108 protein-coding genes, 1 tRNA gene and 3 rRNA genes (2 of these 112 only partly in view) are annotated in these 114,637 nt (G+C 65.4%); 51 read left to right on the top strand and 61 right to left on the bottom strand.

Translation table 11 applies throughout. The features are described from left to right. The 4 genes in view from G6N27_RS03875 to G6N27_RS03860 are tightly spaced (at most 55 nt apart) and all read left to right on the top strand, a layout consistent with a single transcriptional unit that may run on beyond the window. A protein-coding gene (locus tag G6N27_RS03875; RefSeq protein WP_163775154.1) for an AMP-binding protein crosses the window boundary here: on the top strand, positions 1 to 723 show its end. It extends 822 nt beyond the left edge of the window; only the last 723 of its 1,545 coding nucleotides appear in the window; its start codon lies off the left edge, out of view; the stop codon is at positions 721 to 723. Between the two features lie 20 nt (positions 724 to 743). After that, a complete protein-coding gene (locus G6N27_RS03870; RefSeq protein ID WP_163775153.1) occupies positions 744 to 1,631 on the top strand; it encodes an SDR family oxidoreductase in 888 nt (295 codons plus the stop codon). Between the two features lie 15 nt (positions 1,632 to 1,646). Continuing rightward, positions 1,647 to 2,459: an enoyl-CoA hydratase/isomerase family protein gene (locus G6N27_RS03865; RefSeq protein WP_163775152.1), complete on the top strand. Its 813-nt coding sequence runs from the start codon at positions 1,647 to 1,649 to the stop codon at positions 2,457 to 2,459. 55 nt (positions 2,460 to 2,514) lie between these two features. After that, a complete protein-coding gene (locus G6N27_RS03860) occupies positions 2,515 to 3,315 on the top strand; it encodes an SDR family NAD(P)-dependent oxidoreductase (RefSeq protein WP_163775151.1) in 801 nt (266 codons plus the stop codon). Between the two features lie 31 nt (positions 3,316 to 3,346). Here the strand turns inward: G6N27_RS03860 and G6N27_RS03855 are convergent, their stop codons facing one another. Beyond that, on the bottom strand, positions 3,347 to 4,423 hold the full coding sequence (locus G6N27_RS03855) for a helix-turn-helix transcriptional regulator (RefSeq protein WP_163775150.1): 1,077 nt from the start codon (positions 4,421 to 4,423) through the stop codon (positions 3,347 to 3,349). Then, entirely contained in the window at positions 4,420 to 5,574 is a 1,155-nt protein-coding gene (locus G6N27_RS03850; RefSeq protein WP_163775149.1) for a LuxR C-terminal-related transcriptional regulator, read from the bottom strand. Before G6N27_RS03850 ends, G6N27_RS03855 begins: the two co-directional genes overlap by 4 nt. Positions 5,575 to 5,781: 207 nt before the next feature. Here G6N27_RS03850 and G6N27_RS03845 point away from each other — a divergent pair, with 207 nt between their 5' ends. The 6 genes from G6N27_RS03845 (at position 5,782) to G6N27_RS03820 (ending at position 12,045) form a co-directional block, all read left to right on the top strand. Next, on the top strand, positions 5,782 to 6,762 hold the full coding sequence (locus G6N27_RS03845; RefSeq protein WP_179963344.1) for a quinone oxidoreductase family protein: 981 nt from the start codon (positions 5,782 to 5,784) through the stop codon (positions 6,760 to 6,762). A gap of 10 nt (positions 6,763 to 6,772) precedes the next feature. After that, on the top strand, positions 6,773 to 7,591 hold the full coding sequence (locus G6N27_RS03840) for an enoyl-CoA hydratase/isomerase family protein (RefSeq protein ID WP_232064854.1): 819 nt from the start codon (positions 6,773 to 6,775) through the stop codon (positions 7,589 to 7,591). A 118-nt stretch (positions 7,592 to 7,709) separates the two neighbouring features. Then, positions 7,710 to 9,413: an AMP-binding protein gene (locus tag G6N27_RS03835; RefSeq protein ID WP_163775147.1), complete on the top strand. Its 1,704-nt coding sequence runs from the start codon at positions 7,710 to 7,712 to the stop codon at positions 9,411 to 9,413. Further along, positions 9,413 to 10,606 carry an acyl-CoA dehydrogenase family protein gene (locus G6N27_RS03830; RefSeq protein ID WP_163775146.1) on the top strand — a complete coding sequence of 398 codons (1,194 nt, stop codon included), beginning with the start codon at positions 9,413 to 9,415 and terminating at the stop codon, positions 10,604 to 10,606. Before G6N27_RS03835 ends, G6N27_RS03830 begins: the two co-directional genes overlap by 1 nt. 22 nt (positions 10,607 to 10,628) lie before the next feature. Next, positions 10,629 to 11,375, top strand: coding sequence for a CoA transferase subunit A (locus G6N27_RS03825; protein ID WP_163775145.1), 747 nt, complete (start codon positions 10,629 to 10,631; stop codon positions 11,373 to 11,375). A gap of 28 nt (positions 11,376 to 11,403) precedes the next feature. After that, positions 11,404 to 12,045 (top strand): CoA transferase subunit B, encoded by a 642-nt coding sequence (locus G6N27_RS03820; RefSeq protein WP_163775144.1) that lies wholly within the window; start codon positions 11,404 to 11,406, stop codon positions 12,043 to 12,045. Between the two features lie 10 nt (positions 12,046 to 12,055). Here G6N27_RS03820 and G6N27_RS03815 read toward each other — a convergent pair whose 3' ends face one another. The 7 genes from G6N27_RS03815 to G6N27_RS03785 form a co-directional block, all read right to left on the bottom strand. Next, positions 12,056 to 12,838 carry a FadR/GntR family transcriptional regulator gene (locus G6N27_RS03815; protein WP_163775143.1) on the bottom strand — a complete coding sequence of 261 codons (783 nt, stop codon included), beginning with the start codon at positions 12,836 to 12,838 and terminating at the stop codon, positions 12,056 to 12,058. A 95-nt stretch (positions 12,839 to 12,933) separates the two neighbouring features. Beyond that, a complete protein-coding gene (locus G6N27_RS03810; protein WP_163775142.1) occupies positions 12,934 to 13,395 on the bottom strand; it encodes a MaoC family dehydratase in 462 nt (153 codons plus the stop codon). 13 nt (positions 13,396 to 13,408) lie between these two features. Further along, a complete protein-coding gene (locus G6N27_RS03805) occupies positions 13,409 to 14,302 on the bottom strand; it encodes an SDR family oxidoreductase (RefSeq protein WP_163775141.1) in 894 nt (297 codons plus the stop codon). Beyond that, positions 14,299 to 15,426, bottom strand: coding sequence for an acyl-CoA dehydrogenase family protein (locus G6N27_RS03800; protein ID WP_163775140.1), 1,128 nt, complete (start codon positions 15,424 to 15,426; stop codon positions 14,299 to 14,301). Before G6N27_RS03800 ends, G6N27_RS03805 begins: the two co-directional genes overlap by 4 nt. 2 nt (positions 15,427 to 15,428) lie before the next feature. Then, entirely contained in the window at positions 15,429 to 16,223 is a 795-nt protein-coding gene (locus G6N27_RS03795) for an enoyl-CoA hydratase-related protein (protein ID WP_163775139.1), read from the bottom strand. A 115-nt stretch (positions 16,224 to 16,338) separates the two neighbouring features. Further along, positions 16,339 to 18,186: a 1-acyl-sn-glycerol-3-phosphate acyltransferase gene (locus tag G6N27_RS03790; protein ID WP_163775138.1), complete on the bottom strand. Its 1,848-nt coding sequence runs from the start codon at positions 18,184 to 18,186 to the stop codon at positions 16,339 to 16,341. Beyond that, positions 18,183 to 19,697, bottom strand: coding sequence for an HAD-IB family hydrolase (locus G6N27_RS03785; protein ID WP_163775137.1), 1,515 nt, complete (start codon positions 19,695 to 19,697; stop codon positions 18,183 to 18,185). The genes G6N27_RS03790 and G6N27_RS03785 overlap by 4 nt, the downstream gene beginning before the upstream one ends. 228 nt (positions 19,698 to 19,925) lie before the next feature. Here G6N27_RS03785 and G6N27_RS03780 point away from each other — a divergent pair, with 228 nt between their 5' ends. From G6N27_RS03780 to G6N27_RS25490, 5 genes are read left to right on the top strand one after another with little or no spacing between them, the layout of a single operon-like run. Beyond that, the gene (locus G6N27_RS03780; protein WP_163775136.1) at positions 19,926 to 21,026 is read left to right on the top strand and encodes an NAD(P)-dependent alcohol dehydrogenase; all 1,101 of its coding nucleotides are present in this window, start codon (positions 19,926 to 19,928) and stop codon (positions 21,024 to 21,026) included. A 19-nt stretch (positions 21,027 to 21,045) separates the two neighbouring features. Further along, positions 21,046 to 22,023 carry an alpha/beta fold hydrolase gene (locus G6N27_RS03775; protein ID WP_163775135.1) on the top strand — a complete coding sequence of 326 codons (978 nt, stop codon included), beginning with the start codon at positions 21,046 to 21,048 and terminating at the stop codon, positions 22,021 to 22,023. Further along, positions 22,004 to 23,419 carry a wax ester/triacylglycerol synthase domain-containing protein gene (locus G6N27_RS03770; protein ID WP_232064853.1) on the top strand — a complete coding sequence of 472 codons (1,416 nt, stop codon included), beginning with the start codon at positions 22,004 to 22,006 and terminating at the stop codon, positions 23,417 to 23,419. Before G6N27_RS03775 ends, G6N27_RS03770 begins: the two co-directional genes overlap by 20 nt. Position 23,420: 1 nt before the next feature. Then, a complete protein-coding gene (locus tag G6N27_RS03765; RefSeq protein WP_163775134.1) occupies positions 23,421 to 23,930 on the top strand; it encodes a hypothetical protein in 510 nt (169 codons plus the stop codon). A gap of 27 nt (positions 23,931 to 23,957) precedes the next feature. Next, complete coding sequence (locus G6N27_RS25490) at positions 23,958 to 24,527, top strand: helix-turn-helix transcriptional regulator (RefSeq protein ID WP_269474242.1); 570 nt, start codon at positions 23,958 to 23,960, stop codon at positions 24,525 to 24,527. 6 nt (positions 24,528 to 24,533) lie between these two features. Here G6N27_RS25490 and G6N27_RS03755 read toward each other — a convergent pair whose 3' ends face one another. Further along, positions 24,534 to 25,640, bottom strand: a complete 1,107-nt coding sequence (locus G6N27_RS03755; RefSeq protein WP_163775132.1) for an NDMA-dependent alcohol dehydrogenase — start codon at positions 25,638 to 25,640, stop codon at positions 24,534 to 24,536. 231 nt (positions 25,641 to 25,871) lie between these two features. Here G6N27_RS03755 and G6N27_RS03750 point away from each other — a divergent pair, with 231 nt between their 5' ends. The 7 genes from G6N27_RS03750 to G6N27_RS03720 all read left to right on the top strand — a co-directional run bounded on the left by G6N27_RS03750 (position 25,872) and on the right by G6N27_RS03720 (position 32,973). Next, positions 25,872 to 27,155: a cytochrome P450 gene (locus G6N27_RS03750; protein WP_197746523.1), complete on the top strand. Its 1,284-nt coding sequence runs from the start codon at positions 25,872 to 25,874 to the stop codon at positions 27,153 to 27,155. 109 nt (positions 27,156 to 27,264) lie between these two features. Then, positions 27,265 to 27,594 (top strand): hypothetical protein, encoded by a 330-nt coding sequence (locus tag G6N27_RS03745; RefSeq protein ID WP_163775131.1) that lies wholly within the window; start codon positions 27,265 to 27,267, stop codon positions 27,592 to 27,594. A gap of 169 nt (positions 27,595 to 27,763) precedes the next feature. Further along, complete coding sequence (locus G6N27_RS03740; protein ID WP_163775130.1) at positions 27,764 to 29,095, top strand: cytochrome P450; 1,332 nt, start codon at positions 27,764 to 27,766, stop codon at positions 29,093 to 29,095. 17 nt (positions 29,096 to 29,112) lie between these two features. Continuing rightward, positions 29,113 to 30,585, top strand: coding sequence for an aldehyde dehydrogenase (locus tag G6N27_RS03735; protein WP_163775129.1), 1,473 nt, complete (start codon positions 29,113 to 29,115; stop codon positions 30,583 to 30,585). A 48-nt stretch (positions 30,586 to 30,633) separates the two neighbouring features. Further along, complete coding sequence (locus tag G6N27_RS03730; RefSeq protein WP_163775128.1) at positions 30,634 to 31,629, top strand: PDR/VanB family oxidoreductase; 996 nt, start codon at positions 30,634 to 30,636, stop codon at positions 31,627 to 31,629. After that, positions 31,626 to 32,711 (top strand): Rieske 2Fe-2S domain-containing protein, encoded by a 1,086-nt coding sequence (locus G6N27_RS03725; protein WP_163775127.1) that lies wholly within the window; start codon positions 31,626 to 31,628, stop codon positions 32,709 to 32,711. Before G6N27_RS03730 ends, G6N27_RS03725 begins: the two co-directional genes overlap by 4 nt. A gap of 67 nt (positions 32,712 to 32,778) precedes the next feature. Continuing rightward, the gene (locus tag G6N27_RS03720) at positions 32,779 to 32,973 is read left to right on the top strand and encodes a hypothetical protein (protein WP_163775126.1); all 195 of its coding nucleotides are present in this window, start codon (positions 32,779 to 32,781) and stop codon (positions 32,971 to 32,973) included. An 11-nt stretch (positions 32,974 to 32,984) separates the two neighbouring features. Here the strand turns inward: G6N27_RS03720 and G6N27_RS03715 are convergent, their stop codons facing one another. Next, entirely contained in the window at positions 32,985 to 33,323 is a 339-nt protein-coding gene (locus tag G6N27_RS03715) for a hypothetical protein (protein WP_232064852.1), read from the bottom strand. Between the two features lie 112 nt (positions 33,324 to 33,435). On the opposite strand from G6N27_RS03715, the gene G6N27_RS03710 reads away from it, so the two are divergent. Beyond that, positions 33,436 to 33,789 (top strand): DUF732 domain-containing protein, encoded by a 354-nt coding sequence (locus G6N27_RS03710; protein WP_179963343.1) that lies wholly within the window; start codon positions 33,436 to 33,438, stop codon positions 33,787 to 33,789. 88 nt (positions 33,790 to 33,877) lie between these two features. Here G6N27_RS03710 and G6N27_RS03705 read toward each other — a convergent pair whose 3' ends face one another. Next, positions 33,878 to 34,216 carry a GlsB/YeaQ/YmgE family stress response membrane protein gene (locus tag G6N27_RS03705; RefSeq protein WP_232064850.1) on the bottom strand — a complete coding sequence of 113 codons (339 nt, stop codon included), beginning with the start codon at positions 34,214 to 34,216 and terminating at the stop codon, positions 33,878 to 33,880. A 185-nt stretch (positions 34,217 to 34,401) separates the two neighbouring features. On the opposite strand from G6N27_RS03705, the gene G6N27_RS03700 reads away from it, so the two are divergent. After that, entirely contained in the window at positions 34,402 to 34,638 is a 237-nt protein-coding gene (locus G6N27_RS03700) for a hypothetical protein (RefSeq protein ID WP_163775125.1), read from the top strand. A gap of 144 nt (positions 34,639 to 34,782) precedes the next feature. Next, a complete protein-coding gene (locus tag G6N27_RS03695) occupies positions 34,783 to 34,941 on the top strand; it encodes a hypothetical protein (protein WP_163775124.1) in 159 nt (52 codons plus the stop codon). 40 nt (positions 34,942 to 34,981) lie between these two features. On the opposite strand, the gene G6N27_RS03690 is transcribed toward G6N27_RS03695, so the two are convergent. Together G6N27_RS03690 and G6N27_RS03685 are read right to left on the bottom strand one after the other, a co-directional pair. Further along, positions 34,982 to 35,413 (bottom strand): DUF732 domain-containing protein, encoded by a 432-nt coding sequence (locus tag G6N27_RS03690; protein ID WP_163775123.1) that lies wholly within the window; start codon positions 35,411 to 35,413, stop codon positions 34,982 to 34,984. Between the two features lie 58 nt (positions 35,414 to 35,471). Next, positions 35,472 to 35,729, bottom strand: coding sequence for a hypothetical protein (locus tag G6N27_RS03685; protein ID WP_163775122.1), 258 nt, complete (start codon positions 35,727 to 35,729; stop codon positions 35,472 to 35,474). Positions 35,730 to 36,045: 316 nt separating this feature from the next. On the opposite strand from G6N27_RS03685, the gene G6N27_RS03680 reads away from it, so the two are divergent. Together G6N27_RS03680 and G6N27_RS03675 are read left to right on the top strand one after the other, a co-directional pair. Next, positions 36,046 to 36,663 carry a hypothetical protein gene (locus tag G6N27_RS03680; RefSeq protein WP_163775121.1) on the top strand — a complete coding sequence of 206 codons (618 nt, stop codon included), beginning with the start codon at positions 36,046 to 36,048 and terminating at the stop codon, positions 36,661 to 36,663. 373 nt (positions 36,664 to 37,036) lie between these two features. Beyond that, the gene (locus G6N27_RS03675) at positions 37,037 to 37,300 is read left to right on the top strand and encodes a hypothetical protein (protein ID WP_163775120.1); all 264 of its coding nucleotides are present in this window, start codon (positions 37,037 to 37,039) and stop codon (positions 37,298 to 37,300) included. Positions 37,301 to 37,517: 217 nt separating this feature from the next. Here the strand turns inward: G6N27_RS03675 and G6N27_RS03670 are convergent, their stop codons facing one another. Further along, positions 37,518 to 38,282 carry a hypothetical protein gene (locus tag G6N27_RS03670; protein WP_163775119.1) on the bottom strand — a complete coding sequence of 255 codons (765 nt, stop codon included), beginning with the start codon at positions 38,280 to 38,282 and terminating at the stop codon, positions 37,518 to 37,520. Positions 38,283 to 38,414: 132 nt separating this feature from the next. Between G6N27_RS03670 and G6N27_RS03665 the strand changes: the two genes are divergently transcribed. The 4 genes from G6N27_RS03665 to G6N27_RS03650 all read left to right on the top strand — a co-directional run bounded on the left by G6N27_RS03665 (position 38,415) and on the right by G6N27_RS03650 (position 40,265). After that, the gene (locus G6N27_RS03665; protein WP_163775118.1) at positions 38,415 to 38,933 is read left to right on the top strand and encodes a hypothetical protein; all 519 of its coding nucleotides are present in this window, start codon (positions 38,415 to 38,417) and stop codon (positions 38,931 to 38,933) included. A 105-nt stretch (positions 38,934 to 39,038) separates the two neighbouring features. Next, a complete protein-coding gene (locus G6N27_RS03660; RefSeq protein ID WP_163775117.1) occupies positions 39,039 to 39,323 on the top strand; it encodes a hypothetical protein in 285 nt (94 codons plus the stop codon). A gap of 251 nt (positions 39,324 to 39,574) precedes the next feature. Further along, positions 39,575 to 39,937, top strand: a complete 363-nt coding sequence (locus tag G6N27_RS03655; protein WP_163775116.1) for a hypothetical protein — start codon at positions 39,575 to 39,577, stop codon at positions 39,935 to 39,937. Between the two features lie 31 nt (positions 39,938 to 39,968). Continuing rightward, positions 39,969 to 40,265, top strand: coding sequence for a hypothetical protein (locus G6N27_RS03650; protein WP_163775115.1), 297 nt, complete (start codon positions 39,969 to 39,971; stop codon positions 40,263 to 40,265). On the opposite strand, the gene G6N27_RS03645 is transcribed toward G6N27_RS03650, so the two are convergent. Next, entirely contained in the window at positions 40,251 to 40,568 is a 318-nt protein-coding gene (locus tag G6N27_RS03645; RefSeq protein WP_163775114.1) for a GIY-YIG nuclease family protein, read from the bottom strand. The two genes, G6N27_RS03650 and G6N27_RS03645, sit on opposite strands and share 15 nt — an antisense overlap. Positions 40,569 to 40,728: 160 nt before the next feature. After that, positions 40,729 to 40,802: transfer RNA gene (locus G6N27_RS03640), tRNA-Pro, on the bottom strand. A gap of 84 nt (positions 40,803 to 40,886) precedes the next feature. Between G6N27_RS03640 and G6N27_RS03635 the strand changes: the two genes are divergently transcribed. After that, positions 40,887 to 41,336: a helix-turn-helix transcriptional regulator gene (locus tag G6N27_RS03635; RefSeq protein WP_163775113.1), complete on the top strand. Its 450-nt coding sequence runs from the start codon at positions 40,887 to 40,889 to the stop codon at positions 41,334 to 41,336. Between the two features lie 5 nt (positions 41,337 to 41,341). After that, positions 41,342 to 41,752 carry a VOC family protein gene (locus G6N27_RS03630; RefSeq protein ID WP_163775112.1) on the top strand — a complete coding sequence of 137 codons (411 nt, stop codon included), beginning with the start codon at positions 41,342 to 41,344 and terminating at the stop codon, positions 41,750 to 41,752. On the opposite strand, the gene G6N27_RS03625 is transcribed toward G6N27_RS03630, so the two are convergent. Continuing rightward, positions 41,749 to 42,768, bottom strand: a complete 1,020-nt coding sequence (locus tag G6N27_RS03625; RefSeq protein WP_163775111.1) for an NADP-dependent oxidoreductase — start codon at positions 42,766 to 42,768, stop codon at positions 41,749 to 41,751. The two genes, G6N27_RS03630 and G6N27_RS03625, sit on opposite strands and share 4 nt — an antisense overlap. A gap of 64 nt (positions 42,769 to 42,832) precedes the next feature. Here G6N27_RS03625 and G6N27_RS03620 point away from each other — a divergent pair, with 64 nt between their 5' ends. Further along, on the top strand, positions 42,833 to 43,546 hold the full coding sequence (locus G6N27_RS03620; RefSeq protein ID WP_163775110.1) for a DUF3060 domain-containing protein: 714 nt from the start codon (positions 42,833 to 42,835) through the stop codon (positions 43,544 to 43,546). A gap of 3 nt (positions 43,547 to 43,549) precedes the next feature. On the opposite strand, the gene G6N27_RS03615 is transcribed toward G6N27_RS03620, so the two are convergent. Genes G6N27_RS03615 through G6N27_RS03585 form a run of 7 tightly spaced genes read right to left on the bottom strand, consistent with a single transcriptional unit; the run spans position 43,550 to position 49,682 of the window. Further along, the gene (locus G6N27_RS03615; protein ID WP_163775109.1) at positions 43,550 to 44,332 is read right to left on the bottom strand and encodes a sulfite exporter TauE/SafE family protein; all 783 of its coding nucleotides are present in this window, start codon (positions 44,330 to 44,332) and stop codon (positions 43,550 to 43,552) included. A 42-nt stretch (positions 44,333 to 44,374) separates the two neighbouring features. Then, positions 44,375 to 45,784, bottom strand: coding sequence for a ribosome biogenesis GTPase Der (gene der, locus G6N27_RS03610; RefSeq protein WP_163775108.1), 1,410 nt, complete (start codon positions 45,782 to 45,784; stop codon positions 44,375 to 44,377). Continuing rightward, complete coding sequence (gene cmk, locus G6N27_RS03605; protein ID WP_163775107.1) at positions 45,781 to 46,464, bottom strand: (d)CMP kinase; 684 nt, start codon at positions 46,462 to 46,464, stop codon at positions 45,781 to 45,783. The genes der and cmk overlap by 4 nt, the downstream gene beginning before the upstream one ends. Then, on the bottom strand, positions 46,461 to 47,216 hold the full coding sequence (locus G6N27_RS03600; protein WP_163775106.1) for a pseudouridine synthase: 756 nt from the start codon (positions 47,214 to 47,216) through the stop codon (positions 46,461 to 46,463). The genes cmk and G6N27_RS03600 overlap by 4 nt, the downstream gene beginning before the upstream one ends. Next, the gene (scpB, locus tag G6N27_RS03595; RefSeq protein ID WP_163775105.1) at positions 47,213 to 47,983 is read right to left on the bottom strand and encodes an SMC-Scp complex subunit ScpB; all 771 of its coding nucleotides are present in this window, start codon (positions 47,981 to 47,983) and stop codon (positions 47,213 to 47,215) included. Before scpB ends, G6N27_RS03600 begins: the two co-directional genes overlap by 4 nt. 8 nt (positions 47,984 to 47,991) lie before the next feature. Next, entirely contained in the window at positions 47,992 to 48,822 is an 831-nt protein-coding gene (locus G6N27_RS03590) for a segregation/condensation protein A (RefSeq protein ID WP_163775104.1), read from the bottom strand. After that, entirely contained in the window at positions 48,819 to 49,682 is an 864-nt protein-coding gene (locus G6N27_RS03585; protein WP_163775103.1) for a ParA family protein, read from the bottom strand. Before G6N27_RS03585 ends, G6N27_RS03590 begins: the two co-directional genes overlap by 4 nt. A gap of 153 nt (positions 49,683 to 49,835) precedes the next feature. Here G6N27_RS03585 and G6N27_RS03580 point away from each other — a divergent pair, with 153 nt between their 5' ends. Beyond that, complete coding sequence (locus G6N27_RS03580) at positions 49,836 to 50,591, top strand: O-methyltransferase (RefSeq protein WP_163775102.1); 756 nt, start codon at positions 49,836 to 49,838, stop codon at positions 50,589 to 50,591. On the opposite strand, the gene xerD is transcribed toward G6N27_RS03580, so the two are convergent. The 16 genes from xerD to G6N27_RS03500 all read right to left on the bottom strand — a co-directional run bounded on the left by xerD (position 50,588) and on the right by G6N27_RS03500 (position 69,694). Next, positions 50,588 to 51,535 carry a site-specific tyrosine recombinase XerD gene (gene xerD, locus G6N27_RS03575; protein ID WP_232064977.1) on the bottom strand — a complete coding sequence of 316 codons (948 nt, stop codon included), beginning with the start codon at positions 51,533 to 51,535 and terminating at the stop codon, positions 50,588 to 50,590. The genes G6N27_RS03580 and xerD overlap by 4 nt on opposite strands. A gap of 110 nt (positions 51,536 to 51,645) precedes the next feature. Then, positions 51,646 to 52,269: an NUDIX domain-containing protein gene (locus G6N27_RS03570; RefSeq protein WP_163775101.1), complete on the bottom strand. Its 624-nt coding sequence runs from the start codon at positions 52,267 to 52,269 to the stop codon at positions 51,646 to 51,648. Further along, entirely contained in the window at positions 52,262 to 54,013 is a 1,752-nt protein-coding gene (locus tag G6N27_RS03565) for a CTP synthase (RefSeq protein WP_163775100.1), read from the bottom strand. The genes G6N27_RS03570 and G6N27_RS03565 overlap by 8 nt, the downstream gene beginning before the upstream one ends. Before the next feature lie 154 nt (positions 54,014 to 54,167). Then, on the bottom strand, positions 54,168 to 55,109 hold the full coding sequence (locus G6N27_RS03560) for a copper transporter (RefSeq protein WP_163775099.1): 942 nt from the start codon (positions 55,107 to 55,109) through the stop codon (positions 54,168 to 54,170). A gap of 12 nt (positions 55,110 to 55,121) precedes the next feature. Then, a complete protein-coding gene (gene steA, locus G6N27_RS03555) occupies positions 55,122 to 56,315 on the bottom strand; it encodes a putative cytokinetic ring protein SteA (RefSeq protein ID WP_163775098.1) in 1,194 nt (397 codons plus the stop codon). A gap of 102 nt (positions 56,316 to 56,417) precedes the next feature. Beyond that, positions 56,418 to 58,190 (bottom strand): DNA repair protein RecN, encoded by a 1,773-nt coding sequence (gene recN, locus G6N27_RS03550; protein ID WP_163775097.1) that lies wholly within the window; start codon positions 58,188 to 58,190, stop codon positions 56,418 to 56,420. Positions 58,191 to 58,192: 2 nt separating this feature from the next. Then, positions 58,193 to 59,116, bottom strand: coding sequence for an NAD kinase (locus G6N27_RS03545; RefSeq protein ID WP_163775096.1), 924 nt, complete (start codon positions 59,114 to 59,116; stop codon positions 58,193 to 58,195). Further along, a complete protein-coding gene (locus G6N27_RS03540; RefSeq protein WP_163775095.1) occupies positions 59,113 to 59,922 on the bottom strand; it encodes a TlyA family RNA methyltransferase in 810 nt (269 codons plus the stop codon). The genes G6N27_RS03545 and G6N27_RS03540 overlap by 4 nt, the downstream gene beginning before the upstream one ends. A gap of 7 nt (positions 59,923 to 59,929) precedes the next feature. Further along, positions 59,930 to 60,106 carry a hypothetical protein gene (locus G6N27_RS03535; protein WP_163781292.1) on the bottom strand — a complete coding sequence of 59 codons (177 nt, stop codon included), beginning with the start codon at positions 60,104 to 60,106 and terminating at the stop codon, positions 59,930 to 59,932. A 73-nt stretch (positions 60,107 to 60,179) separates the two neighbouring features. Beyond that, positions 60,180 to 61,184: an HAD-IIA family hydrolase gene (locus tag G6N27_RS03530; protein WP_163775094.1), complete on the bottom strand. Its 1,005-nt coding sequence runs from the start codon at positions 61,182 to 61,184 to the stop codon at positions 60,180 to 60,182. A 1-nt stretch (position 61,185) separates the two neighbouring features. Then, on the bottom strand, positions 61,186 to 61,974 hold the full coding sequence (locus G6N27_RS03525; RefSeq protein ID WP_163775093.1) for a tetratricopeptide repeat protein: 789 nt from the start codon (positions 61,972 to 61,974) through the stop codon (positions 61,186 to 61,188). 255 nt (positions 61,975 to 62,229) lie between these two features. After that, a 5S ribosomal RNA gene (rrf, locus tag G6N27_RS03520) occupies positions 62,230 to 62,342 on the bottom strand. A 77-nt stretch (positions 62,343 to 62,419) separates the two neighbouring features. Continuing rightward, positions 62,420 to 65,534: ribosomal RNA gene (locus G6N27_RS03515) — 23S ribosomal RNA — on the bottom strand. Between the two features lie 306 nt (positions 65,535 to 65,840). Next, positions 65,841 to 67,374, bottom strand: a 16S ribosomal RNA gene (locus G6N27_RS03510). The 16S, 23S and 5S rRNA genes sit together here, the layout of an rRNA operon. 380 nt (positions 67,375 to 67,754) lie before the next feature. Then, positions 67,755 to 69,029, bottom strand: coding sequence for a tyrosine--tRNA ligase (tyrS, locus tag G6N27_RS03505; protein ID WP_163775092.1), 1,275 nt, complete (start codon positions 69,027 to 69,029; stop codon positions 67,755 to 67,757). 53 nt (positions 69,030 to 69,082) lie between these two features. Continuing rightward, positions 69,083 to 69,694 (bottom strand): DNA-3-methyladenine glycosylase, encoded by a 612-nt coding sequence (locus G6N27_RS03500; RefSeq protein ID WP_163775091.1) that lies wholly within the window; start codon positions 69,692 to 69,694, stop codon positions 69,083 to 69,085. A gap of 82 nt (positions 69,695 to 69,776) precedes the next feature. Between G6N27_RS03500 and G6N27_RS03495 the strand changes: the two genes are divergently transcribed. The 5 genes from G6N27_RS03495 to G6N27_RS03475 are packed head-to-tail and all read left to right on the top strand — an operon-like array spanning position 69,777 to position 73,441. Beyond that, positions 69,777 to 70,169 carry a GntR family transcriptional regulator gene (locus tag G6N27_RS03495; RefSeq protein ID WP_163775090.1) on the top strand — a complete coding sequence of 131 codons (393 nt, stop codon included), beginning with the start codon at positions 69,777 to 69,779 and terminating at the stop codon, positions 70,167 to 70,169. Then, entirely contained in the window at positions 70,166 to 71,251 is a 1,086-nt protein-coding gene (locus G6N27_RS03490; protein ID WP_163775089.1) for a DUF1648 domain-containing protein, read from the top strand. The genes G6N27_RS03495 and G6N27_RS03490 overlap by 4 nt, the downstream gene beginning before the upstream one ends. A 48-nt stretch (positions 71,252 to 71,299) precedes the next feature. Continuing rightward, positions 71,300 to 72,064, top strand: a complete 765-nt coding sequence (locus G6N27_RS03485) for an ABC transporter ATP-binding protein (protein ID WP_163775088.1) — start codon at positions 71,300 to 71,302, stop codon at positions 72,062 to 72,064. A 2-nt stretch (positions 72,065 to 72,066) separates the two neighbouring features. Beyond that, complete coding sequence (locus tag G6N27_RS03480) at positions 72,067 to 72,816, top strand: ABC transporter permease (protein ID WP_232065222.1); 750 nt, start codon at positions 72,067 to 72,069, stop codon at positions 72,814 to 72,816. 1 nt (position 72,817) lies between these two features. Then, entirely contained in the window at positions 72,818 to 73,441 is a 624-nt protein-coding gene (locus G6N27_RS03475) for a TetR/AcrR family transcriptional regulator (protein WP_163775087.1), read from the top strand. On the opposite strand, the gene G6N27_RS03470 is transcribed toward G6N27_RS03475, so the two are convergent. Both G6N27_RS03470 and G6N27_RS03465 read right to left on the bottom strand, forming a co-directional pair. Next, positions 73,407 to 73,631, bottom strand: coding sequence for a Trm112 family protein (locus G6N27_RS03470; protein WP_163781287.1), 225 nt, complete (start codon positions 73,629 to 73,631; stop codon positions 73,407 to 73,409). The genes G6N27_RS03475 and G6N27_RS03470 overlap by 35 nt on opposite strands. 14 nt (positions 73,632 to 73,645) lie before the next feature. Continuing rightward, the gene (locus G6N27_RS03465; protein WP_163775086.1) at positions 73,646 to 76,615 is read right to left on the bottom strand and encodes an acyl-CoA synthetase; all 2,970 of its coding nucleotides are present in this window, start codon (positions 76,613 to 76,615) and stop codon (positions 73,646 to 73,648) included. A 169-nt stretch (positions 76,616 to 76,784) separates the two neighbouring features. On the opposite strand from G6N27_RS03465, the gene G6N27_RS03460 reads away from it, so the two are divergent. Then, positions 76,785 to 78,563 (top strand): ABC-F family ATP-binding cassette domain-containing protein, encoded by a 1,779-nt coding sequence (locus G6N27_RS03460; RefSeq protein WP_163775085.1) that lies wholly within the window; start codon positions 76,785 to 76,787, stop codon positions 78,561 to 78,563. A 139-nt stretch (positions 78,564 to 78,702) separates the two neighbouring features. After that, positions 78,703 to 80,985 (top strand): putative bifunctional diguanylate cyclase/phosphodiesterase, encoded by a 2,283-nt coding sequence (locus G6N27_RS03455; RefSeq protein WP_163775084.1) that lies wholly within the window; start codon positions 78,703 to 78,705, stop codon positions 80,983 to 80,985. 28 nt (positions 80,986 to 81,013) lie between these two features. Here the strand turns inward: G6N27_RS03455 and argH are convergent, their stop codons facing one another. Genes argH through pheS form a run of 10 tightly spaced genes read right to left on the bottom strand, consistent with a single transcriptional unit; the run spans position 81,014 to position 93,027 of the window. Then, positions 81,014 to 82,426, bottom strand: a complete 1,413-nt coding sequence (argH, locus tag G6N27_RS03450) for an argininosuccinate lyase (protein WP_163775083.1) — start codon at positions 82,424 to 82,426, stop codon at positions 81,014 to 81,016. Further along, positions 82,423 to 83,628, bottom strand: a complete 1,206-nt coding sequence (locus tag G6N27_RS03445) for an argininosuccinate synthase (RefSeq protein ID WP_163775082.1) — start codon at positions 83,626 to 83,628, stop codon at positions 82,423 to 82,425. The genes argH and G6N27_RS03445 overlap by 4 nt, the downstream gene beginning before the upstream one ends. Before the next feature lie 25 nt (positions 83,629 to 83,653). Beyond that, complete coding sequence (locus G6N27_RS03440) at positions 83,654 to 84,148, bottom strand: arginine repressor (protein WP_163775081.1); 495 nt, start codon at positions 84,146 to 84,148, stop codon at positions 83,654 to 83,656. Between the two features lie 46 nt (positions 84,149 to 84,194). Continuing rightward, positions 84,195 to 85,121 (bottom strand): ornithine carbamoyltransferase, encoded by a 927-nt coding sequence (argF, locus tag G6N27_RS03435; protein ID WP_163775080.1) that lies wholly within the window; start codon positions 85,119 to 85,121, stop codon positions 84,195 to 84,197. Beyond that, entirely contained in the window at positions 85,118 to 86,308 is a 1,191-nt protein-coding gene (locus G6N27_RS03430) for an acetylornithine transaminase (RefSeq protein ID WP_163775079.1), read from the bottom strand. The genes argF and G6N27_RS03430 overlap by 4 nt, the downstream gene beginning before the upstream one ends. Beyond that, a complete protein-coding gene (argB, locus tag G6N27_RS03425) occupies positions 86,305 to 87,189 on the bottom strand; it encodes an acetylglutamate kinase (protein ID WP_163775078.1) in 885 nt (294 codons plus the stop codon). The genes G6N27_RS03430 and argB overlap by 4 nt, the downstream gene beginning before the upstream one ends. Beyond that, complete coding sequence (gene argJ, locus G6N27_RS03420) at positions 87,186 to 88,397, bottom strand: bifunctional glutamate N-acetyltransferase/amino-acid acetyltransferase ArgJ (protein WP_179963342.1); 1,212 nt, start codon at positions 88,395 to 88,397, stop codon at positions 87,186 to 87,188. Before argJ ends, argB begins: the two co-directional genes overlap by 4 nt. Then, the gene (gene argC / locus G6N27_RS03415; protein WP_197746521.1) at positions 88,394 to 89,437 is read right to left on the bottom strand and encodes an N-acetyl-gamma-glutamyl-phosphate reductase; all 1,044 of its coding nucleotides are present in this window, start codon (positions 89,435 to 89,437) and stop codon (positions 88,394 to 88,396) included. The genes argJ and argC overlap by 4 nt, the downstream gene beginning before the upstream one ends. Positions 89,438 to 89,494: 57 nt before the next feature. Beyond that, complete coding sequence (pheT, locus tag G6N27_RS03410; protein ID WP_163775076.1) at positions 89,495 to 91,984, bottom strand: phenylalanine--tRNA ligase subunit beta; 2,490 nt, start codon at positions 91,982 to 91,984, stop codon at positions 89,495 to 89,497. Next, complete coding sequence (pheS, locus tag G6N27_RS03405) at positions 91,984 to 93,027, bottom strand: phenylalanine--tRNA ligase subunit alpha (protein WP_179963341.1); 1,044 nt, start codon at positions 93,025 to 93,027, stop codon at positions 91,984 to 91,986. Before pheS ends, pheT begins: the two co-directional genes overlap by 1 nt. 156 nt (positions 93,028 to 93,183) lie before the next feature. Between pheS and G6N27_RS03400 the strand changes: the two genes are divergently transcribed. Further along, entirely contained in the window at positions 93,184 to 97,125 is a 3,942-nt protein-coding gene (locus G6N27_RS03400) for a Pls/PosA family non-ribosomal peptide synthetase (RefSeq protein ID WP_372513032.1), read from the top strand. After that, on the top strand, positions 97,122 to 98,462 hold the full coding sequence (locus G6N27_RS03395) for a M1 family metallopeptidase (protein WP_163775074.1): 1,341 nt from the start codon (positions 97,122 to 97,124) through the stop codon (positions 98,460 to 98,462). The genes G6N27_RS03400 and G6N27_RS03395 overlap by 4 nt, the downstream gene beginning before the upstream one ends. An 8-nt stretch (positions 98,463 to 98,470) precedes the next feature. Here the strand turns inward: G6N27_RS03395 and G6N27_RS03390 are convergent, their stop codons facing one another. After that, complete coding sequence (locus G6N27_RS03390; protein ID WP_232065219.1) at positions 98,471 to 99,271, bottom strand: rhomboid-like protein; 801 nt, start codon at positions 99,269 to 99,271, stop codon at positions 98,471 to 98,473. A gap of 9 nt (positions 99,272 to 99,280) precedes the next feature. Continuing rightward, entirely contained in the window at positions 99,281 to 100,126 is an 846-nt protein-coding gene (locus tag G6N27_RS03385) for an adenylate/guanylate cyclase domain-containing protein (RefSeq protein ID WP_269474264.1), read from the bottom strand. Positions 100,127 to 100,431: 305 nt separating this feature from the next. Between G6N27_RS03385 and G6N27_RS03380 the strand changes: the two genes are divergently transcribed. Next, positions 100,432 to 101,505, top strand: coding sequence for an oxygenase MpaB family protein (locus G6N27_RS03380; protein WP_163775073.1), 1,074 nt, complete (start codon positions 100,432 to 100,434; stop codon positions 101,503 to 101,505). A 13-nt stretch (positions 101,506 to 101,518) separates the two neighbouring features. Here the strand turns inward: G6N27_RS03380 and G6N27_RS03375 are convergent, their stop codons facing one another. The 4 genes from G6N27_RS03375 to infC are packed head-to-tail and all read right to left on the bottom strand — an operon-like array spanning position 101,519 to position 103,554. Continuing rightward, the gene (locus G6N27_RS03375) at positions 101,519 to 102,283 is read right to left on the bottom strand and encodes a TrmH family RNA methyltransferase (protein ID WP_163775072.1); all 765 of its coding nucleotides are present in this window, start codon (positions 102,281 to 102,283) and stop codon (positions 101,519 to 101,521) included. Between the two features lie 7 nt (positions 102,284 to 102,290). Then, positions 102,291 to 102,680 (bottom strand): 50S ribosomal protein L20, encoded by a 390-nt coding sequence (gene rplT / locus G6N27_RS03370; RefSeq protein WP_163775071.1) that lies wholly within the window; start codon positions 102,678 to 102,680, stop codon positions 102,291 to 102,293. Positions 102,681 to 102,740: 60 nt separating this feature from the next. Then, a complete protein-coding gene (gene rpmI, locus G6N27_RS03365; RefSeq protein WP_163775070.1) occupies positions 102,741 to 102,935 on the bottom strand; it encodes a 50S ribosomal protein L35 in 195 nt (64 codons plus the stop codon). Between the two features lie 19 nt (positions 102,936 to 102,954). After that, on the bottom strand, positions 102,955 to 103,554 hold the full coding sequence (gene infC, locus G6N27_RS03360; RefSeq protein WP_163781278.1) for a translation initiation factor IF-3: 600 nt from the start codon (positions 103,552 to 103,554) through the stop codon (positions 102,955 to 102,957). Between the two features lie 425 nt (positions 103,555 to 103,979). Between infC and lysX the strand changes: the two genes are divergently transcribed. From lysX to G6N27_RS03335, 5 genes are read left to right on the top strand one after another with little or no spacing between them, the layout of a single operon-like run. Next, positions 103,980 to 107,294, top strand: a complete 3,315-nt coding sequence (gene lysX / locus G6N27_RS03355; protein WP_197746520.1) for a bifunctional lysylphosphatidylglycerol synthetase/lysine--tRNA ligase LysX — start codon at positions 103,980 to 103,982, stop codon at positions 107,292 to 107,294. Positions 107,295 to 107,338: 44 nt separating this feature from the next. Beyond that, positions 107,339 to 108,799, top strand: coding sequence for an alpha/beta hydrolase (locus G6N27_RS03350; RefSeq protein ID WP_372513033.1), 1,461 nt, complete (start codon positions 107,339 to 107,341; stop codon positions 108,797 to 108,799). 5 nt (positions 108,800 to 108,804) lie between these two features. Further along, positions 108,805 to 109,218 carry a DUF6653 family protein gene (locus G6N27_RS03345; RefSeq protein ID WP_332103088.1) on the top strand — a complete coding sequence of 138 codons (414 nt, stop codon included), beginning with the start codon at positions 108,805 to 108,807 and terminating at the stop codon, positions 109,216 to 109,218. 9 nt (positions 109,219 to 109,227) lie between these two features. Next, positions 109,228 to 109,455, top strand: coding sequence for a hypothetical protein (locus G6N27_RS03340; protein WP_163775069.1), 228 nt, complete (start codon positions 109,228 to 109,230; stop codon positions 109,453 to 109,455). Between the two features lie 56 nt (positions 109,456 to 109,511). After that, the gene (locus G6N27_RS03335; protein WP_232064849.1) at positions 109,512 to 110,627 is read left to right on the top strand and encodes a winged helix DNA-binding domain-containing protein; all 1,116 of its coding nucleotides are present in this window, start codon (positions 109,512 to 109,514) and stop codon (positions 110,625 to 110,627) included. On the opposite strand, the gene uvrA is transcribed toward G6N27_RS03335, so the two are convergent. Further along, positions 110,617 to 113,523 (bottom strand): excinuclease ABC subunit UvrA, encoded by a 2,907-nt coding sequence (uvrA, locus tag G6N27_RS03330; RefSeq protein ID WP_163775067.1) that lies wholly within the window; start codon positions 113,521 to 113,523, stop codon positions 110,617 to 110,619. The two genes, G6N27_RS03335 and uvrA, sit on opposite strands and share 11 nt — an antisense overlap. Positions 113,524 to 113,636: 113 nt before the next feature. On the opposite strand from uvrA, the gene G6N27_RS03325 reads away from it, so the two are divergent. Beyond that, on the top strand, positions 113,637 to 114,314 hold the full coding sequence (locus G6N27_RS03325; protein ID WP_163775066.1) for an MBL fold metallo-hydrolase: 678 nt from the start codon (positions 113,637 to 113,639) through the stop codon (positions 114,312 to 114,314). A 10-nt stretch (positions 114,315 to 114,324) separates the two neighbouring features. Here the strand turns inward: G6N27_RS03325 and G6N27_RS03320 are convergent, their stop codons facing one another. After that, positions 114,325 to 114,637, bottom strand: partial view of a lysophospholipid acyltransferase family protein gene (locus tag G6N27_RS03320; protein ID WP_163775065.1) — the 3' end only. 491 nt of this gene lie beyond the right edge of the window; only the last 313 of its 804 coding nucleotides appear in the window; its start codon lies off the right edge, out of view; it ends in the stop codon at positions 114,325 to 114,327.

The following is a 114,637-nucleotide window of genomic DNA, read 5'->3' as shown; positions in this document are numbered from 1 at the left end:
CTGCGCCGAATACTTTACGCCGGTTCGCCGATCGGGCAGCACACCTTGCGGCGGGCACTCGAGGTGTTCGGCTGCGATTTCGTGCAGTTCTATGGCACCACAGAGACATTCATCATCACGCTGCTGCGACCCGAGCAGCACCGCCCCGACAGTCCGGACCTGTTGCAATCCTGCGGGCAACCGATGCCCGGCGTCGAACTGCGAATCGTGGGCACCGATGGAAGCGAGCTGGCCGCGCAGGAAGCCGGCGAGGTGTTGGTGCGCTCACCGTGGATGCTCAACGCCTACTGGAACAAGCCCGAGGCGACCGCCGCCGCGATCGTCGACGGCTGGTACCACACGGGCGACGTCGGCATCCGCGACCAGAACGGCAACCTATATCTCGTTGATCGACTGAAGGACATGATTGTCAGTGGCGGCGAGAACATCTACTCAGCCGAGGTTGAACGCGCGCTGGCGACACATCCGTCGGTGCGGTCAGTCGCCGTTGTCGGTGCGCCCGACAGCAAGTGGGGTGAACGGGTAGTCGCCTTCGTTGATCTTCATCCTGCTGCGAATGTCGACGCCGCTGAACTCGAGGCACACTGCCGCGGTCTGATCGCCGGATACAAGGTGCCAAAAAATATTTACCTGACCGATGGGCTACCGCTGACCGCCAGCGGAAAGGTGCAGAAAGCGACTCTGCGCCAACAGCTTCAGAGTCATCCGCAGCAACGAGTATGACCAGCCAAAGGAGGCAATGCATGGGCTACAACTCGATATTCAAGAGCGATCTCTTTGCCGGTCAGACAGTTGTGATCACCGGCGGTGGTAGCGGGATCGGCAGATGCACCGCTCACGAACTCGCCGCGTTGGGTGCTGACGTCGCGATCGTCGGCCGCAACCCCGACAAGCTCGAGGCCGTGCGCGCCGAGATCCGCGCCGACGGCGGCCGCGTCTCCGTTCACACCGCCGACATCCGCGACGAGGCTGCCGTCAGCGATGTGGTCGACGCGGTCCTCGCCGAGCACGGACGCATCGACGGCTTGTTCAACAACGCCGGCGGACAGTACCGGGCGGCCCTGGAAACCATTACCACCAAGGGTTTCGAGGCGGTCGTGCGAAACAATCTGACCGGCGGCTTCATAGTCATGCGCGAGATCTACGTTAAATGGTTCAAGCAGCACGGCGGTGCCGTGGTCAACATGATCGCCGACATCTGGCACGGCTGGCCGCACTTCGCCCATTCGGCGGCTGCCCGCGGCGGAATGTTGACGCTGAGTGAATCGGCCGCCACCGAGTGGGCCGCCGCCGGTGTACGGGTCAACACCATCGCACCGGGCTCTATCGCATCGAGCGGACTCGACACCTACGACAGCAAAGACACCGACTTCATCCGCAACCAGGTTGCCCGCGAAATCCCGCTGCAGCGGTTCGGGACCGAGGCCGAAGTTGCCGCCGCGGTGGTGTTCTTGCTGTCACCTGCTGCCAGCTTCATCGCCGGAACCTGTGTGCGCGTCGACGGTGGAGCGCCCAACGCCAAACCGGGTTGGTGGGAGCTGCAACCCGTGCACCACAACACCCCCTTCGACGGATTCCACCGTGCCGCAAGCCCTGCCATCCTCGACGTCACCGCGTCGAACCAGCATTGAGCGAAAGGTTCTGCTATGTCAGCAAAAGTTCTCTACCAAAAACGCGATGCGGTCGCCTACATCACGCTTAATCGTCCAGAGGTCAAGAACGCGATCGACATCGAATGCCACGAGCTGCTGTGCGCTGCCTGGCGCGACTTCCGCGACGACCCAGCGCTGCGGGTCGCGGTCATCACCGGAACCGGCGACGCGTTCACCGCGGGCGCCGACTTGAAAACCCATGCGCCGGAATGGCAGACGGTCGGGCCGATGGTCGGCCGCGAGCGCCTCGAGGACGGTCTCTGCGGGATCACCCGGGGACCGTTGTCGCGCGTCAGCAAGCCGATCGTCGCCGCGATCAACGGCTGGTGCGTGGGGCACGGCGTCGAGCTGGCGATGGCCTGCGACATCCGCATCGCCTCTGAGCGTGCGCAGTTCGGCACCTTCGAGGTGCGCCGCGGCATGCACCCCGCAGACGGTGGAATTGTGCGTCTGGTCAACACATGTGGCGTCGGGGTCGCGCTGGAATTGCTGCTGACCGGTGAACCGATATCCGCTGAGCGGGCACTGACGGCCAACATGGTTGCCCGGGTGGTGCCACACGAAAAGCTGATGGCCGAAACCGACGCGGTGGTCCAACGAATCCTGCGGTGCGACCAAGCCGCCGTCGAATCGGCGAAGGAGACGGTGTTAGAGATCATCGGCCGTCCGCTGCACGACCAGCTGCGCGTCGAAGCGATGTGGGGCTATGCATTGTGCGGCGGCAACGCCACCGTGCAAGAGCGGTCGCAGAACTTCTTCGACAAGGTCGATCGCGGCCGGGTCGGTGCTACGTCGACTCCCCTGTGAGGCCGAGAATTGAAGCTCAACCGCCTGAAACCTCAACGACCGCAAGGACGAAACGATGACTGATGACCGCAAGACCGAGCTGCCTGCTCCCAAGGACCTCGACGCATCCACCGCGCTGATCGTCGGCGGAACCGCCGGCATCGGGTTGGCGTCAGCTCGGGCACTCGTCACCGCCGGCGTGCCGCGGATCGTCATCGTCGGCCGCAACGCCGAGCGGGGCGAACTCGCCGCGAAGTCGATCGCCGAACTCGGCGCCGACGCACATTTCGTCGCAGGTGACGCCACCGATCCCCATGCCGCGGCGCTCATTGCGGCACGGGCCGATGAGATCCTCTCGGGTATCGACATCCTGATGTGCAGCACCGCCGCGGACGTCCGGCCGGAGCTTTTCATCGACATCCCAACCCCCGATATCGCTCACATAGTTACGCAATTGGCGCTGCCGTCCATGCACATGGCCAGCGAGGTGCTGCGGGGCATGCGGCGTCGCCGAGGCGGCGTCATCGTGAACGTGGCCTCCGATGCGGCCAAAACCGCCACCCCGGGCGAGGCGCTGATCGGTGCGGCCAAGGCGGCGATCGTGATGTTCACCCGGACGATCGCCATCGAGGAGAAGCGCTTCGGTATCCGCGCCAACGCGATGACGCCTTCGCTGGTGCACGGCACCGCTTCGACCGAACGCATCACCGCTGATGGCTTCAGCGGCAAGCTCTTCGCCCGAGCAGCCCAGCAGGCTCAGCTCGGGGTGCCGACTGCCGAGGACATCGCGGCGCTGGCCGTGTTCTTGTGTGGCCCGGCGGCCGCCCGCCTGACAGGGCAGGCGATCAGCGTCAACGGCGGCATCTCCGCGGCATAGGCCGGGCGGGAAAGAGATTGTCGCCCAACGGCTATTGACCGCGTCGCCGTGACGTGGTCTTGGTGTCGTCCAGGTAGAGCGCTATCGCCTCCGACCGGTTGATGGCGCCGATCTTGCGCAGAATCCGCTTCACGTGTGTCTTGACCGTTTCAATGGTGATGACGAGGTCGTCGGCGATCTCGGCATTGGAAGCTCCGAGCACCAGTCTCTCGAAGACTTGGCGCTCCCGGTGCGAGAGGGTCGCCGCCAACGCCGAGTCCGCCGGAATGCTCGGTGGCTCAACGCGAGTGTCGTCTTCCACATCGAAGCTGATGGCCGCGGCGGCGATGCGGTCCGCCTGCTCCGTCAGCCGCGCTGCCGCGCGGGCAATCGAGGTCCGTTGTTGTTGTACGCGTTCGGTATTCAGCATCCGCTCATGAAGCAACGAATAGGCGGATGCGAACGCATCGAACACGTCGACGTCGACGCGCGAGACACCGTCGTCGCCGCGGCGCCCGACGTGAATGAGGGCAACCACTTGCGAATTCGTGATGACGGGAGCCACGAGATAGTCCGTCGTGCCGAGCAGCTCGCCATAACCGGGTGACACGAGCATGTCGGCGCCATTCGTCCCGGTGATCTCACGCAGGCGAATACATGCTTTTTCCACTGTGCAGTGACGACGCGGGATCACCGTGGGGCCACCAAGGCTGTGATCGGATTCCTCGACCACGAATCCGTCGTCCTCGACGAACGACATCAACGCGCTGTCGAAGCCGAGCATCTCGCACAGTTCGGTACACGCCTGATGTCCGAGGCCTTGCAGCGATCCGGCCTTCTTCATCCGACGGACGCCATCGGTCAACGACCGCACCACGTCGGCGCGGTCGCCGGCTTTCATCTGGCGCGCTTCCACCTGCGACTGCAGGAACGCGGCCAGGATAGTCGGCCCAATCGGCGATTCGTCGCGAAGGCCGCGTTCGTGGGCCATGAGCCGCTCGGTGGTCGCGGCCGACATCGTGATCGCCGCGTCGAGTGTCGTTGCGTCCTCTGCTCGCGGGATCCCGAACGCGGAGCACAACTGCTCGTCGAGCTCGTTCAGCCGGGCCACCATCGCGCGAGCGTTCATCGCGGCATTCCGGCGTCGGCCGTGGCGACACCGGCGTAGGTTGCCACCGCCGCCGCCCTGCTGGTGGTGTTTAGCTTCTTGGCGATGTGCTTCAGATGCGACTTCACCGTCCCTTCGGAGATCACAAGGCAGCGGGCGATCTGACCGTTGGTGGCCCCGGTCGCCACGTGCGACATGATCTCCCGCTCGCGTGAGGTCAGTTCGGGGGCGCCGGGCTGATCATGATGGCGGCCGGTGTCGTATCGCGGTCCGCGCGCCGCACCCTGCGATGACCACAGCACCGATCGTGGCGACCTACCGAGCAGCTCGTCGATGTTGCCGCTGAGACTGTCGATTTCCACGCGCTGTTGCGCGGCCTTTTCGTCGAGGGCCGCACTCTCGAAAGCCACCGAGAGACATTCGGCGAAAGCCTCCAGCTGCTCGAGATGCTCCATCGTCACCAGTCCGTGGGGTTCGGGACGGTCCGCGTGCAGGATTCCGACCGCCCTGCCCTGAACGGTGATGGGGGCGGCGATGTAGCCGAAGCTGTTACTGACTTTGACGATCTCCTTGAAGGTGCGCTTGTCGTCCATCGGTGACGGGGCGAAGGCGCCGCATCGCTTGCGGACGAGTTCTGTCTCCAGTGGAGCGTCGCCCAGCTGGATGTGGCGGCCCGCCACGTATTCGTGGAACTGCCGCGAATGTGGATCGGCCGCTTCGTCTTCGATGTGCATGTGCAGAGGGAGCCAGAGTGAACCCCGCACCGTGGAGATCATCGCCCGGGCGAAAGCCAGTTCCCTGCTGAGCACTTCCGGTGCGGCGAAGATCATTTTGCGCGGCGGCAGACCCCGTAGCTGCCCGAGCGCCTGACTGATTTCCGACATGCTTTTGAGCCGTCGGGCCAGATCGTGGTCGAGCAGTTCGCACTGCAACCGCAGAATCGAGATCAGGATTTCGGCCGTCGCCGCCGAGTCATCTCGCGGCTCAGCCGTCAACGCGATGCGTTGCTCGAGTCGTTGCCTCAGGTTGTCCAGCTGGTGCCCCAACGCAGTCGGCGTCAGATCGGGAGGCGCCACCTCGAGGTGGTCGGCGGCAGCCGCGACAACTGCCTCGGCACGCGCAATCACCAGCGGGTCTTCCGCGATCGACGCCGTCAGCATTTGTGAAACCATCGCTTCTCTTTCTCTGCTCGGGACCGCCCAAACTGTGTCCATTGGTCAGACCATTAGACCGAGCATAGATCAGGTGTCGCGCGTCACACAACGGATTCGGCAATTTGCTTGCGCCTCGACAGTCGGCGGCCAACCTCTGCGTCCGCCGGGTCGGCCTTGTCCGACGCAACCGACAATGGTCTAATGGTCAGGCCATAGGAGGTTGGCTTGCACGCTGTGATCATGAACGAGTTCGGCACCGCCGCGGTACTGCGGCCGGGCGAACATCCGGACCCGGCCACGCGCCCGGGCTGGACCACCGTCGCCCTGCGCGCAAGCGCACTGAACTGGCATGACGTCCTGGTGCGCCAGGGTCGCTACCGTTCACCACTGCCGCACATCATCGGCGCTGACGGTGCCGGCGTGCGTACCGACACCGGCGAGGAAGTGGTGATTCTGCCGTCGCTCGACTGGGGCGATCGCGAAGAGGCACCCGGCAGCGGCTGGCAGATTCTGGGCGATCACGTGCCGGGCACCTACGCGGAGCTGCTCAGCGTGCCGACCGGTTGTCTGGCCGCCAAACCCGCGGGACTGAGCTGGACCGAAGCCGCGGCCCTGCCGCTCGTCGGAGTCACCACCTACCGCGCGCTGTTTTCCCGCGGACGCTTGCGGGCGGGCGAGTCGATGCTGGTGATCGGCGCCGGCGGCGGGATCTCCACCATGGCGATCGCACTCGCGGTCGCTGCCGGCGCCAGCATCGCGGTGACCTCGTCATCGACTGGCACCGTCGAGCGTGCGGTGTCCGCCGGCGCATGCGGCGGCGTGCTGCACAGCGAACCCGAATGGCCCGAACACGCGCGAACCCTGTCACCCGGCGGTGCCGGATTCGATCTGATCCTCGACCCGGTCGGCCGCTGGAGCGAATCCGTGCAAGCGCTGCGGCCCGGCGGCCGGCTCGTGGTGCTGGGCGCGAACGCCGCCGACACCGCGCAGATGGATATCCGTCGCTTCTATTTCGGTCAATTCGATCTGCTCGGAACCACCATGGGCAGCAGCCGGGATTTCGCCGGATTGCTCGACATGATCGATCGCTGCTCGATGCGTCCGCCGGTCATCGATCGGGCGTTTCCGTTGGACCGCGCGGCCGAGGCGCACGACTACCTCGAACGCGGACGCACGTTCGGCAAATGTGTTCTGACAATCGACTAGGAGGCGCGCCGTGACCGAATCCCCCGAACTGGTCACCTACCGACTCGAACCGGCGCTCGCCGACCGCGACGACGGCACCGCCATGGTCGCCTATCTGACGCTCAACGATCCCGACCGGCGTAACGCGCTGTCCGACGCCCTGCTCGATCAGCTGAGCGGCCTGCTGCGGCGCGCTGGATCCGATTCGCAGGTCAGGGTGATCGTGCTGACGTCCTCGCACCCGCGGATCTTCTCGTCTGGGGGCAACCTTGACGCATTCGCCGACGACCGGCCGACGATCACCAAATACGAAGGCCTGAACCGCTTTCCCAACCTCTTCCGCACCCTCACCGAGATCGACAAGCCGATCGTCTGCGCCGCGAACGGCGACGTGCTGGCCGGTGCGCTGGGCATCGCGTTGGCCTGCGACCTGATCATCGCCAAGTCGTCAATTCGGTTGGGCTGCCCGGAAATCAATGTCGGCGCCTTCCCATTCATGATCTCGGCATTGATATTCCGCGCCACCGGCAGGTTGATCGCCAACGAGCTGATGATGACCGGTCGCCTGATCGACGCTTTCGAGGCGGCGGCGGCCGGGCTGGTCAACAAGGTGGTGGACGACGCCGAGTTCGACGACACCGTGCGCCAATGGGTTGCCGGCATCGCGGTCAAGTCGCCCCTGTTGCTCGGCATGGGCAAGCGGGCTTTGGCGGCGACCCGGGATCTCCCGATGGATTCGGCGCTGGACTACCTGCAGGCCCAGCTCGCTCTGGCATTCACCACCGAAGACCTCGCGGAGGGCGTGCGGGCCTTCAAAGAAAAGCGCGCACCACAGTGGCGCAATGCGTGAGCGCCCCGCTTCGATTCGTCGGGACCCTTGCCACTTTCGGTCTGACCATTCTACAATTCGGAGGATTACGCCTCCGTATACTACGGTCGGCGGATCCTGAGAACCGAGGAACAACGCGATGAAGCCGAGTCCCCACACCGCCCGGTACACAACTCAAGAAATCGAGCAGTACTACCGCGCGGGGTTGTGGAGCACCGATACGTTCCACGACCTCCTGCTGCGGCGCCTCGACGACAACCCTGACAAGGTGTTTGCGACCGACGGAACGCGATCGCTGACCTATCGAGAGCTTTTCGATGCCGGCCAACGGCTGGCCGTCGGTCTGCACCGCTATGGACTGCGAAGCGGTGACACCGTCGCCGTGCAGTTGCCCAACTGGGTGGAGTTCATTCAGGTGCTGACCGCAGTGTCGCGCCTGGGCGTCATCATGGTCCCGATCATGCCGATCTATCGACGCGAAGACGTCGGCTACGTGCTGTCCAACGCAGGGGTGCGGGCAGTCTTCGCTCCGGCCCGGTTCGCTGAATTCGATTATCTGAACATGTATCTCGGTCTGCGTGAAGACCATCCCGACCTGACGATCGTCGTGGCCCGCCCCGACGCGGCCGCTGACGATGTCATCGGTGCGCACAGCGATGTGTTCTCTCTGCAGAATCTGGAAGTCGATACCGACGACACCAGCGCCAGAGAGGAACTCGACGCCGCGGCGGGTCCGGATGACCCGTTTGTAATCGTCTACACCTCCGGGACCACATCGCGACCGAAGGGGTGTGTGCACACGTTCAACACCTACTGTTCGGGCTCACGTCAGCTGATCGGGCCGTTCGGATACTCCGAAACCGACGTTCAGTTCGGTCCCTCCCCCATCGCGCACACCACCGGGCTGGTCACCAGCGTCTTGCTGCCGATGCTGACCGGAGCGTCGACGCACATCATGGCCAGATGGGATCCAGCGCGCGGCATCGAGGAGATCCAGCGCTTCGGCTGCACCGCCGCGGTGACCGCACCGACGTTTCTGCACACCTTGCTATCCGCCTACGACGTTGAGCGCCACGACCTGTCGACGTTGCGGCTCTGGACATGTGCGGGTGCCCCGATCCCCGCGGCGGTCGTCGAGCGGGCCGGCGCAACGCTGCCGGGCATGAAGGTGCTCAGTCTCTACGGGCGCAGCGAAAACCTGGTCACCTCGACGTGTTCGGTCACGGATGACGTGTCGCGCGCATTGACGTCGGACGGCCGGGCGATGCCGGGCTCAGAGATCAAGATCGTCAACGCGGACGGCGCCGAGGTGCCTCGCGGCGCGGAAGGTGACATCGCTTACCGCGGACCGGCTCACATGATCGAATACCTCGCCAATCCCGTGGAAACCGCGGCACTGTTCACCGACGACGGCTTTTCCAAGTCGGGAGATCTCGGGACGATGACCCCGGATGGCTATGTGCGGGTGACCGGTCGAACGAAAGACATCGTCATCCGCGGTGGGATGAACATCAGCGTCCGCGAAATCGAGGAGCATCTGGCGAATCATCCCGCACTACAGGCCTTCTCAGTCGTCGGAATGCCCGACGAGCGCCTCGGCGAGCGGGTGTGCTGCTTCGTGGTCGCGGCGCTGGGCCATGAGGCGCCCACGGTCGACGACATCCGCGAATTTCTGCTCGAGCGCGGTATGCCGATCCAGAAGACACCCGAGCGCGTCGTCGTCATCGAGTCGCTACCGATGACGGCGACCGGCAAGGTCCTCAAACACGAACTGCGCAAAGACATCGAAAGGCGCCTCGACGAGGAAGCCGCGCGAGCCAAGGAAGTTGCGGGCGCCAGCTGATGGAATTGAAGGACAGTCCCGCCGAGGCGGAATTCCGTGCCCGCGTGCGGGTGTGGTTGCAGGACACGCTCCCGCGTCTCGGTGGCGCTGAACCGGCACGCCTTGAGGACAAACTCGACTACTGGCGCGCCTGGCAGCGGCTGCTCTACGACGCCGGGTATGCCGGGCTGTCATGGCCCAAGGAACACGGCGGCGGCGGCGCGGATGCCAAGCTGCGGGCGGTGTTCAACGAGGAGCTCGACAGAGCCGGCGCGCCGGAGCGGCTCAACATCATCGGCGAAGACTTCGCCGGACCTACGATCATCCAGTTCGGTACGCCGGCACAGCATCAGCGCTATCTGCGAGAAATACTCACCGGCAACGAAATCTGGTGCCAGTTGTTCTCCGAGCCGGAGGCCGGTTCGGACCTGGCCTCGTTGCGTACCTCTGCCACCAACGTCGACGGCGGTTGGCGAATTCAGGGGCAGAAGATATGGACCAGCCGTGCCCAACTGGCGTCCCAGGCGATCTTGCTGGCCCGCACCGGTGGCGGACCGCGGCACCGCGGGATCACGTACTTCCTGCTCGACATGACCAGCCCGGGCATCCAGGTGCGCCCGCTGGCGCACATGCTGGGCGAGTCGGAGTTCAACGAGGTGTTCCTCGACGACGTGTTCGTTCCCGATGACTGCGTTCTCGGCGAGGTAGACAGCGGCTGGCAGGTGGCGATGGGCACCCTGGCCTTCGAGCGGGTGGGTATCGCCACCGGGCGGGTGAACACCACCGGCGCGGTCAACGATCTGATTCGCGAGATTGCAGCTCGAAGCGCCGACGACGGCACCCCGCTGGGCGCCGATCCGCTGGTGCGCCAACGGATCGCCGACCTCTACGGGCGTGCCCTGATGCACTACCTGATCGGACAGCGGGTGATCACCGGGGCCGCCGAGGGCGAACCGCCGGGCCCGGTCACCTCCATCGGGAAGCTGTTCTTCTGTCCGCTGGTCGAAGACATCGCCGATTTCGGTCTGGAGCTCGACGAGATGGGCGGGCAGTTCGCCCTCGCCGAGAAAGGCATCGCGGACGCGTCGACGGCGTCTCAGCAGCGGTGGCTGCGGCTGGCGTATCAGGCGAGGGGAACCGCCATCGCCGGCGGGTCGACGTTCATCCAGCGCAACATCGTCGCCGAGCGCATTCTCGGCATGCCGAAGAGCTGACACACCGAGGAGGATCGTGACGATGGATAAAGTCGTGGCGACGACGGCAGAGGCAGTATCCGACGTGACAGACGGATCGTCGCTGGCTGTAGGGGGGTTCGGGCTGTGCGGCATTCCCCAGGCGTTGATCGCGGCGGTCCTCGACCTCGGGGTGAGCGACCTCGAGACGGTCTCGAACAACCTGGGCGTCGACGGGGTCGGCCTGGGAATACTCCTGGAACACAAGAGGATCCGGCGCACAGTCAACTCATATGTGGGAGAGAACAAGGAATTCGCCCGGCAGTACATGGCGGGTGAACTCGAGCTCGAACTGACCCCGCAGGGCACGCTGGCCGAGCGGCTGCGTGCCGGCGGGGCCGGGATCCCCGCCTTCTACACGCCTGCCGGAGTCGGGACTCAGGTGGCCGACGGCGGTCTGGCCTGGCGCTACCACCACGACGGTACGGTGGCCGTCGCCTCACCGCCGAAGGAGATCCGCGAATTCGACGGGCGTGCTTACGTTCTGGAGAGGGCCATCCGGACCGACTTCGCGCTGGTGCACGCCGTCAAAGGGGACCGGCATGGCAACCTGGTGTATCACGCGGCGGCCGCGAACTTCAATCCGGACTGTGCCGTGGCGGGCCGCATCACCATCGCGCAGGTGGAGCACCTGGTCGAACCGGGCGAGATCGAACCCGCCCACGTACATACGCCGGGGATCTACGTTCAGCGGGTGGTACACGTGGCCAACCCGGTGAAGCAGATCGAAAAGGAGACGATGCGGACATGAGTACAGCGATGAGGAGGAGTGGCGCCATATGACCTGGAGTCGAGACGAACTGGCGGCGCGGGTTGCCGCCGAGTTGCACGACGGGCAGTACGTCAACCTCGGCGTCGGGTTGCCCACCCTGATCCCCGGCCACATCCCTGCCGACATCACCGTCGTCTTGCATTCGGAAAACGGGATTCTCGGCGTCGGGCCGTACCCTCGGCGCAAGGACCTCGACGCCGACCTGATCAACGCTGGTAAGGAGACGGTCACCACCTTGCCGGGTGCGGCATTCTTCTGCTCGTCGTCCTCGTTCGGGATCATCCGCGGCGGCCACCTCGACATCGCGGTGCTGGGCGCCATGCAGGTCTCGGCCGCCGGGGACCTCGCCAACTGGACGATCCCCGGCAAGATGATCAAAGGCATGGGCGGGGCGATGGACCTGGTGCACGGCGTCGGACAGATCTTCGTGATGATGGAGCACACCGCGAAGGACGGCAGCGCCAAGATCGTCGAGCAATGCACGCTGCCCCTGACCGGCAAACGCTGCGTGCACCGTATCTTCACCGATCTCGCCGTGATCGATGTCGCCGACGACGGTCTGCACCTGATCGAGACGGCGCCCGGCGTCACTGTTGACGAGATTGTTTCGAAAACCGAAGCGCCGCTTGCGCTTCCAGCAGTGGCGTGATGCCCGCCGGTCAATCGTCGACGCTGATTGCCTGCCGGTCATCCATCGCGAGGGCGGCCTTGGCGTAACTGTGCACATGGCGGCGCATCCGCCGGGCCGCCGCCTCGGCGTCGCCGCTGCGGATCGCGTTGGTGATCGATTTATGCGCTCGCGCCGTGACCGTTCGCACGTTCTCATCGACGAAGGCCGCGTTCTCGGTGCCCGCATAAATCGCTTGCGACAACGCGGTCATGAATCCGATCAGTAACTCATTGTGGCTGGCCATCGCCACCCCGACATGCCAGTCGAGGTTGGCCTGCAGAAATGCCGACAGGTCGGAGTCGAGGTCGGCGATGTCGTTGTTCGCCCGGTCCAACACGGCCAGGTCCTCGTCGGTTCGTTTACGGGCGGCCAATTCGGCGCAGAACGGTTCCAGCGCCTCGCGCGTCTCCATCAGATCCGCCAGTTTGATCCGTTGCCCCCGGATCAGCATGCTCACCGAACTGGCCATCGACGTCGTGGTCGGACGTTGGACGAACGCACCACCGGCCCGGCCCGCTCTGACCCGCACCAGATTTTGAACCTCGAGGATTCGCAATGCTTCTCGCACCGTGGCCCGGCTCATCTGAGTTTGCTTGACCAATTCGCGCTCCGCCGGAAGCGCTGTTCCCTCGGGGAGTTCGCCGCTGAGGATCCGCTCGCGCAGCTCACGCGCCAACACGTCGGACGCTTTGGGAACGTCGACCGGTTTCAGCAGGAGCGTCGACCGTGTCGGCGCCGAGCTCGTCCCGCCGTTCGTTTCACCTTGTGCCATCGCTGTGGTCCCCCAGACTTCGGCTTAAAGGTAAGGCCTATCACTAAGGTTAGCCTATTTGCGGGTAAATCCGGTCGAACGTGGTCCGTAACAGCTCAGAACACCATTCTCGCGATCAGCTCGGCTACGGCCGCCGGCTTGTCGGAATTATCGAGTTCAACGGTGTGCCGGACGGTCAGATCGATCGTCGAGTCGCCGGCCTTGACGGCGTTGACGAGGTCAGATCGGACCCGGACGCGACTGCCCACCCGAACCGGCGCGAGAAAGCGCACCCTGTTGAGCCCGTAGTTGATGCCCATCTTCGCGTTCTCGACCCGGTAATTGGCCTTGCTCAAGCCCGGGATCAGCGACAGCGTCAAGAAGCCGTGGGCAATAGTCGTTTTGAACGGGCTATCGCTGCGGGCTCGCTCGACGTCGACATGGATCCATTGGTGGTCGCCGGTGGCATCAGCGAACGCGTCGATGCGATCCTGATCGACGGTCAACCAGTCGGAGACGCCCAATTCTTCGCCGACAGCGCCGACGGCATCGTCGATGGAGGAAATTATTCGGGTCATGTTCGTGACGGGCCTACACCGAGCGGGCGGACTTGGCCGACGCGGAGGCCGCTTTACTGTGCGCGCGGGCCTGCACCCAGTCGTCTTCGCTCATGACCGACAAGCCGGCGAAGGTGTTGGGGCCGGCGAGCCGCTGGCCTCCGTCCATCGCGATCGTCTCCCCGGTGAGATAGTCGCACGCATCCGAGAACGCGAAAATCGTCAGGTTCGCCAGTTCGCCGATGGTTCCCGACCGGCGCAGCGGAATCTGTTCGGGCTGAGTGGCCCCGGTCGAGCTCTTGTCGGTCGGATTGAGCATCTCCCAGGCGAACTCGGTCGGAATCGGCCCCGGCGCAAGGGCGTTGAGGCGAATTCCGTACGGACCCCACTCGACTGCCAGCGACATCGTCATCGCGTGCACGGCAGCTTTCGCCATGGCCGAAGGGACGACGAAGGCCGAACCGCTCCACACCCACGTCGTCAGATTCGACAGCACCGATCCGGGCAGCCCCGCAGCAATCCAGCGTCTGCCCACGGCCAGCGTCGTATTGAAGGAACCCGTCATGACCGTCGAGGTGATCGCGTCGAAAGCACGCGGGCTCAGACTGACCGTCGGCGCAATGAAATTCGCAGCCGCATTGTTCAACACTCCGGTCAACGGGCCGTGCCGGTCCCATATCTCGGCGACCGCGGCGTCGACCGCGTCGAATTCTCGAACGTTGACCGTCTGATAGTGAATCGCGCCGGGATATCCGGTCGCGATGTCGGCGGCCGCCTCGGCCAGCACAGATTCGCGCCGCCCCCACAAATGCACATGGGCACCGTGGGCGACCAACCGCTGGGCGACTCCGCGACCCAGCCCAGTACCGCCGCCGGTGATCAGAATGCGCTTGCCATCGAGCACCCTCGGATCGAAGATGCGCGTCATAGTCCCAAGCTCTTCCCGATGATCTCGCGCTGAATCTCGTTGGCGCCGCCGTAGATCGGTGGTGCCAATGCTTTCCGGACCTGCGCCTCCATGCCGAATTCGACGCTGTAGCCATTGCCGCCCATCAGTTGCACACCCTCGAGCGCGGCACGTTTGGCCACTTCGGTGCACTTGAGTTTCGCGATCGAACCTTCCCGGGCGAGTTGGTCTTCCAGTCCGGCGTCGATCTGAGCGGCCACCTGATACACATACGCGCGGCAGCAGTCGATCTCGGCGGCCAGATCGGCCAGCCGATGGCGGACGGCCTGGAACGTACCGATGGGCCTGCCGAACTGTTCGCGGGTGCGCACATAGCCGATGGTGTCTTGCAGAGATCGGCGTGCGGCGCCCTGCGACATCGCGGCGATGATGAGTCGCTCGACGTTGAGCCCGCGCATCAACCGATGCCAGGCGTCACCGATCCCGCCGACGACGTTGTCGACGGGTACGACGACGTCGGTGAAGAACACGTCGTTGACGGTGTGGCCGTCCATGGTCTGGATCGCCTTGATATCCAGTCCTGGCGTCGAGGTCGGCAGGTACAGCAGTGTCAGGCCGTGGTGTTTTGCGGCGTCGGGATCGGTGCGGGTGAGGACCAGCAGGTGATCGGCCAGATGTGCCGCGGTGATCCAGGTCTTCTGGCCGTTGACGATGAAGCGGTGATCGTCGCGGACCGCTCGGGTGCGGACCCCCGCGAGATCGGACCCCGCGCCGGGTTCGGACAACGCGATCGCTTCAAAGTGCCCGGCGCACAGGTTGCCGACGACCTCCTTCTTCTGCTGTTCGGTGCCGTGTCGCAAATAGGTCTGTGCCGCAGTCAATCCCGTGCCGTAGGCATGGATTGGCGCCTGGCCGCGCGCGGTCTCCTCCAAGAAGATGCACTCTTCGACCATCCCCGCTCCCCCGCCGCCGTATGCGACGGGAATCGACACACCGAGCCAGCCGAGTTCGGCAAACCGTCGCAGCAGTTCGGAGCTGTTGGACAGGCCGTTGGTCAACTGCGCGCGCTGTTCGAAGGTGGCGCAGTTGTCGGCACAGAATCGTTCGATCGCGGCCGCGAACTCCGACTGCTCGGCCGTGAACATGCTCAGTTGCCCCGGTAGGCAGCGAATTCGGGGCTGCGCTTCTCGTTGAAGGCGGTGATGCCTTCCTGCGCTTCGGGAGTGTCGCCGAACATCTTCAGCGTCGAGTACGCCATCTGACCCACCGACGCGAATTGTTCGGTGTCGGTGTTGAACGACTGCTTGAGAACCTTCAACGCGGTCGGGGAAAGCTGCAGGATTTCGTCGGCCCATGCGCGGACTTCGGACTTGAGCTGGTCGGGCGGTACGACCTTGTTGACCAGTCCCCAGTCGTAGGCCTGCTGAGCGGAATACCTGCGGCACAGGAACCAGATCTCGCGTGCGCGCTTCTCGCCGACCACACGCGCGAGGTAGCCGGTTCCGAAGCCCGCGTCGAACGAGCCGACTCGCGGACCGTTTTGACCGAACAGCGCGGTGTCGGCGGCGATCGTCAGGTCGCACAGCACGTGCAGAACATGACCGCCGCCGATCGCGAATCCGTTGACCGCCGCGATCACCGGCTTCGGCACGTCCCGGATGACCCGATGCAACGTATCCACCTCGAACAACCCGGTTTCGGACGGGCCGTAGTCACCGGTCTCGGCGCGCTGCTTCTGGTCGCCACCGGTGCAGAAGGCTTTCTCGCCCGCCCCCGTCAGGCAGATCACGCCGACTTCCGAACTGCCCCAAGCCAATTTGAAGGCCCGAATCAGCTCGTCGAGCGTGCGCGCCCGAAACGCGTTGTAGCGTTCGGGCCTGTTGATCGTGATCCAGGCCAGACCACGGTCGACCTCGTAGGAAATGTCGGTGAACTCGGTCATCGGTTGCCTCTCCTCATTGAAAGCCCGGCAAGTCAGAAGGTCCTGAAAGCCACTCGTTTATGGTCTTACCATATTACCAAAGCGACGCCAGCCGGCGCCAGACGCGGCGACGTGCTCATACCGTCACGAAGTCCCGACGCAGCTGGGCCAGTTCACCGATTGACCGCTGCAGGTCGTCGAGCTCGGCGACAAGGGCTTCCCGACCGACGGCAATATCGGACTCCGCGGCAGCGGGGTCGAGAAGCCCGCGGTGACGGGCCATCTTCAGGGCGGCGGTGAACATATCGGCCGACACCGACTCTTCGGTGATGCGGTGCTGCAGGGACCACTGACGAGCGAGCCGAAGACACCTCTCGAGCAGCGCGGGCTCGTCCACGTCGCGCACAGTGCCGCTGCTGAGCAACTCCTCAGCCATCACCCGGTACGCGTCGATGAAGGGCCTGAGCACGAGATGTGCTACAAGTAGCTCGCTTTCGGTCAAACTGCGCATCGCCTCATCGGGATCCAGCGGCGCCCCGGGGTCGTGGCCGCGGCCGGTCATGATCGCGAACTCATTCCACAATTCGTCGGCGAACTCGGCACGCCCGGCGAAGAAGAAGTCGAATTTGAGCAGTTCGCGGACCGCCGACGCCCTTTCCCATCCCGTGCGCTTGGTGGCCCCCGGCGTCCGGACGATGGCCAGCAAGGCAAGCTCGGCGATCGCCCTCATCACCAGGACATGGACCGCGCTGTTGCGGTAGACCGCCGCGATCAGATGCTGGTCGCCGCCGATCCCCCACACCGTGCTCGGCCCTTCGGAGTAGCACGACAACACCCCGGAGCCGACCAAGTCGCGCAGCGTCCGCGAGACCGTAGCGCGGTCGGTGAGGTCGGCCCTCCCGGCGACGGGCCAGCCGCGGGCGCGCAGGTACCGGGCCAGCGGCGCGACCGTGGCGCACACTTCGTCGAGTGTCAGGGCACGGTCTTCACCGAGCATCGCAACGCACACCGCGGCTGTCGCAGTCACCGGTGTGACCTGGTTGAGGCGGTGGCAGATGTCGAGCGCGATCCGCTCGACGATTTGCCGGTCGTTCAGCCCCTCGGCGCGCAACGCCACCATGCGCTCGTACAGCGGCACCGGCGCAGCGAAGTTGATGTAGATATGGCCCAGCCGATACCGAAGGCCGCGTGCGTAACTCAACAACCAGCGCGCGTTCTCGGGCTTCTTGGGAAGCCCACGCGATTCCTCTGTCATCAGTTTGACTTCGTGCAGCGGCAACTGGTCGAAGAGAATCGAGACGGGAACGGCGAGCGTCTGCTGTGAGCCCACGGATTCGACGGCATCGGTGACATACCGCAGCAATCCGTACCGCGGGGTCCGCAACTTGCCGGTGCGTGTGCGGCCCCCTTCGATCGACCACACCAGGTTGCGGCCACTGGCCACCATCTGGCCGACGAGCGCGCGCAGGGCCAACCGATACACCGGTACGTCGCCCGTCGAGCGCCGGACCGGGATGAATCCGTTGCGTCGGGCCATCGTGCCCAGCGGGAAAAAGTTGAGGTTGGCGCCGGCGAGCCCGAAGGTCGGCGAGATACCTTCCCGGGTGAGGCGCGGCGGAAACGAGAACTGATCCAGGTAAGACCGGTGCGAGATCAAGAAGATCAATGCGTGGTCGCGGTCGAGGGCCCGCAGTCGGGCCACCTCGTCGTCGTCGACGACGACCTGAAAGCCACGAACCATCCATGCGGACAATGCTTTCCAGGTGCGCACGACGGATGGGACATGAGTGGCCGCCATCTCGCGTACATAGCCGACCGCCTCGGCGTGCACGTCGGTCGCATCGCGGCCCAGTTGCGAAGCTAATTGCGTTGTGGCGCGATGAAAGTCGTCAGACCCGAGCAGTGCCTCGGCTTCGTCTGACGACCGGCCGGCGGACGCTTTCGCACCGAGCACCCTGGTGAACCGGTCGTGCAGCGACGTCATCGCTGCACCGCTCCGGATCCCTGCGCGATCGCATCCGACCACCTCTTTGCCGCGTCGATACCCGGCCAATCGTCCAATGTGTCGACATACAACTGGCGCGTCCGCGACACCCATTCGTTCAGGTCGTCCCGCGTCCAGTCGGTGGTCGGAACCGGTTCGTGGACAACGACTTCGATCGTGCCTTCCTGAACCACCTTGGCATTGCGCCACATGATCTCGCCTGCGTTGCGAATGACGATCGGAACGATCGGCACCCCGGCGTCGCGGGCCAGGTGAAAGCCGCCCTTTTTGAATGCGCCGACGCGCGGGCTCAGCGACCGAGTGCCTTCGGGCGCCAACACGATCGAGATCCCGGCGCGTAGCTTTTCCACCACGGGCTGCATTGCCGAGATGGCCTGAGACGTGTTTGCCCGGTCGACGAACGCGACATCGGCCAGCGTGAGCAACTGCCCGAGCACCGGGATCTGTTTCACTTCGGCTTTGGCCATGACGCTGAAGCCGCGCTGGACCACCCGCGAGGTGACCAGTGCGTCGATCAACGTGCTCTGATGGTTGATGAGAAACACCGCCGGCCGTCGCGTGCTGTGATGCTCGTCGAGGACCGTGACCCGGACGTTGCTCAATTGTCCACCGACACGGCCGAACAGCCGCGTGGCCGCGTCGACCCCGTGGCGGCGATCCACGGTCAACGCCCCGGCCAGCGCGCCCACGCCCACCGCCGCGGCGAAGCTCCCGAACAACGCCGACGTCCTGGCCAGCGCCACGGGATGCAGGCGGCTTCGCTTGCCGGAAAACCGCAGGAGTTGCCACCCGCGCTCTTCTGCTCGACGGGCCAGCAGCGGCTCCGGGTTGACCGGGTGGGGGAACCCGACACCTTCGAGCAGCGGGACGTCCTCGGCGCCGTTGGCGTAGGCATGGCTGTTTTTCAGCGGGATGCGTCGACGTCTGGCGAACTCCTTGACCGCGGCGAGTTTGCCCTCCCCCCACGGCGGACGTCCCACGACGCCACCGGTGAGCACGCCGTGCTCGGTCTGGAGCTCGGTGCACAAGACATGCTCGACACCCAATTCCCGGGCAATGGGCTGCGCCTGCATCCGCGTCGCCGAGGTCGCGATGACAACGGTGTGGCCGCGATTCTGGTGGGCGCGTACCAATCGCCACGCCCCGTGAAAGAGCGCGCCGGCGATCTGCTGAGCGAAGAGTTGCTCGCCCAATTCCATGAGGTCGTCGTCTTGGCGTCCGACCCAGCCCCGGATGCCCTGCGTGACAAGGTCTTTGAATGCCTCCTCGGTGAGGGGACCGCCGATCGCGGCGCGCAATGTCCGGATGAGCTCGTCGGGTCCGAGTTCGAGATTGCGGGCGCGGTGCGCGTAGAGCGCGCCGGCCGAGTACCCCTGGATCAACGTTCCGTCGAAGTCGAAGAACGCCGCCACGCTCCGACCGGCAGGTCCTGTCTTGATGCGCTCGATCAATTCGTCGACAGCGATCACCGGTGCTGGCGTGCCGGTCATCTCATTTCTCACTTCCGGCCGGTGGCTGCAAACAAGGTTGCGACCATCCCAATATGAGGACTTGCGCGGACCGCGCCAAGGGGTTGGAAAGGAAATACCCCCTCTGCGGGGTAGAGAACTGCCCGATGTGGTGACGCGGTGGCATCGGTCGGTCGGCCACACTCATCAGCACGCGCGTGGGTACTCGCACCGTGCCCGCGTGCCAGCGAACGGAAAAGAGGCAGCCGGATGCACATTTCAGCCGCAGTAGTGCAGGAGGTGGGAGCGCCGTTCAGCATGGCCGATGTCGAACTTCAAGAACCGGCATCCGACGAAGTGCTGGTACAGATCGCCGGAGTCGGCATCTGCCACACCGACATCGCGGTCAAGGAAGGCCATCTGCCGTTTCAACTGCCAGGCGTCCTGGGCCACGAAGGCAGCGGAACCGTGGTCTCGGTCGGTGGCGACGTCACGGCGGTTGCCGTCGGTGACCATGTCGCGATCAGCTTCAACAGCTGCGGTATGTGTCCTCGGTGCGCCATGGGCGAATCGGCGTACTGCCACAACTTCCTCGAATACAACTTCAGCGGAGTGCGCTCGGACGGAACCTCCGGACTGACTTCCGCCGGCACCAAATTGGGTGCAAATTTCTTCGGCCAGTCGTCGCTGGCCACCCATGCGCTCGCCCACGAACGCAACGTGGTCAAGTTGCCGTCGGACGTACCCGTCGAATTGGTCGGACCTCTTGGCTGCGGGATCCAGACCGGCGCCGGCGCAGTATTCAATTCGCTTGACGTGCAACCCGAGTCGGCGGTGGTGGTCGCCGGCGCGGGAGCGGTGGGCCTGTCGGCCGTGATGGCCGCGGTGGTCCGCGAGGCCAGCTCGATCATTGCTGTCGACCTCCACGAAAGCAGGCGGACGCTGGCCACCGAGCTCGGCGCCACCCACACCATCGATCCGCAAGCCGGTCCGCTGGCCGACCAGATCCGGGAGATCGTGCCGGCCGGAGTCGATTACGCCATCGACACCACCGCCGTGACCCCGGTCGTCGAACAGCTGCTGGCCTCCCTCGGGATGCGGGGAATGCTCGGGCTGATCGGTGTACCGGCCGATCCCGACGCGGTCTTCTCGGTCGGCCTGTTCCAGCCGCCGTTGCTCGGGCTCACCATTCGAGGCATCGTCGAGGGCGACTCCGATCCGCAGACCTTCATCCCCTACCTGCTGGATCTTCATCGTCAGGGCAAATTCCCGTTCGACAAGCTGATCACGACGATGCCGATGGCACAGATCAACGAGGCGGTCGCCGCCCAGCACCGCGGCGAAGTCCTCAAGGTCGTACTGACACCCTGATCGGAGCCGACTCACTTCCATGGCGAGCAACTCGCACCGACGGGCGACCATCCTGACCGCGGCCCTGCTCGGCGGAACCGCCGCGGCGGCGCGAGCCGCGCTCGTCCGGCGCCGCTCCGCCGAGCCCCGCGCAACAGTGTCCGTCCTGGATCTGACCCCGAACCACCGCGCCGGGACGGGCACGCCGCTGCTGTTGCTGCACGGGATCGGGGGCATTTGGCAAGCCTGGTCGCCGGTGCTGCCATACCTGGAACCGCACCACGATGTGATCGTGCCGACCCTTCACGGACACGCGGGCGGCCCGGCGCTGGACTCCGGCGTGGTGCCATCAGTCCAAGCGCTGGTGGACGGCATCGAGGCCGAGCTCGATCGGCTGGGCCTGCCGACCGTGCACATCGCCGGCAACTCACTCGGCGGGTGGATCGGCATCGAGCTTGCCCGCCGGGGACGCGCTCGGTCACTCGTTCTGCTCAGCCCGGCCGGGGCTTGGCGTTCGCCTCGCCGACTCCGGGCGACCGCGCACGGCATCAGGTTCTCGTTCGGCGCGCTCGCCCGCAATTCGTCGCGGGCAGAAGCGATCGCCGCACGGCGCGTGATGCGCTGGGCGATGTTGGCCGCCCAGGTGGCGCATCCGCATCGGGTGCCCCGCGAGACGTTGGTGACCTACATCCATGCCAGCGGTCAGTCCCCGGTCGTCGAGCCACTGTTGCGGGTGCTCCACCTCACCCCGGTAGACCCATTGCCCGCGGACCGGGACTACCCCGTGCGCCTGGTGTGGGCCGAACGCGATCGCATCCTGCCGTTCAAGCACTTCGGCTCGCCCATGCTCGAACGCCTGCCGGGAGCGGAGCTCATCCGCCTCAGCGGTGTCGGCCACGTGCCGATGTCCGACGACCCCGCCGGTGTCGCCGAGTTGATCCTCGAAGTGACCCGTGCCGTCGACGACGCGGCAGCCTCGACACCGGGAGGTGATGGTCTTGCCCGGCAAAGAAACTGACGACCTCGCCTCGTGGGGTGGCGGCCAAGACCTCAGCGCCTGGGAAGCGTTGATGTGGCGTACCGGCAACGACTACCGCACCCGCTCGACCGGCGTGGTCGTCGAAATGCTTGACACCGAGCCGGATTGGGATCGCCTGGTCGCCGCCCACGATCGCCTGACCCGGCTGGTACCGCGGCTGCGCGAACGCGTTGTCGAACCCGTGCTTCCCTTGGTGACGCCGGCCTGGTCGCCCGACCCCCGGTTCGACCTGAGCTACCACCTGCAACGAGTGCGGCTCCCGGGTGACGGGTCGATGGACGAACTACACGCGCTGGCGGCACAATTCGCCGCCCGTCCGCTCGACCCCGAACGTCCCCCGTGGGAGTCGCTGTTGGTGCTCGGCGTGGCTGGCGGCCAGGCCGCCTATCTCTTCAAGCCGCATCACAGCCTCAGTGACGGCATCGGCTTGCTGCAGCTGTTGGACCTCGCCCATGGGCACAGCCGGGAGCCCGGGCCCACCGACCTGCGGCCAGTACCCGAGCCGCGTCGGCAGGAGTCCCCCGAAGGGCTGCTGCTACACCGATTGGCCGACAAGGTCGTCGGCGCGCCCGGTGACGCTGTGCGCGAAGTCTTCCACGTCGCCAGTCGGCTGGCCACCGACCCGATCGGAACCGCAAGCGAAGCAGTCAAATTCGCCATGTCACTGCGACGAGTGCTCACTCCGCCCGACGCTCCGCATTCTCCCGCATTGACAGGCAGCGGATCCGGCTACCGGCTGGATACCTTCGACGTACCTTTCGACGGCCTGAAGGCTGCCGGCAAGGCGGCCGGCGGTTCGGTCAACGATGCGTTCCTGGCCGCTCTACTCGGTGGGCTTCGCCGTTATCACGAAAAGCTCTCGTTGACAGTCGATTACATACCGATGGCAGTTCCGGTCAGCCTGCGCACCGACGCCGACCCGATGGGCGCGAACAAGTTCGCCGGCGCGCGGTTCGTGGCGCCGGTCGGCGAACCGGATCCCGAGGCCCGCATCGCTGCCATCCACGAATTCATCGCCGACGCGCGGATGGAGCCCGCGCTGGGCTTCCTGGACCTTCTCGCGCCGGTCCTGAGCCGGCTGCCGGGATTTGTCCTCACCCGCATCGCCGGCGGGATGACCGGCCTATCCGATCTGCAGGCTTCCAACCTTGGGGCGGTCAGTCGCCCGCTGTATTTGGCCGGCGCACGGGTCACCCACATCTACCCGATGGGTCCTCGGCCAGGCATTCCCGCCATGGTCGCGATGGTGACTTACGACGGAACATGTTGTATCGCAGTCAACTTCGATCCCGATGCCGTCGTCGACGCCACGGCATTTGCGATATGCCTGCGCGAGGGCTTCGACGAAGTGCTCGCCCTGGCGAAAAGCGGCTGACATGGAGAGCGTCGAGCAGGCTCGCGAAGTCCTCAGCGCCGCCGAAGAAGTGGTCGGCAGCGGCACGATCAGTCCCGGATTCGGCGACGACGATCTCGACGCGGCGGCTGCCGCGTTGTCGGCGACTCGCCGCGCGCTTAGCGAGCGACTGACCGCTGGCGCCAGCGACACCGATCCCGCCCGGGCCGTGCAGATAGCGGCGCTGCTGGTGCGATCGGAACGTGCGCAGGCCGAAGTCCTCGATGCACTGCTTGACCGGCGGGCAGCCAAGGTCCTCATGGTCCGCGATGCGGTGGGGCGGCTCCGACAAGCGGGAAGCACGGCGGAGCTCATCGAGCGGGCGGCCGCGGAAGCCCAGTACATGGGGTTCGACCGAATCTTGTTCTCGCGCATCGATCATGGATTCTGGCTGGCGTCTTCGGCGTACGCCGGCACCGATGAGGGGTTTGCGCACACCTTGATCGAAGTGGGGCTGGCACATCCGCGCAAACTCAACGGCGCTCTCCTTTAGGCAGAGATGGTGCGCCGTGGCGCACCGATGGTGGTTCGTGATCCTCAGTCGAACCCACGGGTGTACACCGAATTGGTCGCCCTCACCGAAACGGAGGCCTATGTCGCGGCGCCGGTACTCGCTTGGGGCCAGCCCATCGGTCTACTGCACGCTGACCGGCAGGCGAAGTCGGCGCTGGTGGACGAGTCGGACCGCGACGTGCTGGCCGTGTTCGCCGAAGGGCTGGGTATCGCATTCGAGCGCAATCTGTTGCTGGACAGACTCAAGTCGGTGCAGCAGGCCTGTAACGACTACGCGCGCGACGTCAATGCGGTCGTCGACGACGTCACCGTTGCGGTGATGGAAAGCGCGGCCCTCGGTGAGCCCCTCGAACCTGCCCCTCCTCGCGAACGCGACGGCGGCGCTGCGGAGACGCTGACCCGCCGGGAATGGGACGTGTTGCACGGAATCGCTGCGGGAAAGACCAACGCGCAAATCGCGATCAGCCTGTTCGTTGCCGAGGGGACCGTCAAAACCCATGTCAAGCACGTACTGAGGAAGCTTGGAGCGGCAAATCGCACCGAAGCCGTTGCCAAGTATCACCACATCGTCAATTGACGTAGTTCAGAATCGGATCACGCCGCGTATGTTGCGGCCCTCCAGCATGTCCTCATACCCGGTGTTGATGTCGTCCAGCGAGTATTCGATGGTCACCAGTTCGTCGAGCTTCAGCTGACCGAGGTTGTACATCTCCAGGTAGCGCGGGATATCGTGGCGCGGGTTCGACGATCCGAACAGCGAACCGTGAATTGACTTCTCGTACAGCGTCAATTCGAACAGCGAGCCGCTGATCGACAAATCGGTCGGGTGACCGATAGCGGTGACGATCACCTTGCCGCGTTTGCCGACCAAGCTCAGCGCCTGGCCCACGTATGCACTCTCTGCCACGTCGGTGGTGATGATGCAGGCGTCCGCGAGCTGTCCACGGGTCAGATCGGCGATCAGGCCCTGCGCCTCTTCGACTGTCGCAGAGGTGTGGGTGGCGCCGAAATCAACGGCCCGGTCCCGCTTGTAGGCCACCGGGTCCACCGCGACAATGTGGCGCGCTCCTGCGGCTTTCGCGCCCTGAATGGCATTGCTGCCGATTCCTCCCACACCGAGCACGACGACGGTTTGGCCCGGCCTGACCTGAGCGGTGTTGACGACGCTGCCGAAACCCGTTGGCACACAGCATCCGATCAGCACCGCCCGATCCAGCCGACTACCGGCGTCGACTTTCACCACTGACGCGGTAGGCACCACCGTGTATTCAGAAAATGTTCCTAGTAGACACATTTGGCCCACGCCGGCGCCGCGGGCGTGAAAACGATATGTCCCGTCAAGCTGCGGACCCTGAATTATCGCGGCGCCGAGATCGCACAAATTCGTCATGCCGCGCGCGCAGTACGAGCATTTCCCACACGCGGGCAGAAAGCTCAGGACAACCGAGTCGCCCTCGCCGATGTCGCTGACGCCGGGTCCGACAGCGGCTACGACGCCGGCGCCCTCATGTCCGCCGACGACCGGAAACGGTATCGGTATATCGCCGGTGACCAGGTGGTAGTCGGAATGGCACAAGCCGGACGCCGTCATCTTGACCATGACCTCGTTGGGTCCGGGTGGGTCGAGAGTGACTTCTTCGACTTGCCACTTCTCACCCGGGCCCCACAACAGCGCGGCTTTGGTCTTCATGTCCACAACCCTCCATCACCCTCACGACCACGTCACCGAATTGTGGTCACGCCTCACCTTCGCACCGCATCTCTCCAACGGGGTGTTTTTGCTGCCATCAGGCGACAAATACCGATCTAGGGGTAGGAAAGTTAGCCCGGATGGGAGAGGTGCCGCAGATCACAGCGACCTACCGTCGGCTGTTAAGACGCCGATCGTTCGTATCGGCGATGAAGACGATGGGAACTGATCATGGCCGTAACGGATGAAGTCGTCAGAACCGACCTGAACACGATGTCGTTCTGGGCGCAGCCCCGCCCCGAACACCACCGGACGTTCAAGTGGCTTCGGGCCAACCAGCCGATCAGTTGGAACAATGCTCCCGAGGCACTGGATCCCAACCTCGACAACGCCAAAGGGTTCTGGTCAGTCGTCAAAAATCGCCACATACAAGAGGTTTCGCGGCACCCGGAGATCTTCAGCTCCGCCGAGGGCGTCTTCATCGACGACTTCCCTCAGTTGGAGACGATGCTGTCGTTCATCGTGACCGACCCACCGCGGCACACCGAGATGCGCAACATCGTCAACGTCGCGTTCGCCCCGCGCAACATCAATAAGATGGTCGATCAGATCAACGGGCTGGTGGAGAAGATCATCGACAAGGTTGCGCCGCTGGGCGAAGGGGACCTGTGTCAACTGATCACCAAGGAAGTGCCCGGCCGGGTCTTCGCCAACTTCATGGGCATCCACGACCCCGATCACATCGAGTACGTGATGGACGCCGCCGAACAGTTCGCCGGGTGGGCCGACCCTGAATGGGCGCACATCGGCTCACCGTTGATGGTGTTCGCCGACGCCTCGAACAAGCTTGCGACACTCGCCCTGGAACTTGCCGAGGAACGCAAGCGCAATCCCGGCGACGACCTGCTCACGTGGGTGGCCCAAGCGGAGTACGAGGGTCACAAACTGACCACCGGAGAAGTCGGGGTCTTCTTCGCGCTTCTTGCCGCCGGCGCCAACGACACCACCCGCCACGCGATGGCGCACGTCATCACGCTGTTCCAGCACAACCCCGACCAACTCGCTTATCTCATGGAGGATTTCGAAGGCCGGGCCGACGACGCGGTCAACGAGTCCTTGCGGATGGAACCGCCGCTGATGCACTTCCGCCGGACCGCTCTGCGCGACCACCAACTGGATGACGTCACCATCAAGAAGGGCGACAAGGTGGTGATGTGGTACATCTCCGGCAACCGGGACGAAGATGTCTTCGACCACCCCGACACGTTCGACATCAGCCGCACCCAAAAGCACAATCCTCACCAGGCGTTCGGCGGCGGCGGTCCGCACTACTGCATCGGCCATGCGCTGGGCAAGGCGGTATTTGAAGTCTCAGATGCGGCAGGTCTACACCCGGATGAAGAATCTTCAGTCGGCGGAACCAGAGCTGCTGCTGTCGAACTTCATGACCGGCGTCAAGCGGCTTCCGGCGACCTGGACGCCCGAATGACGCTGAAATGCCGGAGCGCCAACTGATTTGGCTTGCTCTTACCCCCATGGTGGCAGCGATGACCCCCCGTCATGGTGACGCGCGAAGAAGGCCGTCACGCTAAGACTTGAAGCCGGGAATGCGGGAAGGGGCATCGTGAACTTCAAGGACGTCGTTGCAATACTGGACAACTCGGTCGGCGGTGCCGACGCCGATGTGGTGTCGCACGGCCCCTTCTGGCGCGATGTCACGCGAGACCGATTCGTTGACATGAAGGTCGGCGGAAGAAAGCTCGTCGTCCTCGGCGACGGCGCCGGCTCAAACCTGGTGTTGTCGTTGAAAGGCGAAGCACCGTTTGGCTCCGACCTGGACGACCCGCCCGTCGGCGCAGTGATCCCTCGCATGCCGGCCTACCTCGATCCGGTCCCGGCGGAGGACATCGACCGCATCGAGCAGTGGATCGACGACGGCTGCCCGGCGGATTGACCAGCGCGAAATCCTGGTCTGAACAGCCATCGCGGACCCGATTACCCCCAACGTGGCAGTGATGACCCCCCGTCATGGTGACGCACAAAGAAGCCTCACGCGATGAGACTTGAAACAGCCGTAGGCAGCCACGTTGGTCACTCAAGGCAGTAGGAACAGGACACCCGAGATGACGATTACCGAACACACCGAGTCAGCCGTTCTTCCAGACGAGATCGCGCGACGCGTGGTGCTCCCCGAAGGCCACTCCGATCTCACCGCGCTGCACGAGGCCTACAAATGGCTGCGCCACAACATGCCGGTGGCCAAGGCAGTCGTCGATGGCTACGACCCGGTCTGGTTGATCAGCAAGCACGCCGACATCCAGGAAGTGGAAAGCCTCTCGGAGGTATTCGCCGCGGGCGGTGGCGCCGACAATCCCGGCTCGCACAACCCGATCCTGCAGAACCTCGCCGGTGACGGGTTCACCAAGCAACTCCTCGGTGGCAGCCTGCGCATCCTCGACGCACTCCCCTACATCGACCCACCCGAGCACACTCACGCCAAGAACATGGCGTTCAACTACTTCAAGCCCAATTCGGTCAAGAAGTTGGAGGACCAGATTCGCGAGCTCGCAAGGGAGTCGATCGAGCAACTCAAGCAGGTGTCGGCCCGCGGCGAGATCGATCTCGTCGACGACTGGGCGCTGGGCTACCCACTGCACGTGATGATGACGTTGGTGGGCGTGCCGCGCGAGGACGAGCCGCGGATGATGGCGCTTACCCAGGAGTTCTTCGGCGCGGCCGACCCGGAGCATCAGCGCGACGACGTCGAGGTGCTGTCCCCGGAGGCGATGGCCCAACAGTTCTCGGCCACCATCCAGGACTTCTTCGGCTACTTCGACGCTCTCGCCGAAGACCGCCGCGCCAACCCTCGCGACGACCTGGCCACGGTGGTCGCCTGCGCGAAGGGGGCGGACGGTGAGTACTGGCCCAAGTCCTTCGTCTACGGCTGGTACACGGCCATCTTCACCGCTGGGCACGACACCACATCGGCAACCCTGGCCGGCACGCTCCAGCAATTGGCTAAACACCCCGACATTCTGGCGCGCGTCAAAGCCGACCCGAGTCTGATCCCTGACCTGATCCAGGAGGGTCTGCGTTATGTGGCACCGGTCAAACACTTCATGCGCAAAGCGTTGACGGACTTCACGTTGCACGGTCAGACGATCAAAGCCGGTGATCGTTTGATGCCGTTGTTCCAGTCGGGCTGCCGCGACGAGGACGTCTTCGACCACCCCGACGAGTTCAACATCGACCGCAAGCCGAACAACCACCTCGCGTTCGGGTTCGGCGCGCACACCTGTGTCGGACAGCACCTGGGCAAGCAGGAATTGAAGGTGATGTTCGAGGAACTGCTCCCCCGACTGGACTCGATCGAGGTCCTAGGGCCCGGCAGCGTGACGCAGACGAACTTCGTCGGCGGTCTCAAGCACCTGCCCGCCAAAGTCAAGATCTCCTGAGCCGCCGGCACTTTCAGATGACAACCATCGACTATCCCCAGCTCTACATCGGCGGCACGTGGCGAGCTCCCGCCGGTCACGACAGCATCGGGGTCTATTCGCCTGCAACAGAAAATCGCATCGGTTCGGTACCCAGGGGCACCGAAGCCGATATCGACGCGGCTGTCTCGTCTGCCAGAACGGCGTTCGACGCCCCGGACGGTTGGGCGAACTGGGATCCCAAGGAGCGCGCCGACGTCCTCGAACGATTCGCGGTGGAGCTGGAAGCGCGCGGCGCTGAAACGGCCCGACGGGTGTCGATGCAGAACGGCATGCCGATCTGGCTCGCCCAGCAATTCGAGGCCGGCTTCCCGCCGTTGCTGTTGCGCTACTACAGCGACCTGATGACCAGTGCGCCGGTCGAGGAACCACGCGTCGGCATGCTCGGTGGCGCATCGCTGGTGTCCAAGCAGCCCGTCGGCGTGGTGGGCGCCATAGTGCCCTGGAATGTCCCGCAAGGGATTTCATTTCTGAAACTCGCACCCGCCCTGGCAGCCGGCTGCTCCGTGGTGCTCAAGCCAGCCGAGGAAACCGTGCTCGACGCATTCCTCATGGCTGAGGCCGCGGCCGCCGCGGGCGTGCCCGACGGTGTGCTCAACGTTGTCCCCGGCGGTCGTGAGGTAGGTGCCTACCTCGTCGAACATCCTGGCGTGGACAAGGTGTCGTTCACCGGCTCCACCGCTGCGGGTCGGTGGATCGCTGAAACCTGCGGACGACTGCTACGACCGGTCACTCTTGAACTGGGTGGCAAGTCGGCCGCCATCATCCTCGACGACACTGACCTCGCCGCCTCGCTCGAGTCCTTCTTCGGCTGCACTCTGCTGAACAACGGTCAGATATGTTGGCTGAACACCCGAGTCCTGGCTCCGCGCAGCAGGTACAACGAAATCGTCGACACAATAACAGATCTCGCGCGTTCACTGACGATCGGCGACCCGCTCGATCCGGAAACCAAGATTGGCCCGCTGGTGTCGCAGCGGCAGCGTGACCGCGTCGAAGGCTACATCGCCCAGGGCAAGAGCGAAGGCGCTCGGATGACCACCGGCGGCTCTCGGCCATTCGACCGGGGTTGGTTTCTGTCGCCGACCATCTTCGCCGACTTGGACAACAACGCGACGATCTCGAGGGAGGAGATCTTCGGTCCGGTACTCTCCCTCATCCCCTACTCCGACGAGCAGGAAGCGATCGCGATCGCCAACGACAGTGTCTACGGCCTTGGCGGCACGGTGTGGTCTTCGGATGCCGAACACGCCACCAGCGTTGCTCGCCGGGTTCGTTCCGGGACCGTAGGGATCAACCACTACGTCAACGATCCCGTTGCCCCGTTCGGCGGCATCAAGCAAAGCGGGATGGGTCGCGAACTCGGTCCGGAAGGTCTGCACGCGTTCCAGGTGTACAAGACCATCTACCTGCCACCGGTTCCCGACCAGCAACAGGCCACGCAGTTGTAGTTCGACTGGAGCTGAGCTGATTTCGTGTCACGATCGGAGCAAGGAGACATGTCTGCGCCCGCCGTCACCGCGCCCAGCGCCAACGTGCATGAGTTCACCACCGAGCTGACGGTGCGGCAGCGCAGCACGCCGGTAGAAGGCGTGGTGGTGCTTGACCTCGCGCATCCGGCAGACGAAGAGCTGCCGCGCTGGGGGCCGGGCGCTCACATCGACTTGATGCTCGACGACGGGGTGACGCGTCAGTACTCGCTGTGCGGTGATCCGCGCGACGCGGGCGTCTGGCGCATCGGGGTACTGCTCGAAACCCACAGTCGGGGCGGCTCGCAATACGTTCACGAAAAGCTTCACGAAGGAGCGACGGTCCGAGTTCGCGGCCCGCGCAACCATTTCCCGCTCGTCGACGCGTTGCACTACAAATTCGTCGCCGGTGGTATCGGCATCACGCCGATCTCCGCGATGATCGAGGCCGTGCAGCGCGCCGGCGGTGACTGGACGCTGCTCTACGGTGGCCGGACGCGGGCTTCGATGGCGTTCGCGGAAGATCTTGCCGAGCGCTATCCCTCGCGGGTTACGTTGTGGCCCCAGGATGAACGCGGTCTGCTCGACCTCAAATCGCTGCTCGAAAAGCCCCAGGACAATACGTTGGTGTACTGCTGCGGGCCTGAGCCCTTGCTCGCGGCGATGGAGCAGCAGTGCGCCCATTGGCCAAGCGGAGTGCTTCATATCGAACGGTTTGCGCCGCGGGCGCAGTCGGCGGAGGAAACCGCTGAGGCCCTCGACCACTTCGAGGTGGTGTGCCAGCGGTCCGGGGCCAGTTTCGAGATCGGGCCGGAGCAGTCGGTTCTGGAAGTCCTTGAGGAATCAGACATCCCGATCTTGGGCAGCTGTTATGAAGGCGTCTGCGGAACATGTGAGGCCAAGGTGCTGGAGGGCATCCCGGCTCACCGGGACTCCGTGCTGACCGATGCCGAGAGAGCAAGTTGCGAAGTGATGATGCCGTGCGTATCGCGCTCCCGCACCGAGAGGCTGGTGCTGGACCTGTGAGAAGCAACTATCCGTTGAAGTGCTGGTACGTGGCGGCGAACTGCGCCGAACTCGGCGAAGTGCCACTCGGGCGCCGGTTGCTCGGCCGCGACGTGGTGTTGTGGCGCGGCGCCAGCGGCAGCGTCAACGCATTCGAAAACCGTTGCGCGCATAGGTCGTTCCCGTTGTCGCACAGTCGAATCGACGGAGATCGGCTGGTCTGTGGTTATCACGGGTGCACCTACGACTCCGATGGCAACTGCGTGTATACGCCGAGCCAGCCGAAGGTGCCGACTGGGATGCGGGTGCCGGTGTTTCCGCTTCTTGAGGAGCCGCCGTTCGTCTGGATCTGGCTGGGGCCCCCGGGCGCTTCCGGTGGGAGCGAACCGCCGCGCAATCCGTGGACCAGCGATCCAGGGTGGTCGACGTTCGGCAGCGCCTGGCACGTCAACGCGAATTACATGATGGTCCACGAACACTACATGGACTTCAGCTACGCCCCCATCCTGCACAGGCGTGATGTGCCCGCCGAGATCGACAGCATGCCAGCGTTTAACGACATCGAGGTCACCGAGACGACCGTCTCCTACACCCGGCTGCTGCCCGATGCGCAACTCGTCGACTGGGAGGCCGACGCGACCGGACTGGATCGCGACGTGACCTACAAGCGCCGCGAGAGCGGAACCTTCGTCTCCCCCGCGATGCACCGTCAGTACTGGGAGCTCGCGACCGCGAATGGCGAGCGGTACACCACCACCCGAACCCACGGCATCACGCCCGAGACGGAAACGTCGACACACGTGTTCTTACAAGCGTCACGCAACTACGGACTCGACGACCATGCGGTGACAGACCGGCTCACGTCGTTCCTGGCCGGGGTTGCCGAGCGCGACACGTCGATCCTGGAGATGGCATCCGCGCACGTCGGATACGACGGCTGGCGGGGTGGCGTGGAATTTCAGGCTGACGCCGCCGCCTTGCGCGCGCGCCGGATTGTCGGGGTGATGCTGGCCAAGGAAGCGGGCCGGTCGGCGATCCGACCCGGCCTCGCGCCCACCAGCCGGCGGGACTCGCTCAGCCCGCGTCAACCCGTGAAGGGTTAGCCCGCTCGAATTGCCGCGCGTCGCCGCAACTGTGCCGATCGCGGTCATCAATGGCAGGCTCTCTGATATGGCATTCAAAGTGCGATTCACCGACAAGTTCAACGACTACGACACGGGCGACTCGTACAACTTCCTGGAGGGCGGCGTGCTGTCGATCGTGTACGCCGCCAACAAGGCAAAGTCGACCGAATACCACGCGCCCGGCCAGTGGATGCAGGTGATCGCCGAACCACCGCACGCGCCCGGCCAGAGCGGCTACTGAATCGGAGGCTGCTATTCGGCGTCGGTGACAACTTCGAGGCGCTGGTTCACCCGGGCCAGCGCCTCGTCGAAGATTTCCACCTTCTCGCCGCGCTTTTCGTTGGCCGGCTGGGCGGACCCTCGAGCACCCTCGGCCTCCACTCGCGCCGCACCCTGTCGCCGCAACAGGCTGAAGTTCTTCTCGCGCAACGTTCTGAGCCGGCTCTGGAGATCCTTCAGCTGCTTCACGTTCATGCGATCCAGAGCGTCGGGATGACTCTCGCCGATCAGCGAATTCTCCTGCTGGGTCAGGTTCACATGGTGGTTGTGCATCGTTGATTCATAACGTGCGCCGGTCACGCCGGTGGGCAATCACCGCACGGCACGCCGAACCGCCATCCCGTGGCTACTGCGAGTTCATCGGTAACGGTCATCGCCTGAGATCGGTCGAGACATCGACGCCACTCTGTACGAGGATGAAGCCATGCGATTTCTTGTGATGCTTGCGGGCTTCGCCGCCGCGCTCGGGGTGGCCACGCCGGCACACGCCGATCCGAGTAGCTCGGGTCCCGACGCCAGCTTCTTGGCGGCGCTCAACAAGGCCGGCATCACCTATCAGGACCCAAGTGTTGCCGTCGCGGCCGCCAAAAAGGCATGCGAGCTGATGGACCAGGGCAATCCGCAAGTCGGCGTGATCAATAGCGTGTCATCGAGTAATCCGGGCTTCAGCAGCGACGCCGCGGCCCAGTTCACCATGATCGCGGCCAGCGCTTACTGCCCACAACACATGGGGCAACAGATCACCCATGCCCCGCCAACTCCGCTCCCGACGCAGTAGCCGCTATTCAGCAAGGAAATGCCGCGACCCGGGTCGCGGCATTTCCAGCTTTTCGTCGCGCGGTGCAGGGTCCGCGGATTTCACCCGGCTAGCCGAAGAAGCGGGTACGCGTACGCCGACCCATCAGGCCAGTGCCGCCACGCCGGCCCAACAAACCGCCGCCGCCGCGCCGACCCGTCACGGATTCGTAGATCGCGATGAGAACGACGGCAGCCACGACTCCGACGAAGAACGGAATCCACGCGACTCCACCATTGGCATTGTGGTATCCGAATTGGCTAGCCACCGCAGAGCCGATCAAGCCACCCAGGGCGCCGATGAGAACTGTCGGGAGCATCCCGATGTCCTGCCTACCCGGCATGACGAGACGTGCCACCACACCGATGACCGCGCCCACGATGAGTGCAAGGATTATTGATCCGATCATTCCAACTCCTGTCGTAGCAGCGCCCCGAGCGGACACCAACGTGCAATACCGGTTACCCGAACCGCAGCGTCTATAACACACATGTTGAGCAAGCCTGGTGGTCCGCTAATCCACGTTCGAAGCGCCGTCCAATCGCGGGTTGGTCCATGCGGCGGTGGTCGCGGGCAGGTGGCACAATCCCCCGCATGGGGGATCGCGATGCACTCCAAGCTGAAGTGTTGATACGGGCTTTGTCCGATGTGCGAGATAAGTTGATCAGCCAGATGAGGCGGCTGGAAAAGCACGGTTCTCAGATGGACGCCTTGGCGCTACGCCGCGACGTCAACGAGGCTCAGTCCCACATCGACACGCTGCGGCAGCGCTATTTTGGCGTGGCGCCTGCATCTCAGCGGACCGTGTCAGGTCAGCTCGGCCGGATGTGACTCTCGCGCGCGAACTTGATCATTGCGAATTCGTGAGCATCACTAGGCCTGGCCGCCTCCCTGCCGGCGATGACCAACGGCACGCGTACACGAGGACTTTCGCCACGTTCGCCAGCAGAGGTTGGGGGCCTAACTTCGGTTGGTATGAAGCGAAACGTGTTGGCCGCGGGCCTCGCACTGTTGGCGCTCCTGGTGGCGCTGGTCGTGGGGTTACTGGCGGCGCCCCACGCACATACCGACGGCGACGATGACTTCTCTTCCGCCGCGACATCTTCCGTCATCACGGTCCACCAGTCTCAATGACTCGGTGTCAGTGAGACCCGCTGCCCCACAACAAACCCGGCTAAATCTGGTCAAATACCGCTGCCGCTGGATCGTGGATGGAGAAGCCGACATCGTCGCTTACATATGGATCGGTCAGGTGGCTTGGGCAGTAGACCTGCGCTGATACGGCGATGAATCTGATCGCGGTTCTATGAACCCGAGCGGTCTGTTGGCGCAGAGCCGGATCATCCTCGAACATGCCGTTCATCTCTTCGTCCACCACGGTGTAGACCGAAGTGCCGTGATTGAGTTCGTTACAGATTTGATGGGCTCGGGCGACCAGGGCAGGCAAGTTGTCCATGACCGGAACCTGATCTTGTTCGAGCAAGTCCACAAACTGATCCTGCTGGCTTGGGTCGGCGCTCGCCGCGCCCGCGCAAATCATTGCGGCGGTCAGCACCACCGCGGCGGTAATCAGAGCGTCTGCAATGCTGGTACTGCCAGTGCGCACGACAAGATTTTAATCCCGTCCACGCCATCTGCTCGGACCGAATTGGCGGCACGGAAACTCAGTCGTCGTCCCGAGGCTCGAGAATCATGGTGACGATCGCGTCGCGCGGGAACTCGACGGTGTACGGTCCTTCAGGAAAATCCGATGTCAGCCGGATCTTCGGCGGTTCTCCAGCACCCTGATCGTGGATTAGCTTGACCCCGTCGACGACGAAGTTCGCAGGCGGTACGCCGTCCATGCCAGACGGCATGAGCAACTCAAAACCGATCTCCACGTCCTCGACGCGGATTTCGGTGGTCGCGTAGTGCTTCGCCATTCGAAGCAACTTAGCGCCCGCACGTGGCCGAGCTACGACAAATCAGTTACCCGCGGATGACTGGCACAGACGAGCGGCAGTTCCATGCCGCCCACAGATACCTTCTGGCCCGCTGACTACGCCTGGGCTGCGAACTACAGCGGCAATGCCGTCTACAACACCGCCGCACAGTGGGTCGCCGCCGCTGACCGTATCCGCGGCAGTTGCCAATTCCATTTGCTTCGGTTTCACTTCGGTGCTCGAATGGGGGTCTGTGACGCGGTGGCGACGGACTTCGGAGAATGCGCAAGCTATCGACAGCCAGCCGAGCACTCACATGCTGCGGCGCCAGTGCTGGTTATTCGCGATCGGTTCGTCATTATTCGCGATCGGCACGGCTCCGGGATTCGCCATGGTGGGCGGTGCTGGCGCCACCAACCTACTGTGTTTCATCGGCTCTTGGTTTTTCACCAGCGCGGCACTGATCCAACTGCTGCTTAGCAGACCGTCGACGAGTCGATCGTGGGAAACGCCCTCAATACGAGCTGAATTCCTATCGGCGGCAACGCAGTTCGTCGGCACCCTGCGCTTCAATGTCAGCACCGGTGCAGCGTTGTGGGCGCATCGAATACTTGCGCGCCAGCACTTGGTGTGGTGGCCGGACGCGACGGGTTCGGTCGCATTCCTTATTAGCGGGGCACTTGGGGTCGTGGCAGTAACCCGCACGGTCGGGCTCGCTCAACTGAAATCACGCGAATGGTTGGCAGCGTGGACCAACATGATCGGCTCAATCGCCTTCGGCGCCTCGGCGGTCGGCGCCTTCATCACGAAGACAGGCGTCACCGACGACGCCCTGCTGGCCAACGCTGGTACCTTCGTCGGGGCGCTGTGCTTCCTGATTGCCGCCCTGCTCATGCTGCCCAGACGTTTCTCACCTCGAGCCGCCCGAGCATGAACTTCCACTTGACCCCCGGTCAGACATTGGACAATTTCGATTGTCTTGCAATGACTCCCGACATGCTCTGATCACAGGCCCAGCCGAAACGCAACTGAAAGCTGAATGCCGACCAACTCATGCGAGCGAGTCAACATAGGCGTACTCAGCAGGCCTCATCAAACACGTGCGCGCTTAATTGCGCACTTCCGCGTAGTCCAGTTCGAACGCCGACTCGGTGAGCCGACCGCTACAGCCTGCTCGACGACCGGCATCAGTGCGTTAATGGCACCGCCTTCCTCCACCGCTCTCCCCGCGCAGCGGCAGCCCGGATTGCGTACTGCGGCTCGGTTTCTCTGCGACTCTGGGACTTTCAGGCCTAAACTTCTTCTCCATGGCAGCCGAACCAGAGGCACTCCCCGACTTCTCGCCGTTCCACAGGATGAGAGAGATCGAGCTTGACCCTGAATCCGTCGTGGGCAAGGAGCTCCGCGACCGGTTCGCTGAGCTCGACCAGTCCTTTACCGGAAAGAACCCTCTCTGGGCCGCCGTCGTGAAACTCATCGGCCTAACTGCTATGTGCGCAAAGGGTGTCATCGACCTCGAAAAAGAGGTGATCAAGCTGAGGCGCGAAGTGAGATCCCGCCGCGACGCATGATCGGCGGATGGGCAACGACTAAAGGGCACCGTCGGTAACTGCTCGTGTTGGGTTCGGTTATCCGTGGCACAAGGCCATCGTGAAAGTTCAGGCCAGCGGTAGTTAAATCAAAAAGGCTCCCCCCGGTGTCCGTTGGTCCCATCAACGCTGTGAAAGGTGCCGCCAAGGCTGGCGATGGTTCCGGGTTCGCGGGCATCGGGGCCAAATACCGTTTTGATCAGCCGAACAAGTGCTGTTCTACATCGTCAAGCTTCAAGCTGAAATGCTGTCGGGCGAGGTCGAGATGCGCCTGCCGCCGCCGACCCGCGTCTTTCCATGTCGTCTCGATGGCGGTCACATCGGGACGACGACCTCTTGCGAAATCCGCGCTCAGTAGCGGCAAGCACTTCTCCGTGATCTCGCGGAGTTTGACGTTGAGGGACTTGACCGCCTCGTCGAGCGCTGAGCCGTTCAGTATTGCCAACGCAGAGAACAAGGGCGGTTCGATCGTCTGGAACCATTTGTCGGCGAATGTCTGATACACCCGACCAAATTGGTAACAGACCGGCTCTCCTGGTATGTCTCCCGGCTCCGGCGGTGCGATATCCGATCGGGGTCTGTTTGGGTCGAAGGTCGGAGGCAAGTTCTTCATGTAGGCCGTGAAACTCGCCAAGTCGATGCCCATTGAGACGATCGCAGCCCAAAGACCGCTCAAGCTACGGATATTTTCTCGGCGGCGTTGGAGTTCGTGGTCCACCAATCGGCTGCGTTCGGCGCGGGCCGATTCGCGTTGTGCGTATATCGCCGCACGGAGCGCGACGACCACAGCGGCGAACGTGAATCCACCGGCAAGCCATTCGGCTAGCGGTCCCCATTGCGGTGCACCCCACTCTTGTCCGTAGCCGACGCCCAAGAAGAAGATCAGCGCGAGAGCACCGACTGTGCCGAGCGCCGCCAGCCACCAGTTGGGCGAGTCTGTCCGGTTAGGTTCTTCCATACTCAAAAGTCAAGCAAAGGCTGAATTGCATGAGCTTGCAGACACGCCCGGGACTAGGCCGACTCCTTAAATTGAACCGACCGGGGCGCTAGTGTGTGGCTGCGTGATGAGGGAATGGATCGGGGGCCGCACCTCCAGATGAGCACCACACCGTTGTGGGTCCCGCTGGTCGTCGCACTGATCGGTGTCATTGGTACGGCTGGCGGCACCATCGGTGGAATGCTCATCCAGCAACGCGCTTCCCGTCAGCGAGAGCACGCACAGTGGTTGCGCGAGGATGAGGCGAGGACATTCGAGCACCGCCGCGAAGCCTACGTCGAGCTGTACCGGAGGCTACGCACGCTCTCGTCGCGCATACAAGAGTTAGACGAAAACCAGCCATTCCCTTTCGAAGATTGGCGCGACGAGATATTCGAACATTTTCCGGATATCGCGGTGTATGGAACAGACAAGATCGTGACCCTAGCCGATTTGGCCCTCGATCTCGTTCTGACTTGGGCACGGGCACAGAGCGAGGGTAAGCAAAGCGGGGAGCTGGAATGGCGTGCAAGGAAAGCGGTCCACGGTTTGCTAGAGGCAATTCGTGAAGAACTTGGAGTACCGAAGGGCGGGACGCTGGACCTTGACAACCTCCCAGGGCTAGGCGACTACGGCTAGATCGACGAACGGTAATCCTTTAGCGCGGTACCTTGATTTCCTGCGAAGCACAACCAAATACGGCTGTCCGAAGTCACTACGAAAAAGCGAACGGAGGCAAGGATCATGTACTGGTATTACAACACTTTCACCAAGCCCGACGACCCGCAAACATGCCTGGCGTATACCCAGAGTGCGTTCGCGAGCTTCAACTTGATCGTCCGCCTAACTGAGGGATATACGACGGTTGCCAGCGCGGCCGACAACTCCGTATTCGTGCAAGTCACTTGCGTTCCGCAAGCTCAAGACACTTGGGTAGTGGTCACTACATTCTCCGACGACAACAACGTCGCCGAGACAACACAAAACAATGTCCGAACAGACATCCAGACCACGGTGCGCATCGACTAGAGATGGGGGATTCTTAAAACCACCTCCTACAGCCCGAACAGCCGCCAGCGTTGCGCTCAGCCACAGCAATCGACACCCGAGACTCCAAAGCCAAGACGCCGCCGAGGCCCCAAACCGACCGGCGCACAGCCACACTGGCGACCGCCCCGCCGACCATCCCTCCCCCGATCACCCTCCCCGCCACGGCCCAATCCGAAGAAAGGGCTGGCTGGAATGCAAAACGCTTCCCCGCGCGTGAGAGACTGGCTGGTATGGCTGAATTGTCTTGTGGCGGGCTGCTTGTGGAGCGGGTCATCGCCGACATGGCCGCGCATCAATTGGAACCTGATCAGCGGGACCGGGAATTGTTTTCGGTGGTCGCGGATATCGCGGACGAGATCGAACGGCTGAAGTCTGTCGTCGAGGACGAGGGCCGGACGGTTGTGCTGAAGGATGGCCGGGTCGTTGTGCATGGCTGTGTGGTCGAACTCAGGTTGCAACGTGCGGCGCTGGCGAAATTAATTTCGTCGCTGAAGCTGGACGGCCCTGGCACCAAGGACCCGATCAAGCAAGCCGCCGCCCGGTCGCGGTGGGCGCAACACAACGCGGCCAAAGCCCGGATGGATGGTGCGTGATGGGTTCGCGTCCGCTGAACAATGTCCTCGGTTGCACGTGCCCGGTCTGTACGAAAAGATCCGCGCCAAGGAATTGAAGCTGGCATTCTCACCGGACCCGCGACTGTGGCTGGTCAAAGATGACCCGGTCGAATACGAGAGGGTAGCGGCGACCGCGCCGAAATACTCACCGACCGTGCTCTACCAAGTTGATGAACTGTTGGCATTCCAGCCGGTGCGGTTCCCGCGGTGGTGGCTTCCCGCCGAGGCGCACGGGTGGGCACCGTATGACAGCCGTGAACATGATTGGTTCATCCTGTCGGCGGACGACTGGTTAATGCCCGCTTAGCGGCCCCAACTCCGACCATCGCGGACTGAGGTTGTAGCCGATGGCCGGATTATTCGCGCCCGTCTCGCGGATGAGCTTGACCTCCATTGCGCGGGCCTCGGCGTCGGTCGCGGTCTCCGACTCCCAGAGGATTTGCTTTCGCACCGTCAGATCGAGTCGCTGGTCGATGTGGTCGGCGGCGATTTGTTCTTTGCCTCGGTTGCTCGGACTACCGAAGTAAGCCAAGGTGCCGGTGACGTCCAGACCGACGTAGATTTTCCCGTTCGGGTACGTGATCTTGTAGACCTGTTTGCGGCGCGGCATAGGGTCATATTGCCCGCCACTGTGGATACAGCCGCCGTGACCACCCAAAACGGCCAGCAAACACATTTTCGGGTGCCGGGAAAGCTGGTTTGGGTCAAACGTGTGGGTCAAACGTCGGAAAACGGACGTTCAGACGGTCAAAAACCGCCTCTGACCTGTGTCGGGCTGACAGGATTTGAACCTGCGACCACTTGACCCCCAGTCAAGTGCGCTACCAAACTGCGCCACAGCCCGGCGCCGCCGACCGCTGACGGCAGCAGGTGGAAAGCCTACAGCAGGCGGTAGCGCCCACCGGAACGACGTGGCACGATCGCGCAGGTGGCGATCCAACCAGCCGAATCGCAGCGGCTGCGGGAATTGACCCGGCTGCGTCGAGTGCGTGACCGGGTCGATCGGGACTACGCCCAGCCGTTGGACGTCGAAGCGCTGGCCCGCGACGCGCACATGTCGGCCGGGCACCTCAGCCGGCAATTCAAAGCCGCTTACGGCGAGTCGCCGTACTCCTACCTCATGACACGACGCATCGAGCGCGCGATGGCGTTGCTGCGGCGCGGCGATCTCAGCGTCACCGAAGTCTGTTTCGCCGTGGGCTGCTCGTCGCTGGGAACATTCAGCACTCGATTCAGCGAGCTGGTCGGCGTCTCGCCCAGTGTCTATCGGGACCAGACAGCAGGGGTGAGCGCCGGCCTGCCGTCGTGCATGGAGAAGCAAGTCACCCGACCGGTCAGGAATCGAGAAGCACCCGCGGTCGCCCTGCACCTACCGTGACATCCATGGACATCACCATTCACTCGAGCTTTGTGCCACACGACAATCCGGAAGAATCACTGGCCTTTTACCGCGACGTCCTCGGCTTCGAAGTCCGCCTTGACGTCGGCAAGGGCACGATGCGGTGGATCACTGTCGGGCCGCCGAATCAGCCCGACACGTCGATCGTCTTGAATCCGCCGAGCGCCAACCCGGGCCTCACCAATGACGAACGACGGACCATCGCCGAGATGATGGCCAAGGGCACCTACGCGACCATCGTCCTGGCCACCAAGGACCTCGATGCCACCTTCGAACGACTGCAATCGGGCAACGCCGACATCGTGCAGGAACCGACAGAGCAGCCGTACGGAATCCGCGACTGCGCCGTCCGCGACCCCGCAGGCACCATGATCCGCATTCAGGAGTTGGGCTAAACGGTCGTCGGCTCGCTGAGCTTGACCAGCATTTTGCCGATATTGGCGCCGGTGAACAGCCCGTTGAGGGCATCGACGCAGGATTCGATGCCCTCAAAGATGGTCTCGCGGTGCCTGATTCGGCCCTCATGCTCCCATTGCCGGAGCGCAGCCGAGGCCTCGTCGAAACGGCCCCACTGGTCGAGCGCATTGAATCCCTGCATCGTCGCGGTCTTGGCCAGAATGTTCACGTAGTTGGCCGGACCGGGATGATCGCCGCTGAGGTAGCTGGAGATCACGCCGCACAGCACCACCCGTGCGTTCATCGCCAACCGGCCCAGTACCGCGTCGAGGATGGGACCGCCGACGTTGTCGAAGTAGACATTCACCCGCTGCGGGCAGTGCTGTTTGAGCGCGGCCTGCAGATCGTCGTTCTTGTAGTCGATGCACGCGTCGAACCCGAAGTCCTCCACGACCGCCCGGCATTTCTCCGGCCCGCCGGCGATGCCCACCACCCGTGCCCCGGCGATCTTGGCGATCTGGCCGGCGATCGAGCCGGTGGCACCCGCCGCGGCCGACACGACCACGGTGTCGCCGGCTTGCGGCTTCCCGACGTCGGTCATCCCGATGTATGCCGTCGCGCCCGTCGGGCCATAGACCGACATGATGGCCAGCTGGTCGCTCTCCCCCGGGATCGGTGTGCTGAACACATCGTCGCGGATGATCACGTATTCCTGAAAACCGGTCAGCGTGGTGATCACGTCGCCGACCTTGTAGGCGTCGCACCGTGACGACACCACCTCGCCGATGCCCGCCGCGCGGATGACCTCACCGAGCTGCACCGGCGGAAGGTAGCCCTGCTGGTCGTTGAGCCAGGTCCGGACCGCGGCATCGAGGCCGACGTAGGTGGTGCGGACGAGCGCTTCACCCTCGGCCGGCTCGGGTGCCGGCGTGGTCACCAGCTCAGTGTCATCCGACTGAACAAGGCCGCTGGGGCGGCGACGCAGCAGGATCTGGCGGTTCGCAAAGTCGGGCACGATGCAGAAACTACCGAATGCGAATGGCCTATTCGGCCCGATCTTGGTATGGGAGCATCTGTGGATGACATCCGACGACGATCCCGAAGCCCGAATTCGGGAGCTGGAGCAACCGCTGGCGGACACGGCTCGCGCATCCGAAGCCGTCGGAAATCAGCCGCCCAGCAAGTGGGCTGCCCCGTCCGGTCCGGTGGCTCCGCCGCCACCGCCGCCCTACAGCGGTGGCGGTCCCGCGCTCGCACCGCCACCCCCGCCGCTGCCCTATACCGGCTCGATGTTCGGGCAAGCACCGCAGCCGTCGTCGAACAACCGGGTGTGGTGGATCGTGGCCGCTGTCTTCGTGATTGGCATGATCGCCTTGCCGGTCGCGATCTTGTTCTTCACCGCACACCAGGTCTCGCACAGCGGTCTGACCACACTCTTCCCGACCCCGAGCTTCGTCCCCGACCGCCCGAGTCCATCCATCGCCGTCACGCCCACCGCGCCTGCTGCCGCGCCGTCGGTGCCGCCGTCAGGCGAGACCCTCAGCATCTCCGGCATCAACGAGAACCGGACGATCGCCTGCAACCAGAACACCGTCAGCATCAGCGGGGTGGGCAACACGGTCGTGATCACGGGCCACTGCACCAGCCTGTCGGTGTCCGGCGTGCAGAACAAGATCACTGTCGAGGCGGTCGATAGCATCGAAGCCTCCGGCTTCAGCAACCAGATCACCTACCGCAAGGGCTCGCCGCACATCGAGCAATCCGGCGAAGGAAACGTCGTCCACCAGGGCTGATCTTTACACGGCGAGCAGCCGGTACACCCCGATCAGCCCGACGACAACGATCGTCGCGCGCAACGCATTCGGCGACAACCGACGACCGTAGCGTGCGCCCAACCACCCGCCGAGCAGCGACCCGACCGCGATGAGACCCGCGACCGGCCAACTTATCCGGTGGAAAGCCACGAATGTATAGGCCAGCGCTGCAACAAGATTCACGAGCAGAGTCAGCAGATTCTTCGCCGCGTTCATCCGCTGCATGGATTCGGGCAACAGTGCACCCATCACGCCGACGAGCAGAATGCCCTGCGCCGCAGTGAAATAGCCGCCGTAGATTCCGATCGCGAAGGTGCTCAACACCAATGCGGCCATCCTGCGCGGTGACACCTCGTCACCAGCACGACCTGCTTTCTGGGCCCGGTCTTGCGCCCACGCCTGAATCCGCGGGCCGACGACTACCAGGATCAGCGCCGCGATCAGCAGGACCGGCACGATCTCAGCGAATACTTTCTCCGGCAGATGCAGCAGCAGCCCGGCACCGATGATCGCGCCGATGATTGACGCCGGTATCTGCCAGCGCAGCCGGTCCCACTGACCACTTAACTCGCGGCGGTATGCCCACGTGCTCGAGACGTTGCCCGCGACCAGGCCCACCGCATTCGACATGGTCGAGGTCACCGGCGGATAGCCCATCGCCACCAGCGTCGGGAAGGTGATCAGCGTGCCGGAGCCGACAAGAGCGTTGATGGTGCCCGCGCCCACACCGGCAAGAACGATCAGGATCGCGTGTGACAGGGACACCGAATCGACCTTAGCTGGCTGGGTTTCGGCGTCACCGGGGTGTCAGCGGGACTTCGGCTTACGCTTCTCGCGCACGCGCACGTTGATGCGGATCGGGCTGCCCTCGAAACCGAACGTCTCGCGCAGTCGTCGCTCCAGGAACCGGCGGTAGCCGGCCTCCAAGAAGCCGGAGGTGAACAACACGAACGTGGGTGGGCGTGCGGTGGCCTGCGTGGCGAACAGGATGCGCGGCTGCTTGCCGCCACGAACCGGCGGAGGCGTCGCGGCCACGACCTCCTTGATCCAGGAGTTCAACCGGCCGGTGCTGATCCGGGTATCCCAGGACGCCAACGCGCCTTCCAACGCCGGCACCAACTTCTGCACCGCCCGACCGGTCTTCGCGGAGATGTTGACCCGCTGAGCCCAGCGCAGCTGCACCAGCTCGCGGTCGATTTCCTTCTCGATCTGGTAGCGCCGTTCTTCGTCGACGAGATCCCACTTGTTGAACGCCAGTACCAGCGCTCGCCCGGACTCGATGACCATCGACAGCACCCGTTGGTCCTGTTCGGTCAGCGGCACCGAGCCGTCGATCAGCACGATCACCACCTCGGCCGCGTCGATGGCTCCGTGGGTGCGCACCGAGGCGTAGAACTCGTGACCACTGGCCTGGCCGACCTTGCGGCGCAGTCCGGCCGTGTCGACGAATCTCCAGACCTTGCCGTCCATCTCGATGAGCGAGTCCACCGGGTCGACGGTGGTGCCCGCGACGTCGTGGACCACCGATCGCTCGTCGCCCGCCAACCGGTTCAGCAGCGAACTCTTGCCGACGTTGGGTTTACCGACCAAGGCCACCCGCCGCGGACCGCCTCGGGTCGAGGCCGACTCCGCGACCTCCGGCAACGCAGCGACGACCGCGTCGAGCAGATCGGCCACGCCGCGACCATGTATCGCGCTGACCGCGAACGGTTCGCCGATGCCCAACGACCACAGCGCCGCGGCGTCGGATTCGCCTTTGTCGCTGTCAACTTTGTTGGCGGCCAGAAACACCGGCTTGCCGGAGCGCCGCAGAATACGGGCAGCAGCCTCGTCGCCGGCGGTCGCGCCGACGACGGCATCCACGACCAGGATCACCGCATCGGCGGTACGCATGGCCACCGACGCCTGCTCGGCGACCAGCTGCTGCAGACCCTTCGCATCGGGCTCCCATCCCCCGGTGTCCTGCACGACGAACCGGTGACCGGTCCACAGTGCGTCATAGGACACCCGGTCACGCGTCACTCCGGGCACGTCCTGAACCACCGCCTCACGCCGGCCGAGGATCCGGTTGACCAACGTCGACTTGCCGACGTTCGGCCGGCCCACCACAGCCACCACCGGTGGCGGACCGGCGGTTTCGTCATCAGTTGGTTCAGTGAATTCGGTTGATTCCCAGTCGCTTTCGTCGACCCAGGTACCGTCGTCGGTGGGGCTCACCGGACCGCCTCGCTTCGCTGATGCACCAGATCGAGCAGGTGGGCGATCACTTCGGATTCGGTCATGTCACTGGTGTCGACGACCACTGCATCAGCAGCCGCCCGCAGCGGCGACACCGCTCGCGTCGAGTCGAGATGGTCGCGACGGCGCACGTCGGCCAGCACTCCGGCGTAGTCATCGGGCAGTCCGCCGGCGACGTTCTGATCGTTGCGGCGCCGCGCCCGCGTCTCGGCTGATGCGGTCAGGAAGATCTTGACGTCGGCATGGGGTAGCACCACGGTGCCGATATCGCGTCCTTCCACCACGACGCCGCCGGGGCCGTGTGCCATGGTGCGTTGCAGTTCGACCAGACGCGTGCGCACTGCCGGGACGGACGACACTGCCGACACTGCCGTGGTGACCTCGTCGCCGCGGATCTCCGCTGAAACATCTTCGCCGTCAAGGTAACTGCGATCCTCGTCGGGGTCATAGCCCACCGACAACCGGACGTCTGCAACGGCTGCGGCAACCTCGGCTTGGTCCGCCGGGTCGATTCCGGCGCGCAGCATCGCCAGTGTGACGATGCGATACATGGCACCGGTATCGAGGTAGCGGGCCTGCAGTGCGCGGGCCAAACCTCGTGATACCGAGGACTTTCCGGTGCCCGCGGGGCCGTCCACCGCGACGACGACAGAACTCACAAGCCGACCGCCTTGTAGAGGTCCCCGATCTCGTTGCGGCGCAACGCCCGAATGCTGCCCGGACGCTGCTCCCCAAGCGACAGTGTGCCGATGTCGGTGCGGACCAACTCCTGCACAGGGAATCCGACCTCCGCCAACATTCGCCGCACGATGCGTTTGCGCCCTTCGTGCAGCGTGACGCGAATCAGCGTTTTGCCGGGGATGGAGTCCACCACCGCGAAGTCGTCGACCGCGACCGGCCCGTCGTCGAGCTCGATTCCGACCCGCAATTTTTTGCCGAGCCCACGCGGCACCGACCCGTTGACAGTCGCCAGATACGTCTTGGGAATCTCGTACGACGGGTGCATCAGGCGGTGCGCGAGTTCGCCGTCGTTGGTCAGCAAGATCAATCCCTCGGTGTCCGCGTCGAGGCGACCAACGTGAAAGAGCTTCTTGTTGCCCCGGACTCGATGCTCGACCAAGTCGCCGATACACGGCCGCCCGTGGTCGTCGGACATCGTCGAGTGCATCCCCCGCGGCTTGTTCAGCGCCAGGTACACCAGCGAGTCGTCCAGCACCACCCGCGCACCGTCGACGCGGATCACCGACACGTTCGGGTCGACCCGGGTGCCCAGCTCGATCACCACCTGCCCGTCGACCTCGACGCGGCCGTCCCTGATCATCTTCTCCGCGTTGCGCCGGGAGGCAATTCCGGCCTGCGACAACACTTTCTGCAGGCGAATCCCACGGTCTTCGCCGGTGTCGACCATCATTCCTGGTCCACGTCGAACGACAACGGCTGATCGTTGGCAGCCGAGCCGCCGCCGAGTTTCACGAAACGTGGCTCGGCATCCAGTGATTCGCTGAGATCTTCGATCATGTCGACATCGGGAAGCAGCGGTGCGATATCGGGGAGGTCGTTCAGCGACGACAGCCCCAGCCGTTCCAGGAAGAGCTCAGTCGTCGCGAACGTCACCGCAGCGGTGTCGGGGTCGGCGCCGGCTTCGGTGATCAAGCCGCGCGCCAGCAGCGTGCGCATGACCGCGTCGACGTTGACGCCGCGCACCGCGCTGACCCGCGCCCGCGTCACGGGCTGGCGGTAGGCCACGACGGCCAGCGTCTCCAGCGCCGCCCGGGTCAGCTTCGATCGAGACCCGTCCAGCAGCAGCCGCTCCACATACGGCGCGAACCGCGACCGGGTGTACATCCGCCACCCCCCGCCGGCTTCCCGCAGGTCGATGCCGCTGTCGCGTTCGGTGAGCTCGTCGGCCATCAGGCGCAGCTTGGCCGCCACCCGGTATGCCGGTTGCTCGGTGGCCGCGGCCAGCGCATCGACCGTCACTGGGGTGTCGACGACCAACAGCAGCGCTTCGAGCACCGCGCCCAGTTCGGTGTCCTCGAGTTCCGGTGCGGTCGCGACGTCGATGCCGAGGTTGGCGTCCGCTGCGGAGTCGACGTCATCGTCGCCGGCGTGGTTATGGCGCCGCTCCTCCTCATCGCTGCGCTCTGCATCGTCGCCGGCGCGAATGGGCTCGGTCATTACAGGTCTCACACTTCTTGATCGGGGGGCGAATCCGCTTCCCGCAATTCTTCGTTGGTCGGCCGTTCTCCGGTCCACGAAACCTGGAGCACACCAAGCGGTTCTACTTGGTCGAATGCTACCGCCCGCGATCGATACAGTTCGAGCAGCGCCAGGAAGCGACCGACGATCTCGATCGGCTGACAGTCGGCGATCAGGTCGGAAAACGACGCCCACTGCCCTATCCCACGCTGCTCCAGGAACCACAGCAGTCGCCTGGCCTGTTCCGGCACCGACACGTGCATATCGTGGAGATGTTCGGTGGCCACCGTCGGCACCGGCCGCGGCTGGAACGCAGTCGCGGCGATCTGAGCGAACACCTCGGCGTCGACGCCCAACATCACCTCGGGCAGCAAGTCGGCGAACCGGTCCTCCAGCGACACCGCACGCGGGTAACTGCGCAGGGCGGCGGCTTCCAGCTCGCCGAACATCACCGCGACGTGCTTGAACGCCCGATACTGCAGCAGCCTGGCGAACAGCAGGTCGCGGACCTCCAGCAGCGCCAGGTCCTCCTCGTCGGTGACTTGGCCGGACGGCAGCAGCCGGGCTGCCTTCAAGTCCAGCAGCGTCGCGGCGACGACCAGGAATGCGGTGGTCTCCTCGAGTTCCAGCGCGCGACCGATCTCGCGGGTGTAGGCGATGAAGTCATCGGTGACCCGATGCAACGCCACTTCGGTGACATCCAGACGATGGGCGAAGATCAGCTGCAACAGCAGATCGAAGGGCCCCTCGAAATTGGTCAGCCTGACCTGGAAGCCGTTCTGGGGTGATGCCTCCTCGCAGCCGACTCCGCCGGTCACGCGCCGAACCGGTAAATCACCTCGCGGGCCAATGCGCGGTAGGCGGCGGCGCCGCCCGACTTCGGGGCCCAGGAGATGATCGGTTCGCCGGCGACGCTGGTCTCCGGGAATCGGACAGTGCGGCTGATCACGGTGTCGAACACCAAGTCGCCGAAGCGCTCCACCACCCTCGCCATGACCTCGCGGGAGTTCACCGTGCGCGGGTCGTAGCGAGTGATCAGGATGCCGCTGATGTCCAGCTTCGGGTTAAGCCGGTCGCGGACCTTCTCGACGGTGTCGGTCAGCAAGGCCAAGCCGCGCAGTGAGAAGAACTCGCATTCGGTCGGGATGATGACGCCGTCTGAGCAGGCCAGACCATTGACGGTCAGCAGACCCAGCGACGGCTGGCAGTCGATCAGAACATAGTCGTAGCGATCCAGCACCGGGTGCAGGGCGCGAGCCAGCGTCTGTTCGCGGCCCACCTCGTTGACCAGCTGGATCTCCGCGGCGGACAGATCGATGTTGCTGGGCACCAGGTCCAGGTTCTTGACGCGCGTGTGCATCAGCACGTTGTCGAGCGACACCCGGGGCTCGACCAGCAGGTTGTGGATGGTGTGTTCCAGCTCGTAGTGCGGCACACCGAGGCCCGCCGACAATGCTCCCTGCGGGTCGAGGTCGACAAGCAGGACTCGACGACCGCATTCGGCCAGCGCCGCACCCAGGTTGATCGTCGACGTGGTTTTTCCCACGCCGCCCTTCTGGTTGCACATCGCGATGACTTTGGCCGGCCCGTGTGACGTGCGCGGCTTGGGTTCGGGGATCGCCCGCGGTGGACGCCCGGTGAGGCCGACTTCGGTGCCGCTATCGGCGGGCTCAGTCATCAGCGGTCAGCCGCATCACTGGCGATAGGGAAACGGCGGGCATGGCACGAAAGTGTAACGGTTACGGACGCTCCTGCCGGGAGACCCGCAACAACGTCACCAGCGAATTTGGCGAGGCACCGCCACGCGTCGCGGCGAGCTAGGGTGACCACCATGAGTCTGAAGCAGCGCATTCCTCTGTTGCGGTGGTCAGTGTGGCGGATGGCTGTCGGCGCCCGGAGTTTCTTCACGACGGGACAGTTCGGCGACGGGCGCGAAGCCGCCGCGGTCGCCTACGTGCTGGAGCACGCCCGGCCGGGCGACATCGACGACGTGCTGGCCACCATTGACCGGTTCGCGTACGAGAAGTCGCTGCTGATCAACATCGGCGACGAGAAGGGTCCGCTGCTCGACGCCGCGGTCCGGCGGGCCGACCCGAAGCTGGCGTTGGAGCTGGGCACCTACTGCGGCTACAGCGCGCTGCGCATTGCCCGGTCCGCGCCGGGCGCCAAGGTGTATTCCGTCGAGCTGTCAGAAGCCAACGCCGCCAACGCCCGGCAGATCTGGGCGCACGCCGGCGTCGCCGACCAGATCACCTGCGTGGTGGGCACGATCGGCGACGGCGGCCACACCCTGGACGCATTGGCGTCTGAACACGGCTTCGCCCCTGGAGCACTCGACTTTCTGTTCCTCGATCACGAGAAGTCGGTTTATCTGACGGATCTGCTGAGCATCCTCGACCGTGGCTGGCTGCGCACCGGCGCGATTGTGGTGGCCGACAACGTCAAAGTCCCCGGTGCCCCGAAATATCGCGAATACATGCGTCGGCAGCAGGGCACGCTATGGCAGACCGTCGAGCACAAGGCGCATCTGGAATATCAGCGGATGCTGCCCGACCTGGTGCTCGAATCGGAGTACTTGGGCAGTTAATGCGCGCGGGGGTGGGCTTCGGCCCAGACCTCACGCAGCGCGTGAACCGTGACCATCGTGTAGATCTGCGTCGTGGTCACCGAGGCGTGCCCGAGTAACTCCTGCACCACCCGGACGTCGGCGCCGCCTTCCAACAGGTGGGTCGCGAACGAGTGCCGCAGCGTATGCGGTGACACACCCGACGTGATGCCGGCTCGCTCAGCGGAGTCCTGCAGCACCTGCCACGCGCTCTGCCGTGACAACCGGCCGCCTCGCGCATTGAGGAAGATGGCCGGGGTACCGCGGCCGCGGCGGGCCAACTCCGACCGTCCCCGCACCATGTAGGCGTCCAGCGCCTGCACCGCGGGGCGCCCGATCGGAACCAGCCGCTGCTTGCCGCCCTTCCCATGCAGCAGCACCGACCGCGCGTGGGTGTCGATGTCGTCGACGTCGAGGCCCACCGCCTCGGAAATCCTTGCGCCGGTTGAGTACAGCAGCTCGAGCAACGCGCGGTTGCGCAGCGTCAACGGGCCATCGGACGGGCTGTCGCCGCCGGCACCGGCCAGCAGTGCGAGCACCTGATCCACGCTGAGGCTCTTGGGCAGCCGCCGCCCCGGTGTGGGTGGCTTGACCGCCTGCGCGACGTCGAATTCGGCCAACCCTTCAGCGGCGGCGAAGCGGTGCAGCCCGCGCACCGCGATCAGGGTCCGCGCCGCCGACACCGCCGACAAGGGTGAGACGCCGGAGTCCGGGTCACCGCGCCGCAGCGCCATCAGGAATTCGCTGACGTCGTCCTCGCTGACCTTGGCCAAATCGTCGACGCCGCGCAACGTGAGGTGATCGGAGTAGCGGCGAAGGTCACGGCGATACGAGCTCAAGGTGTTGGCCGCCACCCCGCGTTCGATCGTCAGGTGGTCGAGGTATCCCTGCAACTGGCCTTCCAGGGGCGGCGCCAGCGTCGTCACCGGGCTCGGACTCAACTGCCCGCCTCCTCCTCGGGCCGTTCCGGCCCGCATCGTCACCGGGCTCGGACTCAACTGCCCGCCTCCTCCTCGGGCCGTTCCGGCCCGCATCGTCACCGGGCTACCTGCCGCGCGCTGAATGCCGTCGGCCTGTCGGCCCACGGCGAATCCACCGGCCGCGGTTCCGCGATCCCCTCGCAGACGGCATAGGCGGCTAAAATCCCGCCCACCGCAAGGGCATTGACGATCTCACCGCTGAACACCCGCTGCACGACCTCGGCGATCGGAAACCACCGCAGCGTCATGTCGGCTTCTTCGTCGTGCGCCTCGGGTCGTCCGACATCGGTCAGCCCGGTGGCCAGATAAACCCGCACCGATTCGTCGCTGAAACCAGGCGTGGAATCCAGGTCGCACAGCACCTGCCAGGTCGTGGCCTCCAGCCCGGCCTCCTCGCGCAGCTCCCTGGCCGCGGTCAGGTGCGGGGCCTCGCCGTGCATGTCGAGAAGTCCGGCGGGCAATTCCCATAGCCGCCGGCCGAGCGGGTGGCGGTACTGGTACACCAGCGGGATGCGTCCGTCGTCGTCTATCGAGACGACGGCCACCGCGCCGAAGTGTTCGACGACCTCCCGTGCGACGATCTTGCCGCCGGGCATCCGGACCTGGTCTCGGCGCAGCGCGAAAATCTTTCCGCTGAACAAGGTTTCGGACGAAGTCGTCTCGAAGTCGTGGTCAGCCACGGGCAGGCTCGGACAACGACGCCGCCGGGGCGACGTCGTGTTGGTCGCTGCCGTTCTCCCGTCGTTCCGGGATCTCCACCGGCAACCGCTCGGCTGCCTTGTAGTCGATGGCCGCGCCGATGAAGCCGACGAAAAGCGGGTGCGGCCGGGTCGGCCGGCTCTTCAACTCGGGGTGTGCCTGGGTGCCGACGACGAACGAATGCATCTGCGGCGGGTACTCGACGAATTCGACCAGATGACCATCGGGGGATGTCCCGGAGAACTTCAGGCCGCTCTCGGCGATGCGTTCCCGGTAGGCGTTGTTGACCTCGTAGCGATGCCGATGCCGCTCCGACACCTCGGTCGACTGATATGCCTGCGCGACAATAGAACCCGGCTCCAAGACTGCCGGATACGCCCCGAGCCGCATGGTGCCGCCGAGGTCGGCTTCGCCGGCGACGATCTCCTGCTGGTCGGCCATGGTGGAGATGACCGGATCGGGCGTGGACGGGTCGAATTCCGCGGAGTTGGCCTCCGTCAGGCCGACCGAGCGCGCGGCTTCGATCACGATGCACTGCAAGCCAAGACACAGACCCAAGACGGGCAGCCCTCGAGACCGCGCGTGCGAGATGGCGCCGATCTTGCCCTCGATTCCCCGGATGCCGAACCCGCCGGGGATCAGCACACCGTGGACGTCGTCGAGCACCGCCGCCGCGCCGCTCGGCGTTTCGCAGTCGTCGGAGCCGACCCAGCGGATCTCCACCTTCGCGCGGTGCTTGAACCCGGCAGCCCGCAGCGCCTCACTCACCGACAGGTATGCGTCGGACAGGTCAATGTACTTGCCTACCAGAGCAATTCGGACTGTTTCCTGGGGATCGTGCACCCGTCGCAGCAGGTCGTCCCACTCGGTCCAGTCGACGTCGCGGAACGGCAGGTTGAGCCGGCGCACCACGTAGGCGTCCAACTCCTCGCGGTGCAGCACCTTGGGAATGTCGTAGATCGACGGCGCATCAGGTGTGGAGATGACGCCGTCGATGTCGACGTCGCACATCAGCGCGATCTTGTTCTTCAGCGGCTCGGGAACGTCGCGATCGCAGCGCAGGATCAAGGCGTCGGCACTGATACCGATGCTGCGCAGCGCGGCGATCGAGTGCTGGGTGGGTTTGGTTTTCAATTCGCCCGACGGCGCCAGGTACGGGATGAGCGACACGTGCAGGAAGAAGACATTCTCTCGGCCGAGATCGTGACGCACCTGTCTGGCCGCCTCGAGAAACGGCTGCGACTCGATATCGCCTACGGTGCCGCCGATTTCGGTGATGACGACGTCGGGCCGGTTGCCCTCGGCGTCCGGCTCGGCCATCGCCAGGATGCGGCGCTTGATCTCGTCGGTGATGTGCGGGATCACCTGGACGGTGTCACCGAGGTATTCGCCGCGGCGCTCTTTGGCGATGACGGTCGAATACACCTGTCCGGTCGTGACATTCGCCGAGCCAGACAGATCGCGGTCTAGGAAGCGCTCGTAGTGCCCGACGTCGAGGTCGGTCTCGGCGCCGTCTTCGGTGACGAAAACCTCGCCATGCTGAAACGGGTTCATGGTGCCGGGGTCGACGTTGAGGTAGGGATCGAGCTTCTGCATCGTCACCTGCAGCCCGCGCGCGGTCAGCAGCTGTCCAAGGCTGCTCGCGGTCAGGCCCTTGCCGAGCGACGAGACGACGCCGCCGCTGACGAAGAGGTGCTTGGTGGCGGTCTGCGGATGCTTACGCAATGTGGCGACCTCCGTGAAGACGGCGCAGGGCTAGACCTCTGTTTGAGGGCTGATCTCCAGCTTTGGGCCTGCCGACCCACGGAAACCCACCCTAACAAACACTCCGCCGACTCGTCGCTAACACGCCCGTCAGAGCGCGCGCACCTTGCGGGGCCTATTGAGCGACGGTGAGGCCGGTGTTGCGTTGACCGGTGCCGTACTGGCTGGTGTGACCGCCGTTGATCAGGTCGGCAAGGCCCAGGATCGCGGTGATCCGACCGGACTCGACGTCGACATCGTCGACGGTGCTGATCGCCGGGGTCACCGTGGCGTCTCCGCGGGCCACCGCAACGGCCGCCGGTCCGCCGGACGAACCGTCCCGCCCGGCCAGCAGCACACCGGAGCCGTGTGGCGACAATGCAGCGGCAAACCGGGCCACGCTGACGCCCTGGTTGCCGGCGTCGTTACCGAGCGAGCCGCCGGTGACGATCGCCGCGGCGTTGGCCGCGCCGACGTGCTGATTCCCGTAGCCGATGAAACCGGTGTCACGCAATGACGCCAGTACGGTGTCGCGCTGCGCGTCGTCGACCGGCGGTACGGCGGGATCACGATTGATCAGCAGGGCGATGCCGAGCAGGTCGCCGGCCTGCGAGCCGCCGTCGACCAGCTTGGTGCTCAACTGTGCGCCGGCGGGCAGGACCGACGAGCTGACCACCGAATGCAGCTTCTCGGCGGAGTTGGCGTCGACGAACTCCTGGGTCAACGCCACCGTGCCGGTGACCGCGCCGCCGGCCTGGCCGATGAGCTTGGACACCGCATCGACGTCATCGTCCTTGGCGTCGGGGGCTCGGAAGATCACCACCGACTTGCCGTTGAGTGCGTCATGCACCATCCGGCCCGCCATCTGGGTGTCGAAAGTATTTGCAGCGCTGAGCTTTCCGGTCAGGATATTCTTCTCGTCGATCAGCGTGTTGATCTGGCCGTGCAGGTTTTTCGTTTCCTCACGCAACCCGGACAGCATCGTGTTGGAGAGTAGACCGGAGCCGAGGACCACCCCGACCGCCAGCGCCAAGAACACAGCGGCTAGCGAAATCGCATGCTGACGAAGGGATATCACGTTTGTGCCGCCTTAATGGATCCAGTGCTGCGCCCAGGCAAGGAAGTGGTTCCAGTACACGACGGCCCAGTGCAGCACCACGGTGTCGGTGCGCGACACCCACAGTGCGGCGATGACCGCGATCAGCATCGTCAAGATCAGCAACGCGATGGCGCCACCGGAGATGCGGTTGTGGTACAGCGTGGCAACCGCTTTGGCGTCGACGACTTTCTCACCCACGCGCAGCCGGGTGAGGAATGTCGACGGGTTGCTCTGCTGGCGGGTCCGGTCGAAGAACGTCTCGATGTTGGCCTTGTGGCCCGCGGTCACCAGCAGAGCGGCGCCATGGTGATCGGCCAACAGCAGCGCCAGGTCGGCAGGCGAACCAGCGGCGGGAAACGTCATCGCGCCGATACCGAGGTCCTGGATGCGTTCCAGGCCGGGGGCATGGCCGTCGGCGTCGGCCGGCAGCACCACCTGCGCTCCGCTTTTGAGCACCTCGGCGCTCAGCTCGCTGGGATCACCGACGATGAGTTGCGGGCGATATCCGACCTCGCGCAACACATCTGCGCCGGCACCCGCCCCGATGAGCACCGGCTGGTACTCCTTGATGAAGGGCTTGAGCCGTTTGAGGTCCTCGGCGGCGTCGTCGTCGTCGGCGACCACGACGACGTGCCGACGACGCAGTTCGACGTCGACGTCGGGGATCCCGATCCCGTCGATCAGCAGCGGGCTCTCGCTCCGGATGAATTCAATGGTGTTGCCCGCGAACGCCTCCAGGTGCGAGACCAATCCGGTCTTGGCTTCCTGCATCAGATCGGCGATCTCTTCGTCGGTGCGCTCGGTGCCGCGGATCAGCCGCCGGTCTCCGACGTACACGCCGCCATTGTGCAGCCGGATCTTCGAGCCGTCCTTGATCTTCTTGAAGACGTCGGGGCCCGCGTCGTCGATCAGGGTGACGCCGTTGTTCACCAAGACCTCGGGGCCCAGGTTGGGATAGCGACCGGACACTGACGTGGAAGCGTTGACCACCGCGGAGATCTGCGCATCGACCAGCGCGTCGGCCGTGATCCGGTCGAGGTCCAGCACATCGAGGACGGCGATGTCGCCGGGGCAGACCCGGCGCAGCAGTCGGTCGATGTCGCGGTCGACTCGGGCCGTGCCAACGAGACCCGGTCGGTCGGTGTTGCGAGACAGCAGACCTGACAGTGTGGTGGTGACGCTCATGGGGGCGATTCTGTCGGGCAACCCGAGATCGTGCGGGGAGGCGCGCCGTAACAACAGCCTCAGAAGTTATATCTTGTCACATCTGCAACAGCATCTATACGCTTACGAGGTCGCAATCCGGTCACAGTCGGCGGCCTCGAGAAGTTCACGGGCATGTGCGCGCGCGGTATCCGAATCACCCAGCCCGGCCAGCATTCTGGCCAGTTCGGCAACCCGGTCATCGCCGTCGAGACGCCGCACCCCGCTGGCGCCCTTGGGTCCGTTGCTGTCGACCATCAGGTGCACGTCGGCGTAGGCGGCGACCTGCGGCAGGTGCGTCACGACAATGACCTGACGATTGCGGGCCAGCCGCGCCAGCCGCCGGCCGATCTGTACTGCCGCGCGGCCGCCGACCCCCGCGTCGACTTCGTCGAACACCATCGTGGTGCCGGCCATCGACGCGGTGAGCACGACCTCGAGCGCGAGCATTACCCGCGACAGTTCACCGCCCGAGGCGCTCTTGGACAACGGCAGCACCGTCGTGCCCCGGTGCGCGGCGAAACCGAACTCGACCTGGTCGACGCCGTCACCGCCGGCGTGCGCCCGGGTACCCGAGGCGAGCGTCAGCGCCGCGGGATCGTCGGCGGCCGCCGGCATGGTCGACACGGTGATGGTGAACTCGGCGTCGGCCATCGCCAACCCGGACAACTCACCAGTGACGTCCTTGGCCAGTCGCTTGGCGGCCTGGCCGCGTGCCTTGCTGAGTTCGGTTGCCGCACTGGCTAATTGCATGGCGAGATCGTCGACCCGCTGCTGCAGACCGGCCAGCGCCTCCTCGGAAACATCCAAGTGCGCCAGCCGATCTCGCGCTTCGCCAGACCACTGCAGCACGCCGTCGATGTCTGCTGCGTACTTGCGGGTGAGCGTGCGCAGCTCGGCTTGGCGGGCGAGCTTGGCGTCCAATGTGCTGGCGTCAGCCGGCAGCTCGCCCAGATATCCGCCGAGCTCGCGCGCGACGTCGCCGACCACCGCCAACGCCTCACCGAGCTGACCGGCCAAGCCCCGCAGCGTGGCGTCATCCGTCGACTCCAGTGCGGATTTTGCTCGCGCGACACCGTCCGCCGCCGACGCGGCCAGGCCGGCCGGATCTGCGGTGTCCTCTGCCGCACCGGACAACGCAGCGCGCGCCCCGGACGCCGCCTCGCGCAGCGCGTCCAACTCCGAGAGCCGGCGAATGTCGGCAACCAGCGCATCGTCTTCGCCGGGCGCCGGATCGACGGCGTCGATCTCGTGCAGCGCGAACTTCAGCCGATCGGCCTCCTGCGCCAACTCGCGAGCCCGATCGCTTCGGTCGGCGAGGTCGCGTCGCGCCGACTGCCACGCGTCGCGCAGCTTGCGGTAGCGCTCCAGCTTGGCACCAACGGCCGCGAACCGGTCCAGGGCGCCGCGTTGCTCATCGGGGCGCATCAGCCGCAGCTGATCGTTCTGCCCGTGCAGAGTGAGTAGCTCGGTGGTGAACTCGCTGAGCGATTTGGCGGGCACGCTGCGTCCACCGAGGTAGGCCCGGGACGGACCGTCGCGGCTGACCGAGCGCAGCGCGATGATGCTGCCGTCCTCGTCGCGCTCGGCGCCGGAGGCATCCAGCATCTCGTCGATCTGCGTCGCCGCTTTATCGTCGAGATCACCAGTGCTGAAGCGACCTTCGACGATTGCCCGCTCAGCTCCCGAGCGAACCCGGTTGGCGTCGGCGCGGGCCCCGCCGAGCAGATGCAGCCCGGTCACCACCATGGTCTTGCCCGTTCCGGTCTCCCCCGTCAAAACCGTGAGACCGCTGCCGAATTCGGCCGTTGCGGCGCTGATGGCGCCCAACGACTCGATCCGAATCTCACTGAGCACCGTTACCGTCCGCGCCAACCGGTGACCGGCAGCCGGAATTTACGCACCAGGCGGTCGGTGAACGGCGCGCTGTCCAGCCGTGCCCATTTGACCGACACGTCGCAGCGGCGCACTTCCAGCCGTGCACCTGCCGGCACCAACATCTCCCGGCGGCCGTCGCAGAACACCAGGGCGTCGTGTCCGTCGGCCTCGATTTCGATCGCGATCCGCGCGTCGGGACTGGTGACCATCGGTCGGGCGAACAAAGCGTGAGCGTTGTTGGGTACCACCAACAACGCCTCGAGATCCGGCCACAGGATGGGCCCGCCCGCGGAGAACGCGTAGGCCGTGGAGCCGGTGGGCGTGGACACCAGCACGCCGTCACAGCCGAACGTCGACACCGGCCGGCCGTCGACCTCGAGGACCACCCCGAGCACCCCGAGCCGCGGACCCTTTTCCAAGCTGACTTCGTTCAGCGCCCAGCCGCGGGACAGCACCTCGCCCCTGAACCACACCGCGATGTCGAGGGTGAGTCGTTCTTCGATGTTGTAGGTGCGCGCGACCACATGGTCGAGCACGCTGTCGATCGCCTCCGTCTCGGCTTCGGCCAGGAAGCCGATCCGGCCGAGATTGATGCCCAGCACCGGGATCTCGGCGTTGCGGGCCAGTTCCGCGGCGCGCAGGAATGTGCCGTCGCCGCCGAGGCCGATGACCAGCTCGCAGCCCTGACCGGCGTCCGGGTCGGCGTCGACGACCTCGATGTCGACACCCAGCGCGCGCATATCGTCGGGGGCCAGATGCAGCGGACCGCGGTCCACCGCTTCGGCTGACAACACGCGAAGGCCAATACCGTTGTCGTGCAACACTTTTTCGACCCGTCGTGCGGTCTCGGTGGCTTCTTCTCGTCCGGTGTGCACGACGAGAAGGACGGTGCGCTCACGAGTCATTGCGGACCTTCCTCGACGGCTCGGTGTACAGCGCTGTGCAGGTCATCAGCCAACAGGCTCCGATCGGTTTCGGCACGCAGCCACAGGAAGTATTCAACGTTGCCCGACGGCCCCGGAAGCGGACTCGGGGTGACCCCGACGGTGTGCCAGCCAAGCTCGTCGGCGCGGCGTGCGACGGCGAGCACGGCACCCGCCCGCAATTCGGCACTGTGCACCACGCCGCCGGCTCCCACCTGCCCCTTACCCACCTCGAACTGCGGCTTCACCATGGGAACGATATCTGCGTCGGGCGACGCGCATCCAGTCAGCGCGGGCAATACCGTGGTCAGCGAGATGAACGACAGGTCAGCGACGACGAACTGGACCGGACCGCCGATCGCGTCTGGGGTGAGCTCGCGCGCATTGGTCCGCTCGACGACCACCACGCGGGGATCGGACCGCAATGACCAGGCCAGCTGGCCGTAGCCGACATCGACGGCGACCACCTCGCCGGCGCCGCGATCCAGCAAGACTTCGGTGAATCCACCCGTCGAGGCGCCCGCGTCCAGGCAGCGTCGCCCGTCGACGCTGATCACGAACGCGTCAAGAGCGCCGATGAGCTTGTGTGCGCCCCGCGACACCCAACTGCGCCCGATGTCGCCGGTGACGGTCAGTGCGGCGGATGCCGCGACGGCTGTGCTCGGCTTCACCGCCGGCATTCCGTCGATGCTGACCTTGCCGGCGCCGATCAACTCCGCGGCCTGCTGGCGAGAGCGAGCGAGGCCGCGCCGGACCAGTTCGGCGTCGACACGGCTGTGCCGCGGCACGAGGAATTCAGCCCTTCTCCGCTGACTCCAGCGCCTGCACCAGCATGTCGTGCGCCTCGGACAGCCGACGGGCGATCTCCTCGAGATCGGCTTCGGAGGGCATGTTTTCCGGGTTGGCAGGGTCGGGCAGCTCGGCGAGTACGGCGTCGATTTGTGCGCGAATCTGATCTGGGTCGTTGGTAATGGCGCCACTCCTCCTCATCGCATTGCTCTGCATCGTCGCCGACGCGATGCATCGCGTTCCAACGCTATCGGATTTACGTCAGGGACCACCGTTGCAGGGCGTCCCGGGCGGTGTCGTCGCCGGCCTCGACGGCGACGGAACGGCCGTTGAACTGTCCGGACCAGAGGGCGTCGGCCACGGCACGAACGATCGATAACCCGTCGCCGTTTCGGTGCTCGCCCTTGGCGGATACGGTCAGCGACCCGCCTGAGGCCTCGATGCGCCAGCCCGGCTGGGCGGCCACCGCCAGCGCATCGGCGTCCTCGTGCAGCGAGCGCAGATCGTGACCGATGTAAGTCGGGCGTTGTTCGGGCACGGCATAGACCGCGTCGCGCGCGGAATTCACGCCGGTCAGCACGAACAGGCTGGGCAGCTCGGCCGCATTGGCACCGGCGATATCGGTGTCCAGTCGATCGCCGACGACCAATGGTGTGCGAAAGTCGCCGCGGGCCAATGCATCTCGCATGAGCGTCGGGGCCGGCTTCCCCGCGACCCGAGGCTCGGCGTCCGTCGCTGCCCGAAGCGCGGCGACCATCGAGCCGTTGCCTGGTAGCAGCCCGCGTTCGGTGGGCAGGGTGCGGTCGACGTTGGCCGCCACCCACAGTGCGCCGGCCCGGATGGCCAGCGCCGCCTCGGCGAGATCGCTCCACCCGGTTTGCGGGGAGTGACCCTGGACTACCGCGTGCGGTTCGTCGTCGAACAGGCGGACGGGCCGTAGGCCGACGGCCTCGATCTCGGCGGCCAGCGAGTCGGTGCCGACGATCAGGACCCGCGATTCGGGCGGAAGTTGGTCGGCCAGAACGTGCGCGGCGCTCTGCGCACTGGTGACCACGTCGTCGGCGGTCGCGTCGAGCCCGATGTCGTTGAGGTGGCCGGCAACCTCGTCGGCACTGCGCGACGCGTTATTGGTGACGAACAGTTTTCGGCCGGATGCTTCTTCCAGCGCCGCTGCTGCCCCGTCGGTCAGCTCGTGACCTCGGAAGACCGTTCCGTCCAGATCGAGCAATAGGCAATCATGTTCCCGCGCAAGCGATCCCACGTCAGCCGAGCTCGCTCACTCGGTCTTCGGCATCGGTGACACCGTCGACGTCAGCCGCGGCGGCATGCAGGAACCATTGCAGTGCCTCGTCCCCGCGGTCGAGCGCCAGCAATGTCTCCGCGTACGCGTAGCACAACCGGGCGGCGATCACCCCGGTCCGCGTCGGGTCCAGCTGCGGGGTGGACAAGACGGTCAGGGCCTGTTCGAGTTGCCCGAGGTCGGTACGGGCCCCCGCGGTGACGATGCGCAACTCGTCGGCTTCATCGCCGGTGAGTTTGGCCGCTTCGGAACCGCGCGCCAACTCGAGTGCCCGCTCCGGCCGGCCGAGGCCGCGTTCGCAGTCGGCGATCAGCGGAAGCAGCGGCGACTTGCTGCCCATCCTGCGGGCCGCGCGGAGTTCTGCCAGGGCCTGCGCCCAGTCGCCGCACCGGTATGCCGCGATGCCGACAGCTTCGCGGACGGCGGCGATACGACCAGAGCGGGCCCGTGCGGCGCGTGCGTGCTCGAGTGCCGTCTCGGGGTCCTCGTCGATCAGTTCCCCGGCCGCGACCAGGTGGCGGGCCACGGCGTCGGCGGTGTGGCGATCCAGTGTGCTGAGCTCACGCCGAACATCGGGCGCCAGTTGCTTCGCCTCGATCTCAGGCGGTATCTGCGGCGAATTGCGGTCGTCGTTGGTGGATTCGTGCCTGGGCTGGGCCCTGCGAGCGCGTCCCGGACCTGAGGTGGGTGCTTGGGGACGCGGTGTTCGCTTTGGTCGTTGCGTTCCCTCGCTGTGCTTGTCGTGGACCACTCGTGCCCTTCACCTCGAATTGCGATTGGCGTCGTACCAAAGGATACGGTGGCCGCCTGCTGCAGCGCCCCGTCGGCCAAGATGCGCGAGCGCCGCGCCGGCATCGGCCGAATTCCAGGGCTGCGACGTTGAGCATTTAATCGCGCACGGCTGATTAATTCTTTTCTCGGTCTTCAAATATATTCAAAAGCAAGTTGAATTGTTTCACAAATGCCTCGGCCCCCCGATATGGGGGGCCGAGGGTTTTGTGGTTGTGTTCGGCGGTGTCCTACTTTTCCACCCGGGTGGGTAGTATCATCGGCGCTGGCAGGCTTAGCTTCCGGGTTCGGGATGGGTCCGGGCGTTTCCCTGTCGCTATGACCGCCGTAACTTTATATAAAATTGTGGGGTTGTTATTGGTGGTGGGGTGCGGCAGATTTGTGGTTATTTGGTGTAGTGGTTGCGTGTGTGTAAGTTTTCGGCCGGTTAGTGCCAGTTCCCTGCAACCATTGCTGGTCTTCTAGGTCTGGTCTATTGATCCCGTGGTCTGCGGGGGGCCTTATCCCACTTGAATGGGTGAGAAGCCTGGTCTTGGAGAAGGTTTCCCGCTTAGATGCTTTCAGCGGTTATCCTGTCCGAACGTGGCTATCCAGCGGTGCCCCTGGTGGGACAACTGGTGGACCAGAGGTTCGTCCGTCCCGGTCCTCTCGTACTAGGGACAGGTTTCCTCAAGCTTCTGACGCGCGCGGCGGATAGAGACCGAACTGTCTCACGACGTTCTAAACCCAGCTCGCGTGCCGCTTTAATGGGCGAACAGCCCAACCCTTGGGACCTGCTCCAGCCCCAGGATGCGACGAGCCGACATCGAGGTGCCAAACCATCCCGTCGATATGGACTCTTGGGGAAGATCAGCCTGTTATCCCCGGGGTACCTTTTATCCGTTGAGCGACACCCCTTCCACTCGGGGGTGCCGGATCACTAGTCCCGACTTTCGTCCCTGCTTGACGTGTCAGTCTTGCAGTCAAGCTCCCTTGTGCACTTGCACTCGCCACCTGATTGCCGTCCAGGTTGAGGGAACCTTTGGGCGCCTCCGTTACATTTTGGGAGGCAACCGCCCCAGTTAAACTACCCACCAGGCACTGTTCCTGAACCGGATAGACGGTTCGAGGTTAGAGGTCCAATACGATCAGAGTGGTATTTCAACAACGACTCCGCAATTACTGGCGTAATTGTTTCACAGTCTCCCACCTATCCTACACAAACCGTACCGAACATCAATACCAAGCTATAGTGAAGGTCCCGGGGTCTTTTCGTCCTGCCGCGCGTAACGAGCATCTTTACTCGTAGTGCAATTTCGCCGAGTCTATGGTTGAGACAGTTGAGAAGTCGTTACGCCATTCGTGCAGGTCGGAACTTACCCGACAAGGAATTTCGCTACCTTAGGATGGTTATAGTTACCACCGCCGTTTACTGGGGCTTAAATTCTCCGCTTCACCCCGAGGGGTTAACGGGTCCTCTTAACCTTCCAGCACCGGGCAGGCGTCAGTCCGTATACATCGTCTTGCGACTTCGCACGGACCTGTGTTTTTAGTAAACAGTCGCTTCTCACTGGTTTCTGCGACCCACTACCGCTGCCGGCCGCGAAGGCCATGACGGTGTGTGGGCCCCCCTTCTCCCGAAGTTACGGGGGTATTTTGCCGAGTTCCTTAACCATAGTTCTCTCGTACGCCTTGGTATTCTCTACCTGACCACCTGTGTTGGTTTGGGGTACGGGCCGTGTGTGTGCTCGCTAGAGGCTTTTCTTGGCAGCATAGGATCACCGAATTCACCTCATCCGGCTATGCATCACCTCTCGGACTGATATGACACCCGGATTTACCTAGATGTCGTCCTACCGGTTTGCCCCAGTGTTACCACTGACTGGTACGGCTACCTTCCTGCGTCACCCCATCGCTTGACTACTACCCATCCGGGTCCCGCGCAGCCGGTGAGTTCTCGCACCCCGAAGGGATTGATGAACCACCTTTTGGGCGGTTAGCAGAATGGATTCGTCACGGGCGCGCACACACGGGTACGGGAATATCAACCCGTTGTCCATCGACTACGCCTGTCGGCCTCGCCTTAGGTCCCGACTCACCCTGGGCGGACTGGCCTGGCCCAGGAACCCTTGGTCTTTCGGCGGGCAAGGTTCTCACTTGCCTTATCGCTACTCATGCCTGCATTCTCACTCCCACACCCTCCACCACACCATCACTAGGTGGCTTCGCTGGATGCAGGACGCTCCCCTACCCAACAACACAAGGTTGTTGCCGCGGCTTCGGCGGTGTGCTTGAGCCCCGCTACATTATCGGCGCACAATCACTTGACCAGTGAGCTATTACGCACTCTTTCAAGGGTGGCTGCTTCTAAGCCAACCTCCTGGTTGTCTATGCGACTGCACATCCTTTTCCACTTAGCACACGCTTAGGGGCCTTAGCCGGCGATCTGGGCTGTTTCCCTCTCGACGCACGGAGCTTATCCCCCGCCGTCTCACTGCCACACTTTCACTTACCGGCATTCGGAGTTTGGCTGACGTCAGTAACCTAGTAGGGCCCATCGGCCATCCAGTAGCTCTACCTCCGGCAAGAAACATGTAACGCTGCACCTAAATGCATTTCGGGGAGAACCAGCTATCACGGAGTTTGATTGGCCTTTCACCCCTACCCACAACTCATCCCCTCAGTCTTCAACCTAAGTGGGTTCGGGCCTCCACGCGGTCTTACCCGCGCTTCACCCTGGCCATGGGTAGATCACTCCGCTTCGGGTCCAGAACACACCACTACACCACCCAAAGGTGGATACGCCCTATTCAGACTCGCTTTCGCTGCGGCTACCCCTCCCGGGTTAACCTCGCGACATGTCCCTGACTCGCAGGCTCATTCTTCAAAAGGCACGCCATCACCCCACGACAAGTCGAAGGCTCTGACGGCTTGTAGGCACACGGTTTCAGGTACTCTTTCACTCCCCTCCCGGGGTACTTTTCACCATTCCCTCACGGTACTAATCCGCTATCGGTCATCAGGAAGTATTCAGGCTTACCGGGTGGTCCCGGCAGATTCACAGCAGATTCCACGGGCCCGCTGCTACTCGGGTAACGACACAAAACAGGTGCGCAGTTTTCACCTACCGGGCTCTCACCGTCTACGGCAGACCATCCCAGGCCACTTCGACTAACCACACACTGCTGCTCTCCGGTCGGATAGAACCAGACGCATCATCCCCACAACCCCGCACACACAACCCCTACCCGGTTACACATGCGCACGGTTTAGCCATCCTCCGCGTTCGCTCGCCACTACTAACGGAATCACACTTGTTTTCTTTTCCTACGGGTACTGAGATGTTTCACTTCCCCGCGTTCCCTCCCGCACCCTATGTATTCAGATACGGGTGACACGACATCACTCGTGCCGGGTTTCCCCATTCGGACATCCTCGGATCCACGCTCGGTTGACAGCTCCCCGAGGCATATCGCAGCCTCCCACGTCCTTCATCGGCTCCTGATGCCAAGGCATCCACCATGCGCCCTTTAACACTTACAAACACAAGAAAACAACTCAAACAAAAACGCTACAAATCAGCAATTTTGCTTAGATGCTCGCAACCACTATCCAATTACCAAACACCACACCCCACCACCAAGATGGAGCGACACCACCTGACCCCGAACCAATCCCTTGGCCCGGGACAACACCAGGTGTTGCCTCAGGACCCAATAGTGTGCCGGCGATTCTGCTGCCTCAACAAGACAATTGCTGTTGCGCACCAAGCCGACACCCACTACAGGCGACCGGCTCTCACGGCTCACATCCCCACCAATTGAGGATGTTTTTCGTGGTGCTCCTTAGAAAGGAGGTGATCCAGCCGCACCTTCCGGTACGGCTACCTTGTTACGACTTCGTCCCAATCGCCGATCCCACCTTCGACAGCTCCCCCCACAAGGGTTAGGCCACTGGCTTCGGGTGTTACCGACTTTCATGACGTGACGGGCGGTGTGTACAAGGCCCGGGAACGTATTCACCGCAGCGTTGCTGATCTGCGATTACTAGCGACTCCGACTTCACGGGGTCGAGTTGCAGACCCCGATCCGAACTGAGACCGGCTTTCAAGGATTCGCTAAGCCTCACGGCATCGCAGCCCTTTGTACCGGCCATTGTAGCATGTGTGAAGCCCTGGACATAAGGGGCATGATGACTTGACGTCATCCCCACCTTCCTCCGAGTTGACCCCGGCAGTCTCTCACGAGTCCCCGCCATAACGCGCTGGCAACATGAGACAAGGGTTGCGCTCGTTGCGGGACTTAACCCAACATCTCACGACACGAGCTGACGACAGCCATGCACCACCTGCACACAGGCCACAAGGGAACCGACATCTCTGCCGGCGTCCTGTGCATGTCAAACCCAGGTAAGGTTCTTCGCGTTGCATCGAATTAATCCACATGCTCCGCCGCTTGTGCGGGCCCCCGTCAATTCCTTTGAGTTTTAGCCTTGCGGCCGTACTCCCCAGGCGGGGTACTTAATGCGTTAGCTACGGCACGGATCCCAAGGAAGGAAACCCACACCTAGTACCCACCGTTTACGGCGTGGACTACCAGGGTATCTAATCCTGTTCGCTCCCCACGCTTTCGCTCCTCAGCGTCAGTTACTGCCCAGAGACCCGCCTTCGCCACCGGTGTTCCTCCTGATATCTGCGCATTCCACCGCTACACCAGGAATTCCAGTCTCCCCTGCAGTACTCCAGTCTGCCCGTATCGCCCGCACGCCCCCAGTTAAGCCAGGGAATTTCACGGACAACGCGACAAACCACCTACGAGCTCTTTACGCCCAGTAATTCCGGACAACGCTCGCACCCTACGTATTACCGCGGCTGCTGGCACGTAGTTGGCCGGTGCTTCTTCTCCACCTACCGTCACCAGAAACAAAAGCTCCCGGCTTCGCCGATGGTGAAAGAGGTTTACAACCCGAAGGCCGTCATCCCCCACGCGGCGTCGCTGCATCAGGCTTGCGCCCATTGTGCAATATTCCCCACTGCTGCCTCCCGTAGGAGTCTGGGCCGTATCTCAGTCCCAGTGTGGCCGGACACCCTCTCAGGCCGGCTACCCGTCGTCGCCTTGGTAGGCCATCACCCCACCAACAAGCTGATAGGCCGCGGGCCCATCCCACACCGCAACAAGCTTTCCACCACAGACCATGCAGTCCGTAGTCCTATCCGGTATTAGACCCAGTTTCCCAGGCTTATCCCAAAGTGCAGGGCAGATCACCCACGTGTTACTCACCCGTTCGCCACTCGAGTACCCCCGAAAGGGCCTTTCCGTTCGACTTGCATGTGTTAAGCACGCCGCCAGCGTTCGTCCTGAGCCAGGATCAAACTCTCCAAACAAAAACCCCCACACCACAACAGTGCAGGCAGAATTCAATCAGAACAATCTGACCTAACAAACGACACCAAAAACTGGCATCAAAAACACCACACCCCAACACGGGAAGTCAGAATGCGGCAAAAAAACAACAACAAAAACAAAACCACCAAACACACTATTGAGTTCTCAAACAACACCCACCGGCCGCGCAGCAAGACCCGCGGCTTTGGGCCGCTCACTCGTTCCACGGACGTCGAGAGATCCCACCGAAATGGGGTGTCCCTCTGGGATGCCGCCGCGCTCTCCGGACTGGCCGTGTCGCAGCGACTCGATTAAGTTACGCGACAGAAAACTGAGAGTCAAACACGCTGCTAGACGGTGTGTTTCGGCTGTCTCAAGATCAACCGAGACGCTCCACGCCGGCGACGTTGCGCTTGCCCCTGCGCAGCACAAGCCATCGCCCGTGCAGGAAGTCGGACGGCTGCGGCGCCCACTCCTCGTCCTCGATCTTGTGGTTGTTCACCGACACACCCCCCTCGGCGATCGTGCGTCGCGCGGCTCCCTTGCTCTGCGACAAGCCGGTGGCGACAAGCAGGTCGACGATCCCGTCGGGCGTTCCCGATTGCAGCTCGGCGATCGAGGTTTCCCGCAGCGCGGCTCGCAACGTCGGCTCGTCCAGCTGAGCGAGCTCGCCGCGCCCGAATAGTGCCTGGCTCGCGTGCTCGACCGCGTCCGTCGCGTGCTCGCCGTGTACGAGCGTCGTGAGTTCACGCGCCAACCGGCGCTGAGCCACCCGTTGCTGTGGCCGAGCGGTTGTGGCCTCCTCGAGTTCCGCCAGCTCGTCGGCCGACAGGAAAGTGAACCACCGCAGATACCGGACGACGTCCGCGTCGGCCGTATTGACGAAGTACTGATACCAGGCGTACGGCGTCGTCATATCCGGGTCGAGCCACACGTTGCCGCCCCCGGTGGACTTGCCGAACTTGGTCCCGTCGGCCGCCGTCACCAAGGGGACCGTCAAAGCGTGCACCGAGGCGGCCAGCTTCTGGCGCACCAACCTCACGCCGGCGATGATGTTGCCCCACTGGTCGGAGCCGCCGACCTGCAGCACGCAACGGTGGCGCTTGTGCAACTCGACGTAATCGTTGGCCTGCAAGAGCATGTAGCTGAACTCGGTGTAGGAGATCCCCTCACCGTCCAGCCGCCGCCGAATGGTGTCGCGGTCGAGCATGACGTTGACCGAGAAGTGCTTTCCGACGTCGCGCAGCAACTCGATCGCTGACATGGCACTGGTCCACTCGAGGTTGTTCTCCACGACGGCACCGGTCGGTGAGCTGTCGAAGTCGACGAAGCGCTCGAGCTGGCCACGGATCCGCCCGGTCCACTCCTGCACGATCTCGTCGGTGTTGAGCACGCGTTCGCCCGTGTCGCGCGGGTCGCCGATCAAACCGGTTGCGCCTCCGGCGAGAACGATGGGTCGGTGGCCGGCACGCTGAAAACGCCGCAGCGCCAACAGCGGCACCAGATGCCCGGCATGGAGGCTCGGCGCAGTGGGATCGAACCCGGCATAGAGCGTCATCGGGCCGCGTGTTGCCTCGTCGGCCAGCGCGTCGAGGTCGGTCGACTGCGCGATCAGCCCACGCCAGTTCAGCTCGTCGAGGATTTCAGCGCCCACAGTGATAGATCTTCTCGTACCGTCGCACGACAGCCGCGCCGGGCGCGTCCTACTCAGTCGCTGGAGCCGGGCGCCGGTGCGCGTGGACTGCGCCGGTACGCCGATACTTCGGGCCGTCCGGGCAACCACAACCGCCACGGGCGGTCGGCCGCCTGACTCACACCGACCCGGGGCCCGGCGATCCCCTGGGTTGAGCCGTTGAGCGTCAACGTGATCGGGCTGTCGGGATGGAACAGATCAATCCCGTTGTCGGCCATGCTGATTCCGGTGGCCGAGCACAGATTGCCCGGACCGCGGCCCAGCGCCATAGTGCGGACTGATGGGCCGCGTCGCGACTGGGCGACATCGAGGCCGGTCTCGATGGCTGCCGCTCGGAGCAGCACGGCGGCCGCGACGCCGTCGGTTCCGCAGACCACGTTGGCGCAGACGTGGATCCCGTGGCTGCGGTAGGCGTAGAGCCGACCGGGCGGGCCGAACATGATCGCGCTGCGTCCGGTCGGACCGCGGAAGGAATGCGCGGCGGCGTCAGGCCACGGACCTTCGGGCTCGCCGCCGTACGCCTCGACCTCGACGATCACGGCGGTCACGCCGCGACCGGTCAGGGTCGCACCGAGTAGTCGATGCGCCGCTTCGACCGGGTCGACCGCGAGTTGGTCAGCCACCACCAAACAGATTCTGCCCGCGGCCAGCCTTGTCGCAAAAGAAAGTTTGTTCTATAACTTGTATATCAAAGCAAAGGCGGAGTGCGTGATCCTCAATGTCGACCTGGCCAGCGAGGTGCCGATCTACCAGCAGCTTCGCGACCGGATCGTGGAGGCGATCGCCGACGGCGTGCTGACCGAGGGTAGTTCGTTGCCGGCCACCAGGACGCTGGCCGCGGACTTCGGGATCAACTTTCACACCGTGAACAAGGCCTACGACCTCCTGCGCCAGCAGGGCCTGATCCGGCTCAACCGCAAAACCGGTGCGGTGGTGACGCCGACGGTCGCCGATTCGCCGTACCTCGCGGAATGGACCGCGAGAGCGCGGACATTGCTGGCGGAAGCCGTCGCGAAAGGCATACCGACCGGCGACGTTCTCCGTGCCTGCCGGTCCACGCTCGATTCATTCGGCACTACGCAGCCAAAGGACCAGCCATGACCGTTGCGATCGCCGTGTGCTCCGGGTTGTCAGCACTGTTGCTCGTCATTGCCCTGATGCTGCCCTCGATCAACAGTCCGACGGTGCCGTTCGGAGTCCGGGTGCCGGCCCAGTATGCCGACGACCCGACGGTCGTCAGACAGACCCGCCTCTACCGATGGCGGGTGCTCATCGGTGCGATTGTCGCCGTTGTGGCCGGCGTCGTCTGCTACCGGGCGACCGGGGCCACGTTGCTGCTGCCGTTGTCGCTGCTAGTGGTCGTCAGCGTCTGGTACGGCTGCTTTTCCCTGGCCAACAACGAGATTCGGGCCGCGAAGTCAGCTGGGCACTGGTACGACAGTGTGCACCAAGGCATCGCGGTGGACACTGGCTTACGAACCGATCCCCCGCGTTTTCCGTGGCTGTGGCTGGCGCCGGCGCTCATCGTCATGGTCGTCACGGTGGCGGTCGGCGTCATCGGCTACCCGTCGATGCCCGAGGTCCTGGTGATGCATTACAGCGCGACGGGCACACCGAACCGCGTGGCCGCCAAATCGGTTGGCACCGCGTTCTCGCTGGTGTTCGTCCAGATCGCCGTCACAGCGCTACTTATCGGCATCGCGTTGACGATCTTTCGCAGAAGCCGGGCCGACATCGACCCGGCGCACCCAGTGGACTCCGCGCTGTGGCACCGCCATTACATGTCGGTGAGCGCCAAGGCGCTGCTCGGACTGGTCGCGATGATCGACGTCGGATTGCTGGGATCGTCCCTGCTGATGTGGACCGGGACAACCGCTCGATGGGCGCCGCTGGTGATCGTGCTGCCGATCCTGTCCGCCGTCGTGGTGGCCGTCGTGGTCCTGGCGAGGAACAACCGCGTGCGGTACGAGGACGGCGAGGCCACCGGACTGACCCATCGGGACGACGACAAGTACTGGCGGGGCGGCCTGTTCTACATCAACCACGAAGACGGCGCGCTGCTGGTTCCGCGCCGGTTTGGTCTGGGTTGGACGATCAACTTCGGCAATCCCAGGGCGGCAATGCTTCTCGCCGGCGTGATAGCGCTCGTCGGTCTGTTGATCACCATTCGGTTGGGTGCCTGATCGGCGAGAGCTCTTGACAGCCGTCGGGCAGGGGCGGATATTCATCCCATGATGACTTCATCGGGTGATGAATTACCGCCGCACCGCCACGAGGCGGCAGTCGACATCAGCCACCTGAAAGTGATTCGCGGCAAGCGGCCCGCCCTGCACGACTTCTCCGTCCGGATAGCTCGCGGCAGCGTCACCGGTCTCCTCGGGCCGTCGGGCTGTGGAAAGACCACCCTGATCCGGTGCATCGTCGGCACCCAGCTCGTCGCATCCGGAACCGTCCGGGTGCTCGGCCTTCCCGCGGGCTCCACGCCGCTGCGCCATCGGATCGGATACCTGCCGCAAGACCCGACGATCTACAACGACCTACGGATCGTCGACAACGTGCGGTACTTCGCGTCGCTCTACGGCTTCGACAGCGCCGCCGCGGACTCCGCGATCGACCGGGTGGGTTTAAGTGATCACCGCACCGCCTACTGCGGCAACCTTTCCGGCGGTCAGCGCACCCGGGTGTCACTGGCGTGCGCGTTGGTCTGCCGCCCCGAGTTGCTGGTACTCGACGAACCCACCGTGGGATTGGACCCGGTGCTGCGGGCAGACCTGTGGGAACAATTCCTCGATCTGGCCCGGGCCGGGACCACGCTGCTGGTTTCCAGCCACGTCATGGACGAGGCCGACCACTGCGGCGACTTGTTGTTGATGCGCGACGGCCGTCTCGTCGCGCACACCACCCCGACCCAACTACGAGAGGACACCGGATGTCCGTCACTGGAGGACGCGTTTCTGTCCATCATCACGCGCAACACCAGCCGCCAAGCCGGTTAGGGCTGGGGGGTTACACCGCGACCACGACGCGGATCCTGCGCCAGCTGATCGCCGATCATCGCAGTGTCGCAATGATTTTGGCGGTACCGGTACTGGTGATCTCGCTGATGTACTTCATGTTCCAGAACGTCCCGCACCGTCCGGGCACGCCGGCGCCGTTCAACAACGCGTGCCTGATCCTGCTGGGCCTGTTCCCGCTGTTCGTGATGTTCATCATCACGGCGATCACCATGCAGCGCGAGCGGGCCTCGGGGACGTTGGAGCGGATCCTGACCACACCGCTGCGGCGACTCGACCTGTTGATCGCGTACGGGACCGCATTCTCGATCGCCGCGGCGACGCAAGCCGTCGTGGCCTGTGCGGTGTCGTTCTGGTTGCTGGGATTCGACACCGCCGGCAGCCCCTTGTGGGTGTTCGTCATCGCGATCGTCAACGCAGTGCTCGGCGTCGGCCTCGGACTGTTGTGCAGCGCGTTCGCCCGGACCGAATTCCAAGCCGTCCAATTCATCCCGTTGGTGATGGTGCCGCAACTGCTGTTGGCGGGCATCATCGTCCCTCGCGCGCTGATGCCGTCCTGGCTGAACTGGATCAGCGACCTCCTGCCGGCCAGTTACGCACTGGAGGCGCTGCAACAAGTGGGAGCACACAGCGAGTTGACCGGCGTCGCGGTGCGCGACATCACGGTCGTCGTGGGCTTTGCGCTGGCAGCACTGTGCCTGGCCGCCGCGACCCTGAAACGCAAGACGCCCTGACGTGGCGACCACCGACGCGGGCCGGAGAAAACCCGGCCGCCCCGCAGGCAACTCAAATACGCGCGAGCGAATTCTCGACAGTGCCCGAGAACTGTTCGCCCGCAATGGGATCGGTAACACGTCGATTCGCTCGGTCGCCTCGGTTGCCGGCGTCGATTCGGCGTTGGTGCATCACTACTTCGGCACCAAAGAGAAACTCTTCGCCGCCGCCGTGCACATCCCGATCGACCCGATGGACGTGATCGGACCGTTGCGTGAGGTTCCGGTCGACGAGATCGGCCGCACGCTGCCGTCAATGTTGTTGGCGCTGTGGGACTCTGAGATGGGTGCCGGTTTCATCGCGGCGCTGCGGTCGATCCTGGCCGGTTCGGAGGTCAACCTGTTTCGCAGTTTCATCCAGGACGTGATCACGGTCGAGGTGGGCCCGCGCGTCGACAACCCGCCAGGAAGCGGCGTCGTCCGAATCCAGTTCGTCGCCTCACAACTGGTGGGAGTCGTGATGGCGCGCTACATCCTGGAGTTCGAGCCGTTCGCGTCGCTGCCCGCACAGCAGATCGTGGACACCATCGCCCCGACCCTGCAGCGCTACCTCACTGGGGAGTTGCCGGACCTGCCTGCGCCATGAGCCGTGCATGCTCGTCGTCGCCGACCTCGACGGCCTCGTCGACCAGCAGCACCGGGATGCTGTCCTCGATCCGGTAGGCGCGTCGCAGCCGCGGGTTGTACAACAGCGGTCCGTCTGGCCCGTCCAGCAGCAGCAACGGGCCCCGGTCAGCAGGGCAGACCAGTATACGCAGCAGCGTCTGGTCAATCATGTTCGTGCCCAACGTCATTGCGCACCAGACAGCTCCGCCCGAGCCAGCCCGGTCAACCGCCGGAACTGATTCGCCTCAGCGTCGAAGAACCAGGCGTGTCGTCCCGCCTTGGGAATCCCCGCAGCGCGCAACGCGCTGACCGTCGGACGGTAGGTCGCGCTGAGCTTCATCTCGGGCACCACGTGCACGATGTCGGGTCCCAGCCCGAACGGCATGGCGGCGACGGCTTCGCTGAGATCGGCGGCCGTGATCGTCGCGCCCGGCCGCGTCGTCACCGCAGTCACCGCGACCTGATGACCGTCCATCGACACCCCGTAGGTCACCGCGAGGTCGACCGCCGGGATCAACCCGAGCGCATCGGTGATCGGATCGCAGAACACCACGCCACGTTCGGTGTGCACCGTCGACCCGCGCCTGCCCACCAGCCAGAAGTCGCCGTCGTTGTCGCGGCGGAACAGGTACTCGGTGGAGATCCAGGTGTCGGCGGGGGCGAATACGCCACGTTTGACCGAGGCGGTCGGGTCGATCGGTCCGCGCGGCTCGGCGAGCAGCACCCCGACCTCCCCGGCTTCCGGAACGCGGACCAAGCCGGTGTCGTTCTCCAGAATCAGATCGTGCTCGGCGTCGTAGGCGCCCAATTCGACGCGCCCGGCACCGGGCAACGGACGGCCTTTGCTGCCGATCTTGGCGCCGGATACGTTGGCCAGCACCGCATGTCCGTCGGTGGTCGCGAAGAATTCGACGACATTCGCGGGCGCGAACACGTCGACGACCCGCTTCCACAGACCGGTCGGCATACCCGAGCCGATGAACAGCCGCACCGGGTGAGTGCCATGCAGCGCAAAAGCCGGGTCGTCGATGACATCGCGCAGCATGGCCCACGTGTAGGAGACGACAGTGACGCCGTACTGGTGCAACTCGGCGACAAAACGCTCGGGCTTCAGTCCGCGGGACAACGCAATTCGGGTGCCGCCGACCACCGCGCCGCCGAGGCTGACCAGCAGACCGGACTCGTGGTGCAGCGGTGTGAGGCAGTACACGGTGTCGGTGCGTCCGAGAGCAGCCGCCGACGCGGTTCCGAACGCCGACAACGCCCACCGGTAGTTGGTGATCTGCTTGGCGACGAGTTGCCCGCTGGCCGTGCTGAATCCGATGAATGCCAGATCGCGGGCATAGCCCGGGTTGGGGCGATACCAGGCGGGCAGGGCCACGACGTCGGGGTCGATCTGTTCCATGTCGGTGACGGCGGCGTCGGCGGCGAGGTGCAAATCGCGGGATTCACCGCCGCCCAAGACCAGGATCTGGCATGGCAATTGCCGCGCCGTCCCGAGATTGGTTGGGTCGGTGATGATTTCGCTCACTCCCCCAAGCCGCACCTGTCCGGTCAGATCGGCGTCCGGTTGCAGCAGGACCGCGACGGCACCCAGCCGAGACAGCGCGGCGATGGCGACCAGTGCACTGGGTCGGGTTTCCATCAGCACGCCGACATGCTCGCCTTGGCGCACCCCGACCGCGATCAGGCCGCGCACCACGTTGTCGATACGCCGGTTCACCGCCTCGTAGGTGTGCACGCGTCCGTCGAAGAGCAGGAATTCGCCGTTGGGGGCATCGTGCGCCTGCTCGCCGATGATCCGGCCGAGCGAGATTCGGGTGTGGTCGTTGATCTGACCCAACCGGGCCAGGCGAGGCAGTGTCCGCACGGTTTCGACGGCCAACGTTCGCATCGACCTGTTCGCGGCGAACACGGCGTCGGCGGCCCCGCGGGCCAGTGTCAGTGCCACCTCGGACGCCTCGCCGATGCCGTGCATCATCCGCGAACTGAGCGCGACACCGCGATCGTCGCCCTCGGTGGGTTGATCCGCCATCGGGAAAATATCGGTGGGCTTCTCCCCGTTGCCGGAAATCCACAGTGCCCAATCGGCGACCGTCGGCCAGGACTCCTGCGCTGCCCGGGACCCGACGACCAGGCCGAAATGACCTGTCCTGATGAGATATTCGTAGACGTCCGCGTTGGGTGCCGCGCGGCGGATACCCCGCACCGCGGCCGGCTGACCGATATCGTCGACCTCACCGACGAAAGCCAGTACGGGACAGGTGATGTCGGTCAGCGTCACCAGCTGACCGTTGATCGCGAAACCGCCGGTCATCATCCGGTTGTGCGCGATGAACTGCTTGAGCAGTTCGGAGATCGCCGGTCCCGACCAGGCGATCCAGCCTTCCGACTCCAGGAATCTGCGCTGCGCTTCCCGTGGCAGCAGTGCCTCGCGGTCGTGCAGTTGGCGCACGAAATCAACCCGTGCCTTGGCGGTCTTGAGTGGATCGAGCATCTGAAAGCCGGTGCGCGCCAGCCAACCTGGAATGTCTAGTCGGTTGAAGACGTGGTCGGCCATGAAGTTGGCGATGCCGGGGGCCAGGTTCGGCGGGAGTCCCATCGGAAGAGCGGCCAAGGTGTCGACCGGCGAGCCGAACGTCACGATGCTCGCGATGCCTTTCGAGCGGCGGTAGGCCGCCGCCTGATAGCAGAACATCCCGCCCTGGGAGTAGCCGGTGAGGTGCACGTCTTGACCGGTGATCTCGGTGACGGCGTCGAGCGCTTCGCTCAACGCAACGATGTGGTCGGCCAAAGTGCGGCGCATTCCGCCTTCGACCTCGTCCGGTGAGCCGAAGTCGATAACCCACGGGTCCAGCCCGGCGGAGTGCAAGATGCCCACCGCGCCTTCCTCCGGGGTGACGTCCCACATGCTCGCCGACATCATCATCGGGTGCACCAGCAGCACCGGCGGACCTGCCTGCGGATGCCCCGGGCGGCTGTCCGGCGGGAAATACCGCCGCAGCTTGTACATCGACACGCTTTCCACGACCTGTGACGGCGACGGAGAGTTACCCGTTTCCAGCCCGCCAAGTCGCAGCACTTCCAGCCCGTTCTGGGCGGTCGCGATCAGACGCTCAACCGGCCGGGTGACCGCTGAGAACTTCAGATCCATGCCGCCCCTCCTTCGAACAATGACCATCCGTGTGCTGCACGCGGGCACATCATGGCACATCACAGGGGGTGGGCCCGTTGCTTTGGTCACCGGTACCGATCCGTTGGACCAGCCTAGTCATCGCGGCCGCCAGGCCGCCGGTGCGTGGCAGCCGTCTAGGGTTTGCACAGTGGCACACCTGCTGGGGGCCGAGGCCGTTCACCTCGAATATCCGACTCAGGTTGTGTTCGAATCAGTGACCGTCGGACTCAGCGACGGCGACCGCATCGGCATCGTCGGCCGCAACGGTGACGGTAAATCCAGTTTGCTGGGACTACTCACAGGTCAGCTGCGTCCGGACTCCGGCCGGGTCACCCAACGCAGCGGGCTTCGGGTCGGGTCGGTGAGCCAGACCGACACCCTCGATTCGAACAGCACGGTCGGCTGGACGTTGGTCGGCGACCGGCCCGAACACGAATGGGCCGGCGATCCGCGCATCCGCGACGTGGTCGGCGGCCTGGTCGCCGACATCGCCTGGGACGCCGCCATCGGCACGCTCAGCGGTGGTCAGCGGCGGCGCATCCAGCTGGCCGCGCTGCTGATCGACGACTGTGATGTCATCGCGCTGGATGAGCCGACCAACCACCTCGACATCGAAGGCATCACCTGGCTGGCCAGCCATCTGAATCAGCGCTGGGCCCGTAACACCGGCGGGCTGCTGTTGGTGACCCACGACCGCTGGTTCCTCGACGAGGTGGCGACCACGACGTGGGAGGTGCACGACGGAATCGTCGAGCCCTTCGACGGCGGCTACGCCGCCTACGTCCTGCAGCGCGTCGAACGAGACCGGCAAGCCGCCGTCGCCGAGTCGAAGCGGCAGAACCTGATGCGCAAGGAGTTGGCCTGGCTGCGCCGCGGCCCGCCGGCCCGCACCTCGAAACCGAAGTTCCGCATCGATGCGGCCAACCAGTTGATCGCCGACGTGCCGCCGTTGCGCAATACCGTCGAGTTGGCCAAGCTCGCCACCGCGCGACTAGGCAAGGACGTCATCGACCTGCTCGACGTGTCGGTCTCATTCGACGGCCGGCCGGTGCTGCGCGATGTCGAATGGCGTATCGGGCCCGGCGAACGCAGCGGCATCGTCGGCGCCAACGGAGCGGGCAAGTCCACGTTGCTCGGACTCATCACCGGGGCGATTCAACCGGATAGCGGAAGAGTCAAGCGTGGCAAGACAGTTCGGGTCGGAATGCTGGATCAGCGGGGCGATGAGCTGGTACCGCTGGCGAGTGAGCGGGTCGCTGATGTCATCGGGCGACTGCGCGCCGGCTATCAGGTCGACGGTCGCGACGTCACACCCGCGCAGCTGCTGGAGCGGCTGGGGTTCGCAGGTGGTCAGTTGTCGGCGCGCGTCGATGAACTCTCGGGTGGGCAACGCCGGCGGTTGCACCTCATGCTGACGCTGCTGGCCGAACCCAACGTGCTGCTGCTCGACGAGCCGACCAACGACGTGGACACCGACATGCTCGCCGCCACCGAAGACCTGCTCGACTCCTGGCCGGGCACTTTGATCGTGGTGTCCCACGACCGCTATTTGCTGGAACGAGTGACCGACCAGCAGTACGCGATCCTCGACGGCCGGTTGCGACACCTCCCCGGCGGTGTGGACGAATACCTCCGACTGGCAGCCATGGCGACGGGAGAGCGTGCCGCACGACCCGCCGCCAGACCGTCCGCATCGCAGGAGATCTCCGGGGCTCAGCTACGCGCCGCCGAGAAGGAAATCGCGGCGATCGACCGTCGGCTGGCCCGACTGGCCGATCAGATCGCGGCAAAGCATTCCGAGCTCGCCGACTACGACCAATCCGACCACATCGGCGTCGCGCGTCTCACCGATCAATTGCGCGACCTCGAAGGCGATGTCGCCGAGCTGGAAAGCCGATGGCTGGAGATTTCCGATGTTCTCGAGTAGGGCAAACAAGTTGTTGCGGAAACAACTCAGAATTCGAACCGATCCACTACCGGCAAACGTGTCCTAAACTGCCCGGAAGCAAATGGACAGGCATGCTGGCTTGCCCCGGGGTTCGGGTCCCCATCTGACAGGTCGAGTGATGTTCACACTGACGACGCGGCGTTGGGCGCTGGTCGCGTTGGCGACCGCGGGCTTGCTCTTCCTTGCGGCGATGTTGTTCGGCGGCGCACACGATTCGGTGGTCGGGCCAGCAGGCATTGTGACCATGGGGGTCTTTGCGACTGCTTGCGCAGTCAACGCCACTTGGACTGCCCGTGGCCGCCAGCGGTCTGCCTGGATTGCCCTGGCTACCGGGGTGGGCGGCTGGGCAGCCGGGAGTGCCGTTTGGTGCTACGTCGCGCTGGGAGGAACGGCCCCGATTTCGATTACCACCGTGGGCGAACTGGGCTACGTCGTGCTGCCGCTATGTGCCTTGGGCGCAGCGGTTCTGGTGCCTAACCGTAATGACGACCTATTCGGCATCGGCCTGCTGCTTGACGGGGTTCTCGTTGCCGCGGCGTTGTTCTTGGCGATAGGCAGTCTGGTGGTGGACGCGGCGCCTGGGGCGAGCATCACGCGCATCCTGTTGGCTGTCATCACGGCGATCTATCTCGGGCTCGCTGTCATTGGATTGGTTGTTATGCGGGCAACCGAGCCCCGCCGCAGGCTCTCTACGTCGCTACTGACCACGGGGTTCGCGGCCATTGGTGTCGCCGGCGGTTTGCACCTGTACGGGAACGGGGCCGACCACATTCCCGGCGACGTCGTGACTTTCGGGTGGATCAGCGGCACCTATTTTCTCGCGTTGTCGGCAATCGTGTTCCGGATGGGACCGGACCTGGACGCCGGACGAACCCCCGGCCTCTCGCGGCAGGCTATGTGGCTGCCGTACCTGCCGGTGTCGGTCGCGCTCGCGATATTCGCCGTGCGTTTCTGGCCCCGAGACCGCGGCAATGCGTTCGTATTCGCGGCCGGTATGTTTCTCTCCGTCGTCGTGCTGCTGCGGCAACTACTGGTTCTCGACCGGCGGCGTCGCCTGCTCGAGGCACTGGCCGATGCCGCTTTGCGGGATCCGACGACCGGCTTGGCGAATCGGCGATTGCTCGATGAACGGCTGGAACATGCTGTGCAGCTGCATCTGCGCCTTGCCGTCCCGATCAGCCTGTTGCGGGCCAGAGTCGACGACTTCAAATTGGTCGATGACTCGCTGGGCTATGCAGCCGGCGACGAGTTGCTGCGCAGCGTTGGCGCGCGAATCCAATCCGGTGTGCGCACCGACGACACCGTTGCGCGGATGGGCGGGGACGAATTCGCCATCCTGCTCGAAGACCCGCCCGACATCGCTGTACAGGTCGCCGAACGGCTCGCCCGATCGTTCGACAGCCCCCTGCAGGTCGGGGATCGCGAAGTGTATGTGCACCTGAGCGTTGGCGTGGCGTCCACCGGGTCGGACTACGGTCCCGTGCTGACCGCAGAGAATCTTCTCAGCCGGGCCGAAGCCGCCCGGTTGCGCGCCGAACCGACCACCGCTAGCGCCGTGCAAACCTTTTCACCCGAGATGGATGCCGATCTCTCGGGTCGGCAGGCATCCCGTGACGGTGCGGCGCGACTGCAGCTGTTGTGGGATCTCCGGCGCGCCATCGATGACCGGCTGCTGAATTTGGTCTACCAACCGCAATTCGAGATGCGCAGTGGCGCGATCTGCGGAGCCGAGGCGTTACTCCGGTGGAAGCACCCGACTTTGGGCATCTTGGAGCCCCAGGAGTTCTTGCCGCTGGTCCGCGAACACGGGTTGATGGATGCCGTGACCGACATGGTCCTGTGGCGGGCGGTTGCGGATGCCTCGGAGTGGCACGCGCAAGGCACCGATATTCCGGTCGCAATCAACTTGTGGGCGCGGTCGCTCGACGAAGACACCCTGCCCGACCGCATCATGTCGGTGCTCGACGCCCACGGCATGTCGGCCCGCCTGCTCACCGTTGAGATCACCGAGGAGCTGGTGGTGGCAGACTTCGTCAAAGTCCGTGCCGTGCTCAATCGCCTCCGCAGCGCCGGCATCCGGGTCTCGATCGATGACTTCGGCAGCGGCTATTCCACGCTGACTTACTTACGTGAGCTGCCGATCGATGAAGTCAAACTGGACCGCCAGCTCATCGCACCGATCCTCTACGACCGTCGCGCGGCGACCATTGCCCGTTCGGTTATCGAGCTGGCCGAAGAATTCGGTATCGCCAGCGTCGCCGAGGGTGTGGAAAACGAGGAAACGGTCCGGTGGCTCAAGAGATTCGGCTGCGACGTCATTCAGGGTAATTACTTTTGCGGACCGCTACCGGCCCGCGAGATCCCGCTCATTCAATCGAAGCGGGTGCCCGAAACACGCTGACCCAATCCATGTTCGGATGTTGCCGGTATCAGCGACTCAACTGTGCTCGAAGCCGTTCTGCGTTAGCACGCACCGATTCGACCTGGCGGGCGACTCGCGCCGGCGCGGTGCCGCCCCGGGCGTCGCGCGACGACACCGAGCCCTCGACGGTCAGCACTTCTCGAACCGCCGGAGTCAGCGCGTCGCTGACCGCAGCGAGCTGATCGTCGGTCAAGTCTTCGAGCCCTACGCCGAGCTTCTCGGCGATCTGCACCGCCGCCCCAGCGGCCTCGTGGGCGTCGCGGAACGCAACACCCTGGCGCACAAGCCATTCGGCGATGTCCGTGGCCAAGGTATAGCCAGCCGTTGCCAGTGCCGCCATCCGTTCCACGTCGAACGTCAAGGTGCTCACCAGGCCTGCCATCGCCGGCAGCAGCAGCTCCAGCTGCGCCACCGAGTCGAAGACCGGCTCCTTGTCCTCCTGCAGGTCGCGGTTATAGGCGAGCGGCTGAGCCTTCAGCGTCGCCAGCAGGCCGGCCAGGTTTCCGATCAGCCGGCCGGACTTGCCACGTGCCAGCTCGGCGATGTCGGGATTCTTCTTCTGCGGCATGATCGAACTGCCCGTCGACCAGGAGTCGTGCAGGGTGACGTAGCCGAATTCGGTTGAACTCCATAGGATAATGTCTTCGGCGAGGCGCGACAGATCGACGCCGATCATCGCGAACACGAAAGCCGCCTCGGCCGCGAAGTCCCGGGACGCGGTGGCGTCGATGGAGTTGTCGGCCGCCGCGGTGAAGCCGAGCTGCGCGGCGATCGCGTCGGGGTCCAGGCCCAGCGACGAGCCGGCCAGTGCCCCAGAGCCGTACGGGGATATCGCGGTGCGCGCATCGAGATCGACGATACGGTCGACGTCGCGCAGCAGCGGATGGGCGTGCGCCAGCAAGTGATGGGCCAGCAGGATCGGTTGCGCGGACTGCAAATGTGTCTTGCCCGGCATCACCGCCTTCGGGTGTGCGGCGGCCTGGTCGACGAGCGCACTGACCAGGTCCAACGCACCGTCGGCGACTCGTCGGATCGCGTCGCGCAGCCACATCCGGAACAGCGTGGCCACCTGGTCATTGCGCGACCGGCCCGCCCGCAGCCGACCCCCCAGATCGGACCCCACCCGATCGATCAGACCCCGCTCGAGTGCGGCGTGCACGTCCTCGTCGGTCACCAGCGGGATGAAGCTCCCGTCGGCGACGTCGTCGCCGAGACTGTCCAGTCCGGCGAGCAGGCCGTCGCGCTGATCCTCGGTGAGCAAACCGGCATTGAACAGCACCACGGCGTGCGCCTTGGACGCGGTGACGTCGTAAGGCGCCAGCACCCAGTCGAAGTGGGTGGAGCGACTCAGCGCGACCAGCGCGTCGGACGGCCCGTCGGCGAACCGGCCGCCCCACAGCGATCCTTCGTTGGTGCTCACTTTTCGGCGGTCAGATCCCGGCGGGCGGCAAGCTTCGACGACAACCCGTGCACGTAGACGAACCCCTTGGCCTTGGACTGGTCGAAGGTGTCACCCTCGTCGTAGGTGGCCAGATTGAAGTCGTACAGCGATTCGGCACTGCGCCGGCCGTTGACCGCAATGTGCCCGCCGTGCAACACCATTCGAATTTCACCGGTGACATGTTCCTGGGTCTTGGCGACGAAGGTCTCCAACGCCGTCTTCAGCGGCGAGTACCACAGGCCGTCGTACACCAGCTCTGCCCAGCGCTGATCGGTTTGCCGCTTGAAACGGCCCAACTCCCGCTCGAGGGTGACGTGCTCGAGTTCGGTGTGCGCGGTGATGAGCACCATCGCTCCGGGCGCCTCGTAGATTTCGCGACTCTTGATGCCGACCAGTCGGTCCTCGACCACGTCGAGGCGCCCGACGCCCTGCGCGCCGCCCCGACGGTTGAGTTCTTCGATGGCCTGCAGCACCGACACCGGCTTGCCGTCGATCGAGACCGGAACACCTTGTTCGAAGCCGACGATCACCTCGTCTGGGGTGTTCCAGTTGACTGTCGGGTCTTCGGTGTAGTCGTAGACATCTTTGGTGGGTGCGTTCCAGAGGTGTTCCAGGAAGCCGGTTTCCACCGCGCGGCCCCAGACGTTCTGGTCGATCGAGAACGGTGAGCGCTTGGTGACGTTGATCGGGATCGCGTTCTCCTCGGCAAAGGCTATGGCCTTCTCCCGCGTCCACGCGTAGTCGCGGACCGGGGCCAGCACCTCCAAATCGGGTGCCAGCGAGGCGAATCCGACCTCGAAGCGGACCTGGTCGTTGCCTTTGCCGGTGCACCCGTGCGCGACGATCCCGCCGCCGTGCTCGCGGGCGGCCTCGACCAGATGCTTGACGATCAACGGGCGGCTGATCGCCGACACCAGCGGGTAGCGATCCATGTACAAGGCGTTGGACAAGATGGTCGGCAGACAGTACTGCTCGGCGAATTCGTCACGGGCGTCGACGACGACCGCTTCGACCGCGCCACAGTCCAGTGCACGCTGACGGATGAGCTCCATGTCCTCACCGCCCTGACCGAGGTCGATCGCGACGGCGACCACCTCGCGGCCGGTCTCCTTGCCGATCCAGCTGATCGCCACCGAGGTGTCCAGACCGCCGGAATACGCCAAGATGACGCGCTCGGACATGAATTGATCTCCTTTGGTAGTGCGGTTACGTGAGGTCTTGAATCGTGGCCGCGAGTTCTGCGCCGGTCATCGGTTCGCGGGCCGCCACGAAGATGGTGTCATCCCCGGCGATGGTCCCGACGACGTACGGCAGCGCTGCCCGGTCGATCGCGCTCGCCAAGTAGTCCGCCGCGCCCGGCGGGGTGCGCAGCACGGCGAGGTTTCCGGTGGCGTCGGTGGACACCAGGACCTCGCTCAACAGCCTCGACAGGCGCGCGGTGCCGCCGGACACCCCGCGCAGCGGGCTGCCATCCTCAGGCACCACGTAGACGCCGACACCGCCGTCGGCGCCGCGCAGCTTCACCGCGCCGAGCTCCTCCAGGTCGCGGGACAGCGTGGCCTGGGTGACCTCGACGCCGTCGGCAGCGAGCAGCGCGGCCAGCTCACCTTGGCTGCGAACCTCGGACGACGACAGGATCGCCACGATGCGCGCCTGTCGCCCCACCCGGGTGATCTCCGGGGACGTCTTCGACTGGGGCATTGCGCTGCTCCTCCTCATCGCTGCGCTCTGCATCGTCGCCAGCGCGTCACGTCGACCGCTCCAGCAGCCACACCAGCAGCGCTTTCTGCGCGTGCAGCCGGTTCTCGGCCTCGTCCCACACCGCGCTGTGCGGGCCGTCGAGCACCTCATCGGTGATCTCGTGACCGCGGTGGGCCGGAAGGCAGTGCAGCACAACAACGTCCGAGTCTGCCTTAGCCAACAGCTCCGCGTTGAGTTGGAACGGGCGGAACGGTCGCACTCGATCCAGCCCGTCGTCCTCCTGCCCCATCGAGGTCCAGGTGTCGGTCACCAGCACGTCGGCGCCGGACGCCGCGGCGACCGCATCCGACGTGATCGTCACCGAGGCGCCGGTGGACTCGGCCCGGCGCTGCGCGTCAGCGAGCACCGCCGGGTGCGGCGCGAAACCCTCCGGCGCGGCAACCGTGACATGGATGCCGGCGGTGACACCGCCCAACATCAGCGAGTGCGCCATGTTGTTGGCGCCGTCACCGAAGTACGCCATCCGCAAACCGGGCAGCGAGCCTTTGCGTTCAACGAGCGTCTGCAGATCGGCCAGCACCTGACAGGGGTGGAACTGATCGGACAGCGCGTTGACGATCGGTACCGTCGCGGTCGACGCCATCGCGGTGAGTCGCACCTGCCCGAAGGTCCGCCACACGATGGCATCCACGTAGCGGGACAACACTCTTGCGGTGTCCTGCAGCGTCTCCTCGCGGCCGAGCTGGGTGCTGCGGCCGTCGACGACGACGGCGTGCCCGCCGAGCTGAGCGATGCCGACTTCGAAGGAGAACCGGGTACGGGTGGAGTTCTTGTCGAAGATGACGGCGACGCCGCGGGGCCCTTCCAGCGGTCGCCGGCTGAACGGGTCTTTCTTCAATTCGGCCGCCAGCTGGAGGATCTCGGCCTGTTCGTCGGGTGTCACGTCGTCGTCGCGCAGGAAGTGCCGGGTCATTGCGCCCCCTGTGCGGTGTCGAGGATTGCCGGCAGCGCGGTCACGAAGGAGTCGATCTGACGCTCGGTGATGATCAACGGCGGCGCCAGGCGGATCACATCGGGTGCTGGGGTGTTGACCAGGAACCCGGCGGCGCGGGCTGCCGCCTCGACGTCCGTGGCTACGGGCGCGGTGAGCACCACGCCCAACAGCAGGCCCCGGCCGCGGACATGGTCGACCAACGGGTGGTGCAGCGCTTTGATGCTCTGGCTCAACGTCTTTCCCAGCACCCCGGCGCGGCGCACCAGGTCGTCGGCGGCGATCACCCGCAGCACGGCCAGCGCTGCCGCCGCGCAGATGGGGTTACCGCCGAACGTGCTGCCATGCAGTCCGGGGGTGAGCAACTCAGCGGCCGGGCCGACCGCCAGGCACGCCCCGATCGGCAGTCCGCCGCCGAGCCCTTTGGCCATCGTCACCACGTCAGGGGTGATGCCGTCGTGTTGATGGGCGAAAAACGTTCCGGTGCGGCCCATTCCGGTCTGCACCTCGTCAAGGACAAGCAGCGCGCCATGCGCGGCGGTGATCTCGTGAGCGGCGGCCAGGTAACCGTCGGGGGGGACGACGACGCCGCTCTCCCCCATGATCGGCTCGAGGAACACCGCGGCGGTGTCGTCACCGACCGCACCGGCCAGTGCGTCGACATCGCCGTAGGGCACGTGTGTGACGTCACCCGGCAGCGGCGCGAACGGCGCCTGCTTGGACGGCTGACCGGTCAGCGCCAGCGATCCCATCGTCCGGCCGTGGAAACCTCCTTGGGCCGCAACCAGTTTCGTCCGGCCGGTGAGGCGTGAGATTTTGAAGGCCACCTCGTTGGCCTCGGTCCCGGAGTTGCAGAAAAACACCCGGGCCTCGGCGTCGGTGCCGAGCAGACCGACGAGTGCTTCGGCCAGCGCTATACCGGGTTCGGCGGCGTAGAGGTTGGAGGTGTGACCCAGCGTCGACATCTGTGTGGTGACGGCGTCGATGATGGCGGGGTGCGCGTGGCCGAGCACGTTGACCGCGATGCCGCCGAGCAGGTCGAGGTACGACTTGCCGTCTACGTCGGTCACGACGGCGCCGTTGCCGCTGGCCAATGCCAGCGGCGGGAGGCCGTAGTTGTTCATCATCACCGCGGACCACCGGTCCTGCAGTTCTGTCGTATGGGTCATTTGGCGCTCACCACTTTCGTGCCGGACCCGTGGTCGGTGAAAAGTTCGACCAGTACACAATGTTCGACGCGGCCGTCGATCACGTGGGCGCTCGGGACACCGGCGTTGACTGCGTGCAGGCAGGCTTCGACTTTCGGGATCATGCCGCTCTCGAGTGTCGGCAGCAATTGTGTCAGTGTGGCGCTGTCGATCTTGGTGGCCAGCGAATCCCGGTCCGGCCAGCGGGTGTAGAGGCCCTCGACATCGGTGAGCATCAGCAGCTTCTCAGCACCCAGCGCCTCGGCCAACGCGCCCGCGGCGGTGTCGGCGTTGATGTTGTACACGACACCGTCGATGTCGGGGGCCAGCGTAGAGACCACCGGAATCCGGTTGGCGGCAATCAAGTCCAGCACGACCGCAGGGTTCACCGTGGCGATGTTGCCGACCAGGCCAATGTCGGTGTCGACACCATCGACGCTAACGCTGCGCCGCACCGCGGTGAACAGATTCGCGTCCTCACCGGTAACGCCCACCGCGTACGGGCCGTGTGTGTTGATCATGTTGACCAGTTCGCGGCCGACCTGACCGAACAGCACCATCCGTGCCACGTCGAGGACTTCAGGTGTGGTGACCCGGAATCCGCCCTTGAAGTCGCCGGCGATGCCCAGTCGTTTGAGCATGGCGCTGATCTGCGGGCCGCCGCCGTGCACGACCACGGGGTGAATGCCGCAGTTGCGCAGAAAGGCCATGTCCGCGGCGAATTCGCGTCGCAGCGTGTCGTTGGTCATCGCGTTGCCGCCGTATTTGACGACGACGATCTTGCCGTGCAGCTGGGTGAGCCACGGCAAGGCTTCGGCCAAGACCTGCGCTTTGACTTGGGTGGAGAGTGTCTCGGTGCTCATGACGAATAGGCCGAGTTCTCTTCGACGTACGCGTGGGACAAGTCGGTGGTCTGGATGGCGGCCTGCGAGTCGCCGACGCCCAGGTCGACGAGTACCTCGATGTCGGTGGCCGACAGGTCGACGTCGCGGGCACCCGGGGCGCCGACACCGTTGACGCAGACCGCTGAACCGTTGAACGACACCGTGATCCGGTCGGGGTCGAGGTGTACCGGAGCCATCCCGACGGCGGCGAGCACCCGACCCCAGTTCGGGTCGGAACCGAACAGCGCGGTCTTCACCAGGCTGTCCCGTGCGATGACCCGGGCCGCCACGACGGCGTCATCTTCGCTCGCCGCACCGGTCACGCTCACGGTGATCCGCTTGGTCACGCCTTCGGCGTCGGCTTGCAGTTGCGCGCACAGGTCGGCACACACCCGTAGCACGGCGTCGTCGAGATCGTCTTGGCTCGGCTCGACCTCGCTTGCGCCCGAGGCCAACAGCAGCACGGTGTCGTTGGTCGAGCAGCTGCCGTCGATGTCGAGCCGGTCGAACGTCCGCGCGGTGGCCCGTCGTAGCGCTTGGTCCAGGCCGGCGGGCTCAGCGACCGCATCGGTGGTGAGCACGCACAGCATGGTGGCCAGCGAAGGCGCCAGCATCCCGGCGCCCTTGGCCATTCCGCCGACGGTCCAGTTGGCAGGGTGGTGCAGCGCAACCTGTTTGGGCACGGTGTCGGTGGTCATGATCGCGCGGGCGGCCTCGTCGCCGCCGGTGATGCCGCCGGCCATGTCCTGCACCACCGCCACCACGCCGGCGAGGACTTTGTCCATCGGCAGCCGGTCGCCGATCAAGCCGGTGGAGCACACCGCGACGTCGATGGCCCCGGTCTCGGTACCCCACTCCGACAATGCCGCGGCCACCTTTTCGGCGGTGGCATGGGTGTCCTGGAAGCCACCCGGACCGGTACAGGCATTGGCCCCACCGGAATTCAGGATCACCGCGCGCAGCCGGCCGTCGGCGAGTACCTGGCAGGTCCACAACACCGGCGCGGCCTTGACCTGGTTGCGGGTGAACACTCCGGCGGCCGCATGATCGGGACCCTCGTTGAACACCAGGGCGAGGTCGAGCTTGCCCGACGCCTTGATCCCGGCCGCGATGCCGGCAGCGCGAAAGCCGGCCGGAGCCGTCACACCCTGCGCACGAACCAACGGCGACACGTCGGCGCGGGTCACGGCGCCACCCCGACCACCGACAGGCCTTCGGTCTCAGGCCAACCCAGCGCCAGGTTCATCGACTGCACGGCCGCGCCACCGGTGCCCTTGACCAAGTTGTCGATCGCCGCGATGGCCACGAACGTCGACGCGTCCTCGTCCACCGCGACCGCGATCTGCGCGGCGTTGCTGCCGATCACCGAACCGGTGCGAGGTAGCTGTCCCTCGGGCAGCAGATGCACGAAAGGCTCAGCATCGTAAGCCTTTTCGTACGCGGCCCGCAGCTGTGACAGCGGCGCGTGGGTGCGCGCGGTGCAGGTCGCCAAGATGCCCCGCGAGGTCGGGATGAGCACCGGCGTGAACGACACGGTGACGTCCCGGTCGGTGACCAGGCTGAGTCCCTGCACAATTTCCGGAGTGTGCCGGTGCGCCCCGCCGATGTTGTACGCCCGTGCCGATCCGATGACCTCCGAACCGAGCAGGTCGGTTTTCGCGGTGCGGCCCGCACCCGACGTTCCGCTGACCGCGACGACGGTGACGGCCGGTTCGATCAGATCGTCGGCCATGGCGGGAAACAGCGCCAGCAGCGCGGCAGTCGGATAGCAACCGGGGACGGCGATGCGCCGAGTGTCGCGCAGCGCCTCGCGTCCGCCGGGCAGTTCGGGCAGCCCGTAGGGCCAGTGACCCGGGTGTGCGGAGCCGTAGAACCGCTCCCAGGCACCCGGATCGGTGAGGCGAAAATCAGCACCGCAATCGACGATCAACGTCTCCGGGCCGAGTTGTTCGGCCAACTCCGCCGAATGCCCGTGCGGCAGGGCGAGGAAGACGACGTCGTGGTCGCCCAAGATCTCGAGCTCGGTCGGCTCGAGCACCCGCTGCGCCAGCGGCAGTAGATGCGGATGGTGCTCGGCGAGCGCGGTGCCGGCGCTGGTGGAGGCCGTCAACGCCCCGATCGTCAGCCGACCGTCGTGGTAGGCGGGGTGCCCGAGGAGCAGCCGGAGGATCTCACCGCCGGCGTAGCCGCTGGCGCCGGCCACCGCCACCCGTATCGCCTGCGTCATGACGTCCATGCTTGCATGACTATGCATGCCGATGCAAACTCATTCCAAGCAGCGGGTTCAGGCGCGCAGCACCGCGCCGACCCGCTCGGCGGCACAGCGCACCGCGGCGTCCCGGGCGGCACTGGCCTCGTCTTCGGTCAGGGTGCGGTCCGGCGCGCGGAATCGCAGCGCAAACGTGAGCGATTTCCGGTCAGCGCCGATCTGCGGCCCGGTGAACACGTCGAACAGCCGGACCTCTTCCAGCAACTCCCCCGCGCCGGCGCGGACGGCATCCAGCACCGCCTGCGCCGCGACATCGGCATCCACCACGAGGCTGACGTCCTGGAACACCGCCGGAAACGGCGATACCCGCGGCGCGGGCAGCGCATCGCCGATCGGGATGGCGTCGAGGTCCAGTTCGGCCGCGCAGGTCCCCTTCGGCAGTCCGGACCGTTCGATCACCGCGGGGTGCAGCTGCCCGGCGTGCCCGACGACCGTCTCACCGACACGGATCTCGGCGCAGCGGCCCGGATGCCACGGCAGGTACTGGGCGGCCCGCAGCGTCACCTCGACCCCGCTGGCGGCGGCGATGATTCGTACCGCGTCGAACGCGTCGGCGGCATCCACCGGCCGGCCGTCGCCCCACGGGCCGCGCGGCTCCCGCAGCCCGGTCAGCACCACCGCGACATGTTCGGGCTGGTGCGGCAGCGATGCGTCGAGCACGGCGATCTCGTCGTCGGTCGGACGGCGGTGCACCGGGATCAGCCCGACGCCCCTGGTTTGCTCGGTCGGCTTGACCACCTGCGCGACGGCGAACAGTGCGACGTCCACGATGCCGCGAGAGGTGTTGCGCACCAACGCCTCGAGCAGGCCCGGCAGCAAAGTGGTAGCCAAATGCTGCCGATCGGCCTCCAACGGGTTGAGCACCTGCGTGGTGTAGCGCCGCGGATCGTCGGCGGCCAGACCCCAGGCGTCGAACACCCCGGTCGGCAGGAACGGGGTGGTGAGGATCTCGACATAACCCGACAGCGCCAGCGACTTGCCGATCGCCCGGCGGCGGCGCTGCGAGGCGGACAGGCCCCGGCCGGCCGGGGCCGACGGCAGCACCGACGGGATGACTTCGAGGCCCTCCAGCCGCAGCACCTCCTCGACCAGGTCGGCCGGTTGCAGCAGATCGGGCCGCCAACTCGGCGGTGTCACCGTCAGGCTGTCACCGGCTTCGGTGACCGTCGCGCCGATCTGGGTCAGCCGCCGGACCGTGGTGCCGTCCGGATAGCGGACCCCGGCGGTGCGGTCGGGCAGGTCGGCTGCCAACCGGATCGGCGGAAGCGACCAGTCGTCACGCGGCGGGTCGCCGCGCCAGTCGGTCAGGTTCGGCGACACCTCGCCGCCGGCGATGTCGGCCAGCAGTATGGCGCAGCGGTCCAGCGCCGCCACCGAGATGGCCGGGTCGATGTCCCGCTCGTAGCGGCGCGCGGCCTCGCTGGGCAGGCGCAGCCGACGCGCGGTCCGCGACACGGCGGCCGGGTCCCACACCGCGGCTTCCAGCAGCACATCGGTTGAGTCGTTGCGCATTTCGGTGCTGCCCGAACCCATCACGCCGCCGATAGCCGCGGTCGCCACGTCGTCGACGATCAGCACGTCGGCCGGGTTGAGCTGCCGGGTGATGTCGTCGAGCGTCACGACCGTCTCGCCGGGCCGGGCGAACCGCACGGCGAAGGCGCCGGTGATCCGGTTGAGGTCGTGGGCGTGCATCGGATGACCCAGTTCCAGCATCACGTAGTTGGTCACGTCGACGGCCGGCGAGATCGCCCGGATACCGCTGAGCAACAGCCGTCGCTGTAACCACCACGGCGACACCGCCGCCGGGTCGATTCCGGTGACCGGGCGCAACGCGAAGCGGCGTACACCGGTCTCGGGTTGCACCGTCAACGGCCAGGCCTCCGCCTTGCGCGGCAGCTCGGCGACGACGGCGGCCGGGTCGACGAAGTCGAGGTCGTAGGCGCAGGCGACCTCACGGGCCAGCCCGCGTACCGACATGCAGTAGCCGCGGTCCGGGGTGACGGCCAGGTCGAAGACCACGTCGTCGAGTCCGAGCACCTCGATGCCGCTCGCGCCGGGCTCGGCGGTTCCCGGCGGCAGCACCAGGATGCCGGAATGATCTGCGCCCAAACCGAGTTCGGCGGCCGAGCAGATCATTCCGTCGGAGGTGTGGCCGTAGGTTTGGCGCGTGGCGATGTGAAATCCGCCAGGCAGTGTGGTGCCGGGCAGGGCCACCACGACCAGATCGCCAACCACAAAGTTCGTTGCGCCGCAGACGATCTCGCGCGGCTTCTCTTCACCGACGTCGACACGGCACGCGCGGATCGGCTTCTTGAACTCGGTGAGCTCGTCGATCTCGGCGACGCGGGCCACCGTCAGCGGACCCTCGACCGGGCCGAGCGTGATGACGTCTTCGACTTCGTGGCCGATGCGCACCAGCGCTAGCTCGAGGTCGGCGGGCGTCACGTCCCAGCCGGGAGCGCCGGCGCTGACGACGTCGCGCAGCCAGCTGTAGGGGACGCGCATCAGGCACCCACCCCGAACGGCAGCGAGAACCGGACGTCGCCCTCGACCATGTCGCGCATATCCGGGATCCCGTTGCGGAACTGCAGGGTGCGTTCCAGTCCCATGCCGAACGCGAACCCCGAATACTCGTCCGGGTCAATCCCCGCGGCGCGCAACACATTCGGGTTGACCATCCCGCAGCCGCCCCACTCGACCCAGCCGGCGCCACCCTTCTTGTTCTCGAACCACACGTCGACTTCGGCCGACGGCTCGGTGAACGGGAAGAAGTGCGGCCGGATCCTGGTCCGCGAATGCGGTCCGAACTCGGCACGCGCGAACGCGTCGAGAGTGCCGCGCAGGTGGGCCATCGACAAGCCGCGGTCCACCGCCAGCCCCTCGACCTGGTGGAAGACCGGTGTGTGGGTGGCGTCGAGTTCGTCGGTCCGGAAGGTGCGGCCGATCGAGATGACATAGACCGGCAGCTCGCGGGCAAGCAGGGTCCGCACCTGCACCGGCGACGTATGGGTGCGCAACAACTGACGGGAACCGTCCGGGGCGATGTAGAAGGTGTCCTGCTCGCTGCGCGCCGGGTGGTCGGCGGGAAAGTTCAGCGCGTCGAAATTGAACTGCTCGGTTTCGACTTCAGGGCCCTCAGCGAGCTCCCATCCCATCGCGATGAACGTGTCCGCGATGTGCTCACCGAGAATCGTGATCGGATGACGCGCACCGATCGGCCGGCGGGTGGACGGCAACGTCACGTCGATGCGCTCGGCGATCAGCACCGCCGCGTCGCGCTCGGCGCGCAATACCGCCAGCCTGTCGTCGTAGCTCTTCTGCACCTCACCGCGGGCACTGTTGACCCGCTTGCCGGCGTCGGCGCGTTCGTCTTTGGGCACCGAACCCAGCGCCTGACGCGCCACCGCCACCGGCGAGCGATCGCCGAGATGCTCAGTCTTGGCACCAGCCAGCGCATCCAGATCGGTCGCAGCCGCGAAGGCGTCCCGGGCTGCGTCGACCGCGGCGGTCAACGAATCCTGCGACAGATCGAGGGGCTGGTCACCCACGCGACGACTCTCCTTATCGGGGTGAGGGTATGTGGCGAACGCGGCACAGCGTGCCACGCAAGAGCCGATCATATGTGGTCACATTGGAGACGATCCGAAGCCGTCAGCCTGTTTTCGTGCCCGCCGTCCGCGCGCCCGCCGTCACAACGGCCCGGCATGAGTATTTTCGTACAGGTGGCGATGCCTCAGGCTCCCGATCGCGTGCCGGCGCAGTACCTGTTGTCGCCGCGCGCACCGAGCCCGCGCACGCTGATCGACATCCTGAACGAGACCGCTGCGCGCTATCCGGAGGCCGCGGCGATCGACGACGGAACCGTGCAGCTCACCTACAGCGAGCTCATCACTGACATCGAAGCCAGCGTCGCGTGGCTGGCCGCGCGCGGCATCGGCCGCGGCGACCGGATCGGCATCCGCATGCCGTCGGGCAGCTTCGCCCTGTACGAGGCGATCCTGGCGACACTGGCCGCGGGCGCGGCCTATGTCCCGGTCGACGCGGACGACCCCGACGAACGTGCCGATTTGGTCTTTGGTGAGGCCAATGTGGTGGCAGTCCTCGGCGAAACCGGCATGACGCGAGGCCCGGGTTCGTCGCGCGGCTGGCGAGCGGGCGCACCGTTGACCAGAGACGACGCCTGGATCATCTTCACCTCGGGATCGACCGGGACGCCCAAAGGTGTCGCCGTCACGCACCGCAACGCGGCCGCATTCGTCGACGCCGAAGCGCAGATGTTTTTGCAGGACAACCCAATTGGGCCGGGTGATCGGGTACTGGCCGGATTGTCGGTGGCGTTCGACGCGTCCTGCGAAGAGATGTGGCTGGCCTGGCGGCACGGCGCCTGCCTGGTCCCGGCACCGCGATCGCTGGTACGCAGCGGCATGGATCTGGGTCCGTGGTTGGTCACCCGGGACGTCACGGTGGTGTCGACGGTGCCGACCCTGGCCGCGCTGTGGCCGGCCGAGGCGCTCGAAGCGGTGCGGCTGTTGATCTTCGGCGGTGAGGCCTGTCCCCCGGAGCTGGCCGCGCGGCTGGCCGTCGAGGGTCGGGAGGTGTGGAACACCTACGGGCCCACCGAGGCAACCGTGGTGGCCTGCGCGGCCCGGCTCGACGGCGACGGCCCGGTGCGCATCGGACTTCCGCTGCCCGGCTGGGATCTGGCAGTCGTCGACGCCGACGGCCGGCCGGTGAGCCACGGGTCGATGGGTGAGCTGGTGATCGGCGGCGTCGGGCTGGCCCGCTACCTCGACAAGGACAAGGACGACGAGAAGTACGCCCCGATGGAGACGCTGGGCTGGCGACGGGCCTACCGCAGCGGCGACCTGGTGAGGCTGGACCACGAAGGCCTGATCTTCTGCGGGCGCGCCGACGATCAGGTCAAGGTCGGGGGCCGTCGCATCGAGCTGGGCGAAGTGGACTCGGCGTTGGTGCACCTGGCGGGGGTCAGCGGCGGCGCGGCGGCGGTCCGCCAGACCGCGGCGGGCACACCGGTGCTGGTGGGCTACGTCGTCAGCGCCGACCCGCAGTTCGACATGGCCGCCGCGCGAGCACAGCTCGCCGAGCGTCTGCCCGCCGCATTGGTGCCGAGGCTTGTTCAGGTCGACGAGCTGCCCACCCGCACGTCGGGCAAGGTCGACCGCGCGGCGCTGCCCTGGCCGCCGCCGGGCGGCTCGGACACCGAGCAGGCGCCCAGCCTCAGCGGCACGACGGGTTGGCTGGCCGGATTGTGGCGCGACCTGCTTGCCGCTGATGTGACGGGCCCGGAAGCCGACTTCTTCGCCCTCGGTGGCGGCTCGCTGACGGCGGCGCAGCTGGTCGCCGCGCTGCGGGGACGGTATCCGCAGGTCACCGTCGCCGATCTGTACGACCATCCGCGCTTGGGCTCGCTCGCCGGCTTCCTCGACGAGCTCGAGACCCCGCCGGAGGTCACCGAGCGGGTCGTCCAGCCGACCCCGCGGCTGGCGCAGCTCACGCAGACCGCGCTGGCGTTGCCGTTGGCCACGCTGACCGCGCTGCAGTGGGTGACGTGGCTGGCGATCGGGAACAACGTCGCCCGCCGGCTGCATCTGGTGCCGTGGACCGTCGCGGTGAACTGGTGGCTGGTCGCGGCGGCGTTCGTCGTGTTCGTCACGCCGCTGGGCCGGATGGGCATCGCGGTGCTGGCCGCGCGACTGTTGCTGCCGAACGTGCAGCCCGGTACCTATCGCCGCGGCGGGTCGGTGCACCTGCGGGTGTGGTTGGCCGAGCGACTCGCCGAGGCCAGCGGCGCCGAGAACCTGGCCGGGGCGCCGTGGCTGGTGTACTACGCGCGGGCGCTGGGTGCCGATGTCGGCAAGGGCGTCGATCTGCACTCGATGCCGCCGGTCACCGGGCTGTTGACGCTCGGGCACCGTAGCGCCGTCGAACCCGAGGTGGATTTGTCCGGACACTGGATCGACGGCGACGCGTTCCACGTCGGGGCGATCTCGATCGGCAACGACGCGACGATCGGCGCGCGAACCACGCTGTTGCCCGGCGCGACCGTCGGCAAGAACGCCGACGTCGCTCCCGGCTCGGGGGTCGTCGGGAAGGTCAAGAGCCGCCAGTACTGGAAGGGTTCGCCCGCGGTGAAGTCCGGTCGCGTGAATCACCCGTGGCCCGACGAACGCCCGGCGCGCCGGTCGCACTGGGTCGCGGCGTACGCCCTGACGTCGGTGCTGTTGGCCGGACTGCCGCTGATCGGACTGGCGACCTGCCTCGGGGTGATCGGGGTGGCCGTCCGTCACACCCGCCGGCTGTCCGAGGCGGTGGTGCCCGCGCTGCTGTGGACGCCGGTCGCGACGGTCGCCGCCCTGGCGGTGTACGCGTTGCTGACCGTCGTCGCGGTCCGACTGCTGTCGATCGGGCTGCGCGACGGCTACCACCCGGTGCGCAGCCGCGGCGGATGGCAGTTGTGGTCGACCGAGCGGCTGATGGACGGCGCACGCAACTACCTGTTCCCGCTGTACGCCAGCCTGCTGACACCGGCCTGGCTGCGGCTGCTGGGCGCCAAGGTCGGGCGCGGCACCGAGATCTCGACGGTGCTGCTCACCCCCAAGTTCACCGTGATCGAGGACGGCGCGTTTCTGGCCGACGACACCATGGTCGCGTCGTACGAACTGGGCGGTGGCTGGATCTACGCGGCCACCACGACGGTCGGCAGACGCGCGTTCCTGGGCAACTCCGGCATCACCCAGCCCGGCCGCCGTGTGCCCGACGACGGGCTGGTCGCGGTGCTGTCGGCGGCACCCGCCAAAGCCAAACGCGGTTCGTCGTGGCTGGGCAGCCCACCGATGCGACTGCGCAGGCGGCCCGCCGAGGCCGACGCCGCCCGCACCTACGAGCCGTCGTTCCGGTTGAAGGCCATGCGAGCGACGGTGGAGTCGGGGCGGCTGGTGCCGATGATGGTGACGGTCGCGATCGGCTTGGCGGTGCTGGGTGTATTACAAGCGCTGACAAGGATTTTCGGTATCTGGTGCGCAGCGCTGTGCGGTGGGCTGGTGCTGCTGGCCGCGAGCGGGATCGCGGCTGTCGTGACGGTCGCCGCGAAATGGCTTCTGGTCGGCCGGATCCGGGCGGGCGAATTCCCGTTGTGGTCGCCGTTCGTGTGGCGCAACGAGCTCGCGGACACTTTCGTGGAGACGGTTGCGGCCCCGTGGTTCGCCCGAGCGGCCAGTGGGACACCGGCGCTGAACGTGTGGCTGCGCGCGCTGGGCGCCAAGGTCGGCCGCGGCGCGTGGTGTGAAAGTTATTGGCTGCCCGAGGCTGATCTGGTCACGCTGGGCCGCGGCAGCACCGTCAACCGTGGCTGCGTCGTGCAGACACACCTGTTCCACGACAGAATCATGCGGATGGATGCCGTCGTGCTGGAATCCGGGTCGACCCTCGGCCCGCACGGCGTCGCGCTGCCGTCGGCCCGCCTCGGCGCAGGCGTGACGGTCGGCCCAGCGTCACTGGTGGTACGCGGCGACGAGGTCCCGCAATCGACGCGCTGGCAGGGCAACCCGATCAGGCCGTGGAAGGACATCGCCAAGGAGAAGGCCGGCAAGAAGTCCGGGCGTGGCGCCGAGGACACCGCGGCGTGAAATCAACTGCCAAAAAGGCAGCGCCCCGCAAAGTTTCAGCCAGCGCGCCGGTCATCGACCCCTACCTGCCGAAGAACGGCAACTTCGGCTACCGGGTGTCGCACTACGACCTGGACCTGGAATACAAGGTTGCTATCAACCGGCTGTCGGGATCGGTGACGATCACCGCGTCGACAGTGACCGAGTTGACGAACTTTTCCCTCGACCTGTCCGACGCGATGACGGTGTCGAAGGTGCTGGTGAACGGTAAGCGTGCGGCCCACTTCGACGGTCGGATGAGCAAATTGCGCGTCCGGTTGGCGTCGAAGCTGGCGGCCGGGGCGACGATGTCGATCGTCGTGCACTACCGCGGCGCACCGCGGCCCATCCGATCGCTGTGGGGCGACGTCGGTTTCGAGGAACTGACCAACGGCGCACTCGTCGCCGGGCAACCCAACGGCGCGGCGTCGTGGTTTCCCTGCGACGACCATCCCAGCGCCAAGGCGTCCTATCGCATCCGGATCGCTGCCGACAGCCCCTACCGGGTGGTCGCCAACGGCAAGCTGGTGTCGCGGCGGCGGCGCGCCGCGCAAACCGTGTGGACCTACGAACAACCCGAACCGACGTCGACCTATCTGGTCACCCTGCAGATCGGGATGTACGAGGCGGTGCAGCTGGCGACCGCACCGGTGCCGATGCACGCCGCGCTGCCGGAGCGGCTGCGACGCAACTTCGACCATGACTTCGCTCGTCAGCCGGAGATGATGACGCTGTTCGTCGACCTGTTCGGCCCGTATCCGCTCGCGAACGGTTACGCCGTCGTCGTCACCGACGACGCGCTGGACATTCCTCTTGAAGCGCAAGGGGTTTCGATCTTCGGGGCCAACCATTGCAACGGCTCGCGGACCAGTGAACGCCTCGTCGCCCATGAGCTCGCCCACCAGTGGTTCGGCAACTCGGTGACGGCACGGCAGTGGCGAGACATCTGGCTGCACGAGGGATTCGCCTGCTATGCAGAGTGGTTGTGGTCGGAGCACAGCGGCGGGCCCGACGCCGACCACTGGGCTCAGCACTACCACGAGAAGCTGCGCAAAGCGCCACAGAATCTGGTGCTGACCGATCCCGGGCCGCGCAACATGTTCGACGACCGCGTCTACAAACGCGGCGCACTGACCCTGCACGCGCTGCGGCAGAAACTGGGCGACGACAAATTTTTTACGCTGCTCAAGGAGTGGACGACGCGCTACAGCCACGACAGCGTTGTCACCGACGATTTCACCGCGCTTGCCGCGGGGTATTGCGACGAGTCGCTGGCACCGCTGTGGGACGCCTGGCTGTACTCGCGCGCCGTGCCTTAACGAACGCCTCAGCCGTTGAGTGCGGGCTCCGGCACCAGCGTGGTCGGTGCCGGCTGTCGACGTGTCTCGCGCGAGCGAGCGACCAGCTCAGCCATCAGCGCGCCCACGGCGCCGGCAGCAGCGGCGCCCGCCATGGACCAGGTGCCGTGCGCCAGCATCAGGAATCCGAACATCGAGGAGACCGCGAGCAGCGCGTAGCGCACCCGCGTCCAGTGGGCCGGGCCGGTCAACTGGGTAGAGACCAGCAAGCCGAGTATCAGCGCGACGGTGTGACCGACGTCGGTGAAATCTTCGCCGAGTGCGGCGGCCGCCAGGCCGACCGGCACCCACCAGCCGATCCACGCCGGCCGCCAGCGGGACGGAATCGCGGCCGTCAGCGCACCCAGCACCGCCACGGCGCCGTAGCTCACCCCGACGTCGCTGGCCCGAGAGATCGACAGCGGCAGCCAGTGCAGCTTGATCGCCGCGGTCAGGCCGCACGCCACCAACAGCGTCGCGCCGATATGGCCGGTGACGAACACGACCGCCAGCCGACCGCTACGCCAGATCAGCTCGGCCAGGGCGAGCAGGCACACCAGGCACGGCAGCCAGAAGTACATCGGACCGGCGTCGGTGATGAACGCGCTGCCGAGCAGGGTGCCCAGGTGGCCGTGCGCGAGGTTGTGCAAGTTGGTGCTCGACTGCGCGATGACCCGGGCGCGGACCCGCGGGCCGAGCTCGACGAGGGCCACGCTGACGGCCACCAACAGGGCCGCATAGCCCAGGGTGATCCGTACGCGCGACAGCCGCGACAAGGTCCGCATTATCATTGCCATCTACTATGCCTGCGGGTCGTCGTCTTCCGAACTGTCCAGACCTGAGACATCCCTGACAGTTTCGCGGGCCGGCTTGAGCCGATAAATGGTCAAATCGGCCGGCAGACCTGCGGGTTTAGCTGCGAAAACCGGGCGGTGCACCCGCTTGGCGGCCACTCCCAGTGTGTCCAAATCCTCCTGTTTGAGGCAGTCCAGTGTGACGCCGGACACCATCACTCCGCCGCGGGTGGCCCGCTCCATCACCCGCGCGGCGATGTTGACGTCCACGCCGAGCCAGTCGGCGGCCAACCGCTGCGGCCGCCCGGTGTGGATCCCCACCCGCATTCGCGGCTTGTAGCCGTCGACCTCCACGGATTTCAGCGCCCGCTTGGCCTCCAGAACCGCGCGTACCGCGACCAGCGGGTCGGAGAACACCGCCATGGTGCCGTCGCCCATCCGCTTGACGATGTGGCCGCCGGCGTCCAGCAGCGGCGGCTCGATGGCGCGTGCCACCTGACGCAAGAGCTTGAGTGTGGCCTCGTCACCGGCGTGCAATGACCAGGTCGAAAAGTTCACCAGGTCGGTGAACACGAGCGTGACTTCCGGGTTCGCCGGGCGACGGGAGACCACTTCGGTCAACGCCTGCCACATTTGCAGCGCGCCGAGTCCGACCTCGCGGGACGCTCCGCCCCGTTCGCCCAGCAGGCGACCGGCCGCACGGGCGGCGGCACGCGGACCGCCCTCACCGGCCATCGACAGCGGGTCGCCGAAGTCGGGATCGCCGGGCAGGGCACGGCGGGCTTTGCGTACCAGCCCGATCAGCCCGGGGCTCTGGTTGGTGGTGCGCAACCAGTCCGCCACGCTGCGCAATGACGCCGGCGAATGCTGTCGCGAACCAGGCGGATCCGGGGTGGCCACCGTTTGTTCGGGCTCACCGGACGCCGGGTGGTGCCCGAGTTCCACATCGCCCAGATTAGGTGGTGTTCGGAGAGACCGGCAACGACCGCGGTCGTGGTGTCCGACACGCTGGTCAACGAACGGCCTGATCACGGCGTTACGACGCTGGTGTCGACACTCGGTAACAGCATGCCGCGGCACGCCCGGAAATCATAGACAACATGTGTTGTCAACATTATCGTGGTGTCATCTTCGCCCATCGTGACCAGGAGGTTGTGATGACAGTGACGACGGTGCCAGCGCAGTCGCCGCACACTTCGCCTTCGGGTGACCGGGTCGAGCACGCCCACGCCGAGCCGCACCCGCTGGGCCCGGATTCACTGACGTGGAAGTATTTCGGCGACCTGCGCACCGGGATGATGGGCATCTGGATCGGCGCGATCCAGAACATGTATCCGGAGTTGGGGGCCGGGGTCGAGCAACATTCGATCCTGTTGCGTGAACCGCTGCAGCGGGTGGCGCGCTCGGTGTATCCGATCATGGGCGTCGTCTACGACGGCAGCAGAGCCGCTGAGACCGGCGCGCAGATCAAGCAGTACCACCACACCATCAAGGGTGTCGACAGCACCGGCCGCCGCTACCACGCGCTGAACCCCGAGACGTTCTACTGGGCGCACGCGACGTTCTTCATGCTGGTGATCAAGGTGGCCGAATATTTCTGCGGCGGCCTGACCGAAGCCGAAAAGCGGCAACTGTTTGACGAACACGTGCAGTGGTACCGGATGTACGGGATGAGCATGCGGCCGGTTCCCGCGTCGTGGGAGGACTTCCAGGAGTACTGGGAACGGGTCTGCCGCGACGAGCTGGAAATCAATCAGGCCACCCTGGACATCTTCCAAATACGGATCCCCAAGCCGAAATTCGTGCTGATGCCCACCCCGGTGTGGGACCAGCTGTTCAAACCGCTTGTGGCCGGCCAGCGTTGGCTGGCCGCCGGACTGTTCGAACCTTCGGTGCGCGAAAAGGCCGGTATGCGTTGGACTCCGGGCGACGAAGTGGTCTTGCGGTTGTTCGGCAAGATGGTGGAGTTGGCGTTCTTGGCGGTGCCTGACGAGATCCGCTTGCACCCGCGTGCACTGGCCGCGTATCGCCGCGCCGAAGGGCGGGACGCCAGGGACGCTCCGCTGATCGAGGCGCCGAGGTTCACCGCGCCGCCATCGGATCGCCGCGGCCTGCCGATGCATTACTTCCCGCCACGCAAGTCCATCATCGAGCGCGCCGGCTCGCTGGTGCACACCACGTTCTCGCTGGCCGGGCTGCGATCCGCCTGGGGCCCCAAAAAAGCCGCGTAAGGCCGCCTAGCGATCAGGCCTGAGCACGCGAGCTCTGGTAGAGGCAAATCGCGGCTGCCGCAGCAACATTCAGGCTCTGCGCGTCGCCTGCCATCGGAATGCTCACCCGGGTGTCGGCCTGTTGCGCGAGCTCGGCTGACAGACCGTGCGCCTCGGCGCCGAACAGCCATGCCGTCGGCGCGGCAAGCTGGGCGTCGTCGAGCGACACGTCGCCGTCGACAGTGGTGGCCAGAATCTGCAATCCGGCGGCTTTCAGCGCGGTGACGGCCGCATCTGCATCCGGCTCGACGACGACCGGCACGGAAAAGATGCTGCCCGCCGAAGCGCGCAAGCACTTGGCGTTGTACGGGTCGACGCTGTGTCCGGCGAAAACCACGGCGGCAGCGCCCATCGCGTCGGCGATGCGGATCAGGGTGCCCGCATTGCCCGGTTCGCCGATCTCCACGCCGACCGCGACCAGTCGGGGCACGCCGGCCAGCACGTCCGCCAAGCCAGTCGAGGGCAGCTCGCACACCGCGACCAAGCCCGCCGGAGTCACGGTGTCCGACAGAGCTTTTGCAGCCCGATCGGTAATCGGGTGGGCGGTGTGACCCGCCAGCAGGCCGGCGTACCGCTGCTGGGCCGCGTCGGTAGCGAAGATCTCGCGGACCAGCCCGCGCCGCGAGGCGGCCTCGACCAGGTTGGCGCCTTCCACCAGAAACCGCTGCGAACGGCGCCGGGCGATCTGCCGATGCAGTTTGACCGCCGCGACCACCCGGGCCGATCGTTCGGTGAGCACCGGGGAGTTAGGCGGCCTCTCCGGACGGCGCGTTCACGTCGTCGGGCAATGCGGCGCGGGCAACCTCGACCAGCGAGGTGAACGCCGCGGGGTCGCTGATCGCGATTTCGGCGAGGTTCTTGCGGTCGACCTCGACGCCGGCCGCCTTGAGGCCCTGGATCAGCCGGTTGTAGGTGATGTCGTTGGCGCGGGCCGCCGCGTTGATCCGCGAGATCCACAACTTGCGGAACTCACCCTTGCGCGCGCGACGGTCGCGGTAGGCGTAGGTCAGTGAATGCAGTTGCTGCTCTTTGGCTTTGCGGTAGAGCCGGGACCGCTGGCCGCGATAGCCCTTGGAAGCCTTCAGGATGGTGCGGCGCTTCTTTTGGGCGTTGACTGCCCGCTTTACGCGTGCCATGGGGTGTTCCTATTCGTTCGTATGGAGGTAGTGGGTGTTCCGGCGTCAGTCGGGTGCCGGTCAGCCGTTCAGCATTTTGGTGACGCGCTTGGTGTCATTGGCCGCCACGACGGTTCGTCCATCCAGCCGGCGTGTCCGCTTGGTCGGCTTGTGCTCGAGCAGGTGGCGGCGATTGGCCTTCTGGCGCACGATCTTTCCGGTTCCGGTGCGGCGGAATCGCTTCGACGCTCCGCTGTGGGTCTTGGTCTTCGGCATCTGTTTTCGGTCCTCTATCTCAGTTCGGCGACGGCTCGGCGTCGTCGCTCGGGGCGGGCTGCGACGCGGGGCCGCTGGCTTGTTCGGCCGCACGGGCGCGGGTCTTCGCGCCGCGGTGCGGAGCGAGCACCATCGTCATGTTGCGTCCGTCCTGCTTGGCCGACGTCTCGACGAATCCATAGTCGGCGACATCGGACCCCAGGCGCTGCAGCAGTCGATAACCCAGTTCGGGCCGCGACTGCTCGCGTCCACGGAACATGATGGTCACCTTGACTTTCGCTCCCGCTTCCAGGAATCGGATCACGTGACCCCTTTTGGTCGCATAGTCGTGGTCGTCGATCTTGGGCCGCAGCTTCTGCTCTTTGACGACGGTCTGCTGCTGGTTCTTGCGGGACTCGCGCTCCTTCTGCGCCGTCTCGTACTTGAACTTGCCGTAGTCCATGATCTTGCAGACCGGAGGTTTGGCGTTCGGGGCAACTTCGACAAGGTCGAGATCGGCATCCGCGGCGACGCGAAGGGCGTCTTCGATACGCACAATGCCTACCTGCTCACCCCCTGGTCCGATCAGGCGGACCTCAGGTACGCGGATGCGTTCATTGACACGGGTCTCAGTGCTGATGGGGCCTCCCTAGGCTCGCTGGCCCGGCTTCGTCGCCGGACTGTTCGGTTTCCGTGGCCACCGTCACCTGTTCGGGACCAGCGGTAGAGAAACACGCCATCAGCAAAAAAGCCCTGCTTAAGCAGGGCCCGATGCCGACCGATCACGGCAGAAGCCGCCTGCACAATGCAGAACCGGAACAGTTGATGTGCCGGTGACCGGACCGCTGAGCCGTTCTTGGCCAACGGTGGGAGTGGGTCTCCACTTGCTGTCTCTGGTGTTCACCGGAGACGGTCGCGGAAAGGAGTTTACCAGTGATGACGCCATCGCCGGAATTGCAGCCGCGGACGCCGATGCAGGCCCGGTCCTCGGGTCGTCAACACGGGTACTTCGAATGTCCGCCTTGCATAGGCATTCCATAGCAACTGCGAATATCCTCGCGGTCTGTGACCCTCACTGCGTCCCGCCCGCTCAGCCGGTCGAATTCCCGGCTTCGCTGGGTGCCCGCAGCTGCCGGCTGGACCGTCGGCGTCATCGCCACGCTGTCGCTGATTGCCAGCGTGTCGCCGGTGATCCGGTGGGTCATCAGGGAGCCTCGCGAGTTCATCAACGACTACATCTTCAACTTCCCGGACACCAGCTTCGCGTGGTCGTTCGTGCTGGCGTTGCTCGCGGGCGCGCTCACCGCGCGCAAACGCATCGCCTGGTGGGTGCTCGTCCTCAACCTGCTGATCGCCGCCGGACTGAACGTCGCGGGCCTGGCGGCGGACCACGTCAGCCCGGCAAGGGCCTTCGGCGAGACGCTCGGACTCGGCCTGCATCTGGCCGCGCTGGTCGTGCTGGGACTGGCCTACCGGGAATTCTGGGCCAAGGTCCGCCAGGGGGCGCTGTTCAAGGCTGCCGGGGTGCTGGTGGCCGGGTGGGCGGTCGGCATCGCGCTGTCGTGGACGTTGATCGAGATGTTCCCCCGCTCCCTGGCCGTCGACGACCGGCTGTTCTACGTGGTGAACCGGGTCGTCGGATTCGCCCTCGTCGCGTCGGCGTCGTTCAGTGGCCGGCCACCGATCTTCCTCAACGCGCTGTTTGGTCTGTTCAGCGCGATGGCGTTGATCGCCGCCGCGATCGTGCTGTTCCAGTCGCAACGGGCGGAGAACGCGCTCACCGGTGAGGACGAGTCCGCGATCCGCGGGCTGCTGGAGTTGTGGGGCAAGAACGACTCGCTGGGTTACTTCGCGACTCGGCGCGACAAGTCGGTGGTTTTCGCGCCGAGTGGCCGCGCGGCGATCACCTACCGCGTCGAGCTGGGTGTGTGCCTGGCCAGTGGCGATCCGATCGGTGATCCGCGGGCCTGGCGCCAAGCCATCGACGCGTGGCTGGCGCTGTGTCAGTCCTACGGCTGGACGCCGGGCAACATGGGGGCAAGTTCGACAGGGGCCAAGGCATTTCGCGAGGCCGGCCTGAACGCGCTCGAACTCGGTGACGAGGCGATTCTGTATACGTCCCAGTTCGGGCTGTCCGGTCGGGAAATGCGCGGGGTACGCCAGGCGGTGACGCGGGCACGTCGCGCCGGCCTGACGGTGCGCATCCGCCGGCATCATGACATCGAGCCCGCCGAGATGGCGCAGGTGACAGCACGGGCGGATGCCTGGCGGGACACCGAGTCCGAGCGTGGTTTCTCGATGGCGCTGGGCCGGCTGGGCGATCCGGCAGACGGTGACTGCCTGCTGGTCGAAGCCATTTCCCGCGACGAGACGGTGGTCGCGATGTTGTCGTTGGTGCCCTGGGGGCGCAACGGCGTTTCGTTGGACCTCATGCGTCGCTCGCCGGAGTCCCCCAACGGCACCATCGAGCTGATGGTCAGCGAACTCGCGCTGCACGCCGAACGCATCGGCATCAGTCGAATCTCGTTGAACTTCGCCATGTTCCGGTCCGCGTTCGAGCAGGGCGCCCAGCTGGGTGCCGGTCCGGTGGCGCGGCTGTGGCGCGGCTTCCTGTTGTTCTTCTCGCGCTGGTGGCAGCTGGAGACGCTGTACCGCTCGAACATGAAGTATCAGCCCGATTGGGTGCCGCGCTTCGCCTGTTACGAGGACGCCCGGATGATCCCGCGAGTGGGCGTCGCGTCGTCCGTCGCCGAGGGCTTTTTGGTATTGCCGTTCGCCCGTCGCGACGAACACCACACCGGCCACCACCCGGCGGTGCCGCCGACACTGCTGGCGACCGGGCTGCTGCAGCACGACGGCTCGGCACCGGACGTGTCGGCGTTGCAGGAGGCGGACTTCGGCGACAGCGACGACCGCGACCGCCGCCTGCCAGAACAGATGCGCGTTCGGCTGTCCAAGCTGAAGACGCTGCAAGACAATGGTGTTGACGCCTATCCGGTGGGCCGGCCACCCAGCCATACGGTCGCCGAGGCGCTCGGCATCGACGACCAGACGACGGTGTCGGTGTCCGGACGGGTGCTGCGGATTCGGGACTTCGGCGGCGTGCTTTTCGCGCAGTTGCGTGACTGGTCAGCCGAAGTCCAACTGCTGCTGGAGAATTCAATCCTGGAGCACAGCCGGACCGCTGACTTCACCAAGGCCATCGATCTCGGCGACCTGATCGAGGTGACCGGACGGATGGGATTCAGCAAGACCGGCACCCCGTCGCTGATCGTGCGCAACTGGCGACTGATCGGCAAATGCCTGCGCCCACTGCCGAACAAGTGGAAAGGCTTGACCGACCCCGAAGCACGCGTGCGCAGCCGCTACGTCGACCTGGCGGTCAACGCCGAATCACGCGAGCTGGTGACGGCCCGCAGCGGCGTGGTGCGGGCCATCCGGGATACGTTGAACGCCAAGGGTTTTCTCGAGGTGGAAACCCCAATCCTGCAGCAGGTGCACGGCGGCGCCACCGCCCGCCCGTTCATGACCCACATCAACAGCTACGACCTCGACTTGTACTTACGGATCGCACCCGAGCTGTACCTCAAGCGGCTCTGCGTCGGTGGACTCGAGCGGGTATTCGAACTCGGCCGGGCTTTTCGCAACGAAGGTGTCGACTTCAGCCACAACCCGGAATTCACGCTCCTGGAGGCATATCAGGCGCACGCCGACTACAAGACCTGGATCGACGGCTGCCGGGAGTTGATTCAGAACGCCGCCCAGGCCGCCAACGGCTCTCAGGTGGTGATGCGGCCATCCGACGACGGCTCCCTGAAGTCGGTGGACATCTCCGGTGCCTGGCCGGTGGTGACGGTGCACGACGCGGTGTCCGAAGCACTCGGCGAGCACGTCGACGCCCAGACCAGCCTGACCAAGCTCCGCAAGCTGTCCGACGCCGCGCAAATCCCCTACCTGGCGCGGTGGGATGCCGGCGCCGTGGTCCTGGAGCTCTACGAGCACCTGGTCGAGACCCGGACCGAGAAACCGACGTTCTACATCGACTTCCCGCTGTCGGTATCGCCGCTGACCCGGCCGCATCGCAGCAAGCCCGGCGTCGCCGAACGCTGGGATCTGGTGGCCTGGGGTATCGAGCTGGGCACCGCCTACAGCGAGCTGACCGATCCCGTCGAGCAGCGCCGGCGCCTCGAAGAGCAGTCCCTGCTGGCCGCCGGTGGTGAACTGGAAGCGATGGAACTCGACGAGGACTTCCTGCAGGCGATGGAATACGCGATGCCGCCGACCGGCGGCATGGGGATGGGCGTCGACCGCGTCGTCATGCTCATCACCGGCCGCAGCATCCGCGAGACGCTGCCGTTCCCGCTGGCGAAACCGCGCTGAGCAAAACTCCTTCTCACAGCACCTAAACAGGCCACAATGGACGCGTGACAGGTTCAACGACGAACCTCGCGATTGCGGTTCTGGGTGACAACCACACGTCCCTGATGCACGGGTGGGTCCCCCGTGTGGTCCAGGCCGTCGCGGTTGCCTTGCTGGCGGTGGCGATCGGCCGGCGATCGCGCCGGTGGCAACTGGTCTGGCTGCCGGTGGCTGCGGTGGCGGGGGGTTCCCTGGCCGCGTGGTCGCACTGGTACATCGACAACCGTGGTCTGGCCGACGACCCCGCGCCGCAGCAGCTGTGGTGGTGGATCGCCGTCACGGGTGGCGCCGGCGCCGTCGCGGTCCTGGGCTGGCGCACCGCACGCTGGTGGCGGCGCAGCGCCTCGGTGGTTGCCGTTCCGCTGTGCCTGCTCAGCGCCGCACTCACGCTCAACCTGTGGGTCGGTTACTTCCCCACCGTGCAGACGGCGTGGGACCAGCTCACCGCCGGACCACTGCCGTACCAGACCGATGCGGCCGGCCTCAGCGCCATTGCGGCGGCGGGTATCCAGCCGGCGCACGGCAGCGTCGTGCCGGTGACGATTCCCGACGATGCCTCGCATTTCAAACATCGCGGTGAGCTCGTTTATTTGCCGCCGGCGTGGTTCTCCACTTCCCCACCGGCGCGGCTGCCGACCGTGATGATGATCGGCGGCGAATTCAACACACCCGCCGACTGGTTGCGTGCCGGCAACGCGGTCAAGACGATCGACGACCTGGCAGCCGCGCACGGCGGCAACGCCCCGGTCTTCGTCTTCGTGGACTCCGGCGGGGCGTTCAACAACGACACCGAGTGCGTCAACGGCAGCCGGGGCAACGCCGCCGACCACCTCACCAAAGACGTCGTGCCATACATGGTTTCGAAGTTCGGCGTCAGCCCGGACGCGGAGAACTGGGGCATCGTCGGCTGGTCCATGGGCGGGACCTGCGCCCTCGATCTCACCGTGATGCATCCGGAGTTGTTCAGCTCGTTCGTCGACATCGCCGGCAACATGGGCCCGGAAACCGGCACCAAGGCGCAGACCATCGCCCGACTCTTCGGCGGCAGCGCCAACGCGTGGGCCGCGTTCGATCCGGCCACCGTCATCGCCAAACACGGCCGCTACAAAGGGGTTTCGGGCTGGTTCGACATCTCGTCGAACAATCTGCCGAAGCATCATCGCAGCCTTACGGTGACCGGCGCCGGCGAGGTCGGACTGGGCGGCCACGACGTCGTCCGCAACACGGCCGACTCGACCGTGGCGGCCGAGTCGTTGTGTGAACTCGGCCGCGCATACGGCATCAACTGCGCGATCGTCGCGCAACCCGGAAAGCACGACTGGCCCTTCGCCAGTAATGCTTTCGCCGCGGCATTGCCCTGGCTGGCCGGCCACCTGGGAACACCCGGCGTGGCGCGGACCCCGTTGCCGTCCACCTCGCCGCCCGAGTCACCGCAGGCACCGCACGCCGAGCCGGTCGGTCGGTAACGCCGGTGGCGATCGCGCGGATACGCCGCGCGATGTTCGCCCGCCACGCCAACCCGTGGAGTGCCTGGAGCCGCTGGGCGAGCACACCGCTGGTGCTGTTGCCGGTGTGGACGCGGCGTCGGAGCCACACGATGCTGGTCGCGCTTTGGCTCGCGCTCAACCCGATCATTTTCCCGAAGGTTAGCGACGAGCGGCCGTGGTCCACCCGCGCGATGCTCGGCGAAGAATTGTGGATCAGCAGCCGGCCCAAGGACGGTGCGGCGGCCCTGAGCGTGGCGACCTCAATGATCGCGGTTCTCGCGCTTGTTGAGGCGCGCCGACACCGGGCCGGGCCCGCCGCGGTCGCGACTGCGGCGCAAATGGTGTTGACGCTGGTCTATTGGCAGCAAATGGTGCGCTATCTGGAGCGGCACCGGTAGCGTGGAACCGTGCCCGACGAGCCGGACGATCCTGATTACACGGTCTCCGGTGTGCCGACGTTCGAATCGGTCCGCGACAAGATCGAGTCTCGCTACGAAACGTCAGTTGGCGCAAGCGAATTGGATGCCGAGACGCCGGAGGGTCGCAGCGTCGACGAACAGTTCGAGGCTCGGCAGCGCGCCGCCGCCGAGCGACTGGCGCAAATCCGTGAATCAATGCGCGACGACACTCACTGAATCCGCGGGAAGGCTGCGTGCGCGCATTCAGCGACACCGAGCGACGCAGACGCTTGATGAACAGACAGTTTCTGTCGCTGCCCGATACCGTCGACGGCGTAACCGCCGGACTGGTCGGATTACATGCGACTGACCCCGCCACCCCGTTCCTCTCGCTGTGGGCGCGCTGGCCGGGGTTCGCTGTCGCCGACCTCGAGCACGAGCTCTACCAGAACCGTTCGGTGGTCAAGCATCTGGCGATGAGAAGGACCTTGTGGGTCGTCAGCGCCGATGATCTGCCGATCGTTCAGTCCGCCGCCAGCGATCGAGTCGCCGCCAACGAACATCGCCGACTCGTCGCCGACGTGCGCAAAGCCGGTGTCGCGGCCGACGGCGCGCGATGGCTGGACGAGGCTTGCTTCGCGGTGCTGGGCCATCTCGAAGATCACGGGCCGCTCAACAGCACCCAATTGCGATCGGCGCTGCCCGAGCTCGGCGGCCATTACGATCCGGCACCCGGAAAGCGTTGGGGTGGAATGGTTCCACTGGCCCTGCGCGTGTTGACGGTTCTGTCGGCCCGCGGCGAGATCGTCCGCGGACCCAACGACGGCTCCTGGACCACGTCCCGGCCGCGGTGGGCGCTGACCACGGATTGGCTGGGTGAGCGCGCCGACCGCGCCGACGCGCACGAAGAGCTACTTCGCCGGTGGCTCTACACGTTCGGGCCGGCCACCGTCGCCGACATCAAGTGGTGGTTCGGGTCGACAGTGACCGCCACGCGAAAAGCGTTGGCCGGCATCGGCGCGGTAGACGTCGAGCTGGCCGGCGGCCCCGGCTACGTGCTGCCCGACGACCTGGACAGCGAACCAGAGGTCGGACCGTTCGCTGCGCTGCTGCCGGGCCTCGACGCCACCACGATGGGCTGGTTCGAACGCGACTGGTATCTCGGTGCACATCGGGGCCACGTGTTCGACCGCAATGGCAATGCAGGCCCCACCGCCTGGTGGGACGGCCGGATCGTGGGCGGCTGGTACCAGGACGACGCGGCGCAGGTGCAGCTGCAACTCGTTGACGACCCGGGCCGGGACGGCCGAAAAGCGCTGCAGGATCGGGCCAGAGCGCTCACGGCGTGGCTCGACGGCGTGCAGATAAAGCCGCGCTTTCCGTCACCGCTGTCGCAAGCTAAGCGCTGACCTTGCGGCGCTTGGTCGTTCGACGCGGCGTGGCGGTGGTGCTGACCAAAGTCTCGGCGAGGAATTTGCCGGTGTAGCTCTCGGGTATTGCGGCGATGTCCTCCGGAGTGCCTTCGGCGACGATCGTGCCGCCGCCGGCACCGCCCTCGGGGCCCATGTCGATGATCCAGTCCGAGGTCTTGATCACGTCCAGGTTGTGCTCGATGACGATCACCGTATTGCCTTTGTCGACAAGGCCGTTGATGACATCCAGCAACTTGCGGATGTCTTCGAAGTGCAGCCCGGTGGTGGGTTCGTCGAGGATGTAGATGGTGCGCCCGGTGGACCGCTTCTGCAGCTCGGATGCCAACTTGACCCGCTGCGCTTCACCGCCGGACAGCGTGGGCGCCGGCTGGCCGAGCCGCACATATCCGAGGCCGACGTCGACCAGTGTCTTGAGGTAGCGGTGGATGCCGGTGATCGGCTGGAAGAATTCCGCGGCCTCTTCGATCGACATGTCGAGCACTTCGGAGATGGTCTTGCCCTTGTAATGCACCTCCAAGGTCTCCCGGTTGTAGCGGGCGCCCTGACAGACTTCGCAGGGCACATACACGTCCGGCAGGAAGTTCATCTCGATCTTGATGGTGCCGTCGCCGGTGCACGCCTCGCAGCGACCGCCCTTGACGTTGAAGGAGAAGCGACCCGGCTGGTAGCCGCGGACCTTGGCCTCGGTGGTGGCCGCGAACAGGGTGCGGATCTTGTCGAACACGCCGGTGTAGGTGGCCGGATTGGATCGCGGCGTGCGGCCGATCGGTGACTGGTCGACGCGCACCAGCTTGTCCAGGTTGTCCAGGCCCGTCACCCGGGTGTGCCGTCCCGGCACGTGCCGCGCGCCGTTGAGGCGATTGGCCAGCACCGCGGCCAGGATGTCGTTGACCAGTGTCGACTTGCCCGAACCGGACACCCCGGTCACTGAGGTCAGCACGCCCAGCGGGAAGGTCACGTCGATCCCGCGCAGGTTGTGTTCGTTGGCGCCGACGACCGTGAGCCGGCGGTTCTTGTTCACCGGACGCCGAATCGACGGCGCGGCAATGCTTTCTTTGCCCGATAGGTAGGCGCCGGTGATCGACTCCTTGTTCGTCAGCAAGTCGGCGTAGGTACCGCTGTGCACGATGTGGCCGCCGTGCTCGCCGGCGCCCGGACCGATGTCGACAACCCAGTCGGCATGCGCGATGGTGTCCTCGTCGTGCTCGACGACGATCAGGGTGTTCCCCAAATTCCTTAGGCGGGTAAGGGTTTCGATGAGCCGACGGTTGTCTCGCTGATGCAATCCGATCGACGGCTCGTCGAGCACGTACAGCACGCCGACCAGACCGGATCCGATCTGGGTGGCCAGCCGGATGCGCTGCGCCTCTCCGCCGGAGAGCGTGCCGGCGGCCCGGGACAGCGACAGATACTCCAGCCCGACGTCGAGCAAGAAGCCCAGCCGCGACTGGATTTCCTTGAGCACCTGGCCCGCAATGGCCTGTTCGCGCGGGCCCAGGGTGAGGCCGTTCAAGAAATCCGCGCAGTCGGAGATGGACAGCTCACACACCTGCGCGATGGACTTGGCGCCGCGGTCGCCGGCGGTCAGCGTGACGGCCAGGATTTCCGGCTTGAGCCGGGTCCCCTCACACACCGGGCACGGCACGTCGCGCATGAAGCCCTCGTAGCGCTCCTTCATCAGCTCGGATTCGGTCTGGTCCAGCTTGCGCTCCAGAAACGCCAACACCCCTTCGAAGTCGGCGTAATACGACCGGGTGCGGCCGTAGCGGTTGCGGTAGCGGACGTGCACCTGCTCGTCGCAGCCCTCTAGAATCGCTTTGCGCGCCTTGGCCGGAAGCTTGCGCCACGGGGTGTCGACGTCGAAACCCATCGCCTCACCCAGACTCGCCAGCATCCGGGTGAAGTACTCCGCGGTGTGGCCCATCGACCACGGTGCCACCGCGCCCTCGGCCAGCGTGCGATCCGGGTCAGGCACCACCAGGTCTGGGTCCACCTCTTTGCGGATTCCCAGGCCGACGCATTCCGGGCAGGCGCCGTACGGCGAGTTGAACGAGAACGACCGCGGCTCCAGGTCGTCGACGGCCAGCGCGTGCCCGTTGGGGCAGGCCAGCTTCTCGGAGAACCGCTGCTCGCGGTTGTGGGCGTCGTGCTCATGATCGACGAACTCCAGCACCACGATGCCGTCGGCCAGATTCAGCGCGGTCTCCACCGAATCGGTGAGTCGTTGCTTGGCGCTGGCTTTAACAGTGAGGCGGTCAACAACCACCTCGATGTCGTGCTTCTCCTGCTTTTTGAGCTTGGGCGGATCGGTCAGCGAGTGGACCACGCCGTCGACGCGAACGCGGCTGTAGCCCTGGGCGTTGAGCTTCTCGAACAGGTCGGCGAACTCGCCCTTGCGGGTGCGGACCACTGGGGCGAGTACCTGGAAGCGGGTGCCCTCGGGCATCACCAGCACCTGGTCGACGATCTGCTGCGGGGTCTGACGGGCGATCCGCTCACCGCAGACCGGGCAGTGCGGCGTGCCCGCGCGCGCGTAGAGCAGTCGCAGATAGTCGTAGACCTCGGTGATGGTTCCGACCGTCGATCGCGGGTTGCGGTTCGTCGACTTCTGGTCGATCGACACCGCCGGCGACAGACCCTCGATGAAGTCGACGTCGGGCTTGTCCATCTGCCCGAGGAACTGACGGGCATACGCAGACAGCGATTCGACGTAGCGCCGCTGGCCCTCGGCGAAGATCGTGTCGAACGCCAGCGAAGACTTTCCGGAGCCGGACAGGCCGGTGAAGACGATCAACGCATCGCGTGGCAAATCAAGATCGACACTGCGCAGATTGTGCTCGCGAGCACCTTTCACGATCAGGCGGTCAGCCACAGCGTCTCTTTCACGGTTCTATCTTTCGAGCCAACTCTCGACCCCGTCACACACGTCATCACCATGCTATGTGCCCGTACCGACAAGCGATGCCTGGCCAGTACCGTGACTGTATGACCGTCCTGACTGACGATTACACCGGACACGTCGAACCGGGTTCCGCGGCCCGCCGCACCCTGCCGGGCGCGACGATTCTCAAAGCGTCGGTGGGCCCCATGGACAACAACGCCTACCTGGTGACGTGTTCCGCGACCGGGGAAACGCTGCTGATCGACGCCGCCAACGACGCCGACGTTTTACTCGACCTGGTGCGCAACCATGCCCCGAAGGTGTCGCTGATCGTCACCAGCCACCAGCACTTCGACCACTGGCAGGCGTTGGAAGCCATCGCGGAGGCCACTGGGGCGCCGACGGCCGCCAACGAGATCGACGCCGAGCCGCTGCCGGTCAAGCCAGACCGCTTGCTGGCCGGCGGAGACACCGTGCAGATCGGCGAGCTGACATTCGACGTCATCCATCTGCGCGGGCACACGCCCGGATCGATCGCGCTGGCCCTCGACGGCCCGGCCACCGGCGGGGTGACGCAGCTGTTCACCGGCGACTGCCTGTTTCCCGGCGGAGTTGGCAAGACCTGGCAGCCCGGCGATTTCGACCAACTGCTGGACGATGTGACGACCCGGGTGTTCGACGTCTACGACGACAGCACCGTCGTCTACCCCGGCCACGGTGACGACACCACGCTGGGCGCCGAGCGCCCCAGCCTGGCGACCTGGCGCGAGCGCGGCTGGTAAGCCGGCGACCTCAGCCCAGGATCGGGAACCGGCGCCCGCGCGCCAGCCCCCACAGCGCCTTCTGCATGATCGACCGCACGCGCCTGTCGATTTCGCCGACCGTGGGGTAGTTGCCGAACTCGGCGGCGAGGTCGAGTGACGGAAGCACCTGCGTGACGATCTTCGTCGGCAACGGCAGGTTGACCGGTAACACAACGCTGAGCCCGAACGGGAAACCCAGCGAGATCGGCAGCATGTCGCTCCGGGCGATCCTGCGGCCGATGTTGGCCAGACCGAGAGCACGCGACAGCCACCGGCCCCGGGTCACATAGAGCTGGCTTTCC

It is taken from the genome of Mycobacterium cookii, from assembly GCF_010727945.1.
In the GTDB taxonomy this organism is placed as follows: Bacteria; Actinomycetota; Actinomycetes; order Mycobacteriales; family Mycobacteriaceae; genus Mycobacterium; species Mycobacterium cookii.
The sequence above is the reverse complement of the archived record's forward strand: the minus strand, read 5'-3'. Positions and strand labels throughout refer to the sequence as shown.

What these genes read in the sequence shown, in the direction of transcription:
- G6N27_RS03750 (WP_197746523.1), top strand. Translation starts at nt 25,872, where the DNA reads ATGGCCGTAACGGATGAAGTCGTCAGAACCGACCTGAACACGATGTCG.
- G6N27_RS03860 (WP_163775151.1), top strand. Translation starts at nt 2,515, where the DNA reads ATGACTGATGACCGCAAGACCGAGCTGCCTGCTCCCAAGGACCTCGAC.
- G6N27_RS03790 (WP_163775138.1), bottom strand. Translation starts at nt 18,186, where the DNA reads ATGACGTCGCTGCACGACCGGTTCACCAGGGTGCTCGGTGCGAAAGCG.
- G6N27_RS03440 (WP_163775081.1), bottom strand. Translation starts at nt 84,148, where the DNA reads ATGCCCCAGTCGAAGACGTCCCCGGAGATCACCCGGGTGGGGCGACAG.
- G6N27_RS03665 (WP_163775118.1), top strand. Translation starts at nt 38,415, where the DNA reads ATGAGCACCACACCGTTGTGGGTCCCGCTGGTCGTCGCACTGATCGGT.
- G6N27_RS03755 (WP_163775132.1), bottom strand. Translation starts at nt 25,640, where the DNA reads ATGAAGACCAAAGCCGCGCTGTTGTGGGGCCCGGGTGAGAAGTGGCAA.
- G6N27_RS03585 (WP_163775103.1), bottom strand. Translation starts at nt 49,682, where the DNA reads ATGACTGAGCCCGCCGATAGCGGCACCGAAGTCGGCCTCACCGGGCGT.
- steA (WP_163775098.1), bottom strand. Translation starts at nt 56,315, where the DNA reads ATGAGCGTCACCACCACACTGTCAGGTCTGCTGTCTCGCAACACCGAC.
- G6N27_RS03600 (WP_163775106.1), bottom strand. Translation starts at nt 47,216, where the DNA reads ATGATGGTCGACACCGGCGAAGACCGTGGGATTCGCCTGCAGAAAGTG.
- G6N27_RS03765 (WP_163775134.1), top strand. Translation starts at nt 23,421, where the DNA reads ATGGAGAGCGTCGAGCAGGCTCGCGAAGTCCTCAGCGCCGCCGAAGAA.
- G6N27_RS03455 (WP_163775084.1), top strand. Translation starts at nt 78,703, where the DNA reads ATGTTCACACTGACGACGCGGCGTTGGGCGCTGGTCGCGTTGGCGACC.
- G6N27_RS03680 (WP_163775121.1), top strand. Translation starts at nt 36,046, where the DNA reads ATGCTGCGGCGCCAGTGCTGGTTATTCGCGATCGGTTCGTCATTATTC.
- G6N27_RS03700 (WP_163775125.1), top strand. Translation starts at nt 34,402, where the DNA reads ATGGGGGATCGCGATGCACTCCAAGCTGAAGTGTTGATACGGGCTTTG.
- G6N27_RS03710 (WP_179963343.1), top strand. Translation starts at nt 33,436, where the DNA reads ATGCGATTTCTTGTGATGCTTGCGGGCTTCGCCGCCGCGCTCGGGGTG.
- G6N27_RS03705 (WP_232064850.1), bottom strand. Translation starts at nt 34,216, where the DNA reads ATGATCGGATCAATAATCCTTGCACTCATCGTGGGCGCGGTCATCGGT.
- G6N27_RS03470 (WP_163781287.1), bottom strand. Translation starts at nt 73,631, where the DNA reads ATGATTGACCAGACGCTGCTGCGTATACTGGTCTGCCCTGCTGACCGG.
- rplT (WP_163775071.1), bottom strand. Translation starts at nt 102,680, where the DNA reads ATGGCACGCGTAAAGCGGGCAGTCAACGCCCAAAAGAAGCGCCGCACC.
- G6N27_RS03335 (WP_232064849.1), top strand. Translation starts at nt 109,512, where the DNA reads ATGAACAGACAGTTTCTGTCGCTGCCCGATACCGTCGACGGCGTAACC.
- G6N27_RS03825 (WP_163775145.1), top strand. Translation starts at nt 10,629, where the DNA reads ATGGATAAAGTCGTGGCGACGACGGCAGAGGCAGTATCCGACGTGACA.
- G6N27_RS03620 (WP_163775110.1), top strand. Translation starts at nt 42,833, where the DNA reads ATGACATCCGACGACGATCCCGAAGCCCGAATTCGGGAGCTGGAGCAA.
- scpB (WP_163775105.1), bottom strand. Translation starts at nt 47,983, where the DNA reads ATGACCGAGCCCATTCGCGCCGGCGACGATGCAGAGCGCAGCGATGAG.
- G6N27_RS03835 (WP_163775147.1), top strand. Translation starts at nt 7,710, where the DNA reads ATGAAGCCGAGTCCCCACACCGCCCGGTACACAACTCAAGAAATCGAG.
- G6N27_RS03820 (WP_163775144.1), top strand. Translation starts at nt 11,404, where the DNA reads ATGACCTGGAGTCGAGACGAACTGGCGGCGCGGGTTGCCGCCGAGTTG.
- G6N27_RS03445 (WP_163775082.1), bottom strand. Translation starts at nt 83,628, where the DNA reads ATGTCCGAGCGCGTCATCTTGGCGTATTCCGGCGGTCTGGACACCTCG.
- G6N27_RS03815 (WP_163775143.1), bottom strand. Translation starts at nt 12,838, where the DNA reads ATGGCACAAGGTGAAACGAACGGCGGGACGAGCTCGGCGCCGACACGG.
- G6N27_RS03730 (WP_163775128.1), top strand. Translation starts at nt 30,634, where the DNA reads ATGTCTGCGCCCGCCGTCACCGCGCCCAGCGCCAACGTGCATGAGTTC.
- G6N27_RS03400 (WP_372513032.1), top strand. Translation starts at nt 93,184, where the DNA reads ATGAGTATTTTCGTACAGGTGGCGATGCCTCAGGCTCCCGATCGCGTG.
- G6N27_RS03795 (WP_163775139.1), bottom strand. Translation starts at nt 16,223, where the DNA reads ATGACCGAGTTCACCGACATTTCCTACGAGGTCGACCGTGGTCTGGCC.
- G6N27_RS03685 (WP_163775122.1), bottom strand. Translation starts at nt 35,729, where the DNA reads ATGGCGAAGCACTACGCGACCACCGAAATCCGCGTCGAGGACGTGGAG.
- G6N27_RS03675 (WP_163775120.1), top strand. Translation starts at nt 37,037, where the DNA reads ATGGCAGCCGAACCAGAGGCACTCCCCGACTTCTCGCCGTTCCACAGG.
- pheT (WP_163775076.1), bottom strand. Translation starts at nt 91,984, where the DNA reads ATGCGCGTCCCCTACAGCTGGCTGCGCGACGTCGTCAGCGCCGGCGCT.
- G6N27_RS03655 (WP_163775116.1), top strand. Translation starts at nt 39,575, where the DNA reads ATGGCTGAATTGTCTTGTGGCGGGCTGCTTGTGGAGCGGGTCATCGCC.
- G6N27_RS03855 (WP_163775150.1), bottom strand. Translation starts at nt 4,423, where the DNA reads ATGAACGCTCGCGCGATGGTGGCCCGGCTGAACGAGCTCGACGAGCAG.
- G6N27_RS03850 (WP_163775149.1), bottom strand. Translation starts at nt 5,574, where the DNA reads ATGGTTTCACAAATGCTGACGGCGTCGATCGCGGAAGACCCGCTGGTG.
- G6N27_RS03660 (WP_163775117.1), top strand. Translation starts at nt 39,039, where the DNA reads ATGTACTGGTATTACAACACTTTCACCAAGCCCGACGACCCGCAAACA.
- G6N27_RS03810 (WP_163775142.1), bottom strand. Translation starts at nt 13,395, where the DNA reads ATGACCCGAATAATTTCCTCCATCGACGATGCCGTCGGCGCTGTCGGC.
- G6N27_RS03465 (WP_163775086.1), bottom strand. Translation starts at nt 76,615, where the DNA reads ATGGATCTGAAGTTCTCAGCGGTCACCCGGCCGGTTGAGCGTCTGATC.
- G6N27_RS03430 (WP_163775079.1), bottom strand. Translation starts at nt 86,308, where the DNA reads ATGACCCATACGACAGAACTGCAGGACCGGTGGTCCGCGGTGATGATG.
- G6N27_RS03490 (WP_163775089.1), top strand. Translation starts at nt 70,166, where the DNA reads ATGACCGTTGCGATCGCCGTGTGCTCCGGGTTGTCAGCACTGTTGCTC.
- G6N27_RS03785 (WP_163775137.1), bottom strand. Translation starts at nt 19,697, where the DNA reads ATGACCGGCACGCCAGCACCGGTGATCGCTGTCGACGAATTGATCGAG.
- G6N27_RS03390 (WP_232065219.1), bottom strand. Translation starts at nt 99,271, where the DNA reads ATGATAATGCGGACCTTGTCGCGGCTGTCGCGCGTACGGATCACCCTG.
- G6N27_RS03865 (WP_163775152.1), top strand. Translation starts at nt 1,647, where the DNA reads ATGTCAGCAAAAGTTCTCTACCAAAAACGCGATGCGGTCGCCTACATC.
- G6N27_RS03325 (WP_163775066.1), top strand. Translation starts at nt 113,637, where the DNA reads ATGACCGTCCTGACTGACGATTACACCGGACACGTCGAACCGGGTTCC.
- G6N27_RS03830 (WP_163775146.1), top strand. Translation starts at nt 9,413, where the DNA reads ATGGAATTGAAGGACAGTCCCGCCGAGGCGGAATTCCGTGCCCGCGTG.
- G6N27_RS03645 (WP_163775114.1), bottom strand. Translation starts at nt 40,568, where the DNA reads ATGCCGCGCCGCAAACAGGTCTACAAGATCACGTACCCGAACGGGAAA.
- argB (WP_163775078.1), bottom strand. Translation starts at nt 87,189, where the DNA reads ATGAGCACCGAGACACTCTCCACCCAAGTCAAAGCGCAGGTCTTGGCC.
- rpmI (WP_163775070.1), bottom strand. Translation starts at nt 102,935, where the DNA reads ATGCCGAAGACCAAGACCCACAGCGGAGCGTCGAAGCGATTCCGCCGC.
- G6N27_RS03735 (WP_163775129.1), top strand. Translation starts at nt 29,113, where the DNA reads ATGACAACCATCGACTATCCCCAGCTCTACATCGGCGGCACGTGGCGA.
- G6N27_RS03775 (WP_163775135.1), top strand. Translation starts at nt 21,046, where the DNA reads ATGGCGAGCAACTCGCACCGACGGGCGACCATCCTGACCGCGGCCCTG.
- G6N27_RS03805 (WP_163775141.1), bottom strand. Translation starts at nt 14,302, where the DNA reads ATGACGCGCATCTTCGATCCGAGGGTGCTCGATGGCAAGCGCATTCTG.
- G6N27_RS25490 (WP_269474242.1), top strand. Translation starts at nt 23,958, where the DNA reads ATGGTGGTTCGTGATCCTCAGTCGAACCCACGGGTGTACACCGAATTG.
- G6N27_RS03630 (WP_163775112.1), top strand. Translation starts at nt 41,342, where the DNA reads ATGGACATCACCATTCACTCGAGCTTTGTGCCACACGACAATCCGGAA.
- G6N27_RS03545 (WP_163775096.1), bottom strand. Translation starts at nt 59,116, where the DNA reads ATGACTCGTGAGCGCACCGTCCTTCTCGTCGTGCACACCGGACGAGAA.
- G6N27_RS03695 (WP_163775124.1), top strand. Translation starts at nt 34,783, where the DNA reads ATGAAGCGAAACGTGTTGGCCGCGGGCCTCGCACTGTTGGCGCTCCTG.
- G6N27_RS03780 (WP_163775136.1), top strand. Translation starts at nt 19,926, where the DNA reads ATGCACATTTCAGCCGCAGTAGTGCAGGAGGTGGGAGCGCCGTTCAGC.
- argF (WP_163775080.1), bottom strand. Translation starts at nt 85,121, where the DNA reads ATGACCCGGCACTTCCTGCGCGACGACGACGTGACACCCGACGAACAG.
- G6N27_RS03740 (WP_163775130.1), top strand. Translation starts at nt 27,764, where the DNA reads ATGACGATTACCGAACACACCGAGTCAGCCGTTCTTCCAGACGAGATC.
- G6N27_RS03485 (WP_163775088.1), top strand. Translation starts at nt 71,300, where the DNA reads ATGATGACTTCATCGGGTGATGAATTACCGCCGCACCGCCACGAGGCG.
- G6N27_RS03870 (WP_163775153.1), top strand. Translation starts at nt 744, where the DNA reads ATGGGCTACAACTCGATATTCAAGAGCGATCTCTTTGCCGGTCAGACA.
- G6N27_RS03380 (WP_163775073.1), top strand. Translation starts at nt 100,432, where the DNA reads ATGACAGTGACGACGGTGCCAGCGCAGTCGCCGCACACTTCGCCTTCG.
- G6N27_RS03720 (WP_163775126.1), top strand. Translation starts at nt 32,779, where the DNA reads ATGGCATTCAAAGTGCGATTCACCGACAAGTTCAACGACTACGACACG.
- G6N27_RS03800 (WP_163775140.1), bottom strand. Translation starts at nt 15,426, where the DNA reads ATGTTCACGGCCGAGCAGTCGGAGTTCGCGGCCGCGATCGAACGATTC.
- G6N27_RS03580 (WP_163775102.1), top strand. Translation starts at nt 49,836, where the DNA reads ATGAGTCTGAAGCAGCGCATTCCTCTGTTGCGGTGGTCAGTGTGGCGG.
- argC (WP_197746521.1), bottom strand. Translation starts at nt 89,437, where the DNA reads ATGACGCAGGCGATACGGGTGGCGGTGGCCGGCGCCAGCGGCTACGCC.